The following is a 115343-nucleotide window of genomic DNA, read 5'->3' as shown; positions in this document are numbered from 1 at the left end:
GACGGCCTGACGAGCCGCCAACGGCTGGGCGCCGAGCGAATTGCCGTCCAGATAGAGCACGCCTTCCGGCAGCTCGAAGTGCGCCTTCCAGCCGGCAAGTGGATCCAGGCGATCGCGTTGACGCGCGTCTTCGAGTGAAACGGACATGGGCAAGCCTCCAGAGGGTCAGGACAGGGTCGGCCAAGCACCAGGCGCCATGCCGCGAACATGGCGGCCGACCTGACCACCATTCTAGAGAAACCGGCATGAAAGGGGCTTGCGTTTTCACGCCCTTGCGCCAGAATCAATGCAATACTTTTGCATGAAACAACTGAAAACCAGCAAATGATTGCACTGGACCGATTCGACCTGAAAATCCTGCATGACATGCAGCGTGATGCCCGCCTGACGCTCGGCCAGCTTGCCGAAGGCGTCAGCCTCTCGGTCAGCCAGTGCTCGCGACGCCTGGCACGGCTCGAGCGGGAGGGCGTCATCCAGGGCTATTCGCTGCGCCTCTCCGCCGAGGCTCTGGGGCTTGGCGTCACGGCCTTTATCTTTCTCTCCATGGACAAGCGCCTGATGGGCGACCCGCAGGGCGTCGTGGCCAGCCTGCTGGAACGCAACGAGGTCATCGAATGCCATACCGTCACCGGGCAGCACGACTTCATTCTCAAGGTTTGTGTAGAGAGTCTGAGCGCCCTCTCCGCCTTCCTCGCCAATGTCGTCAGCCCCATGGAAGGCCTTCACGACATCGCCACCCAGGTCGCCATGGACACCCTGAAGACCAATGGCCCGCTCAGCACCCAGCAGGAGTGACGGTCCACCGGAATGCGCCTGCCTCCTTGCAGTAATGGTGGGCCCGCTTCAGAGTACCTGCTCTCGCAACTCCGCGGCCTTGCGTTGCAGGAGCGGCAAATAGTCTCCAAGTAATATATCCAGACCGACGCGTGTTGCGTTGGTACTAATATTGATCGCCCCGATCAGATCGCCGTTGGCGTAATAGACCGGCACTGCCAGAGAGCGAAGCCCCGAGTCCAACTCCTGATCGACGACCACATACCCTTGCTCGCGCGCCTTGAGGATCTGCTCGCGAAGCGCGGATCGTTCAGTGATGGCCTTGTCCGTGTGATGGTCGAGCGTGACACGTCCAAGAAATGCTTCCAGCTGCTCATCGGACAACTGGGCAAGCAAGGCTCGTCCCATTGAAGTGTAAGCAGCCGGTAACCGGGTCCCCACCGCAATACTGATATCCATTAGCCGATGCTTGGCCGATGAACGCGCCACATAAGTCACCTCATCATCTTCCAGCACCCCGAGCGATGAGGACTCACCCGACTCGGCCGTTATGTCCTCCAGAACTGACTGAATGATGTGCTGGTAGCGGTTGGCCGACAAGAAAGCATATCCAAGCTGCAAAACCTTGGGAGCCAGCTCGAAGTGACGCTCACGTTTTCTGACGTACCCCAGAGCATGCAACGTCAGCAGAAAACGTCGCGCCTTGGCACGGTTCATTCCAGTGCGTTCCGCCACCTCGCTGAGCGTCATGCGGGGATGTTCAGCATCAAACGCTCGCACCACCTCCAGGCCACTGGCCAGGGCGGTGACAAAATCCCGATCATCCGGGCTCATTTGCTCTTCCTGCATGATGTCTTCCCTAAAGTATTTCTCCGATGCCCCAGTCCTGACCACATCCGGCGCAAGCTATCATATTTAACCGACTAACCAGCACTAATCCTATTCCCACTCTCCACGCCATATCGCCAAACTTATACTTTAGTCTTAAAAAAAATGAAAAATTCAGCAGAACCCTTCCAGGAACAACCAGTTAAAGCCTGAAGTTATCTACACGATACTCGCCAGCCCAACCAGGGCAGTTTGACGAAACCTAGCCAGGCCGTTAACTTTGTTCGCAATACAAACTAATGTTCGATTTGCGAACAAATTATATAACCTATCCGATTCCGCCCAGTTGAGGTGCATGATTATGGCCAATGTTCTCAGCCTTCAGGAGGCTGTGGCGATGTATGTACAGGATGGCGCCACGGTTTGCATGGAGGGTTTTACCCATCTTATTCCCTTTTCCGCGGGCCACGAGGTCATCCGGCAGAAAAAGCGTGACTTGACCCTGATCCGCATGACGCCGGACCTGGTTTATGACCAGCTAATCGGAGCCGGTTGCGCGAAGAAAGTCATCTTCTCCTGGGGCGGTAACCCGGGAGTCGGATCGTTGCACCGCCTGCGCGATGCCGTCGAGAAGGGCTGGCCGCATCAGGTCGAGATCCTCGAGCACAGTCACGCCGCCATGGCGTGTGCCTTCGAGGCCGGCGCTGCCGGGCTGCCGCTGGCCGTGCTGCGTGGCTACGTCGGCAGTGAGCTGCCCAACGTCAACGACCAGATCAAATTCATCGAGTGCCCCTTTACCAGCGAACGCCTGGCCGCGGTTCCGTCCGTACGCCCGGATGTCTCCATCGTCCATGCTCAGAAGGCCGATCGCGCAGGCAATGTCCTGGTCGAGGGCATCGTCGGTGTGCAGAAGGAGGCCGTGCTGGCCGCCAAGCACAGCATCGTCACCGTCGAGGAGATCGTCGATGACCTAGATACGCATCCTAATGCTTGCGTGATCCCAGGCTGGGCCATTGACGCCATCGCCGTGTCTGAGAAGGGCTCGCTGCCGTCCTATGCGCACGGCTACTACCCGCGCAACAACAGCTTCTACAAGGAGTGGGATGCCATCGCCCGTGACCGCGATGCCTTCACTCAATGGATCAATGACAACGTCATGCAGGCTGGGGGGAATGTCGGATGAGTAACGCAGAACAGAACCAGGACTACACCTCGGGCGAGATGATGACAGTAACCGCCGCCAGGGCACTGGAGAACGGTACGACTTGCTTCGTCGGCATTGGCCTGCCTAGTGAGGCCGCCAACCTGGCACGCCTGACCCATGCCCCGGACGTGGTGTTGATCTACGAATCCGGCACCGTGCAGACCAGGCCGAAAGTGCTGCCGCTGTCGATTGGCGACGGAGAGCTATGCGAAACCGCGCTGACCACGGTGTCGGTGCCGGAGATGTTTCGCTACTGGCTGCAAGGTGGAAAGATCAATGTGGGCTTTCTCGGTACTGCTCAGATCGATCGCTACTGCAACCTAAACACGACACTGGTAGGTGACTATACCTCGCCCAAGGTACGCCTGCCAGGCGGCGGGGGTGCGCCGGAAATCGCCACCAACGCCGGAGAGGTCTTCATCACCCTAAAGCACTCTACACGCACCTTCGTCGATAAGGTCGACTTTATCACCACCATGGGCTTCGGCCGTGACGGCAAGGGACGTGAGGGCGTGCCCAACATCGGCAAGGGCCCGACCCGGGTGATCACCGACCTGTGTGTGATGAAGCCGGATCCGGTGACAAAGGAACTTGTGGTTGTGTCGCTGCACCCGGGCGTGACCGCCGAACAGGTCCAGGAAGCCACCGGCTGGGAGATCCGCTTCGCCGAAACCCTGAAGAGCACCTCGGAGCCCAGCGCCCACGAGCTCGAGGTGCTGCGCGAGCTAAAGGAGCGCACCGCCCGCGCGCACACCGGCCAGTAAATTCGCCCTAGCGGTTTGTGCCGCCTCGCTCTAGAAGCGAGTTTCAGGAGAGTATCGAATCATGACCGACGTCTATCTCTGTCATCCACGCCGCAGTGCCATCGGTCGCTTCGGCGGCACCTTGGCCGGCGTGCGTCCCGACGACCTGGCAGCCGATATTTTCAAGGCCGTGCTGGCCGAGACGCCTCAGCTGGAGCCCGCGGCGATCGAGGAAGTTTTCATGGGCTGTGCCAACCAGGCCGGCGAGGACAACCGCAACGTGGCCCGCATGTCGTCGCTACTGGCCGGCCTGCCGTCCTCGGTGCCTGGCACCACCACGAATCGTCTGTGCGGCTCGGGCATGGACGCCGTGGGTACCGCCTTCCGCGCCATCAAGGCTGGAGAGATGGAGATGGCGCTGGCCGGCGGAGTGGAGTCCATGTCCCGAGCGCCCTATGTGATGGGCAAGGCCGAAAGCGCCTTCGCTCGTGGTCAACAGATCGAGGACACCACCATCGGTTGGCGCTTCGTCAACCCGCTGATGAAGCAAGTCTACGACACCCACTCGATGCCCGAAACCGCCGAGAACGTGGCTGAGCAGTTCGGCATTTCGCGTGAGGACCAGGATGCCTTCGCGGCGCGCTCCCAGGCCAAGTTCGCCGAAGCCCAGCAAGCCGGTCGCTTTGCCGAGGAGATCATCGCCATCGAGATTCCGCGCCGCAAGCAGGAGCCGCTGGTCTTCGATACCGATGAGCACCCGCGCGCCGGCACCACCGTCGAGAAGCTCGCCAAGTTGCCCACGCCCTTCAAGACGGAAGGCGGTAGTGTCACCGCCGGCAACGCCTCCGGGGTCAACGACGGCGCCGCAGCGATGCTGGTGGCCAGCCAGGCGGCGATGGAGCAACACGGCCTGAAGCCGATGGCCAGAATCGTCGGTATGGCCACCGCCGGCGTGGAGCCGCGTATCATGGGTTATGGTCCAGTTCCCGCGGTGCGCCGCCTGCTCGGGCGGACCGACATGTCCCTTGACCAGATCGACATCATCGAGCTCAACGAGGCCTTCGCCGCCCAGGCACTCGCCTGCCTGCGCGACTTGGGCCTCGAGGATGACGACCCGCGCGTAAACCCCAACGGCGGAGCCATCGCCCTGGGCCATCCGTTGGGCATGTCAGGTGCACGATTGCTGATGACCGCCGCCCATGAGCTCCAGAAGACAGGTAAACGCTATGCGCTTTGCACCATGTGTGTCGGCGTGGGCCAAGGCATCGCCACCCTGATAGAAAGAGCGTAAGAGTCGAAAGCGGGAGGAGAAATCATGGGAGAGACCGAATGACATTTCTGAACATCGATGGCCGCAGCGTGGCCTACCGCCTGCTGGGCGACTCGGCCAAGCCATTGGTAGTGATGGCCCACCCACTAGGCATGACCCAAGCAGTGTGGGACGACCTGCTGCCCGCACTGTTGCCGATCTGCAGGATTCTAACCTGGGACCTTCCGGGGCACGGTGCTAGCGAGGCCTGGCCAACTGATGGCGGCGAGATCACTCCCGAGACCCTGGCCGCTGAGGCGCTGGCCCTGGCCGACAACGCCGAAGCCGAGCGTTTCCACTTCGTCGGAACTTCCGTCGGTGGCGTACTGGGCCAGCAATTAGTGGCCGAACACGCCACTCGCCTACTGTCCGCGACCCTGACCAACACCGGTGCTGTGATTGGTAGTGCCGAGCTATGGACAACACGCGCCGCGAGGGTGCGCACGGAAGGTCTTGCGGCCATGTCCGCCGAGATCGTGCCGCGCTGGTTTGCACCCGCCTGCCTAGAGGCCGCACCGACTCTGCAAACGGGTTGGTGCACCCAGATGGGGCGTGGTGACGCGGAATCCTATGCCAGAATCTGCGAGATGCTCGGCTGCAGCAATTTTAACGGCAAGTTGGCAGGTAAAAACGTCAAGGTACAGCTCCTGGGCGGCAGCGAGGACCTGGCGACGCCGCCGGCCAGCCTTGAAGCACTGGCCGCGGAGCTTGATGCTGCCCCTCTCGATATCTTGGAAGGCGTCGGCCACGTGCCCTCAGTGGAAATGCCGGAAGCCTTCTTCCGACATGTTAGGGCATATCTGGAAGCGGCAGGTTAAGCTTCCAGCAGCTCTGCGCTCCAGGCACCCTACCGCCCAGAACCTGGCCCCAGCTCATGACATACTCAGCGAAGCCGTAAGCAAATCGCCCCCGGACAGCGTTTCCATCACCGAGAAATGATGCGTACCAGGCACACTGAAGACCTCGACATCCACTAACCGCCCCCGCCAGCGCCGGACCAGTTCCCGCGACTGCCAGTGGAACTCAGCGCTCTCGAGCTCACCGACGGCTAGGCGCAAGCGTAATCCGGGATTGGGTGTGGCATGCAGTGGGCTCAGTGCCCGTGCAGTCTCGGCGTTTGGCACTCCAAGCAGCGCTCCGAAGCTCATGTGACGCACTGGTTCCAGCTCGAAAAGCCCACTGATGAGCAACGCGGATTGAATAGGTGTCAAGGGCATGGCCGGGTCCAGGGCCTGCCAATCAGTACTGACCAGGCAGGCCCCCAAGTGCCCGCCGGCACTGTGACCAATCACCTGGATACGCGCCCGATCAATGCCGTAATACCTGGATTGGTTCCAGAGGTGACAAAGAGCCGTGCGCACGTCCTGAATTTGGTCGGCGATCGTCGCCTCAGGGCACAACCGATAATTCAGCACCGCTACCGCCCACCCTTCCTCCAGATGACCGGCTAGCAGTTGACTATGCTCGGCCTTGTCCATGGACTGCCAATAGCCCCCATGGATGAATATCAGCAGCGGCGCCTCTGGCTCCGGCGCCGGGAAGAAATCGAAGCGCTGCTCCGTGGCTTCCCCATAAGGCAGATCGCGTTGAACGTCATGAGCCGCCAGAAAGCGTTCACCGGCTTCCCGCCAGGATTGAAAGATATCGAGATGATCAGGCACGGCCGACCGAGCGCTATAGGCTGAGTTGACTTGGGAAGCGGTCAGGCCATGCCAAACTATTCTCTCGTCTGGAATCGGGGGCGGCGGCTCGCCCAGGGTTGCCACCAGAGTAATGCACGCTTCCTCGATTGCCTCGACGGTGAAGCCGGCCGGCTTGAAACCACCGAACACCTCACGCCAGAGGCGATCGCTGGCCCAAGTACAAGGGTTCAACCGACTACCCGGCGAACCTACCTTCAGCACCTCCATTGCCACGGGAGAGCGCCCGGCATTCTTGAGGTGCTCCAACAGTGTCACCAGCGCTTTGCGGTAAGCAGCCTCCCGGGCTTCAGCGGTGTCCTCCACCAGGGGTTCCTCAGCCCGCAGGATCATCATCGCCATGTGTTCGTCACCCTTGGCCCCGACTGGTCATCCGACCAGCGCCAAGGTCAGCCAGGGTTGCCAAGCCAGAAGTATCAGCGCCAACAGGCTCATCAGCAGAAAGGGCCATAGCGCTCGGAAGATCCGCATCGGTGGCACCCCCGTCATCGACGAGCCGATGAAAAGCCCCGCTCCCACCGGCGGTGTCAGCAGCCCCAGCACCAGGGTCAGGCACACCACCACGCCAAATTGGTAGGGCGTGATATCGAACTGGTTCTGGGCGATCGGAAGCAGGATCGGCACAACCAGGATCAGAGCGGCAATACCATCGATAATCATCCCCACCAGTAGCAGCACCCCCACTACCAGCATCAGGAAGACAAAGGGGCTCTCGGTCAGACCCGCGATCCAGGTGGCTGCCATCTGCGGCAGTTCCTCGTAGACGATCACCCAGCCGAAGACACCGGCGGCGGCGATCAGCATGATCACCAGACCAGCATTGAAGGCGGTACGCTTCAGGATCTCGGGCAATTGAGCGAGGCTCAGATCATGATACACATAGCGGCCGATCAGCAGTGCCGCCAGGGACGCCAGAGCTGCCGACTCGGTGGGTGTGGCCAGACCGGCGAGAATACCGCCTATGATGATCACAGGGATGCTCATGGCCGGCAGCCCCATCAGTAGAAAGCGCTTGGCCTGCTTCCGGGTCGGCCACTGGCCCTCGGGGTACTGCTGAACCAATCCCACCACGGCGATGGCCAAAAAGAACAAGCTGCCCATCAGCAACCCCGGGATGATGCCGGATATAAACATGTCAGAGATCGGCACTTGTGCCATCACGCCGTAGAGTACGAACAGCATCGACGGCGGGATGATTGGCGACAACAGCCCACCGGCAGCGGTAATAGCCGCAGCGAAAGGCTTGTCGTAGCCATCCTTTTCCATGGCCGGAACCATGGCACGGGACATGATCGCGATCTGCGAGGCAGCCGAACCGACGATAGCCGCCATCATCATGTTGGCGACTAGGTTGATATACACCAGCCCTCCCCGGAAGCCGCCGACCAGAATCCTCGCCAGATCGATTAGCCGTCGGGTCAGCCCACCCTCGTTCATCAATTCGCCGGCCAGCATGAACAATGGGATTGCCAGGAGGCCATAATTCTCAATGGCCCCATACAGTTGCTGAGGGTAAGAGGCAAACAGCAGGATATTGCCCGATTCGGCAATGTACCAGGCGGCAGTAAGCGCCAGGACCAGGGCGATAGGCACCGCCCCCAACAGAAGCACAGCGAATACGACCAGAGTCATGCGGACCTCCTTTCCGCGCTCACCAGCCCCTTGAGGCAATCGACCAGGTTGACCGTGGCATGCAGGCTAAGCGAAGCAGCGAAGATGGGTAGGCACAGCCAGATCCAGAACTTGGGAATCCCCAGCGTGCGTGACGTTTCGGAGTATATGAAATTGAAGGTCTTCCCCTGAAAAGCCTGGATGTCGAATCCGGTGGCCCACAGGGTTGCCGGGTCGTACCAACGCCAACAGAGAACGGCCAGGAAGAGCGCGAAAACCAGCACCATGGTGTCGACAAATACCCTCATCCCCTGATGAATACTGCTTGGTAGAGCATCCATCAACAGGGTCACAGCGACCCCATCACGTCGTTTTAGCACCGCCGAGGTAGTAAAGAAGGTCATCCAGATCATGGCGTGGATGGCCAGCTCATCGGTCCAGTAGAGAGCATGGCCCAGTGAGCGAGTGGCTATATTGAGCAGAATCAGCAGGCTGACCAACGCCGCCAGCCCTGCCGCAATCGCCCCTTCACAACGCGCAATGCCCGACGAAAGTCGTTTTAGCATGAAAGCCTCCGAAAGCGCCTCGGCATCAGGGCCGAGGCGGTGGCAGGGTGAAGTGAAGCTCAGTCAGCAAGCTCGGCGACAGTGGCGCGCAAGGCATCCAGGGACGGAGCCTTGGGAGCCCAGGTGGCTTCCCACTTCTCAGTCGCCTCGGCAAAGAATTCGGGATCAATCTCGGTGACGGTGATGTCCTGGCTGCGAAGCTCCTCACCCCAGGCCGCATGGTTCTCCTTGAAGCGGGTTATGATGTTATCTGCATGCTCGGCCATCGCAGCGCGAATCATCTCTCGATCCTCGGCACCGAGCTGGGCCCAGACGCGACCGGAGACGGCTGCCACCATGGGGAACATCATATGGTTGGAAATCACCAGATTTTCGGCCTGCTCGTAAAATTTGAGCAACCGGATGGAATCGAAGTCCATGTCGATCGCGTCGACTTGGCCATTTGCCAGGGCGTCATAGACGGCTGGGAGCGGAAGCGGTGTGGGGGCCGCACCAGCCGCGGCATAGAAGTCACGGATCGGATCAAAGGGCGTGATTCGCACCTTGAGACCGCTCAAGTCTTCCGCGCTCTCGATGGGCTCGCGGCTAAGGATCTGGCGCATACCAGCCATGCCAAAGCCTACTCCCACCAGGCCAGCACGGGACGGCATCATATCCAGCAGACTGCGGGCCGTCTCAGAGCGCAACAGCGCGGCGGCGTGATCAATATCCTGGACAAGAAAGGGCGCATAGAGGGCACCGAAGTCCGGGATGCGGTTGGATATCTCAGCAATAGTCAGAAAGGCCATATCAAGCGAGCCAGTCTGCAGTTGTTGAACCATCTGTGCTTCGTCACCCAGCTGCTGGGCAGGAAAGATGCTAACGCTGTGCTCACCATCGGACGCCTCGGCCAGTGCCTCGGCAAAGCCTTCGGCTTCCTGGGTCCAGATGTGTGATTGTGGAGTAATCAGACCAAGCCGAAAATCGCGCGCCTCGGCGGCGATAGCGGCCACCAACAGAGAGGTCGTCAGGACGACCGTCATACAGGTCTTGAACGTATTCATTTGAGTGCCCCTTTTGTTGTCGTCATGCTCGAATCCAGCGGCCCCTAGGGCCGGCTAGCGACGCCTGTCACACCCGAGCGTTACCTGCCTGCTGACTGGCCAGGTCCTGTTCATCCTCATTGGCCCGCGGGCGTTTGTGGCGATGCTGCAGTTCGGGGTCATCGGTCGATGACAGTTCGACGTCGAAGACGACCTCGGTGAAAGGAGACTCGAAGCCACGGGCCCCGATTGTCGCGGCATCCTCAACCCGTTGACCTGGTATCACCAATTCTTCCCGAGTGGCGAAAGCGAAGTCGTTATAGGTGTAGGGGTCACCCGCCAGATTGATCTGAGTCGTCAAGTGCTGGTAGCCCTGCGCAGATATGAAGTAATGAATATGTGCTGGACGCTGACCGTGGCGGCCAAGCAGGTCGAGTACCTGCTGGGTCGGACTGTCCGGTGGGCAGCCATACCCCGAAGGGATGATGCTGCGTACCGCATAGCGGCCCTCGGCATCGGTGATGATGGTGCGACGCAGGTTGTATTCGCTCTGCGAGGGATCGAAGAAGGAGTATCCCCCCTTCGAGTCAGCGTGCCAGATCTCGACCCTGGCGCCGGGCACCGGCATGCCGTCAGTGTCACGCACTTGCCCGGTCAGCCACATAGGCTCAGCGTCGGTATCAGTACCGTCATCCATGCGGCCGCTACCCTGCAGCTCCGGAGCACCCGCCACATAGAGCGGACCCTCAATGGTCCGGGGGGTGCCGCCAGAGCGGCCAGCTTCAGCGTCGACAGCGTCCATGCGCATGTCCAGGAAATGATCGAAGCCCAACCCGGGAGCCAGCAGGCCGAACTGTGTGCCCTGCCCCAGCGCATTGAGCAGGCTCACGGATGACCAGAACTCCTCGGGGGTAATATCGTAATCGTCAATCAGTCGGTAGAGGTCGGAAAGCAGGCAGTGGACGATCTCTTTGGCGCGCTCGCTGCCACCTTCCTGTTCGAATCCGCTGACAGCCTTCAGAAAGTCTTGCACTTCATTGGTATCGAAAATCTTCACGGTCATGGTCGGTACCTCGGTTATTGTCGTGTACGAGTTGGCCGGCGCTCATGTGCGGCGCCTGACAGCTTCAAGAGTCGTCCTCACGGATCGAAGATGGATGGCGGCACAGCGGCTTGACGTGGACTTCCATGTAGGGAAACAACGGCAGGCTGCCGATCACGTCCTGCAGTTCGGCGTTGTCCTCGACATCAAAGATACTGACGTTGGCGTAGCTTCCAGCGACCCGCCACAGATGTCGCCACTTACCGGACTTCTGCAGTTCCTGCGCGTAAGCTTTCTCTGTTGCCTTGATCTCGGCGACGCGTTCGGCTGGCATTTCCGGCGGCAACTTCACGGTCATCTCCACCTGGAAGAGCATGAGAATCTCCTTGGGCGCGGCTCAGTCGCGGCGCCGATAGTGGTTTAGCTTGTCTTCGTCGAGACGGACGCCGAGCCCGGGACCGGAGGGTAGATCGACACCGAAGTCGTGGTAGTTCAGGGGCTCGACAACGATGTCGTCCTTGAGCAGCAGCGGTCCAAACATCTCGGTTCCCCAGGTCAGTTCACCGAGTGTCGCCCAGGCGTGGAGAGCAGCCGCGGTTCCGATGGAGCCCTCCAGCATGGTGCCGCCATAGAGGCTGACACCTGCTGCCCGGGCCACATGGGCCAGCTCCAGAACGCTGCGCGGCCCCCCGGCCTTGGCGATCTTGAGCGCGAAGGCGTCGCCGAATCCGCCGGCCGCCAGAGTGAACCCATCACGTGCATCATGAACCGCTTCATCAGCCAGCATCGGCACGACAAAACGCTGTGCGAGACGCGTCAATCCGGCGTACTCCCGGGCAGGAACCGGTTGCTCGACGAGATCGATACCGGCGGCTTCCAGGGCGTCGATGCCGCGAGCCGCGGTGGCCTCATCCCAGGCCTGATTGACGTCCACTCGTACGCTTGCCCTATCCCCAAGCGCCGCCTTGATGGCACCGACATGGCGAACATCCTGATCCACTGAGTTGGCCCCGATCTTGAGTTTGAAGTCGCAGTGGCGGTGTTCCTCGAAGCGTTGAAAGGCCTCATCGATATCTTTCTGGGTATCGCCGGAAGCCAATGTCCACAGAACTGGAAGGTGATGGCACCGGGCCCCACCGAGCAGTTCTGCCACCGACAGTCCTCGACGCTTGCCCTCGGCATCGAGCAAGGCAGTCTCGAGCCCGGACTTGGCAAAGCTGTTGCCTCGGGCCTGGTGGTCCAGCCGCGCGCGCAGCGCATTGAGGTTGTGTGACGGCTGAGCGATCAGCAGCGGCGCCAGGTAGCCATCGATGGTCTGTTTGATGCCCTCGGGGCTCTCCGGGCCATAGGCAAGACCGCCAATGGTGGACGCCTCACCTATGCCCTCGGTGCCATCGGATAGTCGCAGGCGAATGATGACCATCGTCTGGCAAGCCATGGTGGTCATCGATAGTTTGTGGGCACGGATGGTCGGCAAATCGACCAACAGCGTCTCGATATCTTTGATCAGGATGTCGGACATGACATGGGGGCTCCATGCAACTTGCCTAGGGCAAGGCTCACGAAAGGGAAAAGTGTGAGAAAGTTCGGCCGGTGGCGAACCCCCACCGGCCGGGAAGTGGAGGTCAACTCGAGACAAATTTCTCGAAGAACACTCGGTGTTCGGCGACATCACGCTCATCGAGCCAGTGCTTCGAAGCCTCGATCATTGGCGGCGGGCCACACAGATAAGCGTCAAAGGGCTGAGTCAGAAACTCAGGATCGAAGAGGTCGCAGACCACCCCCTGTTTGCCCTGCCAAGCATCAGTGGGATTCATCACGATGGTCTCGAAGGCGAAATCAGGGAGCGACTCGGTAAATGCTTCGAGTCGTGTCAGTTCGCTCAGATCCTGCTCTTGTGTCACCCCATAGGCGAGACGAATCGGCTGCTGACACTCGCCCTTTTCGACCAACTCTTCGAGCATGCCGAGAAAGGCCGACAGGCCAGTGCCACCCGCTACCATCAATAAGGGACGCTGCACCTCGCGAAGGTAGAAGGCCCCCAGGGGCGCTTCCAGAGAGATGGCATCGCCAACCCTGGCTTGATCGCGCAGATAGTCACTCATGACGCCACTGGGCAACAGACGAATCAAAAAACGCAGCTTGCCTTGCTTTACCCCCGAGGTAGCGAAGGAATAAGCGCGCCATTCGTCGGATCCCGGTACCTCAATGCGAGCATACTGACCCGGCAGGAATGGCAGGGCCTGGTCAGGGTCATCGAGGGCCACTTCCAGGATGGCGGCAGCATCGGAGACCTGCTCAACGGCGCTGACAGTAGCGTCGTGGACCTCAGTCGCCACGCTGCACATGCTAGAGTCCACATCGAAATAGAAGGACGCATGGCTTGAAAGCAGACGCGTCTGGCAAGCCAGAACATGGCCTTCAGCAACCTCTTCCTCGCTCAAGGCTTCCTCATCGATGTACTCGACATCGACCTCACCGGCCTCGCGCAGGCAACGGCAAGTTCCACAAACCCCCTCCCGGCAATCTACCGGTAGATTGACCCCGTGACGCTGTGCAGCGTCCATCAGCAACTCGTTGCTATCGACCTTGACGAAGCGCGTGATGCCGTCTCGAAAGATGATGGCGGCTGTGTTATGCATGACTCGCCCTCCTCCGACACTCAGACGTGGTAAAAATCCAGGACGGAATCTATGTGGTCGTTGAACACCACGCTGTGCTTGCGCAGGACCTTCCAGTCATCACCCTCGCCTCGCAGGGTGTAATCGGCGGTGCCGAAGAAGTGGCCACTCTCTCCAAAGCGATAGAAGTGGGTCACCCAGTTGACCCGCACCTGGACGGTGCCATCGCCCTGCTCCATGCAACGTACGTTGTCGATCAGGTGAAGCGTGCGCGGCAGTGGCGTAGAGGCCGCCGACTTTCCAGTACGCAGTCGGAAAACACGATCTTCGATACCGGTGCGATCGGCGTAATACATCAGCGACATCTCGCGCTTGGGATCGCTGGTGATCTCGTCCTCGTTCTTCCACTGCGGGATATGGAACTCGCACTCCGGTGCAAATTGCTCGATATAGCCGTCCCAGTCACGGTCATCACAGAGCTCGGCCAGGCGGTACATGAACTGCTCGACGGATTGTTGAAGACTCATGACTTACACCTCCTGGAGCTTGAGCGCTTTCTTTTCGAGACCCTCGAGCAGCAACCGCTGCCAGGTACCGTGCTGGTTGACGTAGAGCCCCTCATGAGTGAACTCGGCTCCCGTAATCACCGGCTGAATTCCGAGTACCTGACTGTTGTGCGTCTCGCCGTATTGCCAGTCTGCGTGCCCTCGGGAGATATCGCTCCAGCGAGAAGAGCGTGCCTGGAAGCCATGCTGCTGCTCGCGGAATTCCATGAGGTCATCGGGTGTCCCCATGCCGGAAACGTTGAAGAAGTCTTCGAACTGACGAATCCGGTTCTCGCGGTCTGCGTCGGACTCGCCCTTCACTCCCAGGCAAAGACTGATGACCTCGGTCTTGTTCCAGGCGACTGGACGCACGATGCGCAGCTGTGAGCTGATCTGGTCCATGAAAAACAGGCTGGGATAGATGTTCAGGTTGCGCAGGCGATGCATGGTCCACTCTGCGCGCTCTTGCGGATGGGTCTCGAGCATGCGCGGCATCACGGTGGAATAGCCTGGCCGCACTTCAGGGTTGGGCATATCGCTGAACAGGAGGCTGTGCCCGTTCCTGAAGGAGAACCAGCCGTCATCGGTGTCTTTATCACCTGCGCCCAGCTTGCTGTAATCCAGAGTATCCCCGCTGTCGCCCTTCTGCGCTTCGAGTTCACGGCGGTGTTGCACGGTCGAGACGTAGTTGTAGTGCACGGTGCTGACGTGGTAACCGTCCAGCCCGTTCTCATTCTGAAGCTTCCAGTTACCGTTGAAGGTATAGGTGGACTTGCCGGGCAACACCTCCAGCTCGCCATCCTCAGCCTGCTCGACCATCATGTCGAAGAAGATCTTGGCGTCGCCCAGAAATTCTTCGAGGCTTTCACTGCCTTCCGTGTCGAGACTGATGAACACAAAACCACGATAGCTCTCGATACGCGCCTGCTTGAGGCCACGACTGGACTTGTCGAAGTCTGCTGGGTACTCGCTCGGAGCCTTGACCTTCACCAGGCGACCATCGGACTTGTAGCACCAGGCATGGAAGGGGCAAGTGTAAGTGGACTGATTACCACACTCGGTGCGTACCAAGGTCGCGCCACGGTGCTGACAGGTGTTGGCCATGGCCCTCAGCTCACCCTTGGAATCACGAGCGATAATCATCGGCTGGCGACCCGCCCGCATGGTAATGAAGTCATTGTTGTTGGGGATCTGACTCTCGTGGCAAGCAAAGATCCACTGTTTCTCGAAGATCAGCTCCATTTCCAGATCGAACAGGGCCTGGTCGGTGAACATCTCCCGAGCCATCTGGTAGACCCCTTCATCCGGGCGGAAGTCGAGGCAGTTCTCGACGAATTGCTGCCACTCAGGAATTGCGCGTTGTGCTGTCATCGGTCTGTACCGTCTTGTTGCTTATCTTGACAAGACACAACTTAGGCACGCATGCATGGGGGCACTATGCGCTTCTTTGACCAACGCTATGCACTTTTTGGGGCTCATGGCGTAGCCCCTGTACGGAGCCGACGCCCTGGAATTCAACTTTAGTCGACGTCGCGTTCTGAAACAGGAGTGCTATACTCCTCTCCGATAGTTCGCAAAACGAACCTTATTTCGCAATGCGAACATTATTTCTCCCATTGCCTGCTCAGGAACACCAACAAGAACGAGCGGGTATGGGTTCAATCCGCTGGGAGAAATCAGGGAGACGACTCAATGACCATCCTGCCCCAGACATCGCCCCGACAACGAATCGCGACCCTGGCCTATCAACCTGACGAAGCCTGCCGCTGGATGTGCAGCATCAACGGCCCGCATGAACTGGTGGTCCCGCAACCTCGTGAGCTCGCTTTCCGCCACGAAGGCATAGCGTTTGGCAATTCATCCCTCGGCACCATCGAGTACGCCACAAGGGTCAACATCAAGATCGATGACCTGGTACATAGCTACAGCATCAGTCTGCCGATGGACGGCGAGCAGCACATCGAACATGCGCAGCGGGAATTTGTCTCGAACAGCCGGGTAGGCACGATCATCTCGCCCCAGCAACCACTGCATCTGGATATAAAGGATAACTGTCGCAAGAAGTTGGTACGCTTGTCGCGCGAGGCTGTACATCGGCGCCTCGGTCAGCTCCTGGGCCGCCAGATAACGACCCCGGTCGTGTTCGACCCACAGATGCCTCTCGAGGGCTCGCTCAATGACTGGTGGAAGACGGTGACGCACTTTCAGGAACTTCTTAACGCCGAAGGCTGCATGTGCGACCTGCCGGAAGTCTGGAATAGCTTCGAGAGCAGTCTCATTACCTGTCTGCTCTATGCTCAGCCCCACAACCATTCCGAGGAGCTTCTCGGGCGCCAACAGGCGCGGCCAAGCTATCTCGACGCCCTTGATGCCATGATGCGCGACTCTCTCGATCACCCCTTCACGCTGGAGGACCTCGAGAAAGCGTCTGGCATTTCCCGGGAGCGGCTATACCACGACTTTCATGAGTTTTTTGATACCACGCCAATCGCTTATTTTCGCAACCTGCGTTTCGAGTGGGTAAAAAACCGCCTTGAAAAAGCGAGCCCTCGGGAAAGTGTCTCCAGCATTGCCATGGACTGCGGCTTTCTTCAGTTAGGTCGTTTCTCCAAGGACTACCAAAAACGTTTCCAGGAACGCCCATCCCAGGTGCTGGGTCGCCAGCGTCACTCACAGGAGAACCACCACTGACCTCATGCTCACGCCATAGACCTCCGATTCCGGCCGGTTTTGCCCGGCAGGCGCGCTACACTGCAGGCTGACGCATGAGCCAGGAGGAATCAGGCGTGAAGCCGAGGATGGATGACACCAGCGCACCCGGTCCGGGGATGCTGCCCGAGCTGACCGCGGAGCAATGCCGACAGGCACGGCTCGCGCGGGATGCCCGCTTCGACGGACGCTTCTTCGTCGCGGTGCACAGCACCGGCATCTACTGCCGGCCGATCTGCCCGGCGCTGCCCTCTCGCGAGAGCCGTGTGCACTACTACCCGAGCGCCCTGGCCGCCGCCGAGGCCGGCTTCCGCCCCTGTTTGCGCTGCCGGCCGGACAGCGCCCCGCATTCCCCGGCCTGGCGAGGCAGCCGCACGACCTTCGAGCGCGCCCTGCGGCTGATCGACGAGGGCGCCCTGCGCGAGGGCAGCCTGGGGGAGCTGTGCGAGCGGCTGGGCATCGGCGAACGCTACCTGCGGCAACTCTTCCAGCAACACCTCGGCGTCGCGCCGAAGACCTATGCCCTGCACCGCCAGTGCCTGTTTGCCAAGCAGTTGCTGCATCAGACCTCGCTACCCGTCACCGAAGTGGCCCATGCGAGTGGCTTTCACAGTCTGCGGCGCTTCAATGACGCCTTTCGTCGGCATATCCGGCTGGCCCCACGCGAGCTGCGCCGCCGCGGAAATGACGCCGGCGATGGCCTGACCCTGAGCCTCGCCTACCGGCCACCCTATGCCTGGCAGCCGCTCCACGACTTCCATCGCCAACGTGCCATCGAGGGGCTGGAGTGGGTCGGCGAACACCACTATGGCCGCCATGTGAGCTGGGGCGATGCCCGCGGCTGGTTCACCGCCGAACATCACCCCGAGGAGCACGCCTTCCGCGTACGACTGGAGCTCGACGACCTGTCCGTGCTGCCCCAGGTGGTGCAACAGATCCGCCGCGTGCTCGACCTGGATGCCGACACCCATACCATCGAAACGCATCTGACCGGGCTGCTGCCCGAGCTTTCGCTGGTCGAAGGATTGCGCCTGCCCGGCGTCTGGTCGCCCTTCGAGGCCGGCGTGCGAGCCATCCTCGGCCAGCAAGTGTCGATCACCGCCGCCCGGCAACTGGTCAGCCGGCTGGTCGAGCAACTCGGCGAGCCCGCCGCCCAGGGCCGACACTTCCCCACTCCCGCCCGGGTCGCCGCCAGCGAACTCGACTTCCTGCGCATGCCCGGTGCCCGCAAGGCCACCCTGCAACGCTTGGCCGCCGCCTTTGTCGAGCCGGAGCAGATGGCGGACCCGCTGCAGTGGACCAGCCTCAAGGGCATCGGCCTCTGGACCGCCCGCTACGCCGCCATGCGCGGCACCGGCCACCCGGATATCTGGCTGGAAGGCGATGCCGGAGTGCGCCGCGCGCTCGGCCACCTGGGCGAATGCGATCCAGACCAGGCCGCGCCCTGGCGCAGCTACCTGACCCTCCAGCTATGGGCGCAGCCGCCGGCGCGCGATACGCTGGAGGCATCGACTCGTGACACTCACGTCCCGCATGCGACGGGCAAGGAGGCAACCCCATGAGCCAGGCGCTCGACTACTTCGAACCCCCGCAGCGCGACGCGCTGGGCCTGATCAAGCTGACCGCCAACGCCCGCGGCCTCACCGAGATCGCCTTCGTCCAGAGTCAGGACGGCGAGCCCAAGCCCAGCGAGGTAACGGATCGCGCGCGCCAGCAACTGGCCGAGTACTTCGATGGCCAGCGCCACGCCTTCGATCTGCCGCTCGCGCCCCTGGGCACCGACTTCCAGCGGCGTGTCTGGGACGCCCTGTCGACCATTCCCTTCGGCGAGACGCGCAACTACGGCGAAATCGCCGACCAGCTCCGCTGCAAGGGCGGCCAGCGCGCCGTCGGCAACGCCAATGGCAAGAACCCGCTGGCCATCGTCGTGCCCTGCCACCGCGTCATCGGCAGCGACGGCAGCCTCACCGGTTATGCCGGCGGCATCGGCCGCAAGCAATGGCTGCTGGCCCACGAAGCCGGCGAGGTGCCCTTCGAGCTGGGCTGAGGGAGCCGCGGGGTGCCAGGGCCTTGCGCCCGCCGCACCCCGCTCGCAAGACCGCCGGATCCACTGTCATCAAACCTTCCTTTGCATTCGCCCAATATGTCTGTAATTCTCGACATATGGACAATAATTGCTTGATCGATGTTTTCTCGGCCCTGTCGCAGTCGACACGCCTCGCGACGTTCCGGCTGCTGGTGCGCTACGAGCCGGACGGCCTGCCCGCCGGTGATATCGCCCGTGAGCTGGATGTGCCGCATAACACCATGTCGACCCACCTGGGCGTGCTGGCTCGGGCCGGCCTGGTGACCTCGCGCCGCCAGAGTCGCTCGGTGATCTACCGCGCCAACCTGGCACACATGCAGGAAACGCTTGCCGCGCTGGTGCGCGACTGCTGTGCCGGCAACCCCGAGCTCTGTGCACCGCTGTGGCAGGACCTCACGGCCCACCCTTCTCCTGATGCTCAACAAGGCCCCTCGACATGATCAGCGTGATCTACCACAACCCGGACTGCGGCACCTCCCGCAATACCCTGGCCATGCTGCGTGCCTCCGGCGAGGAGCCACATGTCATCGAGTACCTGAAGACACCGCCGAGCCGCGAGAAGCTGGCCGAGTTGCTCGCCGCCATGGCCATCACGCCCCGCGAGCTGCTGCGCCGCAAGGGCACGCCCTTCGATGAGCTCGGCCTGGATGACCCGAGCCTGAGCGACGCCCAGTTGATCGATGCCATGCTCGAGCACCCGCTGTTGATCAATCGCCCCATCGTGGTCACCGAACAGGGGGCCGGGCTTTGCCGACCCTCCGAGGCCGTGCTGGCGCTGCTGCCGCACCCGGTGCCCAGTTTCACCAAGGAGGATGGCGAGGTCGTGACCGGCCCCGGCCACCAGGGGGCCACACCGTGAAGCTCGACGACCTGCCCAACATCGACCCCGAGCAACTCGAGCCTATCGACATCGACGCCCTGGTCGGTCCCGAGGCATCCCGGCATGCCCCGCGTATCCTGGTGCTCTACGGCTCGCTGCGCGAACGCTCCTACTCCCGCCTGCTCGCCGAGGAAGCCGCCCGCCTGTTGCGCTGGTACGGCTGTGACGTGCGCACCTTCAACCCCTCCGGCCTGCCGCTGCCGGATGATGCCGACAGTGACCACCCCAGGGTGCAGGAACTGCGCGAGCTGGCCACCTGGAGCGAGGGCATGGTCTGGGTCAGCCCGGAGCGCCACGGCGCCATGACCGGCATCATGAAGGCCCAGATCGACTGGATCCCCCTGGCGCTGGGCGGCGTGCGCCCCACCCAGGGCAAGACACTGGCCGTCATGGAGGTCTCCGGCGGCAGCCAGAGCTTCAATGCCGTCAACCAGCTGCGCGTCCTCGGCCGCTGGATGCGCATGCTGACCATCCCCAACCAGTCCTCGGTACCCAAGGCCTTCAACGAATTCGATGAGGCCGGACGCATGCGCTTCTCGCCGCTCTATCAGCGCGTCGTGGATGTCTGCGAGGAGCTGGTCAAGTTCACCTGGCTGACCCGCGACCGCAGCGCCTATCTCACCGACCGCTACTCCGAGCGGGTGGAAAGCGCCGAACAGGTCTCGCAGCGCGTCAACCAGGCCACTCACTGACAACGGAGCCTTTCATGCTGGCATTCGGCATCTTCGTGGCCACGCTGGTGCTGGTCATCTGGCAGCCCCGCGGGCTGGGCATCGGCTGGAGCGCCCTGGGCGGCGCCGGCGTGGCGCTGCTGCTGGGCGTGGTCGACTGGGGCGATGTGGGCTCCGTGTGGCACATCGTGTGGGACGCCACCTTCACCTTCGTGGCGCTGATCATCATCTCGCTGATCCTCGACGAGGCCGGCTTCTTCGCCTGGGCCGCCCTGCACATCGCGCGCTGGGGCAATGGCCGGGGCCGGCTGCTGTTTCCGCTGGTCATCCTGCTCGGCGCCATGATCGCGGCGGTCTTCGCCAACGACGGCGCCGCCCTGCTGCTCACGCCCATCGTGGTGGCCATTCTGGCCCGGCTGGACTTCCGGCCCGGCGCGGCCCTGGCCTTCATCATCGCCACCGGCTTCGTCGCTGACTCCACCAGCCTGCCGCTGATCATCTCCAACCTGGTGAACATCGTCAGCGCCAACTACTTCGACATCGGCTTCAGCCGCTATGCACTGGTCATGGTGCCGGTGGACCTGGTCGCCTTGCTGGCCACGCTGCTGGTGCTCGGCTGGTACTTCCGCCGCGAAGTGCCCGGCCGCTACGACGTCGAGCGCCTCGAGTCGCCGGCCACGGCGATCCGCGACCATCAGGTCTTCCGTGCCGCCTTCCCGTTGCTGCTGGCCCTGCTGACAGCGCTCTTCCTGACCACCCTCTGGGAGCTGCCCTTCGCGCTGATCATGGGGTGCGCCGCCCTGGTGCTGATGGCCATCGCCGGCCGCTGGTTCAGTGCCGGGCACGTGCATGTCATCTCGCTGAAGAGCGTGCTGCGCAACGCCCCCTGGCAGATCGTGCTGTTCTCGCTGGGCATGTACCTGGTGGTCTACGGCCTGGGCAATGCCTGGCTGACCGACACCGCCGCCGAGGTGCTGGTCTGGCTGAGTCGGCAGGGGGACCTGGTGGCCACCGTGGGCACCGGCTTCGCCTCGGCGATCCTCGCCTCGCTGATGAACAACATGCCCGCTACCCTGATCGGCGCCCTGGCCATCGACCAGGCCGAGGTCTCACAGCAGACCCAGCAACTGATGGTCTACGCCAACGTCATCGGCAACGACCTGGGACCCAAGTTGACGCCCATCGGCAGCCTCGCCACCCTGCTGTGGCTGCATGTGCTGGCCGGCAAGGGCTATCGCATCGGCTGGGGGCAGTACATGAAGGTGGGGCTGGTGATCACCCCACCGGTGCTGCTGGCCACGCTGGTGGCCCTGGCGCTCTGGTTACCGGCATTACCAATGCCCTAGAATCAGGCACTTTTCGATAGTTACCTGCGGGACAACACATGCTGGAACTGGCCGACAAATGGATCTGGGATAGCTGGTACGTCGAGGATCAGTTCCTCTGGCATGCGTTCTTCCTGCAGGCGGACCGCGCGCTGGGCGATCCGGAACAGCGCCACTGGCACGTCAGCCACGGCCACGCCACCAGCACGGACCTCGTCCACTGGAGCTATCAGGGCACGGTGCTGAAGCCCTCGCCCATGCCGGCCTTCGACGACTGCACAGTGTGGACGGGCTCGGTCGTCAAGGGCGATGACGACCTCTGGCACCTCTTCTATACCGGCACCAGTCACGCCGAGGCCGGGCTTCATCAGCGTATCGGCCATGCCACCAGCACGGATCTGCAAGACTGGCACAAGCAGGGCCTGGCCCTGGAGCGCCGCGGCCCCAATGCCGAGTGCTACGAGCCGCACCTGCCCGAGCGCTGGAAGGACGAGTCGCTGCGCGACCCCTGGGTCATTCGCGACCCGGAGGGTGACGGCTGGCTGATGTTCTTCACGGCGCGCTCGCCGATTCCCGACGACACCCTGGCCGCCGGCGCCATCGGCCTGGCGCGCTCCCCCGACCTGTATCACTGGTCTCTCGAGCCGCCGGTCTTTGTCGGCGGCTTCGGCGAAATCGAGGTCCCCACGGTATTCGAGAAGAATGGCCGCTGGTATTGCCTGTTCTGCACCAGCGCTCCCTACTGGTCGGCGGCCTACCGCGAGACCTACCCGGGCGAGCCGGTCTCCGGCATTCACTACCTGATGGCCGACCACCCGCTCGGCCCCTGGCGCATCGCCGAAGGCCATTTCCTCGACGGCACCCCGCACTGCGACCGCTATGCCCCGCGCTGGCTCCACGCCAACGGCCGGGACTGGCTGATGAGCTGCCTGATGCAGCAAAACGGCGAGTTTCAGGGCGTGCTCACCGACCCGGTGGAGCTCCAGGCAGGCCCCGACGGCAGGCTCGAGCTGCGGGCCTTCACACGATAAGCGCGACCTCGCGCCGCTAAACCGGAAGAAGCAGCACCGCTTCGCAAGCGGCGGCCGAGGCATCCTTACCAGGCCAGGAGCCCGTCCGTGACCCAACCGGCCACCAGGGCACCAACAATCCCCAGCGACAGGTAGAGACCGAAGGCGATCGGGCGCATCAGGCTCCACACCGCGATGGCCGAATACAGGCTGATGGCCGCCCCTGAGATCAGGAAGGCCATGGCGGCGCCCGGGGTCAGCCCCATGTCGATCAAGCCACGCAACAGTGGCAGGGCGGCATAGCCCTCGATGTAGAGCGGCCCGCCGACCAGGACCGCCAACGGCACCGCCCAGAGGCTATCCACGGTCGACAGGACGGCATAGCCCGCCTCTCCGAAGGACGTGCGCACCAGGGCCTCGATCGTCAGGGCGAGCGTGAGCCAACGCAGCACCATGGTAAAGGTCGAAACGGCTTCGGTCAGGAAGCTCGAGCGCTGACGCGGGTCGCAGGAAGCAGCGTCAGTCACCATGACCTCGCGTCGCACCCAATGGCGCTCGGGATGCCGGAGCACCAACCCCTGGGTGACGGCCCCGGCCACCAGGCCGAGCATCAGCGCCGCCAGCAGTTTTCCGAGGGCGAACGGCCAGCCCAGGATGCCCGCCGTGAGTACCAGCATCCCCGGATCCGTGACCGGTGCCGACAACCAGAACGCCATGGCCGCCGCGATGGGGACACCCTGGCGCAGCAGGGCAGCGATCAACGGCACGCTGGCGATGCCACAGACAGGCGTGACCGACCCAATCAGGCTGGCCAGCACGATGGCCCGCCACGGGCGGCTATTCAGCGTATCGCGGCATCGATCCGCCAGCCGACTGCCGGCCAACCAACCAGACAGCAGTGCCACGAACACGATCAGCGGCAACAGCTTGATGAGCTCTGCCAGAACCGAGCGAATCAGGTCGCCGTTCGCCTCCGGCCACAGCGCGCTCCCCACCCAGAGGGCGACGGTAACCCCCCAGACCAGCGGTATTCTCCCCTTCATGTCCTGGCTCTCCGCGAAAGATTCGACATGACAAGGGTGTGGGCATGACTAGAATAAGGAAAACGAATTGTCCTTATGACGAGAATCAGGCTTCTTGATATGACTAGCTTGCGAGGTGAATGGCTGGCCGCCTTCGTTGCGGTCGTGGAGGCGCGCAGCTTCACGGATGCCGCCAAGCGCTTGTGCCGCACCCAGTCGGCAGTGAGCATGCAGATTGGGCAGCTCGAGTTGGCCACCGGGCAGAGCTTGCTGTTACGCCAACGCCACGGCGTGATTCCCTCCGCCGCCGGTGAACGGCTCCTGCCGCATGCCCGCCGCAGCATCCAGGCTCTCCACGACGCCGCCAGCCTGTTCGATGACGCTGAGGCGTCGGGCCCCTTGCGCGTGGGCATCCCGGAAGAATACGCCGGCACGGCATGGCCCAAGCTGTTGGGGAATTTCCAGCGCAGCCAGCCGAGGGTCGAGTTGAGTGTGACCTGTGCCAGCAGCGACCGCATCGAAGCGGCCATGGATCAGGGGACGCTGGACCTGGGAATCCTGGTGGCGGATGACGACCGACGCAGCGGCGAGACGCTGCTTCATGACCCCACCTGGTGGGTGATGGCAGAAACGCTGGAGCTACCGGAGTCCAGCCCGCTGCCCCTGGTACTGTTCGACCAGGCCTGCTGGTGGCGGCAGGCGGCACTGGATCGCGTCGGCAACAGCGGGCATGAGTGGCGCATTGCCTATACAAGCGACAGCATTGCCGGCGTCGCGGCAGCCATCCAGGCGGGGCTCGGCATCGGCGTGCTGGGGCGCAGCACGCTGCCCGCCGGGGTACAACCGGTGCCGACCGCGTTGGGTTTGCCGGACCTGCCGGGATCACGGCTGGTGCTGAGCGTGACTGCCCCAGACGCGCCGGGAGCCACCGCAATGATCAACCTCATCCGGCAGCATTTCTCCTTCACCAGTGCATCGCCCTCCGCTGACTCGGTCGCTCACTGAAAGGCCGAGACCGATAACGGCTCATTGACACCGCTTCTACACCGGCAGATGCAGGATGGCACCGCGCAGGGTCGCCGCCTCGGCCCACAGCTTGCCAACCGTCAACGGCAGGGAGAAGCGCCGACGGCCGGCGCCGCCGGAATTGAACAGCAGCCGGCCATCGCGCCATTCGTTGCGCGCCTTGTGGGAATGGCCGTGGAGCACCGCATTGCAGGCGGTGGCCGCATCGAAATCGGCGAGATCATGCACCAGATGCAGCCGCCAGCCGTTGACCGTCAGGTCGAGATGCCAGGGCAGACGCTCGGTCCAGCCCGCGGTATCGACATTGCCGCGCACCGTATACACCGGCGCCAGCTCGCCCAGCCGCGCGAGGATCGCCTCATCCCGATCGCGGCTGCCCACATCGCCCAGGTGTAGGATCAGCCCGCAGCCCTCCAGCATGATAAGCGCCTCGTCGCGCAGCGTGCCGTGAGTGTCGGCGATCACGCCGATGGGCGCGTCGAGATCCATGCAGTGTGGTTTCATACCGTTCCTCGCGAAGACAAGGCAGGATACCGGTGCAGCGAGTGCCTCACGTATTCTCCTGTCCTGCATACCACTCGGCGTAAGGGGTGTTTTCGATCTTGCATTGGGTGTAGTCCGGAGCGTCGTCCTGCCACCACACCGGCCCACGCTCACCCAGCGCGCGCTTGGCCTCATCGACCCGGGCACGAGCATCGCGTTCCGCCTGCGCATCCTTCGCGCGTTTCGCCTGCCCCACATCCCGGCGTGCCTGCATCAGCTGTTTTACCCAGTACTGGCGCTGGGCTTCAGGCAGGTCGGGGTTGGTGCATCGCCACAGGCGCCCACGCACCACGATATAGCGGCCGTCCGGGGTAGTAAGTGGCGTTGCTGTGCTCATTACTGCCTCATCACTCGCGTTGACCTTGGGTTCTTCATGATGCCGAAGCTAATGGGCACGGCAAGTCCGATGCTGATGGCCCGTGACCTGTAAGGTGTCATCGGTGACATCCTGGCTGTCGTGACGTGTCATGACATCGTATATACTTTTTCAGTACCAGTTATGGGAGAGTCACGATGAGCAAAGAGTCCGTGTTCACCATGAAGCTTGAGTCCGAGCTACGCGAAGCCTTCATGGCGGAAGCTGAAGCCGCCCACCGCCCAGCGTCTCAGGTTGTCCGCGAGCTGATGCGGGAATTCGTCGAGCGGCAGCGCGAAGCACGCGAATATGACGACTTTCTGCGCCGCAAGGTGGACAAGGCGCGGACCTCGATGCAGGCCGGCCAGGGCCGCTCTAATGAGGAAATGGAGGCCGAAGCTTCCGCTCGGCGAGCTGACCTGCTGCGTCGCGCTGATGAGTCCAATACATGAAAGTCGTCTGGACCCCGGAGGCCGAAGCTGACCGGTTCGACATTCTCGAGTACATAGCAGACGACAATCCCATTGCAGCCGTTCACATGGATCGCCTTTTCAGCGATGCCGCGGCGGCATTGGAGCATTTCCCCATGCAGGGGCGTCCTGGCACGATCCTCGGGACGAGGGAACTGATCCCGCATGAAAATTACCGTCTGGTCTACGAACTCGCCGACGACAGGGTCTGGGTGCTGGCTTTAATGCACACCGCTCGTCAGTGGCCCCCGGTGCCTCCTTCTCAGGAGTGACGGCCTGCCAACCGCAAGGGTTCAGACTTCACGAAGCACTCCTCCCGACACTTGCCCGAAGCCGGCTTCATGCCCCGGGCGTTTTCCGGCACCATGAGGGCACGTTGTCCGCTGCCAAGGAATCGCCATGTCCGCCTCCTCCGATGCATCCCTGCAACCCGGTTTCATGGTGGTGCACGGCAACCGCCTGGAGGACCTGCGCGATCTGGCGGTGACCTGGATGCGCCAGCACCCGCTCGACCCGCTGGAGGACGAGACCATCCTGGTGCAGAGCAACGGCATCAGCCAGTGGCTCAAGCTGGCCCTGGCCGCCGATGATCCCCGGGGCAGCGGCGTGGCGGCGGCGCTGGATGTCACCTTGCCGGCGCGCTTCCTGTGGCAGGCCTACCGCAGCGTGCTGGTGCATCGCGATGGCGAGGGTGCGGTGCCGGCGGAGTCGCCGCTGGACAAGCCGCGCCTGATCTGGCGCCTGATGCGCTTGCTGCCGGCGCTGCTCGACGACCCGCTGTTCGCGCCCCTGTCGCGCTTCCTGGCCGATGACGACGACCTGCGCAAGCGTCACCAGCTCGCCGAGCGACTGGCCGATCTGTTCGACCAGTATCAGGTCTATCGCGCCGACTGGTTAGCGGCCTGGGCCGAGGGCCGCGACGAGATCATCGACGCCCGTGGCCAGGCCCGCCCGCTGGACGACGACCAGCGCTGGCAGCCGGCCCTGTGGCGTTACCTGCGCGATGACATCGCCCATCACCTGGGCGACGCCGGCCTGGCCAGCAGCCGCGCCGTGGTGCATGGCCGCTTCCTGGAGGCCTGCCGCGAACTGGCCGAGAGCCCACAGTGGGGTGATAGAGAGGCGCGCCCTCCCGGCCTGCCGCGCCGCGTCATCGTCTTCGGCATTTCCTCGCTGCCGCGCCAGACGCTGGAAGCCCTGGCCGCCATCGCCCGGTTCAGCCAGGTGGTGCTCTGCGTGCACAACCCCTGCCGGCATTACTGGGCCGACATCATCGAGCACAAGGACCTGCTGCGCGCCGCCCGCAAGCGCCAGCAGCGGCGCCCCGGCATGCCCATCGAGCTCGACGACACCCAGCTTCACCTGCACGCCCAGCCGCTGCTCGCCGCCTGGGGCAAGCAGGGCCGCGACTACCTGCGCCTGCTCGACGAATTCGATGATCAGGAAAGCTATCGTGCCCGCTTCGAGGCCGAGGCACTGCGCATCGACCTGTTCGAGTCGCCGCTGGAACACGGCGCCCAGGCCGGCCTGCTCCAGCAACTACAGGACGACATTCTGGAGCTGCGACCACCCGCCGAGACCCGCGAGGCCTGGCCGGCGGTCGAGCCGCACCACGACACCAGCCTGCGCTTTCATGTCGCCCACAGCGCCCTGCGCGAGGTGGAGATCCTGCACGACCAGTTGCTCGCCGCCTTCGATGCCGACCCGAGCCTCAAGCCCCGCGACATCCTGGTCATGGTGCCGGACATCGACACCTACACCGCCGCCGTCCAGGCGGTGTTCGGCCGCCTCGCGCCGGACGACCCGCGGCACATCCCGTTCACCCTGTCCGACCAGACCAGCCGCCACCGCCAGCCGCTGCTGATCGCCCTGGAAGCCCTGCTGCAACTGCCCGAATCGCGCCTCAGCGTCGGTGAGCTGCTCGACCTGCTCGAAGTGCCCGCCCTGCGCCAGCGCTTCGGACTCGACGCCGAGGCCCTGCCGATCCTGCGCCGCTGGATCGAGGGCGCCGGCATCCGCTGGGGGCTCAGCGCCCGCCAGCGTGCCCGGCTCGACCTGCCCGAGGGCCTCACCGCCAACACCTGGGCCTTCGGCCTGCGCCGCCTGCTGCTCGGCTATGCGGTGGGCGACAGTACCGACGACGCAAGCGCCGACGGCCCCTGGCACGACATCGAGCCCTATGGTGATATCGGCGGTCTGGAAGCCGCCCTGGCCGGCCCGCTGGTCGATCTGCTCGACACCCTGGAAGCCCTCTGGCAGCGCCTCACCGAGCCCACCGACGTGGCCACCTGGTGTCAGCGCCTGCGCGAGCTGCTGGCCGACTGCTTCAGCGCCGCCGACGAGGCCGACCTCAACACCCTGACGCGCCTCGAGGAGATCCTCGACGAATGGCGCGACGCCACCGACGACGCCGACCTGCAGGAGGCCCTGCCGCTCTCGGTGGTGCGCGAACACTGGCTCGGCCAGATCGACGACAACAACCTCTCGCAACGCTTCCTGGCCGGCGCCGTGAACATCGCCACCCTGATGCCGATGCGCGCCATCCCGTTTCGCCACGTCTGCCTGCTGGGCATGAACGACGGCGACTACCCGCGCACCCAGCGGCCGCTGGACATCGACCTGATGGGCCACGACTACCGCCCCGGCGACCGCTCGCGGCGCGAGGACGACCGCTACCTCTTCCTCGAGGCACTGCTCTCGGCCCGCGACCGGCTGATGATCAGCTGGGTCGGCCGCAGCATCCACGACAACACCCCACGTCCGCCCTCGGTGCTGCTCGGCCAGCTGCGCGACCATATCGCCGCCGGCTGGCAGCTCGACGCCGCGCCGGCCGAGGCAGACCCCGGCCAGGCCCTGCTCGACGCCCTGACCATCGAGCACCCGCTGCAGCCCTTCAGCCGCGCCTATTTCACGGCCGCGTCGGATGCCGACAACGCCCTGTTCACCTACGCCCACGAATGGCGCGCGATTCATGCACCGCAGAGCACCAAAAGGAAGCACTCGATCACCACATCTACAAGCTGTGCGAGCGCAGCCAGCTTGCCGCCAATAGCACATCAAAATCCGCTCACCCTCGGCCAGCTCGGCGCCTTCCTCAAGGACCCCGTCAAGGCCTTCTTCAACACCCGGCTGGGCGTCCACCTGGAGCGAGAGAGCACCGAAAGCCCCGACCACGAGCCCTTCGAGCTGGACGGCCTGACCCACTGGCAGCTGCAGGATGAACTGATCCAGGCCGGGCGCCGCGCCGTGGAAGACCGCGAATCCCCCATGCCCGCTGTCGAGAGCACCCTGGCGCGCCTGGAACGCGAAGGCCGGCTGGCCATGGGCGGCTTCGCCCAGCGCATGCGCGACGACCTGGTCGAACCGCTGGACGAGCTGTTCAGCGAATACGCCGAACTGCTCGCCGCCTGGCCCCACCCCCGCGCCCTGCCGGCGCCCGTCTCGCTGGAGCTCGAGGCCGCGGGCGGCCCCCTCGCCGTGGAAGACTGGCTCGACGAACTGCGCGAGAACGACCAGGGCGACGTATGCCGCCTCAAGCTGATCACCAGCAGTCTGGTCAACAAGGGCAAGTACCACTGGAAACACTGGCTGACGCCCTGGGTCGAGCACCTGGCCGCCCAGATCGCCGTCGGCCCGGTCACCACCGAGCTGCGCTCGCGCGCCGGCGGCGGCACCCTCCACCCGCTCGACCCGGAACTGGCCCGCGCCCGCCTGACCGCCATCGCCTCGGCCTGGCAGGCCGGCATGACCGCCCCCCTGCCGCTGGCCCGCGACGCCGCCTTCACCTGGATCAAGGAAGGCGGCGACATCGCCCAACTGGATCGCTGCCTGGGCAGCCCGGAGCGCCAGGAGGACAACGACCTCAAGGCCTACCAGGCCGCCGCCAAGGTCTTCGAAGGCGACGACTACAACCCCGGCGAGCTCCAGCGCGACGCCTACCTGGCCCGCCAGTGGCGAAGCTTCGATGAACTCGCCCGCCAGCGCACCGCCGAGCGCCACTTCGGCGAACTGGCCGACGCCCTCTACGCGCCGCTGCACCACGCGGTCAAGCGCGACAAGGCAAGCTCAAAGGGCAACAAGACCACAGCGCAGGGGAAACAGCCATGAGCGAAGGAGAAGCCGCCTTGAGCGCAGGGGAAACCGCCATGAGCGAACAGGCCCCCACCCTGGACCCGATCCACCTGCCGCTGCCCGGCAGCCGGCTGATCGAAGCCAGCGCCGGCACCGGCAAGACCTTCACCATCGCCCTGCTCTACCTGCGCCTGGTGCTCGGCCCACGCGACGAACACGACAGCGACGCCTTCCCGCGGCCCCTCACGCCCCCGGAAATCCTCGTGGTGACCTTCACCAACGCCGCCACCCAGGAACTGCGCGAACGCATCCGCGCCCGGCTGGTGGAAGCCGCCGACGCCTTCCAACCCGACACCAGCACAGCGGCGACAGGCGGCGACGCTGACAGCGGATCAGGAGCAGGCGCACCGGGAACAGCCAGCGGACCCGCCGAAGGGGCGTCTGGAGCAGGCCTTGAAGGAGGTCCGATGCCAGGTATGGCATCGGTAGCGCCCAGGGATGGGTTTACAGCGCCTCCGGAAAGGCCTGCTCCAGAAGAAGCCCCGTCCCGGAACACAACCACCGACCTTTTTGCCGGTACGGCGGCGCCAGGCAGTTTAGACGAAGCGGCTGAATCAGGCGCGTCGGGGACAGGGACAAGCGGAGATCATTCAACAGGGATGTTGAATGTAGCGTCCACGGAAGGATTTACCGCGTCTCCGCTTGGACCTGGCGCCGACAAAGCGCCGCCCACAGAACAAGCCCCGCCCCGGAACCAAGCCGCCGACCCGCTACTCGCCCTCCGCGATAGCTACCCCAGAGAAAGCTGGCCGGCCTACGCCCGCCGCCTGCGCCTGGCCGCCGAATGGATGGACGAGGCCGCCGTCTCCACCATCCACGCCTGGTGCCACCGCATGCTGCGCGAACACGCCTTCGACAGCGGCAGCCTGTTCGCCCTGGCCATGGAACTCGACCAATCGGCCATGAACCTCGAGATCGCCCGCGACTACTGGCGCAGCTTCTACTACGCCCTGGAACCCGAGGAACTCGGCGTCATCACCCGCCACTGGAAATCCCCGGACGCCCTGAATCAGGCCGTGGACCAGCTACGCGTGCACGCCGACGCCCTGCCCGAGGCCCCGGAGCCCGCCACCACCCTGGCCAACGCCCGCCAGGAACGTGAACGCATCCTCGAAGAACTCAAGGCCCCCTGGCGCGAATGGATCGACGACCTGCAACAGCAGATCGAGGAAGCCGCCAGCCGCAAGGCCTTCGACGGCAAGAAGCTCAACGTCAAGAACCGCACCAACTGGTTCGACAAGCTGCGCAGCTGGGCCCACGACCCCGAGGCCATCCACCCCGGCCTCACCGACGCCGCCTGGCAGCGCCTCACCCCGGAAGGCATGGCCGAAATCTGGAAGGACGGCTCGCCCATCGCGCACCCCGCGCTGGAAGCCACCGAGCCCCTCAAGGCACGCCTCGACAGCCTGCCCGAGCCCTTCGCCGACCTGCTCAGCCATGCCGTGCACTGGATGGCCAAGCGGCGCAACATGGTCCAGCGCCGCCGCGCCGAGCTCGGCCCCGACGACCTGCTGCACCATCTGGACGCCGCCTTCCAGGGCGAAGCCGGCGAGACCCTGGCCACCCGCATCCGCCAGCAGTTCCCGGTGGCCCTGGTCGACGAATTCCAGGACACCGACCCGGTGCAGTACCGGCTCTTCGACCACGTCTACCAGCTCGCCGACAACCACCAGGACTGCGCCGTGCTGCTGATCGGCGACCCCAAGCAGGCCATCTACGCCTTTCGCGGCGCGGATATTCACACCTACCTCAAGGCCCGCCGCGACACCCAGGGCCGCCATGTCACCCTGGGCACCAACTTCCGCTCCGCCGCCGCCATGGTCGGCGCCGTCAATCGCGTCTTCGCCCACGCCGAAGCCAACCTCGCAAGCGGCGCCTTTTTGTTTCGCCAGGGCGAGGAGGATCCGGTTCCGTTTCAGTCCGTCGCCGCCAAGGGCCGCAAGGATGCACTGGTCCGCCAGGGCACACCCCAGCCGGCGCTCAGCCTGTGGCACCTGGAAGCCGAGGCCGGCATCGGCAAGGGCGCCTACATCAACGAGCTGGCCGAGCGCTGCGCCAGCGAGATGGCCAGGCTGTTGAACGAAGGCCAGGCCGGGCAGACCGGCTTCGCCCACCGCGAGGACGACAGCTTCCGCCCCCTGGCGCCCTCGGACCTCGCCGTGCTGGTCAACAGCGGCAGCGAGGCCCGCGCCATCCGCCGCGCCCTGCTGCAACGCGGCGTGCGCAGTGTCTACCTCTCCGACAAGGAAGGCGTCTACGAGACCGAGGCCGCCGCCGAGCTCGAGCTGTGGCTGGCCGCCTGCGCCGAACCCGACAACGCCCGCGCCCTGCGCGCCGCCTTGGCCAGCCCCAGCCTGGGGCTCACGCTGGCCGAACTCGACGCCCTCAACGGCGGCGACCAGCAGGACGAACTGGCCTGGGAAGCCCGCGTCATGCAGTTCCGCGACTACCACCGCCAATGGTGGCAGCGCGGCGTACTGCCCATGCTCCACCAGATGCTGGCCGACTTCGCCGTACCCGGCCGGCTGCTCACGGTGCCGGAGGGTGAACGTCGGCTCACCGACCTATTGCACCTCGGCGAGCTGCTGCAACAGGCCAGCACCGAACTCGACGGCGAGCACGCCCTGCTGCGCCACCTGCGCGAAGCCATCGGCCGCCCCCAGGAGCAGAGCGAAGCCCACAAGCTGCGCCTGGAGAGCGACGCCGACCTCGTGCAGGTGGTGACCATTCACAAGTCCAAGGGCCTCGAGTACCCGCTGGTCTTCCTGCCGTTCATCGCCGCCGCCCGCCAGACCAAAAAGGACGACCTGCCTCTGCGCTGGCACGACGACGAGGGCCGACTGCGCCTCTCCCTGGAAGCCGACGAGGCGATTCGCGAACGCGCCGACCACGAACGCCTCAGCGAGGACATGCGCAAGCTCTATGTCGCCCTGACCCGCGCCCGCCACGCCACCTGGCTAGGCCTGGCGCCGCTGGAGCAACTGGAGCACTCGGCCATCGGCCGGCTGATCGGCGGCGACGCGCCCCTGGACGGCCAGAGCCTGCGCCCGGCCCTCGAGCCCCTGGACGACACCCATCACCCGGACGGCTCGACCGACGACGGCGCGCGCATGATCAGCGTCTGCGAGGCCCCGGCGCGTGACGCCACCCCGGTGCCGAGCCGCGAGGACACCACCCCACTGGCCCCGGCCCGTAGCCCGAGCCGCAGGATTCGCGAACACTGGTGGATCGCCAGCTACTCGGCGCTCGGCTACTCGCAGCGCCAGGCCAGCGACACCGCCGATGAACCGAGCCTGCCCAGCGAGCCCACCACGCCCGGCGAGGAAAGCGCCCGGGAAGTGCATGACGAACCCCGCGACAGCGGCAGCCTGCCCCTCCACGGCGGGCCGGCCGGTGAAGGCGCCCTGCATGCCTTCCCCCGCGGGCCCTCGGCGGGTACCTTCCTCCACGGCCTGCTGGAGTGGGCCGGCGAACAGGGCTTCGCCCGAGTGGCCGAGGACGCCGACCTGCGCGACGAGACCATCGCCCGCCGCGCCAAGCGCCGCGGCTGGGAGCACCAGATTCCCGCGCTCAGAGCATGGCTGCCCGAGCTGCTCAGCGCCGAACTGCCCCTGCCGGGCGGTGACGCGGATGCCGGCGGCACCACGCCGCTGCGCCTCGACCGGCTCAGCCGCTACCGCGTGGAAATGGAGTTCTGGCTGGCGGTCCATCAGGTCGACACCCGCCAGCTGGATACCCTGGTCAGCCGTCACACCCTGGGCGGCCGCGCCCGACCGGCCCTCGACCCGGACCGGCTCAACGGCATGCTCAAGGGCTTCATCGACCTGGTGGCCGAGCATCAGGGGCGCTATTACGTGCTCGACTGGAAGTCCAACCACCTGGGCGCGGATGACGCCGCCTACGCCCCCGAGGCCATGACCGAGGCGGTGCTCGCCAAGCGCTACGACGTGCAGTACTGCCTCTACCTGCTGGCCCTGCACCGGCTGCTCAAGGCCCGCCAGCCGGGCTATGACATCGAGCGCCACCTGGGCGGAGCGCTCTACGTCTTCCTGCGCGGCAGTCGCTCGCCCTCGCGCGGCGTGCATGCCGAGTGCCCGCCCCGCGAGTTGATCGAAGGGCTCGATGCCCTGTTCCGTGCCGCCGAGGAGGCCGCCGCATGAGCCCAACGCATTCCCAACCGCCGCTCGACGCCGCGCCACAGGGCACGCTTGACCAAGCGCCCGAAAACGCGCTGGCCGAGCCCGCGGCGCTGTTCGCCCTGCTGGAACGCTGGGTGGCCCGCGGCTGGCTGCGCTCGCTGGACCGCGCCTTCGCCGACTTCTTGTATCGTGAGGTCGCCGACGCCTCGCCTCTGCTGCTGCTGGCCGCCGCCCTGGCCAGCCACCAGCTGGGCCGCGGCCACGTCTGCCTGGATCTCGCCCTGACCCTGGAAACGCCGGACCTGGCGCTCTCGCTGCCCCCCGAGGGCGACAGCCTGGAGGAGCCACCGCCGCTGCCCAGCCAGGTGATGGCCGGGCTCGAGATCGCCGACTGGTGCGCCGCGTTGCACCAGCCCGAACTGGTCGGCGACGGCCCCGGCGCCACGCCACTGGTGCTCGACGGCACGGCCGAACGCCCGCGCCTCTACCTGCGGCGTTACTGGCAACACGAGCAGGATATCCACAGCCGCATCGCCATGCGTCTGGCGGTTGATAACTCAGCGACCGAGCCCCCGGAAGCCGCACGCCTGCGCCCGCTGCTGGATACGCTCTTCGCGCCGCAGGACCAACACGACTGGCAGAAGACCGCCTGCGCCCTGGCGACCCGCTCGCCGTTTGCGGTGATCACCGGCGGCCCCGGCACCGGCAAGACCACCACCGTGGTGCGCCTGCTGGCCCTGCTGCAAGGCCTCACCCTGGGCCGCGGCGAACAGGCCCTGCGCATCCGCCTCGCCGCACCCACCGGCAAGGCCGCCGCCCGGCTCAATGAATCCATTGCCGGTCAGGTCGGCCGCCTGCCCTTCGAGCAACTGGCACAAGACACCGGCTCTCTCCAAACCATGCGCGTCACAAGCGAAGACGAGGCAAGGCGGGGTTCGACGAAAACGCGGAGTTTACAGGTAGTAAATGAGCAGTTTGAGGAGGACACCAACACCGCATCGTCGAGCGGCGTAGCGCATCTCGAAGCCAGCGTGCCCAAGGAAGTGGCGACACTCCACCGCCTGCTCGGCTCGCGTCCCGACACCCGGCGCTTCCGCCACGACCGCCACAACCCGCTGCCGCTGGACGTGCTGGTGGTCGATGAAGCCTCGATGGTCGATGTGGTGATGATGGCCGCCCTGCTCGAAGCCCTGCCGCCGCATGCGCGGCTGATTCTGCTCGGCGACAAGGACCAGCTCGCCTCGGTGGAAGCCGGCTCGATCCTCGGCGACCTGTGCGCCCGCGCCGAAGGCGGCCACTACACCTCGGCCACCGCCGACTGGCTGCATGAGGCCACCGGGCAGCGCCTGCCCGACGAGGTGCTCGATGCGCATGGCCAGCCGCTCGACCAGAGCATCGCCATGCTGCGCGTCAGCCATCGCTTCACCGCCGAGAGCGGCATCGGCCAGCTGGCCGCCGCCATCAACGCGCCGCTCGCCGAGAGTGAGGCCCGCGAGAAACGCACCGCCATCCGCCGCGTGCTGGACCACGGCTATGCCGACCTCTCGCACCTCAAGCTGAAAAGCGATGATACCCAGTGGCTGCCGCGCCTGGCCGTTACCGGCTACCCGCAAGGCTTCCCGCAGAAGGACCACAGCGAGACAAGCCAGGAATACGCCTCAGAACCTGCCCCACCCGTGGGCTATGCGCATTTCCTGACCGTCATGGCGCAGGAGCGCCCCGCCGATGACGGCCCCCAGGCCGCCTTCGACGACTGGGCACGCCGCGTGCTCAACGCCCACGGCCAGTTCCAGCTACTGTGCGCCCTGCGCCGCGGCCCCTGGGGCGTGGAAGGCCTGAACGAGCGCGTGCGCCAGGCACTGGAGCGCGAGAAGCTAATCGACAGCCAGGACGGCCGCCAACTCTGGTACCCCGGCCGCCCGGTACTGGTAACCAAAAACAACTACGGCCTCGGCCTGATGAACGGCGACATCGGCATCACCCTCGCCATGCCACGCCCCGACGCCAGCCCGGGTGGGCACAGCGGTCACCTGCTGCGCGTCGCCTTCCCCGCCGGCGACGGCAGCGAGCGCATCAAGTGGGTACTGCCCTCACGCCTGCAAGCCGTGGAAACCGTCTTCGCCATGACCGTGCACAAATCCCAGGGCTCGGAATTCACCCACGCCGCCCTGGTACTGCCCGACGCCCCCAACCCCATCCTCACCCGAGAACTGGTCTACACCGGCATCACCCGCGCCCGCCACTGGCTGACGCTGGCAGAGACCGGCCGAGGGCAGCTACTCGACGCCGCGCAGCGCCGAGTGATGCGAGTGAGTGGGTTGGGGGGTTGAGACTGCAGGGATGGAGTCCTCTATAACGCCAAGTAACATAGCGCTCGTAGGTGATGGAGACGCCAGGCTGGACCATTGTTAGCTATTGGTGGAGGATATATCCCTAATTCCCACCCTGTTTCCATCTGGATCTCGGATATTGATTGTTGATCCCCAAGCGTATTCCTCAATGCAAGCATCGCTAAAATACTCCCGAACCTTTCCCAAGGCAGCAGGCAAGTCACTAACATTAAATCGTAATTTAGTAGAGTTTTGAGATACCGGCTTTTCCGAGTTACTGGCAACGCCACCTGTTTCGATAAGCAAATATGCATCACCAATCCCTAAACTGGTCAGCCTAAAATCGCCATCCACTTTGGTATGCAAAACAGGCAGTCCAAACAAGTCCTTATAAAACGACACGCACTCATCGTATTTTTCCACATTCAGGATTATTCCGTACTTTTCAATTTCCATATCTACCCCATTTTATAAAAAGACGAGACACTAAAAGCTCAGATAACGGTGTGGTGAGGCGCGCCGCGGAGGCGCCTCATTTTGGGCAACCACGTGTATGCCGGCGCCGCCTCGACCAAATTGTAATGCACCCTCACGGAACCGCGCTCATCAGCGCATCGTAATGCTGCTGATCCGCTTGAATAAGACCTACCAATTCATCCACTACATTCTCAATATCGCAGAGCAAGTCATCATTCTGGCTAATTCCAAGCAAATTATTCGAATGGCTAAAGTGATGCAGGAGCTTCAGCACCCTCTTTGAGGTCTCAGCACCAAATATGATATCAGCGCGACGGTCCACTGATTCATCGGATGGGTACTTCGCGTAGGTATATAGCTCGACGAATCTGCGTAGTGCGTTCGGCAGCGACAGAAGCTGCTCCAAGTTAGACTTATCATCACTGGTGTAGAAGTCGTGTATGACATGCCATAAGTACTGGTACTCAGAGTTATACCGTATTATCGATGAAGGCATTGCCATGAGAGAAGACCTTTTGGCCCCCACCCGTTTTATAAAGTAAAACTTCCTGCGTGACTTATTCTTCACCGGAAGCTCTTTGGCAAGCCTAAAGAACTCAAAGTTGTGAGTCGATATAAAAAGCTGCCGAACCGTTAGCTTTGTCTTGTTGTCAGCAGAATCATGCCAAAAGAAGAATGATTTTGTTATTGCGTTAATCTGGAAGATGTGATTGCTATCCAAGCTCGATACAGGGTCATCGATATACACAATCAAATCACTTAGATCCGCGCCTTCCTTCAATTTGATAAGGAAGAATGCGTAAGCGATTGCGGTTCGCTCACCCTCGCTAAGATTCTTGGCCGGGCTGGAGTCTCGAAGCAACTGAAAACGCTCTGCGCCTTCTACACTTGTGACAGCAACCGATACATTTGATCCAATTAAGAACTTCTCTATGAATGTATTTAACTCCTCGCGCCCTTTCTGGGCGTGGCTAATCTGTGCTTCGAGTTCCGAATTTCTATCCGCTAGCTGTTTTCCAACATTGCCATACCACGACTTATGCCGAGTGAGAATCTCGATCAGCGCCTGACGGCGCGCAAGTTTCTCATCTATATAAAACTCCGCGGCAAAGTGCAGTTTCAAGGCAGATACTGCCTTGCCCTTTTCTTGGCCGAAAGAATCTGTCACCTGGTTACTCTCTGCAATCATGCTATTGACTTGCTCGACGGCTTTGGTGACGCGCTCGCCCAAGCTATCGCCAAAAGGTGGGCATTCAACCTCCTTAAAAACGGCCGCAATCTTCTCATCGATCGCAGCAATCAAAGTCTCTATAGCCGCATTGTACGAGGTTACCGCTTGCTTTAAATCCGACTGTGCTCTGTCCACGCCATCTCGGAACTGGACATAAAAATCATTCTTATGGAGGTCGGCAACCACCAGTTGCGAATTTTGCAGACCAGCCTTCTTTCGTATAAGCTCATCTTCTAAGAGGCTTACATCTTTTGAAAAATGCGACCTAAGAGACTCAATCCTCTCTGGATCAATCTGGCTTCCACAAAATTCGCATGTATTTGTGTTTTCGTGCAGTGGCAAACCTGTTCTAATCCAGTTAGCCACCGCCGTGTTTTCGGTGAGGTACCGAATGGTGTTCGACATAGCGGGCGTGCGTTTCAGAAGCTCGGAGAGCCCCTCAACCGGGTTTCTAGACTCCAAACGCAGCGTCAGTTTCTGCAGTTTAGGCAGCTTACCCTTTTCGTCAGCCGTTGCGTCTTGCTGTAGCTTTCGCTGTTCTTCCTCCGTTAAGCGATACGCTTCCGGATTATCCGAGACCTTCTCGACTGCTTGGTTAAGATGAGTAGCTGTAAATGTCTCAACGAGCTGCAGTGCCTGCCTTATGGCTTTTGCACGATCGGTTTTTTTCTGTCATATATCGTCATTCTGTCGTTTAATAGCCGCACTCTTTAGGCGGTATCCCTCTCGCATTCGTTGCAGCAGAGACTCATTCTTTGCAATCTCTTTTTGAGCTTCTATCGATTGCTGGCCGAGGAGAAGTATTGGCTCAAAAGCTCGGCCATCCCAACTAAGATTATCTTTGACAAAATCCGAATTAAAGACTCTAACTTTCTCGGACGTAGTCGAAACTGACGTTTCTGTAATCGTTGTGCTTTGATCTGTCGAGATTTCGAAGCGTGCGGCACTGTAATCAGGATGCACAGCTTGTGTCTCAATTGAACGAAGAATCCGAGACAGAGTAGTTTTTCCAGCGTAATTCCATCCATAAACAAGGTTCAGTTCCGAGAAATCCTCAACATCTGGCGGACGCGAGTAGTCGTCAAACACCCCAAAGTTCCGAATTCGCTCAATCCCTTTCAGCACACTGCGCTCCTATACGGTCGGATATCAGTACTCATAAAAGTTATCAGGGAAGCGCTGAATAAATCGCCGAGCATAGTGAAGCACCGGGTAACGAAGCGGTTTTCATGCGTAGGCATTTAAGCAGTGTTTCCTTAGATAGCATTCTCGCTTTACCACTTGAACGAGCATGCACGTTCAATCTTCTTACATCACAACACCAACTCTCTGATTTTCATAAAATTAGGTGACAGTCCCGCGATATAGTCCCAATAAAAATTTGTACTAAATATCACGGTTGAGCCATTCCATCGAGCTTACCATGCCGACCCTATCCCTGACTTCGTCACACCCTCTGCCCCTACCTTGTCGACATCGAGCGCGAGCCTTACATGGGATAGCGGCCATGCCATCGGTGAGGAACTAACCGTTCCGGGCAGTGTCTGTGGGGAAGGCTGCCGGTAGCCGTCGCTGCCGTTGAGGGGGGACTTGGCTAGCGCGGGGGTGATGATAGCGACCATGGCAGTTCCCTTGCTGGTTGGCGTCTCGGGTCAGCTTAAGTCGATTTGGTCATACTGTCACTGTTTGGAGACAAGTCGGGCTCAGCAATTCGTCTAATCTGCCTAAGCCTTTCAATTGGCGAGGATTTCGCGTCCCTCGCAAACTTGAGCTTTGGCGCTAGGGCTTCGCCCAAAATGGTGGCATGCTGGGCGGCAGAGGTTTTCGGGTTGCGCCGGTATCCGGCGCGGCGGTGAGGTCAGGCGCTGGGCGAGCAGCGCTACTGGCAGGGATATAGAGCGCGGCCCACAAATCAGTGTTTTTATCACAGGAAAATTGGCCTGCTGCACTTATTGCTTGAATCCAGTGCTGACAAATTTTGTTAGTCGCGAAGAGCATCGTCGATGAGGTCCCAACGCCCCTCGTATCGGGCAACATTCCAGAAATAGGGGGCTGCTCCTTCTTCAACAGCGACGGCCCTCACTGAGCTATCTTTTCTTTGTTGTCCTTTCTTACCTGGAGTCGAAAGCCATTCCTGGTGGCGATCGGCTACGTTATGCGCCATTTCATTGCACGGAACTATGTAGTACCTGAATGTATAATCCGACCCGGGTTCTGGAATTCCCGCAATGACCCAGAAAAACAGAGAACCATACATTCGTTCTGCTTTTTTGCCAACACTGCAAGTCTTGTTCCCGGGCACAAAGGTCTTGACTTGAATATGAGCGAACTTTGTGCCGCCACTATTGCTGCAGAGAACGTCTGTGTTAGGTGTATTTCCGAGTGTTACTACCGCAGCATATCCTCGACGACACAACTCGCCAGCTACGAAAAATTGGCTAGAATTTCCCCTATGGCTTTTTTCTCTGGTTGATGAGCTCATTGCCCTCCCCTCAGCGAGCAGCGTTTCACTTACTCGCTAACCGATAAAAGCGTATTGTTACCCAAAATGCTCTTTCCTATGGCAATTTGGGCAAAGTGCAACCGCGTTTTCAACTGTGTCATCACCTCCATCAGATAGCTGAATTTTATGATGTACTTCGAGATATGGTTTACCGTCCGACCTCTTCACAAAAGGTGCCCGTTCTCCGCATTTTTCACAGTCTCCTTTGGCGCGATGCAGAACCTCAGCTACAACGTCAGGATTCCTGACGTATACCGCAACTTTCCGCCACTCCTTTTTAGGCTCAGGGTTGGCATTTTTCAATCTTTCTTTACGTTCACTCGAGGTATCATTAACCGCGGCCTCAACGGCTTCTCCAAACTCCTCCTGACTCTTTGCATTTTCGAAATCAAAATTTGTCAAATGATTTTCGGAAATAAGCAGGACGAGATCACTAATATCCGCAGAAACCTTTAGCTCAAAGTCCTTCCAGTCACCAGGTATTAACTGTACATGGGCACGCACTGAACCTGTATTGCGGGCACTTAAAATCACATAACCTCCGGATTGCTCACCGTTAAATCGGTATTCAGCGGGTGCAAAATCGACAAATCCGGAAAACTCACCTCCATAGCCAGCTTCGAGAGTGCGAATCGCCTCAACCAACAAAGCGGATCGATCTGAATCCGCATTGATCCATTCCAGTGCTTGAGGTTTTCTATGAAGCCTTCTTGATCTAGGTCTTTGCATATTCGATTGGCTCGCTAAATGGTTAACGCCTAAGCATCACTGCAGGCTGGGAATGGCGACGCAGAAACCACAGGGAAGAGCGTCCTGCGGCCATCAACCACGAACCGCTGCCTTGTTAATCTGGGAAATTTTTAAGAACCTTGTAGGTGATACTGCTGTTATCTGCCTCCAACACCTTAATTTGAGCCCCCTTGTAACCAATGCGCTTCGATTCACTCAGGTCATATTCGACTTCATTGTTAAACGCAGGCCTTGCGGTATTATTACTAAACTCCCGATAGCCGATATTGATCTTATTTCCTACGCGGCCACTGTAGATTAAAGTTTGCTGAAAGCTATTCTTGGTTTCAGAAACCCGACCACGGCGCTCATAATCGGCATCGTAACAAGCACTGCCGCCCAGTGTAGTGATGACACAGACCTGACTCCCTTGTTCCTTACCAACCGCCAGCGCCTCAATCGGGTCAGATATAGCTCCTCTAATAACGCCTGTGGCTGAGAAAAAGTCTTGTTTATCATCAAACCCTACTTGAGGATAAATTTTGCTTGGAATATCATATAACGCACCGTCTACACGCTGTTTAATGTAAAGAACTTTCTCCTCGTAAATCACGCCTTTCTCGACCATATTATCCCCCACATAGGCTGTTACCTCTGTACCTACAGGAGGATAATTAACATCTTTGATGGCCGAAGGAGATCCATTGTACTGAACAGACGTACAGCCACTCAGCACCGAAACCAGTAAAACCATTAGCATGCGTTTCAATTAACATTTCCTTTTCTGCTGAATAGGTATTAGATACCGTTATAGTTTGCCACTTGAAAAAGCGTGGGCGTTTAATTTTCTTACGTTATGCCACCAACCCCCTGGTTTTAATTTGCTTTTTTATAATCCCGCAATATAAGACCAATAAACGCACGCCTAGATAGCACAGGTGGCCCACCACACAGGTCAGTGTCCTGCATGATGATTTGACCTTCGTTCCACTCTTTCCCTTCCTTGTCGGTATAGAGCACGTGCCTTGAGTGGGATAACGTCCAGGTCACCTGAAGGGAGTCCACCATTCCGGGCACAGCCAGTATGTAAAGACTGCCTGTAGCCGTCGCTGCCAGTGTGGGAGATTCGGCTGGCCCCGGAGGTGGAGGTGAAGGTGGCGGCCATGGCAGTTCCCTTGCTGGTTGGCGTCTCGGGTCAGCTTAAGTCGATTTACTCAACCTGTCACTATTTGGAGACAAGCCGGGCTCAGCCATTCGTCTAATCTGCCTAATCCCTTCAATTGGCGAGGGTTTCGCGTCCGTCGCAAACTTGAGCCCAAGGCGGCAGCCAGCCCGTCGAGATGCTGGGCGGCGGGGGCTTTCAGGTTGCGCCGGTATCCGGCGCGGCGGTGAGGTGAGGCGCTGGACGAGCAGCGCGGAGTGTCGGGATGCAAGGCTCAGCCAACAAAACAGTGTTTGTTTATTGACGGAAAATCACCTTTCTGAATGCGACGAATCACCACCAAAAAGAACAGTGTTTACATACTCATCCTGCTGATTTTCTTGTTGGCTTTTCATCGTTAAAGTCTTGTCAATGGCTGCTTTGCCCCTTGCCTTCGGGGGTTAAATCGACATTGTTTGTCAGGCTTTTCTTGCCGTATCGGCTGGCGCTACCTATCTTCAAATTTATTCACTTTTAGGCTGTCCGCTTCACGATAGAACAAGAGGCAAGCCGATGCCGCGCCATGCTGGTATTCCCCTGCTGGAGCTGTTCTCCGCGGTGGATCAGGTCGAGTCTGTACTGCCTCAGGCGGTGCGGGATTTCGTGGGGCGCTTCGCGGTCATCGGCCACAGCAGCCGGAGCTCGCCGGGTGCCATCATTCATCAGGGGCGCATTCAGGCGCTGGATGCGTCGCTGGATGCCGATTCCGAGGGCTTCGATGTCGGCATCGGCATTCTGTCGTTACCGCTGATTCACACCGGCATGCCGTTCCAGCTCTCGCTTGAGCGCCAGAGCATTGCCGACAATCTGGAACCGGCGCCCGATGCCTGGCAGCTTGATCTCTTCCTGGCCGATTTCAGCCTCAGCGTCGATGGCCTGCAGCCGGCCCTGTTCGTCGAGGAAACCGGCACCACGCCACGGCACCTGCTGCGCGACCCGAACAACGACACGGTGCGCATCACCGGCTCGGCGGTGTTGCGGCTCCAGAAGAACGCCGGCAGTTCCGATGTCGACTTCCTGTTCATCGACCAGCCCGATCCGTTCGACCCGACGCTGCAGTCCGGCGCGGTGGTGTCGGTGAACTTCACCCCGCCCCACTTCTTCCTCGGTTCGTCGGAAATTGGCCTGTCGGTCGGCAAGCTGACCTTCGATTTCTCTTCCAGCTACTCGCCCACGGAAGTGCTGGAGCGCAATCAGGGACCGGCCTGGATGGGCCTGGCCATTCGCGAGGCCACCGTCTACGCGCCGCGCAACACACCGGTGATCGGCGATCTGTCCGGCGGCGTCAAAGACCTGCTGATCGGTCGCCCGGCCGGCATCCAGGGCGAGTTCGAGTTGCAGTTCGGGCGCACGGCCCTGGACCCGGCCACCTTCCAGTTCGAGCAGCAACCCGACGGCGAGAACCGCCCGGTCGACATGAGCGACCGCTTCCCGCGGGTGATCTTCGAAGGCAGCCCGGATGAGCGCGTCAGCTTTCACGCCGGCCTCAACGCCCCGGCGCCGCCGGACGGTGGCAGCTTGCCTGACGACGACCTCCCGGAATGGACCGCCATCTGGACCTGGCCCGACCGCGAGGACGAGGAAGGTGACAGCTCCAGCGGCAGCGTCGGCCGGAATGAGGTGCTGACCGTCCAGCCCGTCGAGATATTGACCATCGACGGCCAGGAAAAACGCTTCAAGCATCCGCCCTTCACCTTCCGCTTCATCCCCGCCGGCGATCCGCCGAGCATTGCCGTGATCACCAGCGTCGGCGAACGCCTCACCAATGTCGTCCAGCTCAACGGCACCATCGCGGAGATCGAGCCCCTGATCCTGGAAGCGGTCTCCAACACCGCCGACCCGAGCACGAGCGAGTTCGACTGGAGCATCGAGGCCAATGGCAGCAGTGCCACGGGCGCCACTTTCAGCCCCGATCTGACCGGCCTGGCGCCGGACCGTGACGGCCACCTCTTCGTGCGTCTGCGCGAGAAGGTCGATGGCGAGGATGGCCACCGTGTGGCGCGCCTGCATCTCAAGCTGACCGAACGTACGCCGCTGTTGATCGGTTGCCAGAACGGTGTCTTCGACGCCGCCGACGTCAGCACCCCGCTGGACCTGGTCGCAGTCGAGAAAACCTTCGATCTCTCGGACTTCCACGCCCGGGGCGACTTCACCGATCGGCTGGTCAGCGCCATGCTCGACGCCTCCCCGGCCGGCGTCAGTGTACCCAACGACGGCCTGGCGCGGGTGGTCATCGGCGATGGCAGCGGCCCGCCGCCAGCCGAGGATGCCCGCGACGACCGCCATGTGCAGATCCTCATGGAGTTCGAAAAGAACACCCCGCTGAAATGGGGCAAGCACACTCCCAAGGACGTCCATAGCGCGTCGGGCGCCGCCAATATCCATCAGCAACTGCTCGTCTGGGCAAGCAAGTATCCCGGCGCCGATTTCCTGATCGTCGGCCGTACCGATGATCTGAATTTCGGTGAACCCGGCCCCGCCGCGGCCCAGGGCAATATCACCCTGGCCCGCGACCGCGCCGACAAGGCCCACGAGTTTTTGACCACGCCCACCGCCGGCCGGACGGCGATAGAGAGCAGCCGGATCGTGCGCCGCGGTGAGCACAGCGACTGGGATGCGGCCAACAGTGACGGCGACAGCCTGGAAGAGAGCGCCGACATCAACCTCGCCCCGGCCGAGAAATCGGAAGCCTTCGGCGACTCCAACTTCGCGCTGGGCTGGTTGATTCGCCACCAGCTGGAGCGCCGTGGCTGGGAGATGGAGCAGGATTCGGCGCATCCCTATGAGCCGAAACGCCAGGCCTACCGTCGGGCCGATATCTACGCGATTGGCGGCACCCCGGAGAACGATGAGATTCAAACGCCCGATAACCCGGGGGACAGCGCCACCCTGCGCCGCTCGCTGGTGCCGGCACCGGGTCGCGACCCGGCCGCGGTACCGCCCAGGGCCGCCGCCATCGACTACCGCGTCAAGCTGCGCTTCGTCTGGGACAGCCCCACGGTCACCCGCTGGGAAGACGCGGTGCCGACGCTGGCCGAAGCCGAATTCGTCTGGTCGCCCACCGAGCTGCCGCTGCCGGCCATCAATGGTGAAGCCGTCGAAGCCAGTCGCGAGACGCTGACCATCCACGCCCAGTGGATCCACGATGTGCGCACGGGCTTTACGCGCACCACGCTCGGCATCCGCTCCGACGGCGACCCGGACGGCCTGGTATCCACCGAGCAGAAGAACCTGACCGCGGCGCTGGCCTTCGGGCCGATGCTGCTTTCCGGCGTCGATTCCGAGACCGAGATGGTCGAGGCCGGCGCCCGCGTCGCCGCGCTGATCGCCGCGGCGGCCTTTGCCGATGTGCCGCTGGGCGGCAGCGACCCGCTGGTTGGCAACGGCTCGAAGACCGCGCTGATCGCCGTCGAGGCCGAGGCGCAGACCCGTGCCATCAGCGATGCGGCGGCGGACTACCAGGTCAAGCTGACCAGCGACTACACCTGCACGCTGCACATCAATGGCGGCGCACTCGGCATCAGGACCGCCGCCGACCGGCCGATGAAGATTCGCTACAAGGGCGTCGGCTTCGAGTTCGACAACTCGCAGGAGGGCTGGGACAAGATCGGCCTGGCCTTCGATACCAGCCGCATGGAGATCGAGGACCCCGGCAAGTGGCAGATCGACGGCGTCCTCGGCAACCTGCTGCGCATCGTCGAGGTGGCCATGGGCCGCGGCTCGCTGTGGATCGAGGGGCGCATCGCCGTGGCCCTGAACATCGGCGTGGTGGAAATCTCCGAGGCCATCATCCGGCTCACCTTCGAGGACGGCAGCCCGCTGCCGACTTTCGAGCTGCGCGGCTTCGTGCTCAAGGCCGACGTACCGGCCGTGCTCACCGGCGTGGGTCGGCTGCGCATCGAGGATGGCGGCGTGATTCGCGCCGGGGTCGATGCCGACATCATCCCGCTGGACCTCAAGGCCAGCGCCGCCCTGGCACTCTCCCAGGAGACCGACCCCAACGACGAACCCTACACCTTCCTCAGCCTGGCCGTGGGCGTGCAGTTCTCCACGCCGCTGCCGTTGCTGCAGACCGGCGCCGCCCTGTACGGCATGAAGGGCATGTTCGTGATGAACGGCGAGCGCGACATCCCCGCCGAAACCGACGACCCGGTCGGCCGCGAGCTGGATTGGTGGGGCGAGCGCCCGGAAGACAAGTACCGGGCACTCAAGGGCCAGTACGCGCTGGGTGTGGGCGTAGTGGTCGGCACGCTGCCCGATGTCAGCTTCTGCTTCTCGGCCTCGGGCATGGTGGTGGTCGGCTTCCCCGACCCCGAGGTGATCCTCGGCGTCGACGTCAAGGTCATCGAGGTGCCGAACACCACGGTCAGTGACCAGGGCTCGTCGGAAGGCGCGATTACCGGGCTGATCGTCATCGACGACGAGGCCGTCACCGTGGCCGTGTCGGCTCAGTACAAGATCCCTAAGGTGCTCGAGGTCAAGGTACCGTTCGGGGCCTACTTCCCCTATGACGGCGACGGCACCTTCGTGCGCCTGGGCTGCGATGGCCAGACCGAATTCGGCCGACACGGCGAACCCATCACCCTGACCCTGCTGCCCGGCACGCTGGACGTGCAGGCCTGGGCCTACCTGATGATCGAGCAGGGCGGCCTGGAATCACTGGGCGGCGATCCGCGCTTCTCCTTCGATGGCTTCGCGGTGGGCTTCGGCGCCGGCTGGGGCATCGACTGGAGCGCCGGGCCCATCAGCCTCTCGGCCTCGGCCAAGGTGCTGGTCGGCTTCGGCACCAAGCCGCTGCTGATCAAGGGCGGCGTGTTCGTCGCCGGTGAGCTGGATCTGGTGGTGCTGTCGATCTCCGCCCGCGGCGAGCTGATCCTGACCTACCTCGACCCGCCGGATCAGAGCGCCCTGCTGCGCCTGGACGGCGAATTCTGCGGCGAGGTCGACCTGTTCTTCTTCTCCATCAAGGGCTGTGTCGGCGTCAGCATTGGCGATGACCTGGAGGCGTTGACGCCGCCGGAACCCGAGCCGCCGATCGCCTCGGTCTCGCTGACCGACCGCCGCGATCGCATCATGGGCACGGCGGCGCCGATCGGCACGGCGATTGCCGCCGAACCGCTGTTCGACCTCGACGAGGAAGGCATCAACCAGGGTGCTTCGCCGGACGACAACCATACCGTCTGGCCGGATACCGCGCCGGTGCTGCATTTCAGCCACTTCATCGCCAATGGTCTCGGGAGTTCGGCTCAGTTCGCCCCCGGCGATGCCCAGGCCCCGCCGCGCTGGTTCGGCAGCAGCCGGCTCAAGTACGCCTACCGGCTCGACAGCCTGCAACTGCGCCGCAAGCGTGATGGCCAACTGGTCGGCGAAGGCGCTCAGCTCGACTCGGTGTGGATGAGCAGCCCCTACCGCCAACCGGTCAGCGGGGCCGACAACCCGGAACCCAGCGAGCACGAAGGCCCCAACCTGAAGCTGCTCGACTGGAATCCGTGGAACTGGGTGCTGAACCTGCCGGGGGACGACGCCGGCGACGGCCTGGCCGGCGACCCGGCCGAGGAAGTCAGCAATCTCTGTGAGCCGGTGCCCGAAGCACGGCGCGCCTGTGTGTTCGGCCGTGCCGCCACCGGGCTCGGCTGGCAGCGTGTACAACTGCGCCAGGAAGAGCGGACCGAGCCGCCCTACCCGAGCCATTTCCATCTAACGGCCGAGCCGCTGCTGCGCAGCGGCGGCAGTGTCTACCGGCGCCGCGACCTGCAAACCCTGCTGAGTCTCATCGCCGCCCACCTGATCCCGGGCCGGCTGCAGTCGCTGCCGTTCCCGGTCAGCGTCGCCGGCACCGCGCTGCAACGCGGCTACCGGCTGCCTTCGGCCCAGCGCAGCGTCGAGGGCGGCCAACTGGCCCTGCCGCTACCCTGGGAAGCCCGCTTCGACCGTGAGCTGGCCAGGCCGCGCGTCACCCTGGTGGTCTGTGATGCACCCGGCCAACCCGGCCGCACGCAAAAGCAATGCATCGACTTCGGCCAGTTGCGCCCCAGCGGCAAGAGCACCCGCACCCGCATCGACGGCATCGAGGTGGTCGCCCTCGATGCGGACCAGCCGTTTATCCTGACCGACTCCGTCGACGCCCAGCGCTTCCGCCCCGGCCGGGATCAGCAGACCGATATCACCTTCCCCGCGACCGGTATCGAGTTGCGTCTGGCGTCGCCGAGCCTGCAGGTCGAGCTGCGGCTGATGACGTTCAACCAGGCCGATATCAAGGTTAGTGCGCTGGATGCCAATGGCCGCAGCGTGGCCAGCGAGACTGTCAGCGGGCCGGTCAATGTGCCCCTCACGGCACACCTCAACGCGTCCAGCGGCATTGCCCGCGTGCAGATCACCGGCGGCAGCCAGCGCGACGTGCTGTTCGGCTTCTGCTTCACGGCCACGGCCGAGGTCGATGAACCCGACGACCAGGCCTGCGAGTCCTTCCTGCGCCTCAAGCCGCGCCGCGAGGGGCTATCCGAGTTCAAGCACGCCAATATCCGCTTCACACCGCTGAAGGCTGACGAACAACTGCGCCTGGTCGATGCCGTGGACCAGAACGGGCCAACACCGGTGGCCGGCAGCGACAGAAGCGCCGAGATCAACTTCCCCGACTCCGGCCTGCACATCGAGCTGCCCAACCGCTGCCGTGCCGTCGAACTATGGATCATGCTGTTCAACAGCAGACCGGTGAAGGCCGAGGCGTACGACAGTGGCGGCAATAGCGTCGCCGGCGGCCATACGCCACCCGACCAGCGTCAGGCGCACCGTGTGCTGCTCAACGCCGGCGACAGGGGCCACATCAGCCACGTGAAGCTGACCGGCGGCGCCGGCGAAGCGGTGCTGCTGCGCATCTGCTGCCGCTCGCTCCCTAAGTGGGTCAGCACCGATACACCACCACTCACCCATGCCACCCATGCCACGGCCATCGACGCCCTCACACACGACGACCCGGCGGCCGCGTCACTGGCCGCCTTCATCAGCGGGCGTAGCGACACGGCACCGACGCAGACACTGGTGCGCGGCATGGTCGGCGAAGACGTGGATGCCCAGTGGCCCGGCCGAGTCCTCGATGAACGGCGTGAAAAGGGCCGGCGCTGCCAGGTGATCGAATACAGCCCAGCCAGCGACGCTGCCGGCCCCTGGAACGGCTTCCAGATCCACGCGCCGCCGGGCAAGCAGGTCAGCGTGCTGGCCGTCTGCGGCACCGATCAGGTCATGGTTGAGCGCCGGCAAAACGATGCCGAAAATCGCGAGCGCCGCCGCAACACCACCGAGGACCAGGCCGGCCAGCCGCCTGATCAGCGCCGTGCCCTGGTGCTCGATCCCGGTGAAGAGTACGAGCTGGAAGCCCGCTGGTCGTGGCAGGCCTGGCAAGCCAATGAAGATGGCACCAACGAGCCACCGTCCACGCCGCCGAGCGACCAGTGGACGCCGGCCGCCGCGCCGCAGCGCTTCCACTTCGCCATTGCCGACGAGCAGCCGGCCGACAACAGCCCGCAGGACGGCCTCAACGAGCACCTGTTCGATGTGCGCGACATCAGCCGTCACCTGAGTGCCGTGGAGCCGGCGGATGGCCGCGCCTGCCACTTCCTCGACGACGCTCTGTGGGTACATTTCGACGCCGGCCACATGCAACAGCTGGCCGAGCTGTATGGCCGCGAGCTGACGCTGGAAGTGCGTCGCACCGATCCGCAGCCCCCACTCGGCCCGGCTTCTCTGGCTGACAGGCTGGCAGCGTTGCCCGGTGTATTCGGCTGGAGCCACAGCCCGCCGCAACTGCTCGAGCCCGGCTATCAGCGCATCAACGCGGCCGCCGCCGCAGCACCTTGCCTGCCGGACGCCCCCGTCGTCGGCGGCGCCTCGCTGCACGCCCGGTTCCCGCTCGAACCACAGGCCATGTATGACTTCAGCCTGGTCGCGCCGCGCCAGGGTGCCAGCGGCGACGCAAACGATGCGCCCACCGTCAGCGCCACGCGGTTTGTCACCTCGCGCTACGCCAACCCGCGGCAATTGCTGGAACACCTGGGCTATTACCCGGGCGACCCGGCGCCGTACCGGCCGGACGACATCATCCTGCCCGCCGGCGCGACCCTGCCCGGTGGCGCGGAAGAAGTCTCCGACAGCCTGTTCGACGAGCTGCTGCGTGAAATGGAGGCCGATACCCTGCCGCTGCCGAGCGACAAGCCAGCAAGTTATGTGGTCTGGCGCCAGGACGGTGCCCAGTGGCGCATCGAGGGCCTGCTGGTCGACAGCCTCGAGCCGCTGATGCGCACCACCAGCGTGTTGCAGGACGACGACCGAGCCGAGCTCGTCACCCGTTGCGACGTGCGCCGCGCCGAGGTGGATGGCCACAGCCTGTCGTTGCATCGCAGCAACGAGCGCCGCACACGGATATTCCTCCAGGCCGACAGCCCCTTCACGCTGGCGGCCGGCAGCCACACGCTGCGCCTCGACATGGACACCAGCGACGGCATGCTGCGCGGTCGCCGACGCCTGAGTCACCGGCCGGCCATCATGGAACGGGAGGGCTTCTGATGAGCGACTTCGTAACGCCGTACCTGTTCAATGCCCATGCGCTGCCGGTCGACAGCGACGAGCCACATGCTCAGCCCGGCAACCACCTGCGGGTGCACCATCATCCGTTGCTGGGCCTGCCGGTGGCGCCCTTCCTGGTGGCGCGTGCCTCGGTCGACAACCTCAAGCTGCTCAACACGCGCAACGATGCCCGCTTCTACCTCAACATCGACAGCGACAACCAGCAGGAGCTGCTGCCGCCCTTCAACGTCACCCCGGAAAGCCCGGTCACCGCGGTGATCAGCCTGGCGGCGGGCGATACCTGCCTCTGGGCCCAGGTCGAGGCGCAGTCGATGGCTGAGCTCAAGCCGCAGGCGCCTGGCGACCCAACGCCGCCGGTCACCGATGCCGAGCCGATACCGTTCAACCCGATCCCGTTCAATCCGATACGCCCACGTCCCGGCGTGGTACGACCGGGGGGCTCGCGGCCAACACTTCCCGATAACCGCTTTACCGAGCGCTTTACACGCCGCCCGTTGCCCTTCTTCAACCGCGAGCGCTGGCGGATTCCCGAGATCGACCCCGACCTGCTGAGGCGCAACCGCAAACTGACCTGCGAGGCCTTCGTCGACTCCGCCGCCGGGCCGGCCACGATCGGCCGCCGCTCCGCCTATCGCTATGCCTTTTCCGGCCCCGGCATTACCCGGATTCGCATCACCGGCTGGGGGCAGGTAAGCGGCATGCGCTGGATCGAGGCGCAAGACGAGCAGCGGCTCGAGTACGAACCCTGCGCCATCATGAACCTGCCCCATGAAGGCGGCGCGCGCTATCTGCCGATCCACGACGCCTTGGCGCTAGCCGATCAGCGCGTTGCCGAGCAGGCTCCCAAGCGCCGTCCGCTGCAGGAAACCCATGATACGCCGGCCCCGGCGGCGGCACCGCTGGCCGACGCCAACTTCGAACGCAAACGGGTGGAGTCGCTGAGTGCCACGGCGGTGGCCGACCTGGAACCACTGATCAACGACCTGAGCCAGTTGCAACGCGACCAGCTGGTCGACGAAGACTTCTTGGACGCACAGGGCAAGAAAGTCGGCGCCAGTTCCATCAGCCGTCTGGGCCGGGTTATGCAGATGCTGGCCGACCCCGGCACCGCCAGCCGGCTCGGCTACAAGTGGCGCGACGATACTTACCCGGAAAACGAGGAGCGGGTGGTCTTCTACCGGGTGTTTGGCTTCTTCGCCGAACCACTACCCAGCCGACGCCAGGACGAGCGGCCCGCCGAAGACTTTCTGGTCGAGGGCATGATCAATGCATTGCCGCCACAGCACCGCCGCTGGTCGCGCCACCAGTTGCTCAAGGCGCTGGCTTCACAGTTCGGCGACGACCTGCCCCTCACCCACGCCACCCGGCGCAGCCCGCTGTCAGGCGTGAATGCCGAGGCGCTGGACAAGCTGGAAGATCACGAGCGTTACTTCGGCGTCTCCAGCATCGCCATTGCCGACCGCGGCGCCCCGCTGGACCCGCTGAGCCCACCGCAGTTGCCGGCCCCGGAGGAGACGCCGCCACTGCGCGACAACTGGCTGCCGGAAACGCCGCCGACCGCCCGCCGCGAAGTGATTGTCGATATCCGCAAGAGTCGCGTCGGTGGGCTGCTGGCCGCCGGCAAGCGAGCGCCGGCCTCTGCGCCCGGTGCCGTTTACCGGCAACTGAACAAGGCTAACGCCGAGGGCTTCCACCTGCCGCTGGTGCTGGCGCTGAACAGCGATGACGGTACCCAGCCCCCGGACCCGGAGCCCGGCAGCGGCTTCGTCGCCGATCGCCAGGCCGGCCCCGAGGCCATCCGCTACTTCATCGCCGAGCAGGACCGCTTTGGCCGCTGGTCGAACTGGGCGCGCCGCGAGCACCGCAAAGGCGAGCGGCCGCTGCCACCGCGGCCCGAGTTCCAGGCCTACTACCGCCAGCCGGCCATCGAGGACGCCGCCACCCAGGGCGGCAGTGTGCTGGTCAAGGTCATGGTGCCGGATGCCGAGTCGCTGGCACCGGGCAGCCACCTGCTGCAGACCCTGCGCGTGTTCCGCGTCGACGAGGTCGACGGCAGCCTGGCCCCGCTGGACGCCGCCGAGGCCGACAAGCAGGTGCATCCGGACGACGAAGGTGCCGACGAGCAACGCTTCCTGCTCGACCTGCGCTGGACCGGTCCGATCCTCGCCGCCACCGAGCAGCGCACCCTGCGGCTGACGGCGCGCTGGATCGATACCCAGGGCCGCCAGTCCGAGGCGTCGACGCCGACCACCCTGCGGCTGGTCGATCCGCGCCCGCCCGCGCCCGTGCCGGTCCCCGACGCACTGCAATACGCCGCTCGGCCGGACGTGACCGGCCTGTGCTGGGTGGAATACCGCTGGAGCCCGCAGCCGGGCCAGCACCATTTCGGCGTCTACTACAGCGACGAAAACCGGCTGCGCAGCCACCTCGACGAGCTCAACCGCCAGGACCTGCTCGACGACCTGGATGCCGCCGACAACGCCGCCGCCCGCGCCACCATCTTTCGCACCAACGAGGCGCTGTTCCCCGACTTCCTGTTCGAGCGCCTGCGTGAGGTCAACGTGGCCTTCAACTCCGGCGAGCGGGGCTTTCGTCATGCGGTTTCCGGCAGCCTGCGGGTTCTCAACTTCTACAAGGTCACGGCCGAGGCCGAAAGCGGCGCCAAGCCGGTGCTCAGCGACGTGCCGATGATCGTCTACGGCGTGCCCAATGCCGACCCGCCGCCGCGGCCCACCGTGCAGGTCACACCGGTGGCCGCCGAGGCCGGCGAAAACCCGCTGGTGGCCGAGGTGAAGATCAAGCTGCTGACCGGCACCACCCAGGGGCTGAACTGGCGATTGCGCCGCAGCTCGGTCAGCACTCAGACGCTGGCCAGTGTGCCCATCGTCGCCACCGGGGCCATGGGCAAGGTCGACGAGGCCAGCGGCCGCCAGCAGGCGACCTACCGCGACGACGGGCCGGTGCAGATCGCAGCCCACGCCCAGCTGCGCCCCTGGGTGCGCTATAGCTGGATCGCCGAGGTTCAGGGCGCACCGGAATCCGGCTCCGAAGCCGCCGGCCAGGCCGTTCCGGGCCTGTGGAGCCGGCCTTCGGACCCGTTCAGCCTGGTACTGCTGCCGGAACAGCCACCGGCGCCGCCCAGCATCGATGATGTGCAGGGCCAACCCTCCGGCAGCGACCGCCGCCGGGTGCAGATCACCTTCAGCCATCCGGATGAGCTCTCCGGCGGCAGCGTCGGCAGTTACCGGCTACGGCTGTCGCGACGCCTGACAAGCGGCGCCCCCCTGGAACTGCTACGCGATGAGACTATCAGCGGCAGCGGGCCCTTCGTCATCCACGATGAAGCCAGCGACAGCACGCCGGTGCCGGAGGGTACCGAATACCGGATCGAACTGATCGACCCCTTGGGTCGCACCAGCGATCCCAGCCTGGCGGTCGTCACCTAGGAGCCTTGTCATGGTCGATCTCGTCCCCGCCCCCGATACACTCGGCCTTTCTTCCCCGGCCCTGGGCCCCTGGTTCGGGCACAGCGACACCAACGTCACCCTGCCGACGCTGCCACTGCCCGATGCCAACCTGTCGCTATCACTGTCGCTGGGCACCGATATGCAATGGCGCACCCCGGCGGTTGCCACCCGTTCCTACCTGTTTGCCAGCGACCCACGGCCGCCGGCCCTGCGCGGTCTGCGCCAGGAAGACGGCAGCCAAGCCTTCACCGAGGGCAATCTGGTGGTGCTGCTGACGCTGTTGCCGGAAGCCGAACTGCGGCTGTGGTCGCTCAGCCAGATCATCTCGTCGCCCGATGGCAGCCCCGCGCCGCCGGCCAACCAGCCGGCACGCCCAAGGGTGCGCTGGCTGGCCATGGAAGTGCCTGCTGCCAGCGCCGGCAGCATGGCCGATATCGAGAACCTGCGTGAAGCTGACCTGCCGACCGATCTCAGCAGCGACGCCGACAAGGCGGCCTTTCTCGGCCTCGACAGCAGCGCCGGCCTGGCCAATGCCAAAGAGCCCGTGCACGAGCTGCGCCAACCGGAGACGCCCAGCGCCGTGGTACTGCAGAACCGCAGCGGCACCGTGCTGAACGTCAAGCTGTGGTGCTTCGACTACCGCGGCCGAGCACTGGACCCCGGCGCGGTGGCCAACTGGTGGACCTTCATGGCCCAACCCGGTAACTGGGACAACCTCTGGGCCGACGATGAAGAGACCGCCCCACTCACCGCGGCGGTCGCGGCCGGGCGCGTGGTGCACCTCACCAATGCCCACGAAGGCCCCATCGACCCGCCGCTGCTCAATCGCCTGAACCTTGGCGACCTCAACCAGACCGCCGGCTCCACGGCGCTTTACCAGGCCGCCGCCAACCCGGCCATCACCCTGACCCCGGCGGCCAATGCCGACACCGACAGCGCCTCAGCGCGGCGCGCAACACCGCCGCCAACCCCGTGCTGGCCACCAGCGACGCCGTCACCGGTCAGATCATGACCACGCTCGACGCCGCCGCCAACGGCATCGCCATGGCACCGGTCATAGACCGGCTGTGGGGCCAGACCAACCCGCCGGCGGACTTCGGCACCGACGACCTGCCGGACACGCTCGACTTCAGCGTGCGCGCCCTGGCCGGCGAGGGTCAGGCCTCCGCCGGTGGCTCGGTCGCCGAGCAGCGCGTGGCCGTGCACTTCGAGGGCTCGCTGCCCCCGGGTGGCTGGGTGCGCCTGTGGACCCACGGGCTGGATACACAAAGCGGCCGCCGCTTCCGCCAGCACGGCGGCGCCGCGCTGGCTGATGCCAATGGCGATGCCTGGCTGGTAGTGACCCTGCCGGACGGGGCCGCGGCCCCCACTGACCCGGATGCCGACCCGGTGCCGCTTTCCTGCGATGCGCTGGTCATTGCCGATGGCCAGAGCCGCTACTACCCCGAGCTGCGCTTCGATCGTCCGGCCACCATCGACGGCAGCCAGCTTAGCCTGGCCGCCCCGCCCGACATCCCCGCCGGCATCACGCTGTGGCTGTGCGAACAGGGCGCGGCCATGAACCGTGGCACCGGCCAGTACGCCAGTGGCCAGACCCTGCTGGCCATCCCCGACGATGCCAACGCCGCCCCGCAACGGGTCGACCTGGCCAGCCTCGACGCCAGCGACCTGGCCGCCAACACCCTGCCCAATGCCGCCAGCGCCGGCGATACGCTGGTCGTCACCGAGCCCGCCTTTGGCCAGACACCGGACGGCGACCTCGAAGCGGCCGACAGCGCGGCCACTCTGGTCAAGCGCGAGCGCAATGGTCTGAGCGAAGTGGCGACCATGGGCCGTCCGGCTCCCTCCCAGGAGCGCCGCGAACTGGCCGCCTACGATGCCGAGGGGGCCAGCGGCGTCATCGGTGCCACACCGGGGCGCGCCGCCTACCACGAGTCACCGCCCATGCAGCTCGGCCACCCCGGCGTACCCGCCGCCGCGGAAATCCACGGCCCCGGCGCAGCCCTGGCCGGCCCCGCCGCCGATGCCCTGCGTCAGCCCATGGCGGAGCGACGCGCCGACAACCTGCTCGACTTCGTCACCCAAACCAGCGCACCGCTCACCGCCACCCCGGACCCGGGCGGCACCACCACCTGGGCGGCCGTGCTGGAAACCGGCACCTACGGCGTGGCCGGCGATGCCGCCATTCGCGCACTCCTGGCCAACAACCCCGGCTTTCAGCCCGGCCAGAGCTGGCTGAATCTCAAGAGCCAGATCGAGGCCGCCGTGCAGAACCAGACCGGCCAGCCGGTCGACCTGGATACCATCATCGACACGAACACTTTCGACGATGACGCCCTGGCCGCCGCCCTAGACCGCATAATCCTCAACACCCGCGACGGCAGCGCCCACTTCGCCACTGCCCTGCAGGCCGCCATCGAACGCGCCGAGGACTTCCTCTACCTGGAGACCCCGGCCATCGACGCCCTGACGGCCAACCCCGGCAGTATTGACCTGCTTGGCGCCATCCAGGCGCGCTGGACCGAGCGGCCCGAACTGCGCGTGCTGCTGTGCGTACCGGAAAAATACCTGCCGGACCAGACCGCCAAGCTGGAGGATGTGCGCAGCGCCGGTGTGCGCGCCGCCCTGAGTGCCCTGCGCACGGCGGGTAGCGACCGCGTGCAGCTGTTTTCCCCCGTGGCCGGCCCCGGCCGGCCCGGCTACCTGGCCAGCACCAGCGTGATCGTCGACGACGCCCTGATGCTCACCGGCAGCACCCACCTGTGGCGCCGCGGCCTGACCTTCGACAGCTCACTGGCCGTCGGCCTGTTCGACGAAAACGTCGCCGTCGGCCGCCCCGCGGCAGTGCGCGCCGCCCGGCAACAACTGCTCGCCAATGCCCTCGGCCTGCCGCTGAACTTCCTGCCCGACGACCCGGAAGACTGCCTCGACGCCATCACCCAACTCAACGCCAGCGGCGGCCTCGGCCGCGTCGATCCCGGCGCCTACCTCACCGGCGGCGACAACGCCCCGAGCAGCACCGACATGGACATCTGGAACCCCAACGGCCGCCCCAACGGCACCTCGGACTGGCTGACCTTCTTCGCCGCACTAACCGGCGACGCCTCCACCGAACTCAACAACGCCATTCGGTAGCCGAGAGACTCAGCGGGATGGCAATTGGCGAACATTGGGGCGCAAGCAACCTTCCAAATGACCGACGCTTGCTGGAATCCATTTCCGAGTTGGAGGAACGATAGGGAGGAGAAGAGTAGCGAGGTGAGTCCTATCTTCCACTGCCAATACGCTTACACTTTGACTGAGTACTTGAGGTCGCGCGCCTCGTCGCCAGTCATGCCCCTGAATCCCCAACAATGGGCAGGTTGCTCCTTGATGGTCACCTCGACATCTACGGGTGATATGCCAAGCACGGATTCAATTTGACAAAAAATCTCCCTGATCAGGGCTTTTTGAGTCTCGGGAGCTCGCCCCTGCATCATGTTTATCTCGATGGCGGTGTAGGCAGGGGTTCTGCCACCCGGATAATAGAAATCCTCGGCATCCATCGGTATGAAACGATGGGCTCGTTTGTCTTCAGGCATACCGAGTACAGACTGCATACATCCGTGAATGACTTCAGAAAGCTGAGCCTTGATCGGATTAAGATGCTCCTTTATTCCATAAATGACTATCACGCTGCCTCCTGCAATGTGTAACGCCACTAAGTGGCAGGACACTCACCACTCAACGTTCTGCTTGGCGTACCGACCTGCTCGCCAGGAACCGCGAATGCTTGCTTGAACGTGAAAGCCTCCGCGGTTGAGCCATGTTCTCTCAAGGTTTCCAGCTTGTGCGCCGCCTCTTCGATTGACGGAATGTGGCCGGCGGGCACCCACCAAAGCACCATATATGCCTCCCCCATTTTGTGAAACCACTCCTTCTTGCGGCGCATTATCTCAACATGGGCAGAGCGATAAACGTAATCATGCAACGTTTCGATTGATTCCCAGAGCGAAAGATTCACGATCTTATCGGAGCCAAAATAATCAATTCCAGTGGCATCGCCTTCCTCGGTTTGCAAGCGCCAGACAAACCCCGGAGAACCTTCCGCCAACGCATTAATACGATCGAGATTCGCGACGAAATCTGAAAGCTGCGGCGAATCTATCGGTGCCAATAACGTGGCTATGTTAAGTTGTGCAATATGATACATGGTTACAGCTTCCTCCTTGAAAGCGCTTAATGTTGCCTGCACACGCTTATCGCATGCATGGCAATGTTATGCGATGCTCCCCCATTGCTCCGAGTTCAACCGGTATAAGCTCGGCGGTCTCAATGACTATTCCCGCTATTATTCCACCACTTCTCTCACCTTGTTGGCATCGAAGGCTACACGGCCGGCGATTTCCTGCATCTCGTCGATGGGGTTTTCGTAGCTCCAGGCGATATCGGGGAGGTCGGGCAGCGAGTAGTAGGTGCTGTCGCCCTTGAAGGGGCAGTGGGTCACAGTAGTGGAGACGGTGAGCTTAGACATATCCACATCGGGTTGCGGCAGATATTGCCGTTGTGGATAGCCTTTTTCGCGGAGCTCAAGGGCGTCGCATGTATCGGCGAGCAGGGTGTCGCCATGGTAGATACACACCCTGCGAGTGTGCGGGTGCAAGGTGATGCGGGGCGCGGCGTGATTGGCCATCGGCAGGTCCCCTGCGAGTTGGCTTGTAAACTAGCTTAGAACTCCAACGTATTGTCTGCGAGTTTTTTCAAGGCCCGTTGATTCACCCGCGCCATGGGGTCTCTTACTCGTGTTGCAGGATGTTGACCAATTTGCCGAATGGGTCGCGCACGTAGAAGCGCCGCACTCCCCAGGGTTCGCTGACGGGGCCGTATTCGATGGGCACCTGCGCTTGCTCGAAGCGAGTCAGTGCTGCATCGAGATCGTCGACTTCGATGGAGAGGTCAGGCACGTCGGTGCCCGAGCCGCCCTCGGCACCAAAGCTGACCTGAACGCGCATGCGTTCATCCGAGCCGTAGGTGCGGAACCAGCCGTGATCCATCAGGAGTTCCAGGCCGAGTATGCCGCCGTAGAAGGCTTCTGCCTTATCGAGATCTTGCGTGGCGGTGTTGGCCATGATGCGCTTGACCTTCATTCGTCACCTCGTCATTTTTCAAGCAGCGCTCAACGGCTTGATCCGGTCCACCTCTTTCTGGACCGACTGGGCTGCCGCCCACAAATCAACGGCACGTTGTGCATTTAGCCAAAACTCCGGGGTGTTACCGAACAGTCGGGCTAGCCTGAGCGCCATTTCAGGGCTGACAGCACGGCGCTCACGCAATAGCTCATTGATGGACTGGCGAGACACCCCGAGAGATTCAGCCAGCCCAGCAACCGTCAGATCGTAATCCGGCATGAAATCCTCTTTCAGCATCTCACCCGGATGGGTCGGCTTGCGCTGCAAACCGGTGGTGTTGAGAATGCTCATCGTCATTACCTCTCTCAGTGGTAGTCACATATTTCGACGTCGTACGCATCACCATCTTCAAAGCGAAAACAGATGCGCCACTGATCATTTATCGAGATCGCATGCTGTCCCTGCCGTTTACCAGACAGTGGATGCAAGCGATTGCCGGGCGGCACTTTCAAGTCCTCCAGTTGCGTGGCCAGGTTCACGTACTCCAGTTTCCTGGCGGCTCGCGAAGCGACATCCGAGGGAAGCTTTTTTGACTCTCCCTTGGAATAAAGCTCCTGAGTGCGCTTGTCCGCAAAGGATTGGATCATCCCTGAAATGTAACTTGCCACGTGACAGGCGTCAAAGTGGTAACGAACGATATCCCCTTGGTGGATACTCGGCCAGAGGAAAGATCTTCGGACACACCCAGCTGACGCGCTAGGCTGGTGGAGTAGACGGACATCTCGACGCATTCAAGGAGGTACCATGCCCGCCACCCGCACGACGTCGCCTGCCATGGAGCGGGTCCACCTGGTGTGGGACCTGTTCATCCTCGTGCTGGTGGTCGCCAATCTGGCGCTGTTGCTGTTCGACAGCCTCTTTCTCCTGCCACCCTTGAACAGTGTCTTTGCGTCCGTGGCGCCGGGCCTGCACGGGGCCTATGAACAGCACATTCATGCCAACTTCCTGCGCATTGATCTGGCCTTCGTGGCGGTCTTCCTGCTCGATGTGCTGCTGGGTTGGGCCGTGGCCATCGCCGAGCGGCACTATCATCGCTGGTTCTTCTACCCCTTCGTGCACTGGTACGACGTGCTGGGTTGCATCCCGCTGAGCGGCTTCCGGCTGCTGCGTGTCCTGCGCGTCATCTCGTTGCTGCACCGCCTGCAGCGCATGGGGCTGATCGATGTGCGCCAGTGGTATCTGTATCGGGTGGCCGCCAAGTATGTCGATATCCTGATGGAGGAGCTCACCGACCGCATCGCCATCCGCATGCTCGATAACGTGCAACAGGAGCTGCGCAACGGCGACGGCCTCTCGGGGCCACTGATCGAGCGAGTGGTGGAGCCGCGCAAGCAGGCGCTGATCCGCGAGGTGAGCCAGCGTTTGGAGGCCATGGCAGGCGATGCCTACTCCAAAAATCGCGACGATACCCTGCGCTATGTGCGCGGGCTGATCAGCCGTACTTTGGCGGAGAGCCCCGAGATCAAGCGGCTCTCGCGCCTGCCGATGGGCAGCCAGTTGAGTCGCAGTCTGGAGGGGTCCCTATCCGACCTGGCCTGCCACCTGATCGACGAGGCCCTGGCCGGGTTGCGTTCGGCGGAGTTCTCATCGCTGGTGGAACATCTGGCCGAGAGCGGCTTCGATGCCTGGCTGCATACCGACCAGCAGACCGAGCAGATTACCGAGCAGGTGCTGGTGGACATGCTGGAGCTGCTCAAGGATCAGATAGCGGTGAAGAGCTGGCAGAACAAGTACGAGTGAGGGCGTCGTCGGCTCTATACGAAATCGTCGTCTGTTCCCGATGAGCCATGCTGGGTCTTGATACCCTTCAGTTGCTCGAGCAGTTGGGCGATGTTGTCCTGGATAATGCTCCACACTGTATCGTCGTCGATCCCCAGATAGGCATGGATAAGGCGATTTCGAGTCGCGATGATCATCCGCCAGGGAATTTCCGAATACTGGTGACGGACAACATCTGGAATTTGGGTCGCCGCTTCGCCGATCAGCTCCAGGTTACGCAGCGTGGCATCATAGGTGAGAGCATGAGCGAGAAAGCTGTCCAGATCGAGACCTTCCGTGTAGCACAAAACCTTCTCGGCAAAGCCGATCATGTCCTCGATATACAAGCGCCATTCGCGCTGATGGATAGACTCAGACACGCAGCGCCTCACACTCGATATAGGGCCTGAGCTCGGAACGAAGGGCCTTGTCGGTCACCAGATCCACGGGATGGCCCAGCAGATCCTCAAGGTAGAACTGCACCCCGAAATAGCGGGCCGAAGTGGCGGGGCCATCGAAACTCACCAGGATATCCACGTCACTGTCGTCTCGCGCTTCATCGCGCGACATGGAGCCGAAGAGCGCCAATGACATAACCCCGTATTCACTGGCCAGGGTCGGCATGTGATCTCGAAGCAGTTGCAGGACCTGGATTGTGTTCATCTTCCGCGATCTCCCACCTACATCACGCCTACAGGGCATTGATCCCCTTGGCCTTGTATCGATCAGCCTAGCATGGTGTAGAGGCAATCCCCAGCCAGCCTTGCCTACCTACCACCGCGAAACCGTCCCCCCCATCGCAAGCTACTGCGAGACCATGCCGATCGTCGCGTGCAGGAATGCGTTACGCTCGCAGCGGGTTGAGGGATGAACGCGGCGCTGTGATGTGTGCTGCGCCTGAGTGGATCGCGAAGCAAGTAAGGCGGCGCATCCGGAATCAGCTCAGGTGCCACTCGCTGCGCACGTCGGTCCCCCGCTTGAGCGTTTGCATCACCACACAGCAGGCTTCGGCGCTGCCGGCCAGCGCCTTCAAGCTGGCGGCATCATTGCCCCCGGAGACCACCCGCCCGGTCACGCTGACATGCATGCGCTGAAAACCGACTGGAACGGAGGCGTCCACCCGCAGCGAACCGCGCACATCGGCTTCCGCGCTGACATCCACCGTGAGGTCGGCCAGTTCCATCTCGAGCCACTGCGAGACCATACCGGTCGTCGAGTGCAGGCAGGCGGCAAGGGCTGACGTCAGCAAGTCACCGGGGTTGGGGGCGTCGTGATCACCACCGACTGCTCGGTGAATGCCATAGGCCCAGCAGTGTCCGGCATTGTTGGCCGGTTCGACCTCGCCGTGGAAAGGGTCTGAAGTGTCGCCTGGAACCGTCCGCGCGTGATCGCGGATCCATGCCTCGTCAGGCGCTTGCCGATACTGTTGGTGCAGAATCCTCTGGCGCGTTGGTACCACTCGCTCGCTCAACATGTTCATGATGCATCCCCCTGTGGAATTTCGGTGTGCCCGAGTCCAGTTTGGGAGATGCCCGGCATGACGGCATAAGGCAGATGTCCCGAATGGCCGGGAAAATTCGACAAAACATGGGGCTGGAGTCCCGAAATACGGCTCAGCTCGTGCCGAACCCCGATTCCCGGTCCACAGGCCGATGGCGTCTCGTTGGGAGAGTCGTTTCCCATGCGCAACCGATAACTAAATGACCCGCGCTCGCCTGGGGCGGGCGCGGGTCATGTGCATCCATGATCAACAGCGGCGAGTCGGCCAGGATACTGGCCGGCCGCACACTGTCAGGCCAGTTGCTTCAACAGAGCCTGAGCCACCGCTTCCGAGCTGAAGGGGTTCTGGCCGGTAATCAGGCGGCCATCTTCCACGACGTACGCCGCCCAGTCGTCGCCCTTCTCGTATCGCGCTCCCAGGCGGGTGAACTCGTCCTCGATGAGAAACGGCACCACCTCGGTCAGCCCCACAGCGGCTTCCTCGCCGTTGGTGAAGCCGGTGATCCGGCGGTCCTTGATCAGTGCCTCGCCGTCCTGGCCCTTGACGTGACGCAGTACGCCCGGTGCATGACAGACAAAGCTGATCGGCTTGCCGGCCTGGTTGAAATCCTGGATCAACGCGATCGAGGTCCGCGACTCGGCCAGGTCCCAGAGCGGGCCATGGCCACCCGGATAGAACACCGCATCGAAGTCGGCAGCAGAGACCTCGTCCAGCTTGAGCGTATTGGCCAGCACCTTCTGCGCCTGCTCATCCTGTTTGAAGCGTTCCGTTGCCGGCGTCTGGGCATCCGGCTGATCGCTGTTCGGGTCCAGGGGTGGCTGGCCGCCCGCTGGCGAGGCCAGCACCAACTCGGCCCCGGCGTCCAGGAAAGTGTAATAGGGAGACGCGAACTCCTCGAGCCAGAAGCCTGTCTTGTGACCGGTGTCACCCAGTTGGTCGTGCGATGTCAGGACCATCAGGATTTTCATCTACTACCTCCGTCTTTGCGTATGACCCAGTATGAGGGCACGACGGATCATCGGGTCAACCACTGTACGGAGTGGATCACCAGGAAGACCGCGCTGTAGTGTTATAGCGCTGGGACCTGCACCAACCTTTCTCACTCCACCCTCTCCGTTACCTTGTCGGCATCGAAGGCCAGATATCCGGCGATGGCGTCCATGTCGTCGTTGGGATGGTCATAGCTCCAGGCGATATCGGCTAGGTCGGGCAGCGAGTAGTAGGTGCTGTCGCCCTTGAACGGGCAATGCGTCACCGTCGCGGAGACGCTGAGTTTTGACATCTCGACATCCGCTGTCGGGATGTAGTGGCGGGGTGGATAGCCCTTCTCGCGGAGTTCGATGGCGGCGCCTGTATCGGCGAGCAGGGTATCGCCGTGGTAGACCCTCACTCTGTTGCTGTGTGGATGCAGGCTGATGGAATGAGTGACGTTGTTGTCAGCGTTTTCATCCGCCGTTTGCTCAGCGTCGTCCTGCGGGTCCTCGGGGTCTTCCAGCGGCTCGCCTTCCTCGTTCTGCAGCTGGTGATCGTAGGCGGCCTGCAGGCCGGTGTCTTCCTCGACGATTTCTTCATCGCCCACCTGGTAGATGTGGCCCGGGTAGAACGGCGAGAGAATGGCCACCAGGATGCCCAGTGAGGCGAAGATGGAGAAGGCATCGGCGTAGTCGAAGGCATTCACCAGGGCGCCTACGACCGGCGATCCAGTGGCCTGGCCGAGCGATACGGCCATGAAAGGCAGCACCGGCCCTACCGAGAGGCGTCCGGGCAGCAGGCGGATGCCGGTCATCAGGTAGAGGCCGGTCAGACTCATGTAGGCCAGGCCGAACACCAGTGCCGAAAAGGTGGCGAGGACCGTCTGCGCGGGGCTGGCGGCCAGCAGCACCAGGCTGGCGGCGAGCATCATCAGCATCAGCGCATGAGTGATGGGCGGGTTGTTGCGGTCGGCCAGGTCGGCTGCCACGGCGCCACCCAGCCCGGCGATGCCCACGGCGAGCCACAGCCACCCGGTGGAGGCCGAGGACAGACCGCCCAGGGTGACCACCAGATCGGGCGCGAAGATCCAGTAGGCGGAGGACACGAAGCCCATCACGAAGGCGAAGATGGTCAGCCGGATCAGGCGTGACCAGGGCAGCTCGCGCAGGGGGGCCGGGGGCGCCGCGTTGGCCGGCGTGATCTGCGATACCGAAGGCAGGAAGAGCCAGGCGGCCATGACCCCGAGGGCGGCGCAGATGGCGAAGGAGAGATAGGCCAGCCGCCAGGCGCCGACCATGAAGAGTACCGTCGGCACGGCGACAATCAGGCCGATGCTGGTGCCGGCGTTCATCACCGAGCTGACGCGGCCGTGCATGGAGCGTTTGACGATGGCCTGCATGCCGGCGGTCAGCGCAGGCATCATCAGCCCCGTGCTGATGCCGCAGGAGAATACTCCGGAGCCGAGCATCATGGCATCGCCGGCCCGGCTGATCAGCATCAGGCCCGCCACGCCGAACAGGCCGGAGAGTACCGCCGTATAGCGGGCGCCGAGGCGGTTGGTGATCAGTGGTGCGACGGCAGTGGCCAGCAGGAAGCTGATCAACGGCAAGGAACCGATGATGCCGATCACATAGGTCGAGAGTGCCAGCTCGTCGCGTATCTGCGGTACGAAAAGGCCGAAGGCGAAGCGCGCCAGACCGTAGGTGATGGCGATCAAAGCCGCGCCGAAGATCGCGAATCCTGTGCTCGATAGAGACTTCATGGCACCCCCGCCTGATGCGTCCCGAAAGTGGCCGGTCCAGCACGCTTCCGGGCCTGCCCGGGTGGCGATGGACGCTCGTTGTAGCTCGAAAACCAGGAGGCCCTGACTAGCCCACCCCCTTGCAACGCGACCGCCAGGGCCATCGCGGCGCGTGGCGAGCAGGAGCTCAGATACCATGCCCTGATCGAGACCACGCAAGCATGCCGCAGAGCGCGGGTATCAGCAAACGTTCAATGGGGGGGAAGCGGGCGGCGTCAACCTAACCTCCCAAGCAATGGGGCACCAATCCGGCAGCGCGAGGTGACGCGCCGCCTCGAGGGCGGCAATGCGCTGACCATCCTGCGACATCCAGCGCTCGAGGTCGGTGGCGTGGGTCATTCGCGGCTCAGTCGGCCGATCTGCTGAATGTCGTGCAGATAGCCATCGAGCTTGGCGGCGCCCCAGGCCAGCAGCGCCGAGACGTAGACCAGCGCCGTCAGCACACCCAGGTGATTGGCCCAGGCAAGTCCCGCTCCCTGCAGCGGGTAGCCCAGCGTGAACACGCTCATGCCACCCCAGAACAACGCCAGCAGGCTGCAGAGGATGAGACAGGTGAGTATCAGCCCGCGGGGATAGCGAGCCGGAGGCCGCGTCTTCCAGAACGGTAGGTGGGCGATGATCAGGCCGTCACGGTTTTCCACCCGGCGGCGCCGGCGCAGCAAGGGCTCGAGACATCCGGTATGCACCGCCGTCAGCACCAACCGGGCACTCACCACCTGCCCGAACAGGCGCCTGACCTCCGCCTCGAAGTCGGGTGACGGCCCACCCGACACGCCTGACCCGGCCGCCTCGACCAGGGTTTTCATGTCCCGGTTGACCTGCTCGGGCCGCTCTGCCTCGTCATCGAAATTGAGGGTGTAGTGCACGCTGTACACCTGATAGAGCGCAAACGTCACCCCGACGAAGATCAGCAAAAACGCCACATAGATCATCATGTTCATCACTCTAATAGGGTCCTGGGTGTAAGCCTTGTCGGCGCTCACCACGCTATCGCTCCGACAGTATGCCACGTCTCCTGGCGACTGACGGAGGCGTCTTATGCATTACGCTGCTTCAACACACCCCCGAGCGCCATCAACGAGAGCAGGATGACGTAGCCGCCGAGGCCGTAGACGGTCGACTCCAGCCCGAACTGCTGGGTGGCGAAGCCCGCCGCCAGGGCAGGCAGGCTGGCGGAGAGATAGCTCACTACATACAGCACGGCCATCAAGGCGGCGCGCCCACCATCCGGGGCCAGCGGCATGATGGCACGCATGGCGCCCATGAAGCCGCCCCCGAAGCCCGGTCCGGCAACGGTAAAACCGATCAGTAGGGCCAGGATGCTATGAGTCGCCACCCCCATCAGCACGATGCTCACCCCCAGTGGCAGCAGGATGCTGGATAACAGCAGGATGTTGCGCGTCTGCTGCCGACGCAGGCTCCATACACCGACGGCGCCCATCATCGAGAGCAGGCTGACCAAGGCGCCGCCGATCATGGCGGTCTCCATGCCGGAGACCTGCTTGGCCAGCACCGGCCCCAGCGACAGGCTGAAACCGCCCAGCGACCAGGAGGCAATGCAGGCGGGAATCACGCGCAGAAAGGTCGGCCGCACCGGCGCTGGAATGCGAGCCGTCGGTCGCAGCGAGGACAGGGCTCCAGAGCGTGGCGAGACGCTCTCCCGCGTGCCCCGCAGGCCGAACAGTTGCCAGATGAAGAGCCCTGTCATCACGATGAAGCCCAGGCGCATGGGATAGGGCGCCAGGTCGACCATCAGCCCGGAACCCAGGGCACCAAGCCCCATGCCGACGAACGGCGCGACACTGGCCAGGATGGGACCGCGTCGGGGATCGGTATCGATGATGGCAGCACCCAGTGCGCTGGTGGCAATACCGGTCGCCAGTCCCTGGAGAGCACGTGCCATCAGCAAAACATTGAGGTCGTTCGCGACCAGGAAACACAGCATGGAGGCAATCTCGATCACCAGCCCAAGCAGAATGACCGGTCGACGCCCCAGATACTCGGAGAGCTTGCCGGTGGTCAGCAGCGCCAGCAGCAAGGCGAACATGTAGAGTGCGAACGCCAACGTCAGCATCGGCGTGGAGAAGTGCCAACTGGCCTGATAGATCGGGTACAGCGGCGTCGGCACGCCGGAGGCAGCCAGGAAGGCGACCGTCACCAGCGTGTAGAAAACGAGTTGTCGCGGCGCGGCAGTGTTCTCCACCACCGTGTCGACTGTCGTGGCCATGTAGGCTCCTTAAAGCAAATAATGTGCGATATACTGGGAGCCTAGAGATAAAAACGCTTTAAAGCAAATATTTTGCGTTAGAGGAATTATGGTCGAGAAACCAGCGGTGAGACCGGGCGGACGCAGCGCCCGGGTACAGCGCGCCGTGCATGAGGCGGTGATAACACTGGACAAGGAAGTGCCACGGGACAGGCTGTCCGTTCCGTTGATAGCCGAACGAGCTGGCGTGACGCCCTCCACGATTTATCGTCGCTGGGGCAACCTGAAAGAACTGCTGGCCGACGTGGCCGCCGAACGGCTCCAGCCTGATACCCCGGTGGCGGACACCGGTTCTCTGGAAGGCGATCTAATAGCCTGGGCCGGGGAGTACATGGAGGAAATGACCTCCACCCCCGGTCAACAGATGCTGGCGGATACCCTGGGCAGCACCAGCCTGGAGCAGCGCCAGCGTTGTCTACAGGCTCAGCGGCACCAACTGCAGTTGATATTGTCCCGCGCCGAGGCTCGGGGAGAGACGCCACTGCCTACGGTCGAGCGCTTGCTGGACGGCGTCATGGCACCACTGACCTACCGCCTCTCCTACGCACCACAATCACTCTCCAAAGACAATCTGGCGCAATGGATCGCCGCAACGCTGCGCTGATCGCGATGGCATCATCGAACGCCCTGCCCCGGCTTCGCCACCCAACACAGGGCAGCGTCTCGACACAGCCCTGCAACGGCACGGCATGGAAAGCCGCCTGGCTTATTTCATGTCGAAGCCGCGCTTGAGCAGGAAGTCGCGCATGTGCGGACGGACCTTGGTGCTGAACAGCGGCGTCAGGTTGTGCGACCAGTCGGTGTCCTTGTTGGTGCTGCTGCGGCCCCGGTAATAGAGCTTCATGTTGCTGTCGAAGGTGGCGACATGCTGCGCGTCTTCGGTGTAGGTGTCTTCCTTGAGGACGGCCTCGACCGGCAAGCGCGGCTTGACCTCAGGCAGCTTGTCCGGGTCCGGGTAGCCCAGGCACAGGCCGAAGACCGGGAAGACGTGGTCGGGCAGTTGCAGCATCTCGCTGATCGGCTGGGGGTTGTTGCGGATCCCGCCGATGTAGCAGATCCCCAGACCCTCGGATTCCGCGGCGACGACGACATTCTGTGCCATCAGCGCGGTATCGACGCTGGCCACCAGGAACTGCTCGGTCATGCCGCGTGTCACCTCGGCGCCGGTGCGCGCGGAGGCCTCGGTGGGCCGCTTCATGTCGGCGCAGAAGACCAGAAAGTCGGAGCAGCTGGCGATGTAGGGCTGGCCGCCCGCCAGCTCGGCGATCTGTTCGCGGTTGGCCGGATTCGTCACATGGATGACGCTGTAGGCCTGGACGTGGCTGGAGGTGGCCGCGCTCTGGCCGGCACGAATCAGCTCGAGCAGCGTCTCGCGGGGAATCTTCTGGTCGAGGAACTTGCGCACCGAGCGGTGGGACTTCAGCAATTCGATGGTGGGGTTCATGTGGCCTCGTGTCGGGACAATCGGATGTTGCAGACATCGCCAAGATACTTAACCCGCTTACGTTTTTCCATCCCGGTGGCGGCGAACGGCCGGCGTCACCAGTAAAGCGGGTCGTCGAAGGCCTTGACGCAGAAGCAGTCGCCCGGCACCTCGGGCACGCTCTCCTCGGTGAGCGACAGCCCCAGCCAGCCTTCCGGAAACGAAAGGTCGTGCGGGGCGGCCAGCGTGGTTTGCGGCAATGGCTGAAAGCCCAGCCGGCGGTAATAGGCAGGATCGCCATAGGTGGTAACGATCGATACCCCCTCCTGCCGCAGTTGTTCGAGCGCATGCGCGACCAATGACTGCCCCAGGCCCGTGCGCTGGTGTGCCGTCGCGACCGCCAGCGGCGAGAGCATGAAGATGTCCGGCCGCTCGCCGACCCGCAATCGGCTGAAGAAGACTAGCCCGGCGGGACTCTCGTCATCGACGGCCACCCAGCCCTGCATGTCATGATCGGGTGTGTCACTGATCAGCTGACGCACCAGCTTGCTGACCATGCGCCCTTCCGCCGCGTTCTCCGATTCGGAGAAGACCGAGTAACACAGGGCTTCCAGTTCACTGGCCGCACACTGCCGGTAATCCACTATCTGCATGCCGTTGCCTCGCGTTGCCTGATGATGCCCCGACGTTACGTGACCCAGACAAAACGGTCGACGGTGAGCGGCTCGCCAGCCTCGAAGCGGTAGGCGCAGAGCTTTCCGCCGCCACTGCCGGCAACGCTGTAATCCAGGCAGACGACCTGCTCGCTGAGCGGCGCCGGATCACCGGTCAGCCAGTAGTGGCCGATGAAGATCGGCTTGCGACCATCCTGCTCGGGCAGGGTATCGGCCGCGACCTCCTGTTGCGGCAGTTCGGCGCGCTGCGACTCCGGCACCATGGCCAGGTCGCGATAGGCCCGCGAGTCGCTGCGCCACCAGCGAATCCGCACATTCGAACGCGGCGTACCATCCTTGTCGTGGAAGCACATGCCCTCGGGCAAGGGGATCTCGAGCCCCTTGACCAGGGTTTCGATGCTCTCATAGGCGACACTGCCCTTGCGGCTGGTGGTTTCCCAGGCCTCGGGCAGCAGGGCAGCCCGCTCGTCGAGATAAGGCGCGATGGCCGCCAGGCTGGCCGGATGCCAACAGGCATGCACCACGCGCAGGTCGTCGAGCTCCAGATAGACCGGCAGAGTCTTGAACCACTCGATCATGGCACGATGCTGCGGACTGCCCTCGCCGACCTGATCGAGAAACACCTGGTGCTGCTGACGGTTCTTGGCAGTATGCGGGCGCAGATATTCGCCGGGATGCTGCGGGTCCGGCGTCGCCCAGGCCACGGCATTGAATTCATGGTTGCCGAGCACCGCCAGGGCGTGGCCACCCTCGACCATGGCGCGGGCGATATTCACGGTCTCGACCTGCTGCGGGCCGCGATCGACGAAGTCACCGAGGAAGATGACGCGCCGCTCGGGATGTTGCCAGACGCCGGCCCGTTTTTCGTAGCCCAGCTTGTCGAGCAGGGCCTCGAGCTCGGCCGCATAGCCGTGAATATCGCCGATCAGGTCGAACATGAAAAGTCCTTACATGGCGTGTTTGATGCCTCGTGTGACCAAAGCCCAATTTGCAGGATACGAGGTAATGAAGCCGACCAGCATGGCGATTTGCATCATGAACCAGAACACTGGGGAAGATGCATGCATCGTACCATCCAGAAACACCGATAGAGCTATCAACATCCACAGGTACATGCCCATCTGGAAGGCGATCAGAGATAATGTATCGGCCTTGACGGCATTGATCAGTGCCTGGCGCACAGAGAGTTGGCTCATGGCGCGAATCGGCAGGTACTGGAATAACACGCCGAAGGCATAGGCGAACAGGAAGGTAAGCAGGAAGTGTCCGCCAACATGCGAGCCGAACAACGTCAGGCCACTCCATGTGGCTAGCGGAGCCGCGACAAAATCACCCAGAGTGCAGCCACCACCGCAGTGAGTCGCCGAGACGAATACTCCCTGCCACTTTGGCTTGTCAGCATGATGGTGCTGGTGTTCAGGATGATCATGAGCGACGTGATGATCGTCGTGATGCGGCACTGGCAGCGCCGCACGGCCCAGAGACCGATAGACCCACCAACCGAAGACCGGCATGTAGAGACCCGTGATTGGCCAGGTGACGTTCATCACCGCCATGTGCTGCGGCCGCTGGCGAATATCCAGAGCAATAGCGAAGCAGGTCATGACACCCAGCAAGAGACCGATCAGAGACACGATGGTCAACATGGAAAACTCCCCCGAGAACGGCGTGAAGAGAGGCAATCTGTACCAGCTGGTTGGAGTCTACCAGTCATGACAAGATCACCGGCCCGCAGGACACGAGCCGGTGACATCTAGCCGGAAAGATATTAGCGAGACTCGACCGAAAATCAGCGGGGCCTGGAAAGCCCCCGCGGGGATGGGATATCAGTTCGTTTTATCGCCGGCGGCCAGCCACTTATCGATGATGTCGCGGTGGTTATCGATCCATTGCTGGGCACCTTCCTCGGGATCACCGACTTCCTCGATAGTCGCCATCAGACCGCCCAGGGTATCGTCATCCATCTTCCAGGCGTTCAGCACCTCGGTCAGCCAGGGGTCGTCGTTGGAGAAGTCGCCGCGCGAAAACCAATAGATGGTTTCATTCACACCATATACGCCCTTGGGATCCTCCAGGTACTTGAGGTCGTACTCGGCGAAGGCCCAGTGCGGGCTCCACAGGGTCACGACGATGGGCTCCTCGTTGACGTAGGCACCGTCGAGCGCCGCCATCATGGCGGGGCCTGAGCTGTTGACCTGTGACAGCGGCAAAGCGTACTGCTCGATGGCATCGTCGGTCAGGCCGGCGATCGCGGAGCCACTGTCGATACCCAAGATCGAAGGGCTGCCCTGATACTCGTACTGGTCCGCGTTCTCCTTGAGCTCGGGGATGGTGTCAATCTCGACATAGCTGGGCACGACCAGTCCCAGTCCAGTGCCCTCATACCAGGCGTCGTGCACCTGAAGCTCGTCCTTGTAGGGCTCGAGGAAGGGCTTATCGGTAACCGGCAGCCAGATTTCCATGGAAATGTCGATGTCGCCCTGGGACATGGCCGCGTAGAGCGCATTCTTGCTGACATTGGAGAGTTCAATATCGTAGCCGTACTCGTCCTCCAGCAGAATCTTCCACATGTTGGCGACGGCGATATTTTCGGCCCAGTTGTTGGTACCGATGACCAGTTCCTTGTCCTGGGCCATGAGGCCTTGGCTCGCCGGAATAAGGGCACAGGCCAGTAGTGCGGATGAGACGGTCTTCATATGAAACTTCATTTGAATTTTCTCTCCGTTATTGCGTGATTCTGTCGATGCTTCGCATGTTTATGGATAGTGGCTTATGGGGTTTCGATAGTAACAAGGTCTCCCCCATTTCCCGCCCTTGGATTGAGAATGCCTGCCATGAGAAAAGGGAATGCCGCCGACCCGACGACCGACCCTGGGTCGAGCTAGCCGATCAACCGGGCATCGAAGGGATAATCCGAGAGCAGTTCGACGCGACCGTCGTCGCGCACGTAGAGCTGCTCCTCGAGCTTGACGCCCTCGCCACCATTTTCATGGCCGATGAAACTTTCCACGCAGAGCGTCATGCCCGGCGCGATGATGCCGTCGTAGCCCTTGTCGTCGATGTCCTCGCGGTGAACGATGTAGGGGTATTCGCCATTCATGCCTACACCGTGCGCCAGGGCAAAATAGCGTCGTGCCCGGTAGGCGGGAGGTATTTGCCAGGCACGTTCGGCATATTCCTTGAAGCTGACGCCGGGTTTGAGGTTTTCCATGTTGGTGCGGATCTGCTCATAGGCCAGCTTGTAGAGATCGCGCTGTGCCGGGCTGGCCTCGCCATCACCGCACAGAAAGGTACGCGAGAAATCGGCATAGTAGCCGTATCGACCCACCACGTCGGTGTCCAGGGCGACCAGTTCGCCGTCGCGAATGATCCGGTCGGAGCATTCCTGGAACCAGGGGTTGGTCCGTGGCCCGGAGTTCATCAGGCGCGTTTCGACGAAGTCGGCGTCGGTAGCGATGATGTGCTCATGCAGCTTGGCCCAGGCCGCGTTCTCGCTGACACCCGGCGCAATACTGGCCTCCAGTTTGCGCACGCCGTCTTCCACGGCACGCAGTGACGAGCGCACCATCTTGATTTCGTTGGGTACCTTGTAGGCACGCGCTATCTCCAGAGGCTCCTGGGCATCCAGTACCCGGTAACCGCGACGTTGCAACTCGAAGGCCGCCTGCGGCGTGGCACTCTCGATGGCGATGCGCTCGCCGCCACCACAGTGGCGCGCCAGCTCGCTGATCTCGTCGGCCCAGGCACGAGTGACCGCCTCGGTGTTCTTCTCGTTGAAGTAGTAGGAAATGGCCTTGGCCGGGCGGATCTCATCCACTGTGGGCAGGTGGCTGGCCAGGTGTTCGCAGCCGGAAAACTCGAACAGCACCACCGGGCCTTCGGCGGGTACGAAGGCGTAGCGGGCGGGGTTACGCGAGCTGTAGACCTGCATGTTGCGCGAGCCGGTGGCATAGCGCACATGGGCGGGATCGAACAGCACCGCGGCGGTGATATCGCGCCTGGCCAGCTCGGCACGAACGCGCCCTAGCCGGTCCAGCAGGATGCGCGGAATCTCGTCGGCGGCGGGTTCGCAGTCAGCCGGGTCCTGTGTGGGCGGCAGGATCCCCAGGGACGCCAGGTCCATTTTCATCGCTTTCTCCTCGTTGGGATATCGTCATGCCGGGCCATGCTGGCCCGCTGGTCAGTCGATCAGGCCGTCGGTGCGCTTCTCGCGGCGTTCCTCGGCCAGCATGTGCTGCTCCGAGACCCGTCCGTAGAGCTGGCGAGTACGCTCCAGTCGACCCACGACATCGGGCGCCTGGGAGTAGGCGAAGATCGCTGTCAGGCGTGGCGTGTCGCCCTGCACACGGGTCACGCGGTGCAGGCTGAAGCGCCCCTTGAACAGCTGTAGATCGCCCGGGCGCAGGTCGAGCCGCTGAACGCGTTCGGTCTCTTCCCCGCGAATCACCGCCCCCACGCCGTCATAATTCTCGTCCCGGGGGTTGCGAATATTGGGGCAGTACTCGAAGACGCCGCCGTCCTCGGGCTGCTGAGTCATCATGGTGACGATGAATTCGTTGGTATCGTAATGCCACGGCTGCTCGGTGCCGTCCGGCAGTACATTGAGCACCAGGCCGGCGTAGGGATCGGCATACTCATAGATGCGCGACTCGCCCAGGCAACGCTGCACCAGCGACTTCATGGCACTGGAAACATAGAGCCGATGCATCAGGGTATCGGCGGTAATCATGTCGCGGGTCACGAAACCGCTGGTACGCGTCATGAACAGCCGACGCGGGTCACTCTCGGGTAGTTCGGGGTCGTCGGCGGTGAAGTAGGCGTTGACCTCGCGAGTGTTATAGAAGCTTGTCTCGGCCATCCGCGCGCTTTCTTCACGGACGCGCTCGAGACGATCTTCTCGCAGGAAGCCGCGCAGCACGACGCAGCCCTCGCGGTCCAGATGGGCGCGGGCCGTCTCGATGGTCTCGAGCAGCCCCGGGTCATCGGGCCGGTGCAAGGGATATCGTTCGGTGTCGACGATATCGGAAAGGTCCAGGGCCGCGGCATTGGCCAGGCCATGGTCGGTGGCATTCATCGGGAGCCCTCCTGAGGTGTTGGTATCGGTAACCCTTGGATAGGCTTATGCTGGACGCTCCACAGCCATTCGAAAAACGAGTCATTCCGATGGATTCAATCGGCGATTCCGATCGATCGCGCCTGCCGGCCCTCGACAGCGATCTGCTGCTGGCTTTCGTCACGGTGGCCGACAGCGGCGGCTTCACGGCGGCCGCGCGCTATCTGCACAAGACACAGTCGACCATCAGCCTGCGGGTCAGCACCCTGGAGGAGCGCCTGGGTACCCGGCTGCTGAATCGCACCAGCCGACACCTGGCATTGACGGCGGACGGCCAGACCTTCCTGGTCTATGCGCGCCGCTTGTTGCAGCTGCAGCGCGAGGCACTGGGAGCCCTGAGCGTGTCGAGCGAGCCGATCACCCTGCGTTTCGGGATTCCCGAGGACTATGCCGATACCTGGCTGCCCGCCCTGCTCGAGCGATTTTCGGCGGCGCACCCGGAAGTGCGAGTGCATATCCACTGCCGCATGTCCACCGAACTGCTCGAACAGCTCGATGACGGCTCACTGGATCTGGTACTGGCGGTACGCCATGCCGCCGGCAGTGGCGGCGAGGTGGTGGGCGAGGAAAGCGTGGTCTGGGCCGCGCATCGCGACTTCCATCTCGATCTGCAACACCCGCTGCCGCTCGCGGTGTTTCCCGAACAGTGCATCTATCGGCGGCGCGCCCTGCAGGCCCTGACCGAGCGCGGCCTGGCCTGGCAGGTCGACTCCACCAGCCAGAGCCCCAGTGGCCTGCGCGTCATCATCGACCGCGCCCGGGCGCTAACGCCCTGCGAGCTGCGCTCGATACCCGCGCACTGGCGGGTCCTCGGGGAACAGGAGGGGTTGCCGCCCCTGCCCGCTGCCGAGCTGGAGATCCATCGCTCGCCCAGCCTGACGCATCCGGCCTTTCAGACCTTCGTCAACCAGCTGCACGACGTGATGGCGGAGGCCGCTGGCGTGACATCCTGACCGCCCCGCATTAGTGGCCGTCGCTGGACACGGCGCCCTGCAGCCAATCACGTAGCAGTGTCAGCATCGGCGCCTCGCCCTGCCCCGGTCGAGTGACGAACCAATAGGATTGATGGCCCGGCATCGACGCCGCCAGCGGCTGAACCAGCGCCCCCTTGGCGAGTTCCCGGGCGACCATGGCACGGTCGGCGATGGTGATGCCCAGCCCCTCCAGGGCAGCGCGGATCGCCAGGTCCAGCAGGTCGAATTCCAGCCCCTCCTCGGTATCGACGCCTTCGATACCCGCCGCATCCAGCCAGTGCTGCCAGGTCGGAAATCGATCCTCGGCAGTGCGCATCACATGCAGCAGTGTCTGTTCGCGCAGATCCAACGGTTGACCACCACGCAGCAGGCGCGGTGAACAGACCGCGATATGGGTTTCCTGCATCAGGAAATGCGGTTCGACATCGGACCAGTCGCCGTCACCGAAGCGAATGGCGGCATCCAGAGTGCTGTCGGCGGTCAGGTCATCCGCCTCGCGTGTCGTCAGGGTCAGCGACAGGGACGGATAGCGTCGGCGCAGGTCTTCCAGACGCGGTACCAGCCAGCGACTGGCCAGGGTCGGCGGCACATTGAGGCGCAGGCGGGTGAGATCCGTCGGCGAGGCCAGGTCACGCACCGTCAGGGCAATACGGTCGAAGGAGGTACTCAGCGCCGGCAGCAGGCGCCGCCCCGCCTCGGTCAGTCGCAACTGTCCGGGCCGGCGCTCGAACAGAATCACGCCGAGCTGCTCTTCCAGATGCCTCACCTGGCGGCTGATCGCACTCTGGGTCACGTGCAAGCGTTGCGCCGCCTGGGTGAAGTTCTGGCACTGCGCGGCAGCCTCGAAGGCCTTGAGGGCATTGAGTGGTGGCAGATGACGACTCATGGGCAACGGTTCTCATGCGTTTTGATCGGGATATGACACCCCACCACGCAGGGTGAAACGGCATGCCATGCGTTTTACTCATGACAAAGGTACCAAATCCTCGTTTGTCGCCCTATCCAACGCTGCCCAGACTGGCCATCGAAATCCATTCTTCAGCTCTGGAACCGCTCATCATGGCCGACGACACCACGATACTGACGCCCCGCACACGCGACCTGGCAGGCTGGCGTGAGCTGGCCACACGGCTGCCGCTGCCCCGCCAGGCCTACCTGGGCGGCGAGTGCCAGGACGCTGCCTCCGGCCGCACCTTCACCGCCCGCAACCCGGCCATCGGAGAGCCTCTGGTCGAGGTGGCGGCCTGCGACGCCGCCGATGTCGAGCGGGCCGTGACGGTCGCGCGCCGCACCTTCGAAGACGCTGAATGGCGCGACCTGCCACCGGCCGAGCGCAAGGCATGCATGCTCGCCTGGGCCGATGCCATCACCGCCCACGCCGACGAGATCGCCCTGCTCGAGACCCTGGAGACCGGCAAGCCGATCGGCCAGACCACCAGCGTGGATGTGCCCGGGCTGGTAGGCGGGCTGCGCTGGTACGCCGAGGCGCTCGACAAGCTGTACGGCGAGACTGCGCCCAATGGCGCCTCCAGCGTGTGCCTGATCGATCGCGAACCGGTCGGCGTGGTCGCCGCGGTGGTGCCCTGGAATTATCCGCTGATCATCGCCGGCTGGAAGCTCGGCCCGGCTCTCGGCGCCGGTAACTCGGTGATCCTCAAGCCCGCCGAGCAGTCGACGCTGGCCACCCTGCGTGTCGCCGAACTGGCGCGGCACGCCGGCATCCCCGCCGGCGCCCTGCAGGTGATCACCGGCCTGGGCCACGAGGCAGGCCAGGCGCTGGGGCTTCATCCCGACATCGACGCCATCGGCTTCACCGGCTCCACCGAGATCGGCAAGAAGTTCCTGGAGTATTCCGCACACTCCAACATGAAGCGCATCGGCCTGGAATGCGGCGGCAAGAGCCCGCACATCGTCACCCGCGACGTCGACGACCTCGACCGCATCGCCATGTATGTCGCCTACGGCGTCTGGTACAACCAGGGCGAAACCTGCCACGCCGGTACCCGGCTGATCGTTGATCGCAGCATCAAGGACGACCTGCTGGCCCGGGTGCGCCAGTGGGCCGACAGGCTCCAGCCCGGCGATCCCCTCGACCCCGACACCCAGATGGGCGCGATGATCGAGCCCGAGCATGCCCAAAAGGTCATGGACTATCTCCAACTAGGCCGCGACGAGGGCGCCCGTCTGCTGTTCGGCGGCGAGCGCGTGCGCCGGGGCAGCGGCGGCGACTTCATCACGCCGGCGATCTTCGACGATGTCACCAATGACATGCGCATCGCCCGCGAGGAAATCTTCGGGCCCGTGCTGGTAGTGATCCCGGTCGATGGTCTCGACGAGGCACTCGAAGTCGCCAACGACACCGACTACGGCCTCGGCGCGGCGATCTGGACCAACCGCCTCAACGACGGTCATCGCGCTGCCCGTGCGCTGCGCGCCGGCACCGTCTGGGTCAACTGCTACGACCACACCTCCATCAACGCCCCCTTCGGCGGCTTCAAGCAATCCGGCCAGGGCCGCGACAAGTCGCTGCACGCCTTCGACAAATACACCGAACTCAAGACCACCTGGATCGAGCTGGATGACTGACATGTCGATGAACTTCACCACCGGCCGACAGGTGCCTCTGATAGCCGGCGCCGGCATGCTGTCGCGGCTGCCCGAACTGTGCCAGGCCCATGGCGCCAGCAGCGCCCTGATCGTCACCGATGCCGGCATCGACGCCACCGACCTGGTCGATCGGCTGGTCTCGCTGCTGGACGATACGCTGCCGGTAAGGCGCTACATCGCGCCCGCCGGCGAGCCGACCCTGGCCACGGTCGACGCCGGCGCCGAGGCCGCCCGCCAGCTCGCTTCCCCGCTGGTGATCGGGCTGGGCGGCGGCACGGCGCTGGACATCGCCAAGCTGGTCGCCGCCCTGGCGACGAGCCCCGGCACCATGGCCGATTACCTGCTCGCCCGCACCCCCTGGGCGAGTCGCGCGCCTGCGGTGATGATCCCCACCACTTCGGGTACCGGCTCGGAGGTCACTCGCACCTCGATCGTCGCCGACGACCACGGCCGCAAGCAGTGGGCCTGGGGCGACGAGCTGCTGCCCGATGCGGTGCTACTCGACCCCGAACTGACGCGCACCCTGCCGGCGCCGCTGACCGCCGCCACCGGCCTGGACGCCTTCGTGCACGCTCTCGAGGCGACCAGCGGCCAGGGCCGCCACGTCTTCATCGAGGCCAGCGCGCTGCAGGCGATGCGCCTGATCGGGCAGGCACTGCCGCGTGCGGTGACCACCCCCGACGACCTGGAGGCACGCCAGCAGATGCAGGTTGCCGCCTGCCTCGCCGGCCAGGCCATCGACAACGGCGGCACGGGCCTGGGGCACAACATCGGCCATGCCCTCGGCTCGCTCTATCATCTGCCGCATGGCGTCGCCGTGACGCTCGGCGTAGAGGCCACCCTGGCCTGGACGATAGCGGGACGCGAGGCCGTCTTCGCCCCGGCGGCCGCGGCCCTGGCGAGTGGCGACGCGGCCAGTGAGCTGCCTGACCGCTTCAGCACCCTGGTCGATGCCGCCCGCTTCGACGCGGCGCTGGCACCCTTTTCCGATCTCGAGATGGATGCCGAGGCTCTGGCCGCGACCATGCAGGCCGAAGAGAACGCCCCCATGGCCAACAACGCCGCCCGGCAGCCGGGCCGCGACGACTGGCGCAGTCTCGCCGAAGCCACGGTGGCAGTGTTCGAACACCGCCTGGCCCGCCTTGCCATCGCCCAGGAGCAATCCGCATGAGTATCATCGAACGCATCGACATCAGCCACCATCAGCAACCCCTCGAGCCGCCCTTCCCGGCGGCCTGGGACAGCCAGCCGCGTCAGTTGTTTCCGGCGACCCTGGTGCGAGTGACCGACAGCGAGGGACGCGAAGGCATCGGCTCCGGCGATGTCATGTACGGCTTCGAGGACTTTCGTGCGCTGTTCATCGGCCGCGATCCGCTGGACCTGGAACGCCACAGTGGGGTGATCGACAACATCGGTTTTCACGCCGGCCGCTGCTGGCCGCTGGAGGTCGCGCTCTGGGACCTCGTCGGCAAGATCCGCGGCGAGCCGGTCTGGCGCATGCTCGGCGGCACCTCGAATCGCCTGCGCGCCTATGCCTCCAGCGGCACCCACCGCCCCCTCGAGCAACTGGTAGCCCTCGCCGAGCAGGTGCGCGACGCCGGCTTTCCGGCCATGAAGCTGCGCTTCGGGCGTCCTCGCATCGAAGACGACCTGGCGGCCCTGGCTGCGGTACGCCGTACGCTCGGCGAGTCCTTCACCCTGATGGTCGACTGCAACCAGGGCTGGCGCATGCCCTGGGACGTGCAGGCGCCCTGGGATCTGGCCAAGGCCAGTGAGGTAGCCGAAGAGCTGATCCGCCATGACGTGCTGTGGATGGAAGAGCCGCTCTACCGGGGCGACTATCCCGGCATGGCAGCGCTCAACGCGCATACCGGCGACCAATTGAAGATCGCCGGCGGCGAAATGACCCGCGAGCCCTACGAGTTCCACGAAATGCTGCGCCGCGACTGCCTGGACGTCTACCAGCCCGACGCCGTCTGCTCGATCGGCATGCTGGGGCTGTCACGGCTGGCGCAGGACGTCACCGCACAGGGCAAGTGGTTCACCCCGCATACCTGGGGCAACGGTATCGGCCTGATCGCCAACCTGCACCTGACCGCCGGCAGCGTGGGTCCCGCAGGCTGCCCCTACCTCGAATTCCCTTTCGATCCGCCGGAGTGGACACCCGAGGCACGCGACTTCCCGCTCGCCACACCGCTGATGACCGACGGGGCAGGCTGGCTGACCCTCTCCGACGAACCGGGGCTGGGCATCACACTCGAGGAACAGCGCCTGAACGACACCCGGGCCGACCGGGCGACCTATAACTGAGCATCAGCCGCCTGAAGACCGCCACCTCGATTTTGTTGATGTGATTTGCACACTTTGTACAAATTTCCAATAATAGTTAGTGCAGAAACAAATAGGTTGTTTCTTGCAAGTCTAAAAGGAGCTTTACGTGCCCAAGGATGCCTCTTCACCTCGATCCGGTGGTGTTTTCACCAAAATTGTCGGGGCCCTCGTCTTGTTGGTCGGCCTGGCCCTGGCGGGCGGCGGCCTCTATCTCGCCACACTGGGCGGCTCATGGTATTACCTGATCGCCGGCCTGGTCTCACTGGTTTCCGGCGTACAGCTGCTGCGAGGCAAGGCATCCGGTGCCTGGCTATTTGCGCTGGTGTTTATCGGCACCTTTCTCTGGGCCGCCTGGGAGTCAGGTCTCAACTACTGGCGCTGGATTCCTCGCCTCGATGTCGTATTGATCCTGGCCATTCTAGTGGCGCTGGCCATGCCGGGCCTGCAAGGCGGCCCGTCAAGCAAGGCCAGCTTTTCCACCGCGGGTGTATTGTTCCTGGGACTGGTAGTGGCCGGCGCGCTGGCCTTCCTGCCGGGACGGGGTTACCAGCACCTCCAGGATGTGCCCGAGGTTGCCAGCAACTCTCGTACCACCGACGTGGGGGACGCTCTGCGCGCCGATAACCCGGCACAAGGCGACTGGGCAGCCTATGGTCGGGATTCGGCGGCCACGCGTTTCTCCCCCCTCGACCAGATCACCCCGGAGAACGTCGGTGACCTTGAAGTGGCCTGGCAGTATCGAACCGGCGATATGCTGGAGCATCGCTGGGGCGCCGAGACCACGCCACTGAAAGTCGGCGATGATGTGTTCCTGTGTACGTCTCGCAATATCGTGATTTCCCTGGACGCCGCGACCGGTGAAGAAAACTGGCGCTTCGACCCGAGCGTTTCCAAGGACGCGATTCCCTATACCGCCGCCTGTCGAGGGGTCACCTACTACGAGGTGCCCGAAGATCGACTCGACGACCTGAGCACCACGGACAACGCTGAACAGACGTCTACCACGCAGGATGTCGATGCCGGCACCCCGGCAGACAGTGAATCAGAGCCGACCTCTTCTGATATCGCCGCCGGCTCACAGGACATGGCCTGCCGCAAGCGCATCATCTCCGGCACCCTCGATGGCCGCCTCATTCAGGTCGATGCCGAAACCGGCAAGCCCTGCACCAGCTTCGGCGACAATGGCCAGGTCGATATCAAGAAGAACATGGGCGTGACGCCCAGTGGCTATGTATCCATCAACTCGGCGCCGGTGGTCGTGCGTGACCGCATTATCACGGGTCACCAGGTACTCGATGGTCAGCGGCGCTATCCGCCTTCCGGCGTCATCAAGGCCTTCGATGCCGTGACCGGCGAGATTGAATGGGCCTGGGACGCCGCGAAACCGAACCAGAGCGAACCGCTGACAGGCGATGCCATCTATACACGGGGTTCGCCGAACATGTGGACCACGGCCGTGGGTGATAACAAGCTCGGCATGATCTACCTGCCCATGGCTAATGCCGCGGCAGACTACTGGAGTAGCTCGCGGACACCGGCCGAGAACAAATGGTCCAGCGCCATGGTTGCACTGAACGTCGAAACCGGCCTGCCGGAGTGGCGCTTCCAGACGGCTCACAAGGATGTCTGGGATTATGATCCCGGTTCTCAACCGACGTTGGTCGACTTCCCCTCCGATGACGGCGAAGTCCCGGCACTGGTGATGCCGACCAAGCAGGGCGATATCTACGTCTTCAACCGTGAGACCGGTGAGCTGCTGGGCGGTGGCGCCGAAGAGCGTCCGGTGCCACAGGGCGGTGCCGAACCGGAGCAGCGCGCCGAGACTCAGCCGTTCTCCCTCTATGCCACCCTGCGCCAGCCTGACATCACCGAGAAGGACATGTGGGGTATGTCGCCTTTCGATCAGCTGTTCTGCCGCATTCAGTATCAACAGGCCAGTTGGAAAGGCATGTATACGCCGCCCACTGCTGACCAGCCCTGGGTCCAGTACACGGGCTACAACGGCGGCTCGGACTGGGGCAGTGTGTCCATCGACCCACAGCGCGGCGTGATCATCGCCAACTACAACGACATGCCCAACTACAACAAGCTCGTACCGCGCAAAATCGCCGACAAGCGTGGTTGGGTGCCTCGCGAAATGCAGGAAGAAGACAGCGGTGGCGCTGAAGGGGCCGGGGATCCACAGGCCGGCACGCCCTATGCCATCGACGTCAACGCCGGCTGGCGTGTGCCGTATACAGGCCTGCTGTGCAAACAGCCGCCCTATGGCCACATTCGCGCCATCGACCTGGCCAGCGGCAACACGCTATGGGACCGCCCGCTGGGCACGGCCCGCGCCAACGGCCCCTGGGGCATTCGTTCGGGACTGCCCATCGATATCGGCACACCCAACAACGGTGGCTCCGCTGTCACGGCGGGCGGCCTGATCTTCATCGCCGCAGCCACCGATGACCTGATCCGTGCGATCGACATCGAGACCGGCGAAACCGTCTGGCAGGACGCCCTGCCCGCTGGTGGACAGGCCAACCCGATGGTCTATGAGGCCAATGGCCGTCAGTATCTGGTCATCGTGGCCACCGGGCACCACTTCATGGAAACGCCGAGTGGCGATTACGTCATCGCTTACGCGCTTCCTGAAGGATCCTGAACCCGAAGACTAACCTGACGCTACGGTCATTCTTGACGCGCCCCGGTCCTCGACCGGGGCTTTTTTGTGGTTGGTGCACCGTGCTGCGGGGGCATGAATTTGTCTGCTGCGGTCGGCAAACCGGGGGGCGGGGGCCTATGCTGGGGCTTGTGATATTGAGCAGGAGAACTGAATATGTCGTCCCTGAGTTTCAAGCCTCGCCCGCGCGGTGGTCGCTGGCCGGTCATGTTCGCCTGGCTGGGCGTGTTGCTGCTGGTGGTAGCGCTGATCATGATGGCCGTGGCGGGGCCGGCCTACCGTCTGGAGTGGCTGTCGCTCGGGGACGCCTTCAATCTGCTGCGCAAGGGCGCTCACCTGGCCGTGGGCGCTGGTGTATTAGGGCTGCTGGCCTTCATGGTGGCTGGGTTGTGTCGCCGCTGGCGACCGGCACTGGTGGGCATGTTGGTCATCCTGGCAGTGGCCGCCGCTGTCGCCCTGCCCGCGCAAAAGATGCAGATGGCACGCAGCGTGCCGCCGATCCATGACATCACCACCGACATGACCGACCCGCCGGCCTTCAGGGCCCTGGCCGAGGCGCGGCGTGAGGCGCCCAATGCGCTGGCGTATCCGGGCGAAGCCACCGCCGACCAGCAACGCGCCGCCTACCCGGAGCTCGCGCCGCTGCTGCTCGATGCCTCCGTCAGCCAGGTCATGAGCGCCGTGGAAGCCGCCGCCAGGGAGCAGGGTTGGGAAATCGCCGACGCCACGGCAACCCGCCTGGAGGCCACCGCCACCACCCGCTGGTTCGGCTTCGAGGATGACATCGTGGTGCGGCTGAGCGAGACCCCGGAGGGGGTTCGCATCGACATGCGCTCCGCGTCACGCCTAGGCCGCAGCGACCTCGGCACCAATGCCGCTCGCATTCAGGCCTTTCTCGAGTCGATTCAGGGGCGGATACCTGCCTCGAACTGATACCTGCATGTCATGGCCGGATTCGCTATCATCATGAGCCTGTTAACCACTCACGCGGGCAGGGATGATTCAAGGAGCCGGTCATGAGCCTCGACACCGTACGTCTTTTTCTCGCCGAGCACGCCCCCGACATCGAGATCCTGGAACTCGAGACCAGCACGGCCACCGTGGCCGAGGCGGCCGAGGCACATGGCGTGGCCCCGGGGCAGATCGCCAAGACCCTGGCCTTCCGCATTGGCGAGCGGCAGGTGCTGATCGTCGCCGGTGGCGATGCACGCTTCGATAACCGCAAGATGCGCGACACCTTTCAGGGCAAGGCCAAGATGCTGGATGCCGAGACGGTGCTGGCCCTGACCGGACATCCCGTGGGTGGCGTCTGCCCGTTCGGTCTAGCCACGCCCATGCCCGTGTATTGCGATGCCTCGCTGCGGGCCCATGATGAGGTGCTGCCGGCCGCCGGGGCGCTCAACAGTGCCGTGCGCCTGGCTCCGAGCCGGCTCGCCGAACTCGTCGGTGCTGAGTGGATAGATGTCTGCAAGACGCCGGAAGTCGCCTGAGCCATGGCCGATCTCGAATGGTACCAGCTCGCCCTCATTGGCTTGATCTTCACCTGGAGCGGCTTCGTCCGTACGAGCCTTGGCTTCGGTGGCGCAGTGTTGTCCCTGCCCTTCCTGCTGCTGGTGCTCGATGAGCCGGTGGTCTTCCTGCCGATCATCGCCATTCAGTTGCTGATCTTCTCGAGCTGGATCGCCTGGCGCGGCCATCGTCAGGCGCACACTGGCACGAACGATGAACAGCAGGCTGATGGAAATATCGACTGGCGCTATCTGTTCCGGGCACTGAAGGTCATGATCGTGCCCAAGCTGATCGGCGTGGTGGGGCTCTTGACGCTGCCGGGCGACATCATGTCGATCATCATCTTCGCCATCGTGCTCGTCTACGGCACCAGCTATCTGCTCAACAAGCCGTTCCGTAGCCGGGGCAAGGTCGTCGACTGCACCTTGCTGGGACTGGGTGGCTATGTCAGCGGCACCTCCTTGATCGGGGCGCCGCTGATCGTCGCGGTGTTCGCCAGCCACGTGGCGAAACACCAACTGCGCGATACGCTGTTCGTGCTGTGGTTCATTCTGGTGGCGATCAAGATGGTCTCGTTCCTGATCGCCGGTGTCGACCTGCAACTGATCCATCAACTCTGGCTGCTGCCTTGTGCCCTTGTCGGCCACCTGATCGGCGAAAGCGCCCACCGTTACATGCTGTCGGCCGGCGGTGATGTCTTCTTCCGGGTACTCGGCGGGGTGCTGATTGTGGTCAGCATATTGGGGCTGATCGTGGGCGCCGGATGAGAGGGTGTTTACAAACTACTGCGCTCGCCCATGCGACGTTGAAATCAGCCTCAAAATGCTCATTTACCAGCTCGTAAACTCCGCTTTCTGACTCGTGACATCCTTGTCACTCGCTCTTCGAGCAGCAAAGCTGCCCAAATCGTCAATCTTGACGATTTGTCGGCTGATTTCGCCTGGTCTGGCCGTCGCTCGTGACTTTTGTAAACGCCCTCTAAGGCGGGCATTCAGGCGCGAGCCGCCAGGGCACGCTGGTATTCGGCGCGATAGGCTTCGGCCTGGAGCGCCGGGTCGACGGGAAGTCGCCCCAGCTCGGCGGCCAGTTCGAAGAAGCCGGCGGCCGGCAACCCCTCGCCACGCTGACTGATTACTAGTGCCGCCACCATGGGCCGGCCATTGGCCACATCGTCGCGCATCAGTACTTCCAATGCATCCGTCAGACGCTGAATGGTGCGCGGCGGGGTCAGCCCCAGCACCTCGGTCATCTGGCGATAGGTCAGCGGTAGAGCGGATTCGCTCGTCTGTTCCAGCACCTGGCGCACTCGTCCGGCGAGGACTCGCGTGGCCTGCTGCGATGCGCTCGATGCTGTCACGTCAACGCCTCGCTGATAGCGCGCTGGCCATCGAGCAGGGTGAACTCGACATCCACCAGTGAGCGGGTCTGAACCACGTGCAGCAGCGCGTGCGCTACATTGGCGCGGGAAATGCCGTTCTCGCCATTGGCCTCCTCGAGCGAGGTGGCCACCTTGCCGGTCGCGGCCTCGTCCGTCAGGCGGCCCGGCTTGAGGATGAGATGCGGCACGCTAACGTGGCGCAGATGCGCATCGGCGGCAAACTTGGCGGCCATGTAGGGGCGCAGTTTCTCCGGCGCGGTCAAGGGGTCCTCGGCACGCATGGCGCTGACCATCAGATAACGCGACAGGCCCAGCTCGCTGGCCAGGTCGGCCGACCGGATCGCGCCGTACAGATCGATCAACAGCGTCTTGTCGGGGCCGGTATGCGGACCGGAGCCGGCGGTGAAGACCACCTGGTCGCAGCCCGCGAAGGCATGGCGGAAGTCGCCCTCCAGATCGCCGATCACGCTGTCGATGCCGTGCTCGTCGAACCAGGCCTGCTGCTCCTCACTACGCACCATGGCCTTGATGGGCTCGCCGGCCTCTTGAGCCAACTCGCAGAACTGGCGGCCGATCTGCCCGTTGGCGCCGATTACCAATGTCGTCATGTTGCCTCCTTGGATGGGAATGCTCTTCCGTCAGTGCGGGCCACCGGGCCACTATTCAAGGTCGGGCGGATCATGACGCGACGTGACTCGACCGCCGTCTTCTCGCAAGATGTCAGGATCATCATGCAAGGAGCCCACCCGTGAATCCCGAGGACCTGGAACGACTGCTGACCCTGAAGATGCCGTTCGGCAAGTATGAGGGCACATTCATCGCCGACCTGCCCGGCCCCTACCTCAACTGGTTTGCCCGGGAAGGCTTCCCCTCCGGGGAGATCGGCCGGCTGCTGCACCTCATGCATGAAATCGATCATAATGGTCTCGGCCATCTGCTCGAGCCCCTTCGACAGTCATCGCCAACATGAGCGCACTTTCAAGGCCCCTATGCTACGCATTTCCAATACGGTCGAGCTGACCGAACAGGAGCTCGAGATCACCCAGATTCGCGCCCAGGGCGCGGGCGGCCAGAACGTCAACAAGGTGGCGTCGGCGGTTCATCTGCGGTTTGACATCCCACATTCGACGCTCCCTGCCTTCTACAAGGAGCGCTGGATGACGCTGCACGATCAGCGCATCAGCAAGGACGGCGTGGTCGTCATCAAGGCTCAGAACCATCGCACCCTGGAACTCAACAGGCAGGATGCCCTGGAGCGGCTGCGTCAGCTGATCCAGAACGCCGTCAAGCAGCGCAAGACCCGCAAGCCAACCAAACCGACCAAGGGCTCGCAGCGCCGCCGGGTCGACAAGAAGGTCAACAAGGGCAAAACCAAGGCGTTGCGCGGCAAGGTGAAGTTGTAAGGCCAACACAGCCCGGCCAGGCCCCTACGCCCCGGGTGACGGTGCCTATCCCGGGCAGTTCAATCGCCTCTATATTAGATAATAATTATACATTATTTTACATTTGTTGCTTTGTCATAATCTGTGCCGCCGACTCAGACTGAAACTGGTCGTTCGTCCCAGCGACCCAAGACTCTTCCACGTCGAGAGAGCTTTGATCGACGCAATGTCTTGGAGGGACATGGACATGGAAAGATATATCGCCGAGTTCTTCGGCACGCTCTGTCTGGTCTTGTTCGGTTGCGGCAGCATAGTGCTCAGCGCGAGTTATCCATCGCTGGGCATAGGTCTCCTGGGTATCGCCCTGGCCTTTGGTCTGACCATGCTGACCATGGCATTGGCCATCGGCCACATCTCCGGCTGCCACCTCAATCCCGCCGTTTCCGTCGGCCTATGGGCGGGTGGCCGCTTCCCGGGCAATGAACTGCCCTACTACATCGCCTCCCAGCTCATGGGGGCCCTGATTGCCGCCGGCATGCTGTACCTCATCGCCTCCGGCAAGCCCGGCTTCGATTTCTCGCAGGGGTTCGGTGCCAATGGTTATGGCGAGCATTCCCCGGGTGGCTACGATGTCGTCTCCGCCCTGCTGACCGAGACGCTCATGACCATGATCTACGTCTTCGTCATGCTGGGCGCCACCGACAAGCGTGCCCCCGCGAGGGTCGCGCCCTTCGCCGCCGGCCTGTGCCTGACGATGATCTACCTGATCAGCGTGCCGATCACCAATGGCTCGATCAATCCGGCACGCAGCACCAGCACGGCGATGTTTGTCGGAGACTGGGCCATGGACCAGCTGTGGCTGTTCTGGATCGCCCCCATGATCGGCGCCTTGCTGGGCGCCGTGGTGTACCGAATGATCAGTGGTGCCTGGGCAGAGGAAGATGCCGAAGAAGCCGCTCCCGAAACCGAGAAGGACCCGGGCCGCATCGTCTGACGCCGGGCTGCCCGAGCCGCTCCGCCAGCCACTTCCTCGCACGTTCCGGCTCCATGCCCCACCCTCGCGGCATGGGGTATAGTGGCAGGATCGGGAATGGCCATGATGACGACATTGCGATGGATGCCCTGATCGCGGCTGCGGGACGTGCGCTCGCGAAGGGTGAGCCGCTCGACGCACTGAACCGAATCGCCTTGCGCGAGGACGCGTCGGCCCTCGCCCTGAGAGGCATTGCCCTGGCGCAGCTCGGCGATCTCGCGCTGGCCCGGGAACGCCTGCGTGATGCCACACGCGCCTTCGGCTCGCGGGCGGCTGTGGCCCGAGCGCGATGCGTCGTCGCCGAGGCCGAGATCGCGCTCGTCTCGCGTGATCTCGGCTGGTCCGCGCCAGCCCTCGGCGACGCCCGTACCACCCTCGAGGCACACGGCGATCTCGTGAATGCCTCGCATGCCCGCCACCTCGAGGCCCGCCACCTGCTGCTGCGCGGTCGCCTCGACGCTGCCGACGAGATGCTCGCCGCCATCAATCCCGCTGCCCTGCCACCTGCCTTGCGGGCCGCCCACGAGCTCGTGCTGGCGGGGGTCGCGACAGGACGTCTCAAGACCGGCCGGGTCCATGCCGCACTCGCCAGGGCCGAGCAGGCCGCTCGTGCCGCTGGCATTCCGGCCCTGCTGGCGGAGATCGAAGCCGCTACCCGGGTGCTGCACACCCCCGCGGCGCGCCAGATGACGCGTGGCAACGAGCGTCCGCTCCTGCTTGCGGATGTCGAGGCTCTCCTGGCATCACAGGCCTTCGTGGTGGATGCGTGTCGTCATGTCGTGCGCCACACCGACACCCTGGTCTCGCTGACCCGGCGGCCGGTGCTGTTCGCGCTCGTGCGTATCCTGGGCGAGGCGTGGCCCGTCGACGTACCGCGGGAGACCCTTATCAAGCGCGCCTTCCGCACGCGCTACGTCGATGAAACGCATCGCGCGCGATTGCGGGTCGAGATCGGTCGGCTGCGCACGGCGCTACGCTCGCTGGCCTCGGTGAACGCGACGCGCCGCGGCTTCTCGCTGGTACCCGATGACGCTCACGAAGTCGTCGTGCTGGTGCCTCCCGACGATACCCCGCATGCCGATGTGCTGGCACTGCTCGCCGACGGCGAGGCCTGGTCGAGTTCGGCCCTGGCATTCGCTCTGGGAGTCAGCCAACGCACCGCTCAGCGCTCGCTCGATGCGCTGGCGACGACCGGTAAGGTACAGGCGTATGGCCGCGGCCGGGCGCGACGCTGGATGGCAGGCACCATCCCCGGATTCACGACAACCTTGTTACTCCCCGGTCCACTGCCGAGCGGCTAGCCTTGGTCAGGTAACCGACAACCCAGGAGAAGACAATGCAACGACATTCAGCCGAAGTGATACGCGAGTACGGCCCCTTCCCCGGCATCGACTGCGTGCATGGCGTGTCATTCGATGGCCGCTCCATCTGGCTGGCGACCGGCGAGACGCTGACCACCCTCGATCCGGACAGCGGCCACACAGGGCGTTCGGTGGATGCCGCCGCAACCGCCGGCACGGCCTTCGATGGCCAGCACCTGTTCCAGATCGCCGGCAAACGCATCCAGCGAATCGACCCGGAAACGGGGGACGTGCTCGCGACGATCCCCTCGCCCAACGGTGAGGATGACTCGGGACTGGCCTGGGCCGAAGGCACCCTCTGGGTGGGGCAGCACCATGGGCGCAAGATTATTCAGGTCGACCCCAGCACCGGCGAGGTGCTGCGCACCCTCGAATCCAACCGCATGGTCACCGGAGTCACCTGGGTCGACGGCGAACTCTGGCACGGCACCTGGGAAAACGGCGAAAGCGATGTGCGGCGGATCGACCCGCATACGGGCGAGGTCCAGCAGAGCCTCGACCTGCCGGGCGACACGGGCGTCTCGGGCCTCGAGTCCGACGGGGCCGACCGCTTCTGCTGCGGCGGCGGACCCACCGGCCGGCTGAGGACCATCCGCCGCCCGCAGCGGGATATGTGACCTTTCCCGCCCCTCGGCCATGGTGTCCCCAGCCACCATGGCCCGGGATGCCGCTTCACGGTAGGACGGCGCGCCAACCAGGCATGATCTTCGCCAGGCTGCGGCTTTGGGTGGAACATGGTCAGACGCCGACGCCCATTCGGGATGTCCTGGCTTCAGTCGAAGAAACGACAGGGTCCCCGGCGATCACAGACACCCCGAACGAAAGCTCGCATCTCTTCCGGATCACCCAGGACCACCGTCAGGTCAGGCAGATCCTACTTCGACAAGCGGCAGACGGACAGCCTTCAGCGATCCGAAAGCGCCAGTTGAACCCCTAGGTTTTGTACGAAAAGTCCGCTCGCAGGCAACGGTCTATGCAAGCCAGGCATACCATGGCGGCAAAGCTACTAACGAGCTTGTCATATCGCGTGGCTATGCGCCGTAGCTCCTTGAGCCAGCCGAAGCCGCGTTCGATGACGTTTCGCTCCCGGTACTTAGGCTTGTCGAAACCACGAGGTAGTCCAGGCCGCGGTCGCCGCTTCATCTTGCGCTGCGCAATGACTGGCTTCATGCGTTGCCGGTAACAGTAACGGCGTAATGCATCGCTGTCGTAACCCTTGTCTGCCACGATATGGCGACAGCGCTTCCGGGGCCGACCTACTTGTCCCGGCAGGTGGATCGACTCCATCGTGGGCATGAAATGCTGGGTGTCGCCATCCTGACCCGGCGACAGTGTGAAAGTCAGCGGCCAGCCATGCCGGTCGCAGACCATGTGGATCTTAGTGGTCAGACCGCCTCGGCTCCGTCCCAGCCCATGATCTATGGGTTCTTTCGATCCCCCTTTTTACCGCCGCCAGAGGCGGCGCGGGTGGCCCGGATCGACGTGGAATCAATCATCCAAGTGTCCAGATCCATCAACCCGTCTTCACGCAGCTTGAGATGGAGCCGATCCAGAACAGCCTCGAAGGTGCCATCATCGCGCCATTGACGGAAGCGCTCATACACCGTGGTCCAGGGGCCATAGCGCTCAGGCAAGTCGCGCCATTTGGCCCCCGAACATAGCACCCAGAAGATGCCATTCAATACCTGGCGGTCATCCCGTCTCGGCCGCCCCATCGTCTGGGGCGGCGAGACGATGTCTTCGATCAGTGACCAGCTGTTCTCGGATAGCTCGTAGCGCCCTGTCATACGTCACCTATGCAGCCTTGGCATGGGCAAAAGTAGCAAAACTCACTTTTCGTACAAAACCTAGCCCCGCGAAGGCACCGGAAAAGCTGCGCCTCAACCAGGCCTGTACCCTGGGCGACTCGACGACGCCCCGGCGGAAAGCGTGCGCCAGACAACCGTATCCGACGAAGACGACAAGGGTCATCGACATGAAAACGGCACTGAGCCACAACAGCTGCAGCATCCCTGGCGCCGCGCCGGGCACCACAAACTGCGGCAAAAACGCCATGAAGAAGATGGTCAACTTGGGATTCAGGCTGTTGATCAACATCGCCTTGGTGATGAGGCTCAGCGCGCTGGATCGAGTGACGCTCTCGTCCAGCGAAAAGGCCGAACGATCCCGCCAGGTTGCATAGGCCAGATAGAGCAGATAGACGACCCCGGCAAACTTGAGTACCTGGAAAGCGACCGCGCTGGTATGCAGGATGGCTGCCAGGCCGAGCACCGTGGCCAGCAGATGGGGCACGATACCGGCCGTGCAACCCAGGGCTGTGTAGAGGCTTGCGACACGCCCCTGAGTCAGCCCTGCCGCCACCGTGCACACCACGCCGGCGCCGGGCACCAGAACCACGATCAGAGACGTGACCAGAAACTCGATGGATACCATGTCAGCCTACCTTCGACAGTTCGAATGAAAATGAGCGGACTTCGAGTCTAGATCATCCTGGACAGACCGACGAACACGCATATGCTTCGTTCTGCGCGGCGCTGAAGCTCGGGACGATGCATTCATTTCGAGCGTTCGACACATTCAGCACGCGCAATCACTCGCTCGCGCGGCCAGCGCACCTTCTTTAGCCCGGCGAGCCAGTCGGTTTCCGTGTCACGATAACCGAGCATCACCACCACGGCACTGCGCAGCCCCCGGGCCGGAAGCTCCAAAACCTCATCGAGGGCCGCCGGATCGAAGCCCTCCATGGGCGTGGCATCGACTCGCTCCATGGCGGCGGCCGTCAACACCATGCCCATCGCCAGGTAGGCCTGCCGGGCGGCCCACTGGTGCCGCGCCTGTGATGTCGACAAGCGACCGACCGCACCCGCCACGGTCTGGCGATAACCGTCCAGGGATGCCAGCTCCACCCCGCGTTCCTCGGCAGTCAGTGTCATCAACTGGTCGACCTCGGCCTCGCCGATGCTCTCCCAGGTAGCAAACACCAGCAGATGGGATCCCTCGACGATCTGGGGCTGGTGGAACATCGCCGGCTGACAGCGCTCGCGCAGTTCCGGCGTATCGACCACCACCACCGAGTACGGCTGCAAACCATAGGACGAGGGCGCCAGATGTGCTGTATCCAGGATACGCTCCACCGTTATCTCGGGAACGCGACGGCCATTCATTCGCTTGGCGGCATAGCGCCAGTTCAACGCCGTATCCAACATTTCAAGACTCCTTGGGTTGATGCGCAGCAGAGCGCGTCGAGGATTGTGCGGCACGCCAGGCCGCATACTGGAAAACCAGGGTGCCGGCAATGACCAGGCCACCGGCGACCGCCAGATTGGGCGGCGCCGACTCCCCCAGGAAGAGCACGGCGATAGCGGTACCCATGACGGCAGCGACGGTACCGATCTGACTCAGGTAGACCGGGCCGGCCAACCGCTGAAGAATGAAGAAGAACAGGTACAGGACCGTGAAGATTCCCGTCTCGACCAACAGCAGGCCGACTGCCGCAGGTGAGGCGAATAGCGCTCCGATATGCGCCGATTCGGTACTGATCGCGACCGGCAGCAATCCGAGGGCAGCGCCCGCCAGCACCAGTCCGGTGAGATAGGCGAGCGGCACACCCTCCGGCCAGCGCCATGTCCGATAGATATTGCCCATGGCCAGCGTCAGGGGCAGCAGCAAGATCAGCAATGACCAGCCCAATTGGCCACCACCGACGCTGGCCTTGGACAAGGCCAGCACGACGCCACCGGTCAGCCCCAGCAACACGCCGCCCAACCGGTCCCAACGCAGAGATTCCATTCGCAGGAGCACCGCCAGCAACCAGGTCACCAATATCGGGAAAGCGAAGCTCAACGAGACGAATCCCGCTCCGACATGGCGCACCGCTAGAAAGCCAAGTGCATTGGGCATGGCCATCAGAATCCCGGAAACCAGTGCGTACTCGATGATGCGGCGGTCGACCCGCCAGCGCGCCCGTTTCGGCAACGACAGCAACAGCAAGGCAGCACTGGCGCCGGCCATGGCCACCATCAGGAAGGTGAGTCGCGGCAATGCCATCGCGTCGGCGAACTTGGCAACGCTCAGCGACAGGGCCAGCAGAGTGCCCACCAGCAACAGGCAGCCCAGCGCCTTGATGACATCGGTCTTGTGTCCCGTGGGTGTATTCGCCATTCTGTGCTCCTCTATCTCATCGTCGTGTATCACGACAAAAAGAATCTTAGTATCAAGATAAATGGATGGCAAGTCCTATGGACCGAGTCAGTGTCGCAATCGACCAGTGGCGCCGGGAATGCCCCGAGCTCGAGCTGCTTCCCATGGAGCTGACCGCCCGGCTGGGGGCCGTCAGTCGGCATATCACCCAGGATTACCTGGAGCCCTTCTTCAACGAACGCGGCGTGCAACCGAGAGAGTTCGACGTGCTCGCGACCTTGCGTCGCGCCGGCGAACCCTACGCCCTGACACCGACCCAGTTGTTCAAGGTGCTGATGTTTTCCTCGGGCGGCATGACCAACCAGCTCGACCGCCTGGAAAAGGCCGGTTTGATCGCGCGTCGCCCCAACCCGGACGACCGCCGCAGCATGCTGGTGACGCTGACGGCAGCAGGGCTCGAGCTCGTGGACAGTACCCTCGCGCCGCACGTGGACAACGAAGCCCGGGCGCTCTCGCCGCTTAGCGATGAGGAGCAGCGCACACTGAATGCGCTGCTGGCCAAGCTGATGAAGGGGTTGGAAGCGGATGTTTGACGGTGCGGACCATCGTCCGTCACCGACACTGCCGGCATGTCCATGCGGGTGGCCGACACGCAGTTACAGCCAGCGCTTGCGTCGGAACAGATACAGCATGCCGGCCACCAGTGCCAGCATGACGCCAAGCAGCAGGAAGTAGCCATAGCGCCACCCAAGCTCGGGCATGTGGGCGAAGTTCATGCCATACAGCCCGGCCAGGAAGCTCAGCGGCACGAAGATGGCGGTAATCACCGTCAGGATGCGCATGGTGCTGTTGAGCTGGTGGGAGGACAGCGAGAGATAGCCGTCCACCAGATCGCCGCAGATGTCGTAGTACATCTGGGTCAGTGTCAGCAGACGATCGAAACGCTCATGCACATCATTGATGGCGTGCAGCGTTTCCTCCTTGGACCGCGACAGATGCTGGTAATCCGAGCCGAGCAGTTCCTGGGTAATGCCAACGTGATAGTTGAAGATACGGCGCATCTTCACCAGCCGCGAACGATAGGCGATCACGCGGCGCATCAGGGCATCGCTGCCGTCATTGACCAGCGCGTCCTCGATACCGCTGAGCTGGGTGTCGAACTCCAGCAGGCTATCCAGATAGAAGCCGGCCGAGGTGTACATGACGCGCAGCGCCACATACTCCGGTGAGCGCTCGAGCAGACGAGCGCCCTCGCGCTCGAACAAGCGGTCGATGCTCATGGCCCTCCCCGGATGCAGACTGATCAGGAAGCGCTCACCGAGCACGAACACCATCTGCTGGGGCACATAATCCAGCTCGCTGTCGAAGGCCGAAATGCCGCGGTAGAGAATCAGCGTGTGGTGGTCGAATTCCTCGATCTTGGGCGGGTGCAGATCGCGCAGGGCATCGTCGACGGCCATCGGATGGCAATCGAAGGCTTCGAGCAGCGCACGTTTGCTGTCGGCATCCTCGCCCTGCAGGTCGATCCAGATGCGGCTCTCGGGCGAGTCGCGCCAGGTCGCGATCTGTTCTTCGCCGCCGGGCGTCGCCTGGCCTTGCGTATCGAGCAGCAGGGTTCGAATCATCGTCTTGTCATCTCTCGGTGATAATCTGATATGCCAAGATACGCCATGGCCTGCGGGCCGGACCATACCTCATGGGCTCTGCCGAAGCCTGGCCTGGCCGCCATCCATCGCACTGCACGGGTTGCCCCTCATCATGACACCATCGCCTGAAAGCCGCCCTGCCAGGGAAGTGTTTCGCGCCTTTCTGTTGCTCGGACTGACCGCCTTCGGCGGTCCGGTGGCCCACCTGGGCTATTTCCGCGAGGCATTCGTCAAGCGTCGCCAATGGCTCGATGAACATGCCTACGCGGATCTGGTGGCGCTGTGTCAGTTCCTGCCCGGCCCGGCGAGCAGCCAGGTGGGATTCGCCCTCGGGATGATGCGGGCAGGCCCGCTGGGCGGCCTGGCGGCCTGGACGGCTTTCACCCTGCCCTCGGCGCTGCTGCTGATGCTGTTCGCACTGGGGGCCGGCAGCCTCGACGGTGTGGTCGGCAACGGCCTGCTGCAGGGCCTCAAGGTGGTGGCCGTGGCCATCGTCGCCCATGCGGTCTGGGGCATGGCACGCAATCTCTGCCCGGACAGTCAACGGGCCGGTATTGCCGTCGCCGCCACCCTGCTGGTCACGGCGCTGGGGGGCACCTTGGGTCAGGTCGTGACCATCGTGCTCGGCGGACTGGCCGGCCTGCTGTTCTGCCGTGACAGCACCGAGGCACGGCCACCGGTGCCGGGCATCGGCATTTCCCGCCGCGGCGGCCTGCTCTGCCTGGGCCTGTTCCTGGCCCTGCTGCTGGGTCTACCGATGCTGGCGGCGACGGGGTCGGGCCTGGCCCTGTTCGATGCCTTCTACCGCGCCGGCGCCCTGGTATTCGGTGGAGGGCATGTGGTGTTGCCACTGCTGGAAGCCGCCGTCGTGCAGCCCGGCTGGGTGAGTGCCGACGACTTCCTGGCCGGCTATGGGGCGGCCCAGGCGGTGCCCGGCCCGCTCTTCACCTTCTCGGCCTATCTGGGCATGGCGGCCGATACGGTGCCCGGGGGCCTGATCGGGGCGGGACTGGCCCTGGTGGCCATCTTCCTGCCGGGCATGCTGTTGTTGATGGCGGCGCTGCCGTTCTGGAACAGCCTGCGCGAGCGCACCACCATCCAGGCGCTGATGCGCGGCGCCAATGCCGCCGTGGTGGGGCTGCTGGTGGCCACGCTGTATCAGCCGGTGTGGACCAGCGCGATCCTCGGGCCCCGCGAATTCGCGCTGGCGCTAGTCGGCTTCACGCTGCTGGCCGTCTGGCGACAGCCGGCCTGGATGGCCGTGCTGGTATGCGGCCTGGGTGGTGTGGTGCTGAACCTGGTGCCTGCCTGACACGGCGCCAGCCGCATCATCGTCAGGCGCCTGGCGAGAAGCGGCAGGTACGAAAAGTCCTTACCAGCTCGCCTCGTGGTCGGCCTTCAGTCGATAGAATTCATCGACGATGTCATCCATGGCGCCGGCGTCATAGTCACACAGGCCGCTGACGACCAGCTTCTTGGCGCCACTGCCGATCTCCTCGCCACCGGCGACGATGCGGAAGTCCAGCTTCACGTCGCCGCGCTTGCCGGCCACGTCCAGTGACGACGCCAGCAGCTCCAGGCCGGGGTCGTCCCCATCCAGGCGGTTCAGCGAGAATCCCATGCTGTCGTAGATCACCAGCGGACGGCGCGGATTGAACATGACGCCATGATCTTCCATCAACGGCTTGAGGTAATGCGGAAAGTTCTTGCCGGAAAACGCCACATAGCAGCGCGTGAAGGCCTCCACCACGGCTTCGTCGTGAGTGACCTCGCCATCACGACACACCTCGAGATAACACTTGTCGGCATCGTCCAGCACCCGGATCACACCGTCCTCGCCCTCGCTGAAGGTCAGCGGCACACTGTCGCCGACCATGCTCAGGAAACGGAAGGTCATGTTCTGTGACAGCCCGAAGTGCGCCAGTACCAGCGCGAACAAGAGGTCTCCCGGGACGCAGAAACGCCGCGCATCCGCATTGTGGATAGGGTTGTAGTCACCGGCCACACGTTTGGCGAAGCGGCTCGCTTGATCGGCGGTTATGTGAATGCGCGAGCCCGTGCGCGAGTGATAATCGTCGAGAAACATGCGTCGAAGTCTGCCTGTGTCATTGGCGTTGCTGAACTCATCCGGCATCCCGGCCGGCACCTGCAAATGATGCCATAAAAATCCCCTCGCGGGGCGCCCTTCTGGGCCCCGGGGCATCTCCCGGCATGTTGCGCCGACTGTCAAGCATATCGTTATCTCCTACCAAAGGGGCAGGCCAAACCACCATGTCAACGCTTACAAAATGGTAAGATTTGCGGGATTTTCCGCCCTTTTTCGGCCATTTAACAAACAGGTTAATAATGATGCTGCAAAGTTTCTGTCGCCCCGCACACAGATCACGACGTGGCCCCCTTCTCACGCCCCGGCTGATGCTGGCCTGCATCGCCTTGCTGACCCTGTTCCCGACGCTACCGGCCTTTGCCGCCACTGGCGGGCTCGACCTCACCACCTCCTTCGTCGGTTTCCTCGCGGTCGCCGTCTTCGTCCTGGCTTATGCGCTGGTCATGGCCGAAGAAAAGCTGCACATGCGCAAGTCCAAGCCGGTACTGGTCGCGGCCGGCATCATCTGGGGCCTGATCGGCTGGGTGTACGTCAAGGCCGGCATGCCCAGCGAGTCGGAGCACGCCTTTCGCGAAACCCTGCTCGAATTCAGTGAGCTCATGCTTTTCCTGCTGGTGGCGATGACTTATATCAACGCCATGGAAGAGCGCAATGTGTTCGATGCGCTGCGCTCCTGGATGGTCCGCAAGGGCTTCAGCTATCGCATGCTGTTCTGGCTCACCGGGGTGCTGGCCTTCGTCATCTCGCCGATCGCCGACAACCTGACAACCGCCCTGCTGATGTGTGCCGTGATCACCAAGGTTGCCGAAGGCGACAAGCGTTTCATCAACCTGGCCTGCGTGAACATCGTGGTAGCGGCCAATGCCGGCGGCGCCTTCAGTCCGTTCGGTGACATCACTACCCTGATGGTCTGGCAGGCGGGTCTGGTGCACTTCCAGGAGTTCTTCGCGCTGCTGGTGCCGTCACTGGTCAACTTCCTGATCCCCGCCCTGGTGATGAGCTGCTTCATCCAGAACCGCAAGCCTGCCGGGGTCGAGGAAGATATCTGGCTCAAGCGCGGGGCGCGGCGCATCATCTGCCTGTTCTTCCTGACCGTGGCCACCGCCGTGGCCTGCCACACCCTGCTTCACCTGCCCCCGGTACTCGGCATGATGACCGGCCTGGGCTATCTGCAGTTCTTCGGCTATTACCTGCGCCAGAGCCTGCCGCGCTCTCTGGAACGCAAGCGCAGCCGCTACACCCAGCGTGGTGACTGGAAGAAGCTCGAACAGCTGGGCAGTGTGGTGCCCTTCGATGTCTTCAACCGCGTGGCACGCGCCGAGTGGGATACGCTGCTGTTCTTCTATGGCGTGGTCATGTGCGTCGGCGGCCTGGGCTTCATGGGCTACCTGGGGCTGCTTTCCGATGTGCTCTATACCCAGTGGCATGCCACCTGGGCCAATGTCGCCCTGGGCGTGGTCTCGGCGGTGGTTGATAACATTCCGGTGATGTTCGCCGTTATCTCCATGGAGCCCGAAATGTCCCATGGCCACTGGCTGTTGATCACCCTGACGGCCGGGGTCGGCGGCAGCCTGCTGTCCATTGGTTCGGCTGCCGGCGTGGCGTTGATGGGCCAGGCACGCGGCAACTATACCTTCATGGGCCACTTGCGCTGGACCCCGGTGATCGCCCTGGGCTACATCGCCAGCGTCATGGCCCACCTGTGGATCAACGCCGATACCTTTACGGTCTTCGGCTGATGCCACTACTCGCCCGGTGCACCACTCCGGGCGGGGCTTTCCACCTTGACCGGTAGCCTCACCAGTGACTTAGATCGGGCCCGGGGTAGAGTCGTTCCGGCCAGTCCAGCAGCATGATGGCCAGGACATTGCGGTGTTCGCCCTGGACAGGGTCGAGACCACCCTGTTCGGCAGGCACCATGCGCGCCTCGGGGCTGTACCTGGCCAGCAACGCCTCACGCAAGCGACGAACCGTGGGGTCGCCCTCACGTCCCGCCAGCAGGAAGCTGATACCGACTTCGGTAAAGATATCGGCCTTGGTATCCCGCAGGATCCGCTCCAGATCGGCGGCGAATTCCTCCAGTATCCAACCGAACTCGTCGGCCGACACCGGCCGCTGATAGTAGTCGCTGGCCGCGATCACGAAGTGCGTCATGCCGTAGATCTTGTTGCGATAGGAAGGCCGGGGCAGACCGGCATCGCGCTCGGCAGGATAGTGGGCACGAAAGGCCTGGATCGAGGCCTGGCGCAGATCGGCCACGCCCAGCTCATCCAGGTAATAGACCAGGTTGGCCACCTGGGCGGCATAGACTTCCAGCGGTCCCGGCGCCGTCACAAAGGCGCGAAAGTCGAGGCTGCGCAGATAGTCCAGTGCCTGACGATAGCCCGGCAGGTCCGTTTCGTTGAGCAGCCCGTGGTAGCTGGCCTGGGTGAGCCGGAAGGCCAGCCCCTTGGCATAGGCGATATCGCCCCACTCGGCCAGCATCTGCTTGCGGCGGCGCTGCTTGGCAGTACGCTCCGGGTAGCCATGGCGCGCGTCCGCGGCGCGTTGCGCCACCACGGCCGGCTGACTCAGCCCCGGGATCTCCGCGCGCAGTTCCTCGACCAGTTGCTCGCCATAGGCGCGATTGAGCGGCAGGTAGCGTGCCTCGCCGGTCATGCGATATAGGCGTTGTGCATAGTGACGCCGATCACTCATCGGCAGCTCCGGCAGGATGGCCTCGTAATGCTGACGGATCTCAGTGGCCACCCGGGTGTAATCTGCCTCGTCGTGATGCACATCGGCGGCACAGCCACCGAGCCACAGCAGCAGGAGCAGCCAGGCCAGGCGCGGCCGGGCGATATGCCATGACGGCAACGCTATCATGCCCGATCCTTGCGGCGCGCCGCGCGTTCGGGCGGCAGCAGCTTGACGCGCGCCTTGGGCCGACGACGCGGCGCCGGGGCTTCGCCTTCCCTGGTAGGCGGTGCCGGGCGCTCGACCTCGACCCAGGCAAAGACCGGCAGAGCCAACCGCCAACGAATCGCCGCCAGGCGCAGGCCCAGGGTAATGGCCAGGCCGCCGCCCATGGCAGCCAACAGGGTCGTACCGAGGGCCTGCAGGCCGACGAAGGTCATGCCACCGGCGATGGAGGCCGTGGCATAGATTTCCTGGCGCAGCACCATGGGTACCCGCCGCGCCAGCACATCACGCATCATGCCGCCGGCCACCCCTGTCAGCAGCCCCATCAGCACCGCCACGACGCCCGAGGTCTCGAGCAGCAGCGCCTTGTGGGCGCCGAGCACCGTGAACAGTGCCAGGCCGCAGGCATCCGCCACCGGCAGGAAGACCCGCGACAGGCGATGAATGTAATGGAAGCCCAGGATGGACAGCCCGACCGTGGCCAGGATGACCCACAGATAGGCCGGATCCTCGACCCAGAACACCGGCCGCACCCCGAGTACCAGGTCACGCAGGGTGCCACCGCCAATGCCCGTCATGGCGGCCAGCACCAGCATGCCGAAGGGATCCATGCGCGACCGGCAGGCGAGTATCACCCCCGATAGCGCGAAGACGATCACCCCCATCATGTCCAACCAGTAGACCACACCCGTCACTTGCTACCTCCCTGCTTCAACACCCCGAAACTTCCCCCGGCGACCCTGAACGGATCCATGTTGCTTCCCATCAACTGGCAAGGCACTCGCCAGAAGCCGGATCATCGACCGCAGGCAAACTACGCTGTTCGAGTCGATGACAAGCGTCTTGCTGTGCTCGCATCATAGCAGGATGGCAGTGCATGATCGGGCCTGCTCGCTGAGTCGCGATGGCGCGCAACGGCTCAGAGGCCGAAGCGCGCCAGTTGCATCTCGCGCAGGCGACTCAGGGTGCGCCGGAACGGGAAGGCCAGGTGTCCAGCGGGATAGAGTGCCTCCATGGCCACCCGGGCCTCGATATACAGCGGGATGCCGCGGTCGTAGCATTCGTCTACCAGGGCGATGAAGCGCCGCACGCCGTCGTCCTGGCGCGAGAGTGGCGGCAGTTCGCGGTCGCCGGCCGCAACGTGCTGCCCGGCGTCCTCGGTGCCGCGCGCGATCCGTGCGGCCTCGGGCGTGCCGGCCAGACAGGGCACCTCCCCCAGCACGATCCGGCGAAAGCGGTCGCACAGGGCGATGAAGTCCAGCGCCGATAGCGGCCGCTCGCAAAGCGCGGCATAGTCACACCACAGGGTGTCATCGCCACGGGCACGCACCCGGATGGCGCGATGCCCCAGGCTGATCGCCTCGTCGCTGGCGGGCCGGCCGTAATTCAATCGCTCGAACACGGCCGGTAGCACGCTGGGCTCGGCCTCGCCGCGAACCCAGTAGCGAGGCTCCGGCGCCCCGGGATGGCGCCGATGATCCTGTTCCCCCTCCAGGTGCACCACCCGCGTGCTGCGTTCAATGGCCTCGATAGCGGGCAGGAAACGCTCGCGGTTGAAGCCATCGGCATACAGCTCGGCCGGCGCCTGATTGGAGGTGGTGACCAGCGTTACCCCCTGCTCGAAAAGCTCGGTCAGCAAGCGCCCCAGCAGCATGGCATCGGCGATATCGTTGACGAACAGCTCATCGAGGCACAACACACGGGCCTCACCGACCAGCTCGGCGGCCAGCCGCGCCAGCGGATCCGCCGTGCCGGTCAACTGGAACTGACGACGATGCACCCAGCGCATGAAGTGATGGAAATGCTGGCGGATGACCGGCTCGCTCAGGCTGCGCTGAAAGGCATCCATCAACCAGGTCTTGCCACGCCCCACGGTGCCCCAGAGATAGACCCCGGGCACGCGGGGTTCGCCCCGGGCCAGCGACTGGTGCGTCTCCTCCAGCACCCTCACGGCCTGCCATTGAGCCTCATCGGCGACAAAGCCCGCCTCCAGCGCGGCCTGATAAGCCAGAACTGGTGAGCTCATGCCTCAGCCGAGCTGGAAGGGATAGACATTGCCGAGCCCGAGGAGTCGCGACAGTTCGTCGAGGGCGACACGGCATTCCTCGGCGAGCTGCGGGTCGGCGAGGTCCGCCGGACTCAGGCGGTCGCGGTAGTGGCGCTGAACCCAGGTCGTCAGCTCGCCATGCAGGGCGTCGTCGAGCAGCACACGGCCGGAAATCGCCGCGCGCTCGCGGGCCGAGAGCGCCACGCGCAGGCGCAGACAGGCGGGGCCACCGCCATTGCGCATGCTCTGCTTGACGTCCTTGACCACGACCTCGCTGATCGGGTTGTTACCGGCCAGCAGGTGATCCTGGATGCAGCGCCATACCGCTTCGCGCTCCTGACACTCGCCGGGCACCACCAGAGTCATGCTGCCGTCGGGGTTGCTGAGCAACTGGGAATTGAACAGGTAGGAGGCCACGGCGTCCTCGAGACTGACCGCCTCGCTGGGCACGCGCACCGGGATCAGCGGCTCGGGCATCTTCGACCGCAGGGCGTCCAGGGTGGCTTCCTCGTCCCGGAAGGCCATGTCGTGGTAGAGCAGCACGGGACCATTGCCCACGGCGATGACATCGTTGTGGAAGACGCCGGCGTCGATGGCGTCCGGATGCTGCTGGGCGAAGACGCTCTGCGCCTCGCTCAGGCCGTGCTGACGGGCCACGGCCTGACTGGCTTCGAGAGTCTGCCGAGCCGGGAAACGAGCGGGCTCGACACCATCGCCACCGAAGGCCTGACGCCCATAGACGAACAGATGCACGCCGGCTTCACCATGCTCGGCACACAGCCGGGTATGGTTGGCCGCGCCCTCATCGGAGAAGGCCGGGGTGGCCGGCAGCGCCGGATGATGGGCGAAGTGCGCAGAGTCGGAGAAGATCGACGCCAGTACCCGCCCGGTGGTCGGCGGCTCCAGGTAGCGATGGAAGCTCGACTGCAGGTTGGCCGGCGTGAAGTGCACGCGACCATCGGCGGCATCCAGGCCGGGCGTGACCGTGGCCGCATTGGCGGTCCACATGCTGGACGCCGAGCACACCGCGCGCAGCACCTGAGGCGCCTCGTCGGCCGCCCGGGCCAGCACCTGCGCATCGCTGCCGGTGAAGCCCAGTTCGCGCAGCGCCCCGATGTCCGGCCGCTGCTGAGGTGGCAGCACGCCCTGGGCGTAACCGGCCTCCATCAGCGACTTCATCTTTTCCAGGCCCTGCAGCGCGGCCTCGCGGGGATTGGCAATCAGCCCCTGATGGGTCATCGAGGCCATGTTGCCATGGGCCAGCCCGGAGTAGTTGTGCGTCAGGCCGACCAGGCCATCGAAGTTGACCTCGCGCACATCCTGAGTCATCTCGGTCATAGCGTGATCCCCGGCGGCAGTTGGTCCGGCAGATGCAGGTCCTGGCTTTCCATGGACGCCACCGGATAGGCGCAGTAGTCGGCGGCATAGTAGGCGCTCGGCCGATGGTTGCCGCTGTCGCCCACCCCGCCGAAGGGCGCATCACCCGAGGCACCGGTGGTCTGACGGTTCCAGTTGACGATGCCGGCGCGGATGCGCAGCAGGAAGTCATCCCAGTCGGCCTGCTCGCCGCCGATCAACCCGGCGGACAGGCCGTAGCGGGTATCGTTGGCCATGGCGATCGCTTCGTCCCAGTCGGCGCTGCGATAGACCTTGAGCAAGGGGCCAAAGTGCTCTTCGTCGGGCACCTCGACGCCGGTGACATCGATCAGCGCCGGTGAAAGCAGGCTGGTGCCCTCCTCCAGACGTGCCATGCGCGACAGCACGCGGCCGCCTCGCGCTTCGAGATCGGCTTGCGCTTCCAGCAGACCATCCGCGGCCTCCAGGGTGGCCAGGCCGCCATAGAAGCCCGACGGTTCGGCGAACTGGCTGGCCACGCGCAGCTTGCCGATGGCCACGGCGAGGGCCTCCAGCAACATGTCGCCAGCGTTGCCGCGCGGCACGATCAGGCGTCGGGCGCAGGTACAGCGCTGCCCGCCGGAGGCGAAGGCCGACTGCAGAATGGTCAGCACGGCCGCATCCTGATCCGGCACGTCCTTGACCACCAGCGGGTTGTTGCCGCCGAGCTCCAGCGCCAGGATCTTGCCCAGCTGATCGGCAAACTGACGCTGCAACAGGCCTCCGACCTTGGCGCTGCCGGTAAACAGCAGACCGTCGATGCCCGGATGCTGCGACAATGCCTGCCCCACCGGTGCCGCGCCCTGAACCAGGTTGATGACACCGTCCGGCAGACCGGCCTCGCGCCAGCACTGCAGGGTCAGGTCGGCGGTCAGCGGCGTCTGCTCGCTGGGCTTGAAGACCACGCTGTTGCCGGCCAGCAGCGCCGGCACGATGTGGCCGTTGGGCAGGTGCCCGGGGAAATTGTAGGGGCCGAAGACCGCCATCACGCCATGCGGACGATGACGCAACACGGCACGCGCATCACCCAGATCGCGTTCGCGCTCGCCGGCGCGTTCCTGCTGGGCGCGAATCGAGATCGCCACCTTGCCGATCATGGCGCCCACCTCGGTGCGCGCCTCCCACAGCGGTTTGCCGGTCTCATGGGCAATGGCCATGGCCAGGTCTTCGCGATGGGTTTCCAGCACTTCGCGGAAGCGCTCGACCAGCGCCTTGCGCTCTTCCAGCGGCGTACGCGCCCAGTCGGGCATGGCGGAACGGGCGGCCTCCACGGCAGCGCCCACCTGGGCCTCGCTGGCAGCGCCGCCGGACCACAACGACTCGCCGCTCACGGAATCATGCTTGACGAATGTCGCGGCCTCGCCGTTTTGCCAGTGGCCGCCGATCAATAGCTGTTGCGTCGCCTTCATCATGCCTCCTCGTCGGTATCCAGAATGCGCAGGGTGTCGCCGGCGCTGACTTCCAGCCGCTCGGCCTCGGCCTCGCTCAAGGTCAATACGCCCTCAGCGTCCGGACCACGCCCTACCCAGGCCGCACGGAAGTCGGCCATGGTGGTGTTGGCGGCCAGCCAACGCGGGCGCGGCGTCTGCTCCAGCTCACCGGCCTTGATCTCGACCCGGCACGGCCGCGACAGGCGAACCCCGCGTACATCATCGATATACGCCTCCACGGTCGGTCCACCATCGAAGATGTCGATGAAGCCTTCCCAGCGCAGCCCTTCCTTCTTGAGCATCGCCAGTGCGGGGCGGGTATCGTCGTGGACCTGGCCGATGCAGGCGCGGGCTTCCTCGGAGAGGAAAGGCGTATAGATCGGGAACTTGGGCATCAGCTCGCCGATGAAGCTCTTCTGCCCCAGGCCGGTCAGGCGATCGGCCTCGCTGAAATCCAGGGGAAAGAAGTGACTGCCCAGGCATTCCCAGAAGGGGCTGCGGCCGTCGGCGTCGAACAGACCGCGCATCTCGGCCAGCACCTTGTCGGGAAAGGTCTGACGGAACTCGGCCATGAACAGCCAGCGCATCATCGACAGCAGGGCGCCGTTGCGCTCATGGCGCCGGTCGCCCCCCCGATATTCGGCACGCAGGAACAGCGAGGCCACCTCGGCATCCCCGGTATGGTCGGAGCTCAAAAAGAGCGTATCGATGGTGCGGTGCAGATCGAGCTGTACCGAAGAGTGCGCCAGGGTGCCCACGCGATAATGGTAGAAGGGAATCTCGCGCCCCACCTGGCTCTCGATGGCGCAGCAACCGGCCAGTTTGCCCTCGACTTCGTCCTCGAGGACGAAGAAGTACAGCCGGCTTTCCTCCGGCGTCTCGCCATTGAAGGCGCTCACCGCCGTGGCGATCTTGGCCGCCAGGAATTCGGTGTTATCCGGCAAGGAGGTGAAGCCGACGCCGGTTTCCCGGGCCAGCACGCGCAGTCCCTCGAGATCGGACTCGGCAATCGGTCGAATGCGCATTACAGCTCTCCTTCGTCGTAACCCGGATCATGCTCGGTACCCGCCAGGGCCAGTGGCGCAGCCAGCACGGCACGGCCCTCCTCGACGCCCAGCAGCTCGGCATGCTCCGGCGACAGCATGAGCTGGCCGGTCGGCGACAGGGCATAACGCGCCACCACACAGCGAAAATCGCCGAGACGCTGATTGGCCACCATGGCCGGTTCGGCATCGGGCAGCGAGTGGGCCGGACGCACGCGCACCGGGTGCCAGGCCGCCTGACGAAAGCTCTCCAGACGCGAGCGCTCGCCCTTGACCACCGGGCCGGCATCGAAGATGTCGACATGCCGCGAACGCAGGAAACCCTCGGCCAGCATTTCGCCCACGGCGGACTCATAGGCCGGGTGCTCACGACCCACGGCGGCCCGCGCCTGAGGCGAGAGCAGGGCCAGATAGAGCGGAAACTGCGGCATTACCTCGGCGATGAAGCTCTTCGAGCGCACGCCGGCGATATAGTTGATCTCCTGGAAGTCGCGCACGAAGAAGTGGCGACCCACGCTGTTCCAGAACGGCGACTGCTGCTCGCTGTCCAGGTAGCCGGGGAAGGCCATGGCCAGCACCTCGGCGAAGCGCTCCGGATACTGGGCGATGAACATCAGCCGTGCGCGGCGCAGCAGGCTCTCGGCACTGGTGCCGCGATAATGCGGATCCAGTGAATAGGCGCACAGCAGGCTGGCTTCCGACACCTCATGGGACAACGACAGGGTCGGCACCTCGCGGCGTACATCGAGTTGCTGCGAGGCGTGGATCAGCGTCTCCTGGCGATAGGTGTAATAGGCCTCCTGGGCACCGGCCTGGGCGCGAATGGTGGCGGTGCCTACCGCCTCGCCCCGCTCCAGGTCCTCCAGCACGAAGGTGTAATGCTCGTCGCCGGGAAACTCGACTTCGGCGTCGAAGGCGCGCTGGGAGCGCGCGATGCGCTCCTCCAGACGGTCACGATGCGCCGGCAGGTTGGTCAGGCGCGGCGTCGCGCTGCCCGCCAGGCGCTCCAGGGCCGGCAGATCCGCCGGCCGGGCAGGACGTACCACCAACATGGCATGACCTCCTCGGGTGTCGACTTGCGGCATGGCGGAAGCGCGGCTCACTGCTCGCCCACCAGACGCGCGATGGCGCGCTCGAGACGCGCCATGCCCTCGGCGATGTCGGCCTCGGGAATCACCAGCGAGGGCGCCATGCGCAGCACATTGGGGCCGGCGATCAGCGCCATCAGCCCTTCCTCGATGGCGAGAGGCAGGATTTCCTTGGCGCGCCCCTCGTATTCAGGACGCATCTCGGCGCCGATGAGCAGCCCCATGCCACGGATTTCCTTGAACACCTGGTACTTGCGATTGATCGTTTCCAGGTGCTCGCGGAACAGCTCATGCTTGCGCGCCACGCCCTCGAGCACCTCGGGCGTGTCGATGTGCTGCAGCGCCGCCAGGGCCACCGCCGAGGCCAGCGCATTGCCGCCATAGGTAGAACCGTGGGTGCCCAGCGTCAGCGCCGGGGCGATGCGGTCGGTGGTCAGCATGGCACCCACCGGAAAGCCGCCACCCAGCGCCTTGGCGCTGGTCAGGATGTCGGGGGTCACGCCGTATTGCATGTAGGCGAACAGCGAGCCGGTACGGCCCACGCCGGTCTGCACCTCATCGAAGATCAGCAGCGCATCATGGGCGTCGCAGAGTTCACGCAGCCCCTCAAGGAAGGCCGGGTCGGCGGGAATGATGCCACCCTCGCCCTGCATCGGCTCGACCATCACCGCACAGGTATCGTCATCGATCAGGTGACGCACGCTGTCCAGGTCGTTGAACTCGCCATGTTCGATGCCGCCGGGCACCGGGCCGAAGCCCTGGGAATACTTGGGCTGACCGCCGACGCTGACGGTAAACAGCGTGCGGCCGTGGAAGGACTTGCCGAAGGAGACGATGCGACTCTTGTGCTCGCCATGCTGGTCATGGGCCCAGCGACGCGCCAGCTTGAGCGCGGCCTCGTTGGCCTCGCCGCCGGAGCTGCACAGATAGACCTTGTCGGCGAAGGTGCGCTCGACCAGATTGCGCGCCAGCTCGAGAGCCGGCTCATTGGTATAGATATTGGCCAGATGCCAGAGCTTGTCGGCCTGCGTCTTGAGCGCATCGACCAGCACCGGATGGCAGTGGCCCAACGCGTTCACCGCGATGCCACCGGCGAAATCAATGTACTCCTTGCCCTGCTGATCCCACAGACGGCTGCCCTCGCCACGCACCGGAATGGTTTGCTGCGGCGCATAGTTGGGCACCATGTACTGGTCGAAGTCGCTGCGGGTCGGGGTCTGAGTCATGTCACGCTCCTTTTGCTCGAGAAGGCTCGGAAGGATGAAGCATCGCTCCTTCGAGTCATGGATCATTCGAGTATAAGGAGCCCGGCGCCGGGTGGCTTTCAGCAATGGGACGACGAATTGTGAAAGAAGGCAGGCCGGTACTCGCCCCTTGAGGCTCGGCTTGCCCCCTTGTGCCGCATAATCCAGGCCTTCGGGACACTGCTACCGAGCCGGTCGCGGGGGCACCAGGGTGAACCATACACCGACCACGACCACCACGGCCCCCAGGAGCTCGGTGGCCAGGATCGGGTCACCCAGCCACCAGAAGGCGCCGAACATGGTGAATACCGGCAGCAGATTCAGGTAGACCGCCGCGCCCGTGGGACCGAGGGTGGCGAGCGCATGATTGTAGAGCAGCAGCGCCACCACGGAGGGGAAGATCCCCAGATAGAGAAGCCCCAGTGCCTGGTCGCCGGCAAGCTGGGGCAATACCTGCCAGGCGCCCTCGAGCAAGGCCACCGGCGCCAGCGCCAGGTTGGCAATGACCAGCATCACCAGCAGGCCGCCATAGCGCGGAAACAGTGCCATGTAGCGCTTGACGAGCATCGAGTAGCCGACCCAGATCATCACCGACAGAAGCATGATCAGATCCCCCGGGTTGAGCCCACCCGCCATGGCCACGCTGGCCTTGCCCGACATGATCACCAGCACGGCACCGACAAAGGACAGCCCCACGCCACCCCATTGCAGCCAGCGAAAGCGCTCGCCGAACACGATGGCACTGAACAGCAGGGTCGCCACCGGAATCAGGCTCTCGAGAATTGCCACATTGGTCGGCGAGGTGAACTTCAGGGAGGCATAGATCAGTGCATTGAAAAAGGCCACGCCGGTGAGCGCCAGACCGAGCAGGGGCCGCCAGTGTCGGCGAAAGACCGGCATGGCGCGACGCGCCTGATGAAAGCCGAGCGGCAGCACCACCAGCAGGGCGATGAAGACGCGCCCCAGCGAAATGGTAAACGGCGGCAGCTCGGTCAGTGCCTTGCCCACCAGGATATTGCCGGAAAAGATCGCCACCACCAACAACAGGAAAAGATGAGGTCGCAGTGCATGCATCCCGGATCTCCGCTTAGGCCATGGTCGCCCCGCCCTGGGGTGCGGTCAGGTCAACCGCTCTTCGCGCGGCGTCATGCCAAAGTGGTTGCGATAGGCGGTGGAGAAGTGCGCCGCCGAGGAAAAGCCGGTCTGCAGGGCGATGTCACCGGCCGGTCGATCGCTGTCGCGCAACAACCGCCGAGCCTTCTGCAGACGCAGGTTGAGGTAATAGCGGCTCGGCACCGCCTGCAGGTACTTCTTGAACAACCGCTCCAGCTGGCGTCGCGATATCCCCAGGTGCTCGGCCAGCTCATGGGTCGTCAGCGGCTCCTCGATGTTGGATTCCATCAGCGAGACGGCGTCCACCAGGCTCTGCGGCGCGTGGCCCAGGCGGGTGCGCAGTGGCACCTGCTGAGGCTCGTCGCCCATGCGAATGCGCTCGAGCACGAAGTGCTCGGAGATGCGCTCGGCCAGTTCGTTGCCATGATGGTGGCCGACCAGGGTCATCATCATGTCCATGGCCGCGGTACCGCCACCGCAGGTCAGCCGGTCGCGGTCGATCTCGAAGAGCTGCTGAGACAGCCGGACCCGCGGATAGTCCCGGGCGAAGGCCTCGAAGCGCGGCCAGGGCAAGGTGGCGCGATAACCGTCCAGTACGCCGGTGCGTGCCAGCACTTCCGTGCCACCCCCAACGCCCCCCAATACCACGCGGGCCGCGGCCAGGCGTTGCAGCCAATCGAGCAGGTGGGCGGGCACACTGCCGGCCAGCGGCCCGGGCGCACAGACCAGCAACAGGTCGAGGGGCGCGGCGGAACCGCCGACAGCCGACTGGGGCAGCAGGGTCTGGCCGGAGCCGCTGGCCACCGGCCGCTCGTCGACGGCGAAGGTCGACAGCCGATAGAGCGTCCGCCCGGCCAGCCGGTTGGCGATATCCAGCGGCTCGCTGGCACAGGCCTGGGCCAGCATCGAGAAGCCGGGCAGCACCACCATCCCCACGTGTCGCGTCAGGGCATTGGCAAAGGGAGACCCGGCCTCCTCAACGCCCATCATCGATATCGTGCAGCGTCTCGATGAACGCATTGGAACGCGAGATGGCCGCCTGCATGCGCTCACGCAATGCCGCCACTTCACGCTCCAGTCCATCGACTTCGCCACGCAAGGCGCCGATCGCCCGGGCATTGAGGTTGTGCTTGAGCAGCAGGACGTTATCGCGCATCGCGAGCAACACCGGCTGCATGCTGTCGGCGGCATCCTGCATGGCATCGCGCATCTGCGTATAGCGCTGGCGGGTCTGGTGCAGGCGCTGCTCGGAGAGGCGGCGATACTCGGCGCTCTGATAGAGGTCTAGCTCGTCTTCCCATTCCTCGAACAGCGCCGCGGCCACGGACTCGATGTCATCGATGCGTTCTTCGACCCGATCGGCAGCGGCGTCGCTTCGTTCATAGGCCTCATCGAGGCGTTCATAGGTCTCTGACAGCTCACTGTCCGGCACACGCACCACGGCGCGGAACTGCTCCAGCGCCGAGGCAAACTGCTGCTCGGCCTCGACCTGGGCATCACGCCCGTCCTCGACGCGATCCACCATCAGCTCACGCTTGTGAATGCCGACCTTTTCCAGGGCACCGTAATAGGCACTCTGGCACCCGATCAGCAGCAGCACGGCGACCAGCGGCAGCAGCCATGCAGCACAGGACCTCAGCGGAATACGGGGCATCATCCTGGCCTCTCTCGAATGATCAGAGCTCGACGACGTCGAAGGAGCGCACCGGGTCGACATCGGCGTCATAGTCGACATCGTCACGTTCGAAGCCGAAGAGCTTCAGGAAGTCATGCTTGTAGCCCGCGTAATCGGTGATCTCGAACAGGTTGTCGGTGGTGACCTCGGCCCATAGCGCCTTGCAGGCCTGCTGGACGTCGTCGCGCAGTTCCCAGTCGTCCAGGCGCAGGCGGCCGGCCTCATCGGTCGCCGCCTCGCCGCCATACAGGCGCTCAGCGAACAGGCGATTGAGCTGGTCGATGGTGCCCTCGTGCAGGCCCTGCTCCTTCATCACCTTGTAGACCATGGCGATGTACAGCGGCATCACCGGAATCGCCGCGCTGGCCTGGGTCACCACGGATTTCAGCACCGCCACGTTGGCGCCACCGTCCTGCTCGCCGAGGCGCTTGTCGATCTCGCCGGCGGCACGATCCAGGTCTTCCTTGGCCTTGCCCAGGGCACCGTGCCAGTAGATCGGCCAGGTGATCTCGGTGCCGATGTAACTGAAGGCCACCGACCGGGCACCCGGCGCCAGCACGCCCGCCTTGTCCAGCGCATCGATCCACAGCTCCCAGTCTTCACCGCCCATCACCGCCTGGGTATCGGCGATTTCCTGCTCGGTGGCCGGCTCGACTTCTGCCTCGATGATGGCGTCCTTGTTGGTATCGATGGCGGTGGCGCGGTAGGTCTCGCCGATCGGCTTGAGGCTCGAACGCTTGAGCTCGCCGCTGTCCGGCAGCTTGCGCACCGGCGAGGCCAGCGAGTAGACCACCAGATCGACCTGGCCGAGGTCCTGCTTGATCAGCTCGATGGCCTTGTCGCGCGCTTCGTGGGAAAAGGCATCGCCGTTGATGGCCTTGCTGTAGAGGCCTTCCTGCTTGGCGAACTTGTCGAAGGCCGCGGCGTTGTACCAGCCCGCGGTGCCCGGCTTTTTCTCGGTGCCCGGCTTCTCGAAGAACACGCCCAGGGTATCCGCGCCATAGCCGAACGCAGCGGTGATACGTGCCGCCAGCCCGTAACCACTGGACGCGCCGATGACCAGGACCTTCTTCGGGCCATCCTGCTTGTCCAGACCGCGCGCACGCGTCGCCTCGATTTGCTCGCGTACGTTCTGCTCGCAGCCGACGGGGTGAGTGGTGGTGCAAATGAAACCGCGTACCTTGGGCTTGATGATCACGTCAGACCTCTAACTTTGCATGCTGTGTTGGATGGATACCGCGCCATGCGCGTTCCAGCGTTGAATGCTCGATCACGCCATTCTAGCGCCACTGGGCCGCAGTGTCCGCCCTCATCCGCGTACCTGGTCAAACGATCCGGGCAACGCCGGTTGAGTCGGCCCGCCGGCTGGGGCAGCATGCAGGTCCTGAAGCGATACTTCATCACCCTCGCAGGAGACCGCCATGGATGCCCAGACCCTCGTCGACGAACGTGGCGAATTATGGCTGGCCCTGGCGCCGCTGTGGCTGGAGCGCGAGCCCAGGGAGAGCGACTACGCGCGCATGATCGAGGTCATCGAACGCCATGACCTCAGTACCCAGGAGCTGGAGTGGGTGTTTCGACTGGAGCTCGCGCCGGTGCTGACCCGTCAGCAGATGTCGGTGGCCAGTGAATGGCGCAACTTCGACGACCACAAGCTGATGCGCCTGCTGGTGGCACACAACCTGCGACTCAAGGGCTGGCGGCGCAAGAGCTGGGCCTTGTTCTCGGGCCTGACGACCCTGATGACCCGCCATCGCTGGAACGAGTTGATGGAGCGCCTGATGATCGCCCGCGGCGAAGTACCCAAGGAGTAAGCCTTGTTCGCGGTCTCTTCGTGTACATGAACAATACACCAGTGTACACTTGCCGGCTGATCCAGAGCGCGGCTGCAGGGCTCTTGTGGCCACGCTCTCCACTTGCGAACGCGCCAGGCCCCTTCGATGCCCGATACCGACCAGCGTCCCACCAAATGGAAAGGCTCACGCGAGGCCTGGCTGAATGCCGCCTTCGAACTGCTGCTCGAGTCTGGTGTGGACAGCGTCAAGATTCTCCCGCTGGCCAAGCGCCTCGGGCTCTCGCGCACCAGCTTCTACTGGTTCTTCACGGACCGGGAAGCGCTGCTGCAGGCCCTTATCGAGCGCTGGCGGGAGACGAATACCCGGGGGCTGGTCGGCCAGACAGAAGCCTACGCCGAGACCATTACCGAGGCCGCGCTCAACGTCTTCGACTGCTGGCTGAACCCTGAACTCTTCGACTCGCAACTGGAATTCGCCATCCGCAGCTGGGCCCTGCAGTCCCCGGGCGTCACGCAAGACATTGAAGCCGCCGATGAAGTACGTATCGAAGCCCTGAAACAGATGTTCGAACGCTTCGCTTACACGCCCCAGGAGGCCAATGTCCGGAGCCGCAGCATCTACCTGACCCAGATCGGCTACATCTCCATGAACTGCCAGGAGTCCATGGCATTACGCATGCAACGCGTGCCCTACTACGTCGAGATTTTCACCGGTCACCATCCCGAAGCCCACGACCTGCGACGCTTTCACGCACGGCATGCCTATACACCGGAAGAGGCATGACGGATCAAACCGGCGTTGACCCGATACAAGCAAGCCGGTAACTACCCCGCCGTTACCGGCTGCTGCTGTGGCGCCTACAGCTTTTCTTCCAGCTCCGGCACAACCTCGAACAGGTCACCGACCAGACCAGTGACCATCGAGAGCGCGACCTGGAAGATCCCGATCGTCC

At 63.7% G+C, this 115343-nt stretch carries 102 protein-coding genes and 1 pseudogene (1 of these 103 running past the window's edge); 43 read left to right on the top strand and 60 right to left on the bottom strand.

Features of this window, described 5'->3' with window-relative positions:
• A protein-coding gene (kynU, locus tag HHA01_RS06710) for a kynureninase (RefSeq protein WP_141318991.1) crosses the window boundary here: on the bottom strand, positions 1-147 show its beginning. The gene continues 1095 nt to the left of window position 1, outside the view; the window shows 147 of its 1242 coding nt (coding positions 1-147); it begins with the start codon at positions 145-147; its stop codon lies beyond the left edge, outside the window.
• Between the two features lie 177 nt (positions 148-324).
• Between kynU and HHA01_RS06705 the strand changes: the two genes are divergently transcribed.
• Positions 325-795: an Lrp/AsnC family transcriptional regulator gene (locus HHA01_RS06705; protein WP_141318989.1), complete on the top strand. Its 471-nt coding sequence runs from the start codon at positions 325-327 to the stop codon at positions 793-795.
• A gap of 48 nt (positions 796-843) precedes the next feature.
• Here the strand turns inward: HHA01_RS06705 and HHA01_RS06700 are convergent, their stop codons facing one another.
• Positions 844-1623 (bottom strand): IclR family transcriptional regulator domain-containing protein, encoded by a 780-nt coding sequence (locus HHA01_RS06700; RefSeq protein ID WP_141318987.1) that lies wholly within the window; start codon positions 1621-1623, stop codon positions 844-846.
• A 340-nt stretch (positions 1624-1963) separates the two neighbouring features.
• Here HHA01_RS06700 and HHA01_RS06695 point away from each other — a divergent pair, with 340 nt between their 5' ends.
• From HHA01_RS06695 to HHA01_RS06680, 4 genes are all read left to right on the top strand, one after another.
• Complete coding sequence (locus HHA01_RS06695; RefSeq protein WP_141318985.1) at positions 1964-2785, top strand: CoA transferase subunit A; 822 nt, start codon at positions 1964-1966, stop codon at positions 2783-2785.
• Positions 2782-3570, top strand: coding sequence for a CoA-transferase subunit beta (locus HHA01_RS06690; RefSeq protein WP_141318983.1), 789 nt, complete (start codon positions 2782-2784; stop codon positions 3568-3570). The genes HHA01_RS06695 and HHA01_RS06690 overlap by 4 nt, the downstream gene beginning before the upstream one ends.
• Positions 3571-3631: 61 nt before the next feature.
• Positions 3632-4840: a 3-oxoadipyl-CoA thiolase gene (gene pcaF / locus HHA01_RS06685; RefSeq protein WP_141318981.1), complete on the top strand. Its 1209-nt coding sequence runs from the start codon at positions 3632-3634 to the stop codon at positions 4838-4840.
• Between the two features lie 38 nt (positions 4841-4878).
• On the top strand, positions 4879-5676 hold the full coding sequence (locus HHA01_RS06680) for an alpha/beta fold hydrolase (RefSeq protein WP_141318979.1): 798 nt from the start codon (positions 4879-4881) through the stop codon (positions 5674-5676).
• A gap of 54 nt (positions 5677-5730) precedes the next feature.
• Here HHA01_RS06680 and HHA01_RS06675 read toward each other — a convergent pair whose 3' ends face one another.
• The 10 genes from HHA01_RS06675 to antA all read right to left on the bottom strand — a co-directional run bounded on the left by HHA01_RS06675 (position 5731) and on the right by antA (position 15336).
• Positions 5731-6900, bottom strand: a complete 1170-nt coding sequence (locus HHA01_RS06675; protein WP_141318977.1) for an alpha/beta hydrolase — start codon at positions 6898-6900, stop codon at positions 5731-5733.
• 27 nt (positions 6901-6927) lie between these two features.
• Complete coding sequence (locus HHA01_RS06670; RefSeq protein WP_141318975.1) at positions 6928-8190, bottom strand: TRAP transporter large permease; 1263 nt, start codon at positions 8188-8190, stop codon at positions 6928-6930.
• A complete protein-coding gene (locus HHA01_RS06665) occupies positions 8187-8735 on the bottom strand; it encodes a TRAP transporter small permease (protein WP_141318973.1) in 549 nt (182 codons plus the stop codon). Before HHA01_RS06665 ends, HHA01_RS06670 begins: the two co-directional genes overlap by 4 nt.
• A gap of 59 nt (positions 8736-8794) precedes the next feature.
• Positions 8795-9778 carry a TRAP transporter substrate-binding protein gene (locus tag HHA01_RS06660; RefSeq protein WP_141318971.1) on the bottom strand — a complete coding sequence of 328 codons (984 nt, stop codon included), beginning with the start codon at positions 9776-9778 and terminating at the stop codon, positions 8795-8797.
• 67 nt (positions 9779-9845) lie between these two features.
• Positions 9846-10820, bottom strand: coding sequence for a catechol 1,2-dioxygenase (gene catA / locus HHA01_RS06655; protein ID WP_141318968.1), 975 nt, complete (start codon positions 10818-10820; stop codon positions 9846-9848).
• Positions 10821-10884: 64 nt separating this feature from the next.
• Positions 10885-11175, bottom strand: a complete 291-nt coding sequence (gene catC / locus HHA01_RS06650) for a muconolactone Delta-isomerase (RefSeq protein ID WP_141318966.1) — start codon at positions 11173-11175, stop codon at positions 10885-10887.
• Between the two features lie 21 nt (positions 11176-11196).
• Complete coding sequence (locus tag HHA01_RS06645) at positions 11197-12321, bottom strand: muconate cycloisomerase family protein (protein ID WP_141318963.1); 1125 nt, start codon at positions 12319-12321, stop codon at positions 11197-11199.
• A gap of 103 nt (positions 12322-12424) precedes the next feature.
• Positions 12425-13441: an anthranilate 1,2-dioxygenase electron transfer component AntC gene (gene antC, locus HHA01_RS06640; protein WP_141318961.1), complete on the bottom strand. Its 1017-nt coding sequence runs from the start codon at positions 13439-13441 to the stop codon at positions 12425-12427.
• Between the two features lie 20 nt (positions 13442-13461).
• Complete coding sequence (gene antB / locus HHA01_RS06635; protein ID WP_141318959.1) at positions 13462-13947, bottom strand: anthranilate 1,2-dioxygenase small subunit; 486 nt, start codon at positions 13945-13947, stop codon at positions 13462-13464.
• A gap of 3 nt (positions 13948-13950) precedes the next feature.
• Positions 13951-15336, bottom strand: coding sequence for an anthranilate 1,2-dioxygenase large subunit (gene antA / locus HHA01_RS06630; RefSeq protein WP_141318957.1), 1386 nt, complete (start codon positions 15334-15336; stop codon positions 13951-13953).
• Between the two features lie 321 nt (positions 15337-15657).
• On the opposite strand from antA, the gene HHA01_RS06625 reads away from it, so the two are divergent.
• From HHA01_RS06625 to HHA01_RS06590, 8 genes are all read left to right on the top strand, one after another.
• Positions 15658-16656 (top strand): AraC family transcriptional regulator, encoded by a 999-nt coding sequence (locus HHA01_RS06625; protein ID WP_141318955.1) that lies wholly within the window; start codon positions 15658-15660, stop codon positions 16654-16656.
• Between the two features lie 95 nt (positions 16657-16751).
• Entirely contained in the window at positions 16752-18236 is a 1485-nt protein-coding gene (locus HHA01_RS06620; protein WP_307725344.1) for a DNA-3-methyladenine glycosylase 2 family protein, read from the top strand.
• A complete protein-coding gene (locus HHA01_RS06615) occupies positions 18233-18721 on the top strand; it encodes a methylated-DNA--[protein]-cysteine S-methyltransferase (protein WP_141318953.1) in 489 nt (162 codons plus the stop codon). The genes HHA01_RS06620 and HHA01_RS06615 overlap by 4 nt, the downstream gene beginning before the upstream one ends.
• A gap of 131 nt (positions 18722-18852) precedes the next feature.
• Complete coding sequence (locus HHA01_RS06610) at positions 18853-19200, top strand: ArsR/SmtB family transcription factor (protein WP_246053836.1); 348 nt, start codon at positions 18853-18855, stop codon at positions 19198-19200.
• On the top strand, positions 19197-19619 hold the full coding sequence (gene arsC / locus HHA01_RS06605; RefSeq protein WP_141318949.1) for an arsenate reductase (glutaredoxin): 423 nt from the start codon (positions 19197-19199) through the stop codon (positions 19617-19619). Before HHA01_RS06610 ends, arsC begins: the two co-directional genes overlap by 4 nt.
• Positions 19616-20332, top strand: a complete 717-nt coding sequence (arsH, locus tag HHA01_RS06600) for an arsenical resistance protein ArsH (protein WP_141318947.1) — start codon at positions 19616-19618, stop codon at positions 20330-20332. Before arsC ends, arsH begins: the two co-directional genes overlap by 4 nt.
• A 14-nt stretch (positions 20333-20346) precedes the next feature.
• Positions 20347-21657: an arsenic transporter gene (locus HHA01_RS06595; RefSeq protein WP_141318945.1), complete on the top strand. Its 1311-nt coding sequence runs from the start codon at positions 20347-20349 to the stop codon at positions 21655-21657.
• A 38-nt stretch (positions 21658-21695) separates the two neighbouring features.
• Positions 21696-22667: a glycoside hydrolase family protein gene (locus HHA01_RS06590; protein ID WP_141318943.1), complete on the top strand. Its 972-nt coding sequence runs from the start codon at positions 21696-21698 to the stop codon at positions 22665-22667.
• A gap of 65 nt (positions 22668-22732) precedes the next feature.
• On the opposite strand, the gene HHA01_RS06585 is transcribed toward HHA01_RS06590, so the two are convergent.
• Positions 22733-23689, bottom strand: coding sequence for a permease (locus HHA01_RS06585; RefSeq protein ID WP_141318941.1), 957 nt, complete (start codon positions 23687-23689; stop codon positions 22733-22735).
• A 99-nt stretch (positions 23690-23788) separates the two neighbouring features.
• Here HHA01_RS06585 and HHA01_RS06580 point away from each other — a divergent pair, with 99 nt between their 5' ends.
• Positions 23789-24673, top strand: a complete 885-nt coding sequence (locus HHA01_RS06580; protein ID WP_170214841.1) for a LysR family transcriptional regulator — start codon at positions 23789-23791, stop codon at positions 24671-24673.
• A 36-nt stretch (positions 24674-24709) separates the two neighbouring features.
• Here the strand turns inward: HHA01_RS06580 and HHA01_RS06575 are convergent, their stop codons facing one another.
• Both HHA01_RS06575 and HHA01_RS06570 read right to left on the bottom strand, forming a co-directional pair.
• Positions 24710-25198 carry a metallophosphoesterase family protein gene (locus HHA01_RS06575; protein ID WP_141318937.1) on the bottom strand — a complete coding sequence of 163 codons (489 nt, stop codon included), beginning with the start codon at positions 25196-25198 and terminating at the stop codon, positions 24710-24712.
• Positions 25199-25244: 46 nt separating this feature from the next.
• Positions 25245-25574 (bottom strand): hypothetical protein, encoded by a 330-nt coding sequence (locus HHA01_RS06570; RefSeq protein ID WP_141318935.1) that lies wholly within the window; start codon positions 25572-25574, stop codon positions 25245-25247.
• A gap of 176 nt (positions 25575-25750) precedes the next feature.
• Between HHA01_RS06570 and HHA01_RS06565 the strand changes: the two genes are divergently transcribed.
• The 5 genes from HHA01_RS06565 (at position 25751) to recD (ending at position 36662) form a co-directional block, all read left to right on the top strand.
• The gene (locus HHA01_RS06565) at positions 25751-26044 is read left to right on the top strand and encodes an antitoxin of toxin-antitoxin stability system (protein ID WP_141318933.1); all 294 of its coding nucleotides are present in this window, start codon (positions 25751-25753) and stop codon (positions 26042-26044) included.
• Positions 26041-26334 (top strand): type II toxin-antitoxin system RelE/ParE family toxin, encoded by a 294-nt coding sequence (locus tag HHA01_RS06560; protein ID WP_141318931.1) that lies wholly within the window; start codon positions 26041-26043, stop codon positions 26332-26334. The genes HHA01_RS06565 and HHA01_RS06560 overlap by 4 nt, the downstream gene beginning before the upstream one ends.
• A 127-nt stretch (positions 26335-26461) precedes the next feature.
• A complete protein-coding gene (recC, locus tag HHA01_RS06555) occupies positions 26462-30169 on the top strand; it encodes an exodeoxyribonuclease V subunit gamma (protein WP_141318929.1) in 3708 nt (1235 codons plus the stop codon).
• A gap of 38 nt (positions 30170-30207) precedes the next feature.
• A complete protein-coding gene (recB, locus tag HHA01_RS06545; protein WP_373862939.1) occupies positions 30208-34353 on the top strand; it encodes an exodeoxyribonuclease V subunit beta in 4146 nt (1381 codons plus the stop codon).
• Positions 34350-36662, top strand: a complete 2313-nt coding sequence (recD, locus tag HHA01_RS06540; RefSeq protein WP_141318927.1) for an exodeoxyribonuclease V subunit alpha — start codon at positions 34350-34352, stop codon at positions 36660-36662. The genes recB and recD overlap by 4 nt, the downstream gene beginning before the upstream one ends.
• 78 nt (positions 36663-36740) lie before the next feature.
• Here recD and HHA01_RS06535 read toward each other — a convergent pair whose 3' ends face one another.
• From HHA01_RS06535 to HHA01_RS06515, 4 genes and pseudogenes are all read right to left on the bottom strand, one after another.
• Positions 36741-37118: a VOC family protein gene (locus HHA01_RS06535; protein ID WP_141318925.1), complete on the bottom strand. Its 378-nt coding sequence runs from the start codon at positions 37116-37118 to the stop codon at positions 36741-36743.
• Between the two features lie 133 nt (positions 37119-37251).
• Positions 37252-39459, bottom strand: a pseudogene (locus tag HHA01_RS06530) (AAA family ATPase).
• Positions 39460-40909: 1450 nt separating this feature from the next.
• Complete coding sequence (locus HHA01_RS14995) at positions 40910-41602, bottom strand: HNH endonuclease (RefSeq protein WP_141318919.1); 693 nt, start codon at positions 41600-41602, stop codon at positions 40910-40912.
• Between the two features lie 115 nt (positions 41603-41717).
• Positions 41718-42371, bottom strand: coding sequence for a hypothetical protein (locus tag HHA01_RS06515; protein WP_141318916.1), 654 nt, complete (start codon positions 42369-42371; stop codon positions 41718-41720).
• A gap of 945 nt (positions 42372-43316) precedes the next feature.
• On the opposite strand from HHA01_RS06515, the gene HHA01_RS06510 reads away from it, so the two are divergent.
• Genes HHA01_RS06510 through HHA01_RS06495 form a run of 4 tightly spaced genes read left to right on the top strand, consistent with a single transcriptional unit; the run spans position 43317 to position 57985 of the window.
• Positions 43317-51362 (top strand): hypothetical protein, encoded by an 8046-nt coding sequence (locus HHA01_RS06510; RefSeq protein ID WP_141318914.1) that lies wholly within the window; start codon positions 43317-43319, stop codon positions 51360-51362.
• Positions 51362-54829 (top strand): hypothetical protein, encoded by a 3468-nt coding sequence (locus tag HHA01_RS06505; protein WP_141318912.1) that lies wholly within the window; start codon positions 51362-51364, stop codon positions 54827-54829. Before HHA01_RS06510 ends, HHA01_RS06505 begins: the two co-directional genes overlap by 1 nt.
• A 10-nt stretch (positions 54830-54839) precedes the next feature.
• Positions 54840-55862 (top strand): hypothetical protein, encoded by a 1023-nt coding sequence (locus tag HHA01_RS06500; RefSeq protein WP_141318911.1) that lies wholly within the window; start codon positions 54840-54842, stop codon positions 55860-55862.
• Positions 55859-57985 (top strand): phospholipase D-like domain-containing protein, encoded by a 2127-nt coding sequence (locus tag HHA01_RS06495; RefSeq protein ID WP_141318909.1) that lies wholly within the window; start codon positions 55859-55861, stop codon positions 57983-57985. Before HHA01_RS06500 ends, HHA01_RS06495 begins: the two co-directional genes overlap by 4 nt.
• Before the next feature lie 152 nt (positions 57986-58137).
• Here the strand turns inward: HHA01_RS06495 and HHA01_RS06490 are convergent, their stop codons facing one another.
• From HHA01_RS06490 to HHA01_RS06465, 6 genes are all read right to left on the bottom strand, one after another.
• The gene (locus tag HHA01_RS06490; protein WP_141318907.1) at positions 58138-58524 is read right to left on the bottom strand and encodes a tautomerase family protein; all 387 of its coding nucleotides are present in this window, start codon (positions 58522-58524) and stop codon (positions 58138-58140) included.
• A gap of 26 nt (positions 58525-58550) precedes the next feature.
• Positions 58551-59042: a DUF3291 domain-containing protein gene (locus HHA01_RS06485; RefSeq protein ID WP_141318905.1), complete on the bottom strand. Its 492-nt coding sequence runs from the start codon at positions 59040-59042 to the stop codon at positions 58551-58553.
• Positions 59043-59180: 138 nt separating this feature from the next.
• Positions 59181-59522 carry a DUF427 domain-containing protein gene (locus HHA01_RS06480; protein ID WP_141318903.1) on the bottom strand — a complete coding sequence of 114 codons (342 nt, stop codon included), beginning with the start codon at positions 59520-59522 and terminating at the stop codon, positions 59181-59183.
• Between the two features lie 103 nt (positions 59523-59625).
• Positions 59626-59976 (bottom strand): VOC family protein, encoded by a 351-nt coding sequence (locus tag HHA01_RS06475; protein WP_141318901.1) that lies wholly within the window; start codon positions 59974-59976, stop codon positions 59626-59628.
• Between the two features lie 18 nt (positions 59977-59994).
• Entirely contained in the window at positions 59995-60309 is a 315-nt protein-coding gene (locus HHA01_RS06470; RefSeq protein ID WP_141318899.1) for a HigA family addiction module antitoxin, read from the bottom strand.
• A gap of 14 nt (positions 60310-60323) precedes the next feature.
• The gene (locus HHA01_RS06465) at positions 60324-60626 is read right to left on the bottom strand and encodes a type II toxin-antitoxin system RelE/ParE family toxin (RefSeq protein ID WP_246053834.1); all 303 of its coding nucleotides are present in this window, start codon (positions 60624-60626) and stop codon (positions 60324-60326) included.
• A 136-nt stretch (positions 60627-60762) separates the two neighbouring features.
• On the opposite strand from HHA01_RS06465, the gene HHA01_RS06460 reads away from it, so the two are divergent.
• Positions 60763-61758 (top strand): ion transporter, encoded by a 996-nt coding sequence (locus HHA01_RS06460; RefSeq protein WP_141318897.1) that lies wholly within the window; start codon positions 60763-60765, stop codon positions 61756-61758.
• A 14-nt stretch (positions 61759-61772) separates the two neighbouring features.
• On the opposite strand, the gene HHA01_RS06455 is transcribed toward HHA01_RS06460, so the two are convergent.
• From HHA01_RS06455 to HHA01_RS06425, 7 genes are all read right to left on the bottom strand, one after another.
• Positions 61773-62156 carry a HepT-like ribonuclease domain-containing protein gene (locus tag HHA01_RS06455; RefSeq protein ID WP_246053833.1) on the bottom strand — a complete coding sequence of 128 codons (384 nt, stop codon included), beginning with the start codon at positions 62154-62156 and terminating at the stop codon, positions 61773-61775.
• Positions 62149-62439, bottom strand: coding sequence for a nucleotidyltransferase family protein (locus HHA01_RS06450; RefSeq protein ID WP_174787721.1), 291 nt, complete (start codon positions 62437-62439; stop codon positions 62149-62151). The genes HHA01_RS06455 and HHA01_RS06450 overlap by 8 nt, the downstream gene beginning before the upstream one ends.
• Positions 62440-62713: 274 nt before the next feature.
• Positions 62714-63256: an OsmC family protein gene (locus tag HHA01_RS06445; protein WP_141318895.1), complete on the bottom strand. Its 543-nt coding sequence runs from the start codon at positions 63254-63256 to the stop codon at positions 62714-62716.
• A 311-nt stretch (positions 63257-63567) separates the two neighbouring features.
• Positions 63568-64245, bottom strand: coding sequence for a type 1 glutamine amidotransferase domain-containing protein (locus HHA01_RS06440; RefSeq protein WP_141318893.1), 678 nt, complete (start codon positions 64243-64245; stop codon positions 63568-63570).
• 131 nt (positions 64246-64376) lie between these two features.
• Positions 64377-66011, bottom strand: a complete 1635-nt coding sequence (locus tag HHA01_RS06435; protein WP_307725343.1) for an MFS transporter — start codon at positions 66009-66011, stop codon at positions 64377-64379.
• A 374-nt stretch (positions 66012-66385) separates the two neighbouring features.
• The gene (locus HHA01_RS06430; protein ID WP_246053832.1) at positions 66386-67060 is read right to left on the bottom strand and encodes a hypothetical protein; all 675 of its coding nucleotides are present in this window, start codon (positions 67058-67060) and stop codon (positions 66386-66388) included.
• Between the two features lie 26 nt (positions 67061-67086).
• Positions 67087-68277: an MFS transporter gene (locus HHA01_RS06425; protein ID WP_141318891.1), complete on the bottom strand. Its 1191-nt coding sequence runs from the start codon at positions 68275-68277 to the stop codon at positions 67087-67089.
• Between the two features lie 88 nt (positions 68278-68365).
• Here HHA01_RS06425 and HHA01_RS06420 point away from each other — a divergent pair, with 88 nt between their 5' ends.
• Positions 68366-68920: a TetR/AcrR family transcriptional regulator gene (locus HHA01_RS06420; RefSeq protein ID WP_141318889.1), complete on the top strand. Its 555-nt coding sequence runs from the start codon at positions 68366-68368 to the stop codon at positions 68918-68920.
• Positions 68921-69022: 102 nt separating this feature from the next.
• Here HHA01_RS06420 and nfsA read toward each other — a convergent pair whose 3' ends face one another.
• The 7 genes from nfsA to HHA01_RS06385 form a co-directional block, all read right to left on the bottom strand.
• A complete protein-coding gene (gene nfsA / locus HHA01_RS06415; RefSeq protein WP_141318887.1) occupies positions 69023-69760 on the bottom strand; it encodes an oxygen-insensitive NADPH nitroreductase in 738 nt (245 codons plus the stop codon).
• A 95-nt stretch (positions 69761-69855) separates the two neighbouring features.
• The gene (locus tag HHA01_RS06410; RefSeq protein ID WP_141318885.1) at positions 69856-70392 is read right to left on the bottom strand and encodes a GNAT family N-acetyltransferase; all 537 of its coding nucleotides are present in this window, start codon (positions 70390-70392) and stop codon (positions 69856-69858) included.
• A gap of 35 nt (positions 70393-70427) precedes the next feature.
• Positions 70428-71351, bottom strand: coding sequence for a metallophosphoesterase (locus tag HHA01_RS06405; RefSeq protein WP_141318884.1), 924 nt, complete (start codon positions 71349-71351; stop codon positions 70428-70430).
• Positions 71352-71360: 9 nt separating this feature from the next.
• Positions 71361-72059, bottom strand: coding sequence for a DUF4396 domain-containing protein (locus tag HHA01_RS06400; protein ID WP_141318882.1), 699 nt, complete (start codon positions 72057-72059; stop codon positions 71361-71363).
• 180 nt (positions 72060-72239) lie between these two features.
• A complete protein-coding gene (locus tag HHA01_RS06395; protein ID WP_141318880.1) occupies positions 72240-73109 on the bottom strand; it encodes a glycine betaine ABC transporter substrate-binding protein in 870 nt (289 codons plus the stop codon).
• Between the two features lie 185 nt (positions 73110-73294).
• On the bottom strand, positions 73295-74542 hold the full coding sequence (locus HHA01_RS06390; RefSeq protein ID WP_141318878.1) for a M24 family metallopeptidase: 1248 nt from the start codon (positions 74540-74542) through the stop codon (positions 73295-73297).
• A gap of 51 nt (positions 74543-74593) precedes the next feature.
• Positions 74594-75487 carry a HalD/BesD family halogenase gene (locus tag HHA01_RS06385; protein WP_141318876.1) on the bottom strand — a complete coding sequence of 298 codons (894 nt, stop codon included), beginning with the start codon at positions 75485-75487 and terminating at the stop codon, positions 74594-74596.
• Between the two features lie 89 nt (positions 75488-75576).
• On the opposite strand from HHA01_RS06385, the gene HHA01_RS06380 reads away from it, so the two are divergent.
• Positions 75577-76479, top strand: coding sequence for a LysR substrate-binding domain-containing protein (locus tag HHA01_RS06380; protein ID WP_246053831.1), 903 nt, complete (start codon positions 75577-75579; stop codon positions 76477-76479).
• Between the two features lie 10 nt (positions 76480-76489).
• Here HHA01_RS06380 and HHA01_RS06375 read toward each other — a convergent pair whose 3' ends face one another.
• Positions 76490-77386 (bottom strand): LysR substrate-binding domain-containing protein, encoded by an 897-nt coding sequence (locus HHA01_RS06375; protein ID WP_141318872.1) that lies wholly within the window; start codon positions 77384-77386, stop codon positions 76490-76492.
• Between the two features lie 173 nt (positions 77387-77559).
• Here HHA01_RS06375 and HHA01_RS06370 point away from each other — a divergent pair, with 173 nt between their 5' ends.
• From HHA01_RS06370 to HHA01_RS06340, 7 genes are all read left to right on the top strand, one after another.
• A complete protein-coding gene (locus HHA01_RS06370; RefSeq protein WP_141318870.1) occupies positions 77560-79086 on the top strand; it encodes an aldehyde dehydrogenase in 1527 nt (508 codons plus the stop codon).
• Between the two features lies 1 nt (position 79087).
• Entirely contained in the window at positions 79088-80278 is a 1191-nt protein-coding gene (locus tag HHA01_RS06365; protein ID WP_141318868.1) for an iron-containing alcohol dehydrogenase, read from the top strand.
• Positions 80275-81417, top strand: coding sequence for a mandelate racemase/muconate lactonizing enzyme family protein (locus tag HHA01_RS06360; protein ID WP_141318866.1), 1143 nt, complete (start codon positions 80275-80277; stop codon positions 81415-81417). Before HHA01_RS06365 ends, HHA01_RS06360 begins: the two co-directional genes overlap by 4 nt.
• Before the next feature lie 127 nt (positions 81418-81544).
• Entirely contained in the window at positions 81545-84085 is a 2541-nt protein-coding gene (locus tag HHA01_RS06355) for a membrane-bound PQQ-dependent dehydrogenase, glucose/quinate/shikimate family (RefSeq protein ID WP_141318864.1), read from the top strand.
• 174 nt (positions 84086-84259) lie between these two features.
• Positions 84260-85036: a DUF1499 domain-containing protein gene (locus tag HHA01_RS06350; RefSeq protein ID WP_141318862.1), complete on the top strand. Its 777-nt coding sequence runs from the start codon at positions 84260-84262 to the stop codon at positions 85034-85036.
• Positions 85037-85119: 83 nt separating this feature from the next.
• Positions 85120-85593 carry a YbaK/EbsC family protein gene (locus HHA01_RS06345; protein WP_141318860.1) on the top strand — a complete coding sequence of 158 codons (474 nt, stop codon included), beginning with the start codon at positions 85120-85122 and terminating at the stop codon, positions 85591-85593.
• 3 nt (positions 85594-85596) lie between these two features.
• Entirely contained in the window at positions 85597-86379 is a 783-nt protein-coding gene (locus HHA01_RS06340) for a sulfite exporter TauE/SafE family protein (protein ID WP_141318858.1), read from the top strand.
• A 224-nt stretch (positions 86380-86603) separates the two neighbouring features.
• Here HHA01_RS06340 and HHA01_RS06335 read toward each other — a convergent pair whose 3' ends face one another.
• A complete protein-coding gene (locus tag HHA01_RS06335; RefSeq protein ID WP_246053830.1) occupies positions 86604-86969 on the bottom strand; it encodes a hypothetical protein in 366 nt (121 codons plus the stop codon).
• Complete coding sequence (locus tag HHA01_RS06330) at positions 86966-87598, bottom strand: SDR family oxidoreductase (RefSeq protein WP_141318856.1); 633 nt, start codon at positions 87596-87598, stop codon at positions 86966-86968. Before HHA01_RS06330 ends, HHA01_RS06335 begins: the two co-directional genes overlap by 4 nt.
• Before the next feature lie 140 nt (positions 87599-87738).
• Between HHA01_RS06330 and HHA01_RS06325 the strand changes: the two genes are divergently transcribed.
• The 5 genes from HHA01_RS06325 to HHA01_RS06305 all read left to right on the top strand — a co-directional run bounded on the left by HHA01_RS06325 (position 87739) and on the right by HHA01_RS06305 (position 91383).
• Complete coding sequence (locus HHA01_RS06325; protein ID WP_141318854.1) at positions 87739-87960, top strand: DUF3820 family protein; 222 nt, start codon at positions 87739-87741, stop codon at positions 87958-87960.
• Between the two features lie 19 nt (positions 87961-87979).
• Positions 87980-88393 (top strand): alternative ribosome rescue aminoacyl-tRNA hydrolase ArfB, encoded by a 414-nt coding sequence (arfB, locus tag HHA01_RS06320; RefSeq protein WP_141318852.1) that lies wholly within the window; start codon positions 87980-87982, stop codon positions 88391-88393.
• 226 nt (positions 88394-88619) lie between these two features.
• Positions 88620-89366 (top strand): aquaporin Z, encoded by a 747-nt coding sequence (aqpZ, locus tag HHA01_RS06315; RefSeq protein WP_141318850.1) that lies wholly within the window; start codon positions 88620-88622, stop codon positions 89364-89366.
• A 53-nt stretch (positions 89367-89419) separates the two neighbouring features.
• Positions 89420-90706 carry a winged helix-turn-helix domain-containing protein gene (locus HHA01_RS06310; protein WP_246053829.1) on the top strand — a complete coding sequence of 429 codons (1287 nt, stop codon included), beginning with the start codon at positions 89420-89422 and terminating at the stop codon, positions 90704-90706.
• A gap of 35 nt (positions 90707-90741) precedes the next feature.
• Positions 90742-91383, top strand: coding sequence for an NHL repeat-containing protein (locus HHA01_RS06305; protein ID WP_141318848.1), 642 nt, complete (start codon positions 90742-90744; stop codon positions 91381-91383).
• A gap of 316 nt (positions 91384-91699) precedes the next feature.
• Here HHA01_RS06305 and HHA01_RS06300 read toward each other — a convergent pair.
• The 4 genes from HHA01_RS06300 to HHA01_RS06285 form a co-directional block, all read right to left on the bottom strand.
• Positions 91700-92553, bottom strand: a protein-coding gene (locus HHA01_RS06300; protein WP_141318846.1) for an IS5 family transposase whose coding sequence is annotated in 2 segments (ribosomal slippage) — positions 91700-92211 and positions 92211-92553 — 855 coding nt in all. Because the reading frame shifts where the segments join, the coding sequence is not laid out codon by codon here.
• Between the two features lie 7 nt (positions 92554-92560).
• Positions 92561-93199, bottom strand: a complete 639-nt coding sequence (locus HHA01_RS06295; RefSeq protein ID WP_141318844.1) for a LysE family translocator — start codon at positions 93197-93199, stop codon at positions 92561-92563.
• Positions 93200-93321: 122 nt separating this feature from the next.
• Positions 93322-93972 (bottom strand): NAD(P)H-dependent oxidoreductase, encoded by a 651-nt coding sequence (locus tag HHA01_RS06290; RefSeq protein ID WP_141318842.1) that lies wholly within the window; start codon positions 93970-93972, stop codon positions 93322-93324.
• A gap of 1 nt (position 93973) precedes the next feature.
• On the bottom strand, positions 93974-94927 hold the full coding sequence (locus HHA01_RS06285; protein WP_141318840.1) for a DMT family transporter: 954 nt from the start codon (positions 94925-94927) through the stop codon (positions 93974-93976).
• A 77-nt stretch (positions 94928-95004) separates the two neighbouring features.
• Between HHA01_RS06285 and HHA01_RS06280 the strand changes: the two genes are divergently transcribed.
• Positions 95005-95499: a MarR family winged helix-turn-helix transcriptional regulator gene (locus HHA01_RS06280; protein ID WP_141318838.1), complete on the top strand. Its 495-nt coding sequence runs from the start codon at positions 95005-95007 to the stop codon at positions 95497-95499.
• 63 nt (positions 95500-95562) lie between these two features.
• Here HHA01_RS06280 and HHA01_RS06275 read toward each other — a convergent pair whose 3' ends face one another.
• A complete protein-coding gene (locus tag HHA01_RS06275; protein WP_141318836.1) occupies positions 95563-96531 on the bottom strand; it encodes a magnesium transporter CorA family protein in 969 nt (322 codons plus the stop codon).
• A gap of 133 nt (positions 96532-96664) precedes the next feature.
• On the opposite strand from HHA01_RS06275, the gene chrA reads away from it, so the two are divergent.
• Entirely contained in the window at positions 96665-97864 is a 1200-nt protein-coding gene (gene chrA, locus HHA01_RS06270) for a chromate efflux transporter (RefSeq protein ID WP_141318834.1), read from the top strand.
• 60 nt (positions 97865-97924) lie between these two features.
• Here chrA and HHA01_RS06265 read toward each other — a convergent pair whose 3' ends face one another.
• A complete protein-coding gene (locus HHA01_RS06265) occupies positions 97925-98638 on the bottom strand; it encodes a DUF3581 family protein (protein WP_141318832.1) in 714 nt (237 codons plus the stop codon).
• Positions 98639-98967: 329 nt separating this feature from the next.
• Here HHA01_RS06265 and nhaD point away from each other — a divergent pair, with 329 nt between their 5' ends.
• Complete coding sequence (gene nhaD / locus HHA01_RS06260) at positions 98968-100398, top strand: sodium:proton antiporter NhaD (RefSeq protein ID WP_246053828.1); 1431 nt, start codon at positions 98968-98970, stop codon at positions 100396-100398.
• 58 nt (positions 100399-100456) lie between these two features.
• On the opposite strand, the gene HHA01_RS06255 is transcribed toward nhaD, so the two are convergent.
• The 12 genes from HHA01_RS06255 to fabV all read right to left on the bottom strand — a co-directional run bounded on the left by HHA01_RS06255 (position 100457) and on the right by fabV (position 113793).
• Positions 100457-101524 (bottom strand): DUF3541 domain-containing protein, encoded by a 1068-nt coding sequence (locus HHA01_RS06255; RefSeq protein WP_141318828.1) that lies wholly within the window; start codon positions 101522-101524, stop codon positions 100457-100459.
• Positions 101521-102255, bottom strand: a complete 735-nt coding sequence (locus tag HHA01_RS06250) for a trimeric intracellular cation channel family protein (protein ID WP_141318826.1) — start codon at positions 102253-102255, stop codon at positions 101521-101523. The genes HHA01_RS06255 and HHA01_RS06250 overlap by 4 nt, the downstream gene beginning before the upstream one ends.
• 224 nt (positions 102256-102479) lie before the next feature.
• Positions 102480-103586: a cell division protein ZapE gene (gene zapE, locus HHA01_RS06245; protein ID WP_141318824.1), complete on the bottom strand. Its 1107-nt coding sequence runs from the start codon at positions 103584-103586 to the stop codon at positions 102480-102482.
• Between the two features lie 3 nt (positions 103587-103589).
• Positions 103590-104936 carry an N-succinylarginine dihydrolase gene (astB, locus tag HHA01_RS06240; protein WP_141319114.1) on the bottom strand — a complete coding sequence of 449 codons (1347 nt, stop codon included), beginning with the start codon at positions 104934-104936 and terminating at the stop codon, positions 103590-103592.
• Positions 104937-104941: 5 nt separating this feature from the next.
• Complete coding sequence (gene astD / locus HHA01_RS06235; protein ID WP_141319112.1) at positions 104942-106411, bottom strand: succinylglutamate-semialdehyde dehydrogenase; 1470 nt, start codon at positions 106409-106411, stop codon at positions 104942-104944.
• Positions 106411-107457, bottom strand: coding sequence for an arginine N-succinyltransferase (astA, locus tag HHA01_RS06230; RefSeq protein WP_141318822.1), 1047 nt, complete (start codon positions 107455-107457; stop codon positions 106411-106413). The genes astD and astA overlap by 1 nt, the downstream gene beginning before the upstream one ends.
• The gene (locus tag HHA01_RS06225) at positions 107457-108527 is read right to left on the bottom strand and encodes an arginine N-succinyltransferase (protein WP_141318820.1); all 1071 of its coding nucleotides are present in this window, start codon (positions 108525-108527) and stop codon (positions 107457-107459) included. Before HHA01_RS06225 ends, astA begins: the two co-directional genes overlap by 1 nt.
• Positions 108528-108574: 47 nt before the next feature.
• A complete protein-coding gene (locus tag HHA01_RS06220; RefSeq protein ID WP_141318818.1) occupies positions 108575-109789 on the bottom strand; it encodes an aspartate aminotransferase family protein in 1215 nt (404 codons plus the stop codon).
• Positions 109790-109990: 201 nt separating this feature from the next.
• Entirely contained in the window at positions 109991-110881 is an 891-nt protein-coding gene (locus HHA01_RS06215) for a DMT family transporter (RefSeq protein ID WP_141318816.1), read from the bottom strand.
• Positions 110882-110926: 45 nt separating this feature from the next.
• Positions 110927-111907, bottom strand: coding sequence for a GlxA family transcriptional regulator (locus HHA01_RS06210; protein WP_174787722.1), 981 nt, complete (start codon positions 111905-111907; stop codon positions 110927-110929).
• Positions 111897-112577: a DUF2959 domain-containing protein gene (locus tag HHA01_RS06205; RefSeq protein ID WP_218023784.1), complete on the bottom strand. Its 681-nt coding sequence runs from the start codon at positions 112575-112577 to the stop codon at positions 111897-111899. The genes HHA01_RS06210 and HHA01_RS06205 overlap by 11 nt, the downstream gene beginning before the upstream one ends.
• Positions 112578-112596: 19 nt before the next feature.
• Complete coding sequence (gene fabV, locus HHA01_RS06200; protein WP_141318814.1) at positions 112597-113793, bottom strand: enoyl-ACP reductase FabV; 1197 nt, start codon at positions 113791-113793, stop codon at positions 112597-112599.
• 223 nt (positions 113794-114016) lie between these two features.
• Between fabV and HHA01_RS06195 the strand changes: the two genes are divergently transcribed.
• Complete coding sequence (locus HHA01_RS06195; RefSeq protein ID WP_141318812.1) at positions 114017-114409, top strand: DUF7079 family protein; 393 nt, start codon at positions 114017-114019, stop codon at positions 114407-114409.
• 126 nt (positions 114410-114535) lie between these two features.
• On the top strand, positions 114536-115174 hold the full coding sequence (locus HHA01_RS06190) for a TetR/AcrR family transcriptional regulator (protein ID WP_141318810.1): 639 nt from the start codon (positions 114536-114538) through the stop codon (positions 115172-115174).
• Positions 115175-115343 lie beyond the last annotated feature (169 nt).

Source organism: Halomonas halmophila (genome assembly GCF_006540005.1).
Classification (GTDB): Bacteria; Pseudomonadota; Gammaproteobacteria; order Pseudomonadales; family Halomonadaceae; genus Halomonas; species Halomonas halmophila.
The sequence above is the reverse complement of the archived record's forward strand: the minus strand, read 5'-3'. Positions and strand labels throughout refer to the sequence as shown.

Excerpts from the sequence above, each read along its gene's own strand:
- HHA01_RS06560 (WP_141318931.1), top strand. The coding sequence starts at position 26,041 with ATGAAAGTCGTCTGGACCCCGGAGGCCGAAGCTGACCGGTTCGACATT.
- HHA01_RS06665 (WP_141318973.1), bottom strand. The coding sequence starts at position 8,735 with ATGCTAAAACGACTTTCGTCGGGCATTGCGCGTTGTGAAGGGGCGATT.
- nhaD (WP_246053828.1), top strand. The coding sequence starts at position 98,968 with ATGCTGGCCTGCATCGCCTTGCTGACCCTGTTCCCGACGCTACCGGCC.
- HHA01_RS14995 (WP_141318919.1), bottom strand. The coding sequence starts at position 41,602 with ATGCAAAGACCTAGATCAAGAAGGCTTCATAGAAAACCTCAAGCACTG.
- recB (WP_373862939.1), top strand. The coding sequence starts at position 30,208 with ATGAGCGAACAGGCCCCCACCCTGGACCCGATCCACCTGCCGCTGCCC.
- HHA01_RS06225 (WP_141318820.1), bottom strand. The coding sequence starts at position 108,527 with ATGTTGGTGGTACGTCCTGCCCGGCCGGCGGATCTGCCGGCCCTGGAG.
- HHA01_RS06205 (WP_218023784.1), bottom strand. The coding sequence starts at position 112,577 with ATGATGCCCCGTATTCCGCTGAGGTCCTGTGCTGCATGGCTGCTGCCG.
- HHA01_RS06645 (WP_141318963.1), bottom strand. The coding sequence starts at position 12,321 with ATGTCCGACATCCTGATCAAAGATATCGAGACGCTGTTGGTCGATTTG.
- HHA01_RS06350 (WP_141318862.1), top strand. The coding sequence starts at position 84,260 with ATGTCGTCCCTGAGTTTCAAGCCTCGCCCGCGCGGTGGTCGCTGGCCG.
- arsC (WP_141318949.1), top strand. The coding sequence starts at position 19,197 with ATGATCAGCGTGATCTACCACAACCCGGACTGCGGCACCTCCCGCAAT.
- HHA01_RS06345 (WP_141318860.1), top strand. The coding sequence starts at position 85,120 with ATGAGCCTCGACACCGTACGTCTTTTTCTCGCCGAGCACGCCCCCGAC.
- HHA01_RS06265 (WP_141318832.1), bottom strand. The coding sequence starts at position 98,638 with ATGTTTCTCGACGATTATCACTCGCGCACGGGCTCGCGCATTCACATA.
- HHA01_RS06375 (WP_141318872.1), bottom strand. The coding sequence starts at position 77,386 with ATGAGTCGTCATCTGCCACCACTCAATGCCCTCAAGGCCTTCGAGGCT.
- HHA01_RS06510 (WP_141318914.1), top strand. The coding sequence starts at position 43,317 with ATGCCGCGCCATGCTGGTATTCCCCTGCTGGAGCTGTTCTCCGCGGTG.
- HHA01_RS06485 (WP_141318905.1), bottom strand. The coding sequence starts at position 59,042 with ATGTATCATATTGCACAACTTAACATAGCCACGTTATTGGCACCGATA.
- HHA01_RS06705 (WP_141318989.1), top strand. The coding sequence starts at position 325 with ATGATTGCACTGGACCGATTCGACCTGAAAATCCTGCATGACATGCAG.
- astB (WP_141319114.1), bottom strand. The coding sequence starts at position 104,936 with ATGACTCAGGATGTGCGCGAGGTCAACTTCGATGGCCTGGTCGGCCTG.
- HHA01_RS06595 (WP_141318945.1), top strand. The coding sequence starts at position 20,347 with ATGCTGGCATTCGGCATCTTCGTGGCCACGCTGGTGCTGGTCATCTGG.
- HHA01_RS06330 (WP_141318856.1), bottom strand. The coding sequence starts at position 87,598 with ATGACGACATTGGTAATCGGCGCCAACGGGCAGATCGGCCGCCAGTTC.
- aqpZ (WP_141318850.1), top strand. The coding sequence starts at position 88,620 with ATGGAAAGATATATCGCCGAGTTCTTCGGCACGCTCTGTCTGGTCTTG.
- HHA01_RS06670 (WP_141318975.1), bottom strand. The coding sequence starts at position 8,190 with ATGACTCTGGTCGTATTCGCTGTGCTTCTGTTGGGGGCGGTGCCTATC.
- HHA01_RS06400 (WP_141318882.1), bottom strand. The coding sequence starts at position 72,059 with ATGTTGACCATCGTGTCTCTGATCGGTCTCTTGCTGGGTGTCATGACC.
- HHA01_RS06500 (WP_141318911.1), top strand. The coding sequence starts at position 54,840 with ATGGTCGATCTCGTCCCCGCCCCCGATACACTCGGCCTTTCTTCCCCG.
- HHA01_RS06390 (WP_141318878.1), bottom strand. The coding sequence starts at position 74,542 with ATGAAAATGGACCTGGCGTCCCTGGGGATCCTGCCGCCCACACAGGAC.
- arfB (WP_141318852.1), top strand. The coding sequence starts at position 87,980 with ATGCTACGCATTTCCAATACGGTCGAGCTGACCGAACAGGAGCTCGAG.
- HHA01_RS06445 (WP_141318895.1), bottom strand. The coding sequence starts at position 63,256 with ATGAACATGTTGAGCGAGCGAGTGGTACCAACGCGCCAGAGGATTCTG.
- astD (WP_141319112.1), bottom strand. The coding sequence starts at position 106,411 with ATGAAGGCGACGCAACAGCTATTGATCGGCGGCCACTGGCAAAACGGC.
- astA (WP_141318822.1), bottom strand. The coding sequence starts at position 107,457 with ATGCGCATTCGACCGATTGCCGAGTCCGATCTCGAGGGACTGCGCGTG.
- HHA01_RS06680 (WP_141318979.1), top strand. The coding sequence starts at position 4,879 with ATGACATTTCTGAACATCGATGGCCGCAGCGTGGCCTACCGCCTGCTG.
- HHA01_RS06565 (WP_141318933.1), top strand. The coding sequence starts at position 25,751 with ATGAGCAAAGAGTCCGTGTTCACCATGAAGCTTGAGTCCGAGCTACGC.
- HHA01_RS06425 (WP_141318891.1), bottom strand. The coding sequence starts at position 68,277 with ATGGCCACGACAGTCGACACGGTGGTGGAGAACACTGCCGCGCCGCGA.
- HHA01_RS06575 (WP_141318937.1), bottom strand. The coding sequence starts at position 25,198 with ATGAAACCACACTGCATGGATCTCGACGCGCCCATCGGCGTGATCGCC.
- HHA01_RS06280 (WP_141318838.1), top strand. The coding sequence starts at position 95,005 with ATGGACCGAGTCAGTGTCGCAATCGACCAGTGGCGCCGGGAATGCCCC.
- catA (WP_141318968.1), bottom strand. The coding sequence starts at position 10,820 with ATGACCGTGAAGATTTTCGATACCAATGAAGTGCAAGACTTTCTGAAG.
- zapE (WP_141318824.1), bottom strand. The coding sequence starts at position 103,586 with ATGAGCTCACCAGTTCTGGCTTATCAGGCCGCGCTGGAGGCGGGCTTT.
- antA (WP_141318957.1), bottom strand. The coding sequence starts at position 15,336 with ATGACAGCACAACGCGCAATTCCTGAGTGGCAGCAATTCGTCGAGAAC.
- pcaF (WP_141318981.1), top strand. The coding sequence starts at position 3,632 with ATGACCGACGTCTATCTCTGTCATCCACGCCGCAGTGCCATCGGTCGC.
- HHA01_RS06190 (WP_141318810.1), top strand. The coding sequence starts at position 114,536 with ATGCCCGATACCGACCAGCGTCCCACCAAATGGAAAGGCTCACGCGAG.
- HHA01_RS06660 (WP_141318971.1), bottom strand. The coding sequence starts at position 9,778 with ATGAATACGTTCAAGACCTGTATGACGGTCGTCCTGACGACCTCTCTG.
- HHA01_RS06450 (WP_174787721.1), bottom strand. The coding sequence starts at position 62,439 with ATGAACACAATCCAGGTCCTGCAACTGCTTCGAGATCACATGCCGACC.
- antC (WP_141318961.1), bottom strand. The coding sequence starts at position 13,441 with ATGCATAACACAGCCGCCATCATCTTTCGAGACGGCATCACGCGCTTC.
- HHA01_RS06310 (WP_246053829.1), top strand. The coding sequence starts at position 89,420 with ATGCCCCACCCTCGCGGCATGGGGTATAGTGGCAGGATCGGGAATGGC.
- HHA01_RS06480 (WP_141318903.1), bottom strand. The coding sequence starts at position 59,522 with ATGGCCAATCACGCCGCGCCCCGCATCACCTTGCACCCGCACACTCGC.
- HHA01_RS06460 (WP_141318897.1), top strand. The coding sequence starts at position 60,763 with ATGCCCGCCACCCGCACGACGTCGCCTGCCATGGAGCGGGTCCACCTG.
- HHA01_RS06505 (WP_141318912.1), top strand. The coding sequence starts at position 51,362 with ATGAGCGACTTCGTAACGCCGTACCTGTTCAATGCCCATGCGCTGCCG.
- HHA01_RS06290 (WP_141318842.1), bottom strand. The coding sequence starts at position 93,972 with ATGTTGGATACGGCGTTGAACTGGCGCTATGCCGCCAAGCGAATGAAT.
- catC (WP_141318966.1), bottom strand. The coding sequence starts at position 11,175 with ATGCTCTTCCAGGTGGAGATGACCGTGAAGTTGCCGCCGGAAATGCCA.
- HHA01_RS06535 (WP_141318925.1), bottom strand. The coding sequence starts at position 37,118 with ATGGAAATTGAAAAGTACGGAATAATCCTGAATGTGGAAAAATACGAT.
- HHA01_RS06410 (WP_141318885.1), bottom strand. The coding sequence starts at position 70,392 with ATGCAGATAGTGGATTACCGGCAGTGTGCGGCCAGTGAACTGGAAGCC.
- HHA01_RS06340 (WP_141318858.1), top strand. The coding sequence starts at position 85,597 with ATGGCCGATCTCGAATGGTACCAGCTCGCCCTCATTGGCTTGATCTTC.
- HHA01_RS06295 (WP_141318844.1), bottom strand. The coding sequence starts at position 93,199 with ATGGTATCCATCGAGTTTCTGGTCACGTCTCTGATCGTGGTTCTGGTG.
- recD (WP_141318927.1), top strand. The coding sequence starts at position 34,350 with ATGAGCCCAACGCATTCCCAACCGCCGCTCGACGCCGCGCCACAGGGC.
- HHA01_RS06195 (WP_141318812.1), top strand. The coding sequence starts at position 114,017 with ATGGATGCCCAGACCCTCGTCGACGAACGTGGCGAATTATGGCTGGCC.
- HHA01_RS06275 (WP_141318836.1), bottom strand. The coding sequence starts at position 96,531 with ATGATTCGAACCCTGCTGCTCGATACGCAAGGCCAGGCGACGCCCGGC.
- HHA01_RS06475 (WP_141318901.1), bottom strand. The coding sequence starts at position 59,976 with ATGAAGGTCAAGCGCATCATGGCCAACACCGCCACGCAAGATCTCGAT.
- nfsA (WP_141318887.1), bottom strand. The coding sequence starts at position 69,760 with ATGAACCCCACCATCGAATTGCTGAAGTCCCACCGCTCGGTGCGCAAG.
- HHA01_RS06570 (WP_141318935.1), bottom strand. The coding sequence starts at position 25,574 with ATGAGCACAGCAACGCCACTTACTACCCCGGACGGCCGCTATATCGTG.
- HHA01_RS06580 (WP_170214841.1), top strand. The coding sequence starts at position 23,789 with ATGACTAGCTTGCGAGGTGAATGGCTGGCCGCCTTCGTTGCGGTCGTG.
- HHA01_RS06395 (WP_141318880.1), bottom strand. The coding sequence starts at position 73,109 with ATGAAGACCGTCTCATCCGCACTACTGGCCTGTGCCCTTATTCCGGCG.
- HHA01_RS06405 (WP_141318884.1), bottom strand. The coding sequence starts at position 71,351 with ATGTTCGACCTGATCGGCGATATTCACGGCTATGCGGCCGAGCTCGAG.
- chrA (WP_141318834.1), top strand. The coding sequence starts at position 96,665 with ATGACACCATCGCCTGAAAGCCGCCCTGCCAGGGAAGTGTTTCGCGCC.
- HHA01_RS06470 (WP_141318899.1), bottom strand. The coding sequence starts at position 60,309 with ATGAGCATTCTCAACACCACCGGTTTGCAGCGCAAGCCGACCCATCCG.
- HHA01_RS06305 (WP_141318848.1), top strand. The coding sequence starts at position 90,742 with ATGCAACGACATTCAGCCGAAGTGATACGCGAGTACGGCCCCTTCCCC.
- HHA01_RS06615 (WP_141318953.1), top strand. The coding sequence starts at position 18,233 with ATGAGCCAGGCGCTCGACTACTTCGAACCCCCGCAGCGCGACGCGCTG.
- HHA01_RS06675 (WP_141318977.1), bottom strand. The coding sequence starts at position 6,900 with ATGGCGATGATGATCCTGCGGGCTGAGGAACCCCTGGTGGAGGACACC.
- HHA01_RS06700 (WP_141318987.1), bottom strand. The coding sequence starts at position 1,623 with ATGCAGGAAGAGCAAATGAGCCCGGATGATCGGGATTTTGTCACCGCC.
- HHA01_RS06380 (WP_246053831.1), top strand. The coding sequence starts at position 75,577 with ATGGATTCAATCGGCGATTCCGATCGATCGCGCCTGCCGGCCCTCGAC.
- HHA01_RS06365 (WP_141318868.1), top strand. The coding sequence starts at position 79,088 with ATGTCGATGAACTTCACCACCGGCCGACAGGTGCCTCTGATAGCCGGC.
- HHA01_RS06440 (WP_141318893.1), bottom strand. The coding sequence starts at position 64,245 with ATGAAAATCCTGATGGTCCTGACATCGCACGACCAACTGGGTGACACC.
- HHA01_RS06215 (WP_141318816.1), bottom strand. The coding sequence starts at position 110,881 with ATGCATGCACTGCGACCTCATCTTTTCCTGTTGTTGGTGGTGGCGATC.
- HHA01_RS06210 (WP_174787722.1), bottom strand. The coding sequence starts at position 111,907 with ATGGGCGTTGAGGAGGCCGGGTCTCCCTTTGCCAATGCCCTGACGCGA.
- HHA01_RS06285 (WP_141318840.1), bottom strand. The coding sequence starts at position 94,927 with ATGGCGAATACACCCACGGGACACAAGACCGATGTCATCAAGGCGCTG.
- HHA01_RS06690 (WP_141318983.1), top strand. The coding sequence starts at position 2,782 with ATGAGTAACGCAGAACAGAACCAGGACTACACCTCGGGCGAGATGATG.
- HHA01_RS06255 (WP_141318828.1), bottom strand. The coding sequence starts at position 101,524 with ATGATAGCGTTGCCGTCATGGCATATCGCCCGGCCGCGCCTGGCCTGG.
- HHA01_RS06220 (WP_141318818.1), bottom strand. The coding sequence starts at position 109,789 with ATGACTCAGACCCCGACCCGCAGCGACTTCGACCAGTACATGGTGCCC.
- HHA01_RS06695 (WP_141318985.1), top strand. The coding sequence starts at position 1,964 with ATGGCCAATGTTCTCAGCCTTCAGGAGGCTGTGGCGATGTATGTACAG.
- HHA01_RS06590 (WP_141318943.1), top strand. The coding sequence starts at position 21,696 with ATGCTGGAACTGGCCGACAAATGGATCTGGGATAGCTGGTACGTCGAG.
- recC (WP_141318929.1), top strand. The coding sequence starts at position 26,462 with ATGTCCGCCTCCTCCGATGCATCCCTGCAACCCGGTTTCATGGTGGTG.
- HHA01_RS06435 (WP_307725343.1), bottom strand. The coding sequence starts at position 66,011 with ATGAAGTCTCTATCGAGCACAGGATTCGCGATCTTCGGCGCGGCTTTG.
- HHA01_RS06385 (WP_141318876.1), bottom strand. The coding sequence starts at position 75,487 with ATGAATGCCACCGACCATGGCCTGGCCAATGCCGCGGCCCTGGACCTT.
- HHA01_RS06420 (WP_141318889.1), top strand. The coding sequence starts at position 68,366 with ATGGTCGAGAAACCAGCGGTGAGACCGGGCGGACGCAGCGCCCGGGTA.
- HHA01_RS06370 (WP_141318870.1), top strand. The coding sequence starts at position 77,560 with ATGGCCGACGACACCACGATACTGACGCCCCGCACACGCGACCTGGCA.
- HHA01_RS06495 (WP_141318909.1), top strand. The coding sequence starts at position 55,859 with ATGACCACGCTCGACGCCGCCGCCAACGGCATCGCCATGGCACCGGTC.
- HHA01_RS06625 (WP_141318955.1), top strand. The coding sequence starts at position 15,658 with ATGACCATCCTGCCCCAGACATCGCCCCGACAACGAATCGCGACCCTG.
- HHA01_RS06585 (WP_141318941.1), bottom strand. The coding sequence starts at position 23,689 with ATGAAGGGGAGAATACCGCTGGTCTGGGGGGTTACCGTCGCCCTCTGG.
- antB (WP_141318959.1), bottom strand. The coding sequence starts at position 13,947 with ATGAGTCTTCAACAATCCGTCGAGCAGTTCATGTACCGCCTGGCCGAG.
- HHA01_RS06360 (WP_141318866.1), top strand. The coding sequence starts at position 80,275 with ATGAGTATCATCGAACGCATCGACATCAGCCACCATCAGCAACCCCTC.